Below are 115,343 nucleotides of genomic sequence, written 5' to 3'. Positions count from 1 at the left end.
GTCTTTGAAAGAAAAAACAACAGTTTTTGTGCCTGTTGTATCTGTTGTTGTTAATGTATAAGTCAGAGTTGTGATTAATTCTTCTTCATTTGCTATTTCTGGGTTATCTTTTTTACACGAAGAAAATAAAAAAATAGTAGAAAAAAGTAACACTAAAAAGTAAAATGAATTTTTTGATAAAGTCATAATTCTGAAAAATTAATATGAAAATTAGGGTAAAATTTAATTCTAAATGCAACTTTGTTGCACTAATAAAGCTCAAAGATAAAACTGATTTTTTGTAAATGCAACTTTGTTGCAATTATTTTTTTGAATGGAATAAAGAATTGATGTATTTTTGTGAATGATTTTTTCCTCAATGACGGTTTAGACCTCGTTGACAGTTTCAGAAAAAGCAAATAAAAACCGTCGTTGAGACTTTGCCATCAACGAGGATTAAAATATCTATATGTATGAAATCTACTTTATCTTTATCAGAAAACTATCCCAATTATTATGCACTCTTACAAAAAGATATTCAGATTTTTATAGAAGAGAATAAAGAAAAAGAAATTACACAAACACTCTTAAATCTTCCAAAAGAATATCAAGGTTTGAGAATAGAAATTGGCAATCAAATCAAATCACTTCAAAAATCAAAGTCAAAGATTTCTCTTTGGTATAATTCTGATAAAATACTTTTTCCTCCTTCTTTGTCTATCGAACAGGCTTCTTCTGAAATTACGGCAGAATATAAAGCGAATCTATTAGGAAGTGATACAAATAACGAAAATAAAATACTTGTAGATTTGACAGGAGGAATGGGAGTGGATAGTTTTTATTTTTCTAAAAAAGTAGGAAAAGTAATTTATATAGAACAGAATGAACTTTTAGCAAGCATCGCACAGCATAATTTTGAAGTTTTGGGTGCAACTAATATTGAAGTTATTTGTGGTAATTCAGAGGATTTTTTAGAAAAAGCTAAAACTGAAAATTTAGTTTTTGATTGGATTTATCTTGACCCAGCTCGTAGAGATGATGTGAATAAGAAAGTTTTTTTATTGGAAGATTGTCAGCCGAATATGGTGGATTTGTGGGAATCATTTAAAAATGTGGGGAGTAAGTGGTTTCTCAAAACTGCTCCTTTATTAGATATTCAATTAGTTTTGAATAGACTTTCTAATGTAGAAAAAGTAGAAGTTGTAGCACTTCAAAATGAATGCAAAGAGGTTCTGTATCAGCTTAATAGCTCCGAAAAAGAATTAGGGAATAAAGAACTAATTATAAATGCTATAAACTTACACGGCAAAAATAAACAAATACAAAAAATTACTAAAGATGATGTAGTGCAATTTGGCTTTTCATTAGATAATGAAAAAGATATTTTTGTTGATTATTCTATCAAAAATGAAATTTTGAATTATTTATACGAACCAAATGTAGCTGTTTTGAAAGCTGGTGCTTTTAAAAGTATTGCCCAATATTATGAGCTGCATAAACTTTCTACTAATACACATTTATACACTTCAATAGAGTTGAATAAAAATTTTGTAGGGAAAATATTTGAAATAAAAGAAGTATTGACTTATTCTAAGAAAGAAGTTAAAAGAAAATTTGGTAAGCAAGGCTTCAATATTGTTACCCGTAATTTTCCTATTTCAGTAAAAGACCTCAGAAAACAGTTTTCCATTTTAGAAGGAAAAAATGAATTTTTATTTTTTACGACTATTACGTCTAATTCTGTCGATGAAAAAATAGTCTTGAGAGTAGAGAAAATTTAAAATGGTTTTTAATCTCTGTTTTTCTTACACTTTGCTTAATCTCCTTCATTTGTTCACAATCAAGTAATATAAGATAGTTAATTTTGTAAATAATAAGTTTGAGTAACACTTCCTAAAAATAGGTCTTCAACTACTCATTTTAATAGCTTTTGTGCTATTTTAGTTGTTTCTTCAAAATTGAGTAATGGATATAACAAGTCTGTTTTGGAAGTTTACACAACACAATTTTCTTTTTTATTAACAATTTATTCATATTTGATTATGTACAAACACGTACTAAAAAAAATATCATTTGCTTTGATACTGCTACTCTCCTTAATTGGATTGCAAGCACAAGCACAAACTGATATTGTTACTTGGACATTTGAAGGAGATGTATCTACTACTGCAACTGGAACAGGTACTGCCTCTGCTGGATCAGGTGTAGGTAATGAGAGTTTTCCTGCTGGAAATGGTGGTGGAGACTCTTGGTCTTTTACTGGTTGGAGTGATGGAGCAATAGATACAGATGCTTATGTTCAATTCTCTACTTCTACTTCTGGATTTGAAGCAATTCAATTTTTATTTGATGAGCGTCGTTCAGGTACAGGTATTAGAGACTTTGAAGTGCAATATAGCACAGATGGAACTACTTTTACAGCTATTCCTACTACTGTAACAAACGTGCCTGATAATACATCTTATCGTTCTCATGCCTTTGATTTGTCAGCTATTACAGCACTCAATAATCAAGCTACTATTTATTTTCGTATCTATGGTTATAATGCAGAAGCAAGTACAGGAACTTGGCGTTTTGATAATGTAAAAATACAAGGCACACCTGCTGCTACTACATTATTTTTCTCTGAATATGCAGAAGGTAGTGGTAGTAATAAAGGTTTAGAAATTTACAATCCTTCTAATGCTACTGTTGATTTGAATGCAGGAAACTTTATTATAGAAATTTATAGTAATGGAGCTACAACAGTAAATCAAACTATAAGCCTAACAGGTACAATTACTGCCCAAGGAACTTATGTAGTTACTGACCCTAGTGCTGCTAATGCTACTTTAAATGCAGCTTCTAATCAGACAGGAAATACATTTTTTAATGGAGATGATGCTGTTGTACTTAAAGAAAATGGTACTATCATCGATGTTATTGGACAAGTAGGCTTTAGACCAACTTCTGAGTGGGGAACTGGTTTGGTATCTACACAAAATAATACTATTCGTCGTAAATGTTCTGTTACTACTGGAGATATTAATCCTAATGATGTTTTTGACCCAGCAACTGAATGGGATGGTTTTGCAGAAGATACATTTGATGGGTTTGGTTCGCATTGTCCGACAGCAATCATAAATGTAACAGGAACACCATTAACAGCCTTTACAACAACTGCTCTCAATACACCTTCTGCTGAACAATCTTATCAAGTAAGTGGAACTGCTCTTACTGCTGATATTACTATTACTGCTCCAGCAAACTTTCAAGTTTCACTAACTTCTGGAGCTGGATTTGGAACAAGCGTAACTGTTCCTTTTGCTACTGCAAATGCAGGAAATGTGACTGTTTTTGTTCGTTATAATCCAAGTGCTGGTACTTCTCATAGTGGAGATATTACGAATGCAAGTACAGGAGCTGCTACTCAAAATGTAGCTGTTACAGGAACTGTACCTCCATCTTTGATGACGATTGCCATTGCTCGTACTCGTCCTGTAAATGAAATTGTTACTATTGAAGGAGTTTTGACTGCTGCTGACCAATTTGGAGGTCCTGCATTTATTCAAGATGCAACAGGTGGTATTGCTATTTTTGATAATCAAATACATGGTGGAACTTATCCTATTGGACAAAGTCTTAGAGTTACAGCAACACGTGCTGATTTTAATAATCAAATTCAGCTTAGTAATGTAACTTCTGTAACCGATTTGGGTGCAGGAACGCCAGTTGTTCCTCAAGTAATTACTCTTGACCAACTTGATGCTCATAGAGGAGAATTAGTCAAAATTAATGCTGTAACTTTTCCAAGCCCAGATGCATTTTTGTTTGGAAACTCTAATTATAATGTTACAAATGGAGCAAATTCGGGTGATGTGCGTATAGATGGAGATACAGATTTGGCAGGACGTACTCAACCTAATACACCTTGTGATGTTGTTGGAGTGGTAGCTTATTTTCAAACAGCTTCACAACTAATCCCTCGTTTTCAAGCAGATTTGCCTTGTACAAATGTATATGTTTCTCCTACTGCTTCTACTGTAACAGCTTGTATTGCTTTACCAAAAACATTAGAAGTTTCTACGTATAATGTAGAATGGTTTGGTTTTGCTCAAGGTGGTACTCCTTCTGGAAATACTTCTCCTGCTGCTCAAAAAGCAGCCGTAAAAGCAATATTAAAAGATAAAAATTCGGATATTTATTTCTTACAAGAGATTAATAATACAGCATTGATGCAAGAAATTGCAACTGAACTTACTGCTGAAACTCCTGATACATGGGCAGTTTTGTTTTCTGAAAGAACGTCTTATCAAGCAACTTCCCCAATCGCTGAAACTCAAAAAGTAGGATTTTTATATAAATCAAATATCATTAATCCACAGTTTAGTTATCCAATGCACGAGAGTATTCACCCTTATTATAATGGTGGTGCTATTGACCCTGCTCTTGCAGCTTATCCAGAAGCAGACAAAACTCGTTTTTGGGCAAGTGGACGTTTACCATTTATGATGAGAGCTGATGTTACATTGAATGGAAGCAGCGAAGAAGTAAACTTTATTGTTCTTCACTCTCGTTCAGGTTCGGCGCAAGATAGATATGACATGCGTCGTTTTGATGTAACTCTATTGCAAGACTCAATTTCTGCTTGGCTTGGAAATGACAAAGTAATTATGGGTGGAGATTATAATGATGATGTTGATGAGTCTATTTACGAAGTAGGAGGAATACCTCAAACTACTTCTTATGATGCCTTTACGACTCGTCCTGCTGATTATACTATTTTATCAAAAACATTGAGTGATAATGGTTTCCGTAGTACAGTTGGTTTTAGTGATATGATTGACCACTTGACAGTTTCGAATGAACTTGCAAATGGATATATTGCTAACTCTGTAAGTGTTGGTTATGAATATTATGATGGAAACTACGAACGAAGTACTTCTGATCACTTTATTGTTTCGGCTCGTTTAGAAATTGTTCCTTTAGCTTCTTGTACATTTACAGCTACTGCAAACAGTTCTTCTCAAATCACTTTAGATTGGGCAGATAATTCGAATATCGAAACTATGTATGTAGTAGAAATGTCTTTAGATGGAACAACAGGTTGGACTGCCATTACAGGGTCGCCATTTGCTGCAAATAGTATAAATTCAGTAGTTACAGGTTTGAATGCAAGTACACAGTATTTCTTCCGTGTTCGTGCTGAAGAATCTGCTACAAATTTCTCTGAATGGGTATTGGCAAACGCAACTACACTTGCTACAACGCCAACTCCTCCAACAGTAACAACTCTTTTTCCTGCTGATGATGCTACAAACGTAGCTATTAATACAAACCTTGTACTTACTTTTGATAGAAATGTACAAGCTGGAACAGGAAATATTACAGTTACAGACGGAACTACACCAATTACATTCCCTATTGCTGGTAATGCAGATGCAACAGTTACTATTGCTACAAATACAGTAACAATAAATCTTACGGCTGATTTAGCTACAAGTACTTCATACAATGTACTTATTGCTACTGGTGCAATAGAAGAAGCAGGAACAGGTGCTGATTTTGCTGGATTTGCTCTTGCAACAGATTGGAACTTTACTACTGCTGCAACTACACCACCAACAGGTGGAGGTGGAGGATCTACTCCAACAGTTACAACTCCTACTAATTTTAGAGCAGTAGCCATTTCTACTTCTCAAATCAATCTTACTTGGGATGCTGTAAATGGTGCAACTGGTTATATTCTTTATAGAGGAAATACAGTAGTTTCTACTTTAGGAACTGTTACTTCTTTTGAAGATACAGGGCTTGATGCTGATACATTCTATAATTATAGATTAGTAGCTACAAATGGAGGTCGTCAGTCTGACCCAATTCAAGCAAATGCAAGAACATTCCCTGCAGCTCCTTCTTTGTTGTCAGTAACAAGTGCATGTAGTGGTAGTGGTGGAGTTATTCAAGTAGCTTCTACAGGTGCAGTTTATCGTATCTATGCAGATTCTGTTTCTACCACACCATTGTTTGAAACAAATATTGCAACAATTACAAGCCCTTCTATTACAGAAACTACTACGTTTTATGTAAGTGTAGTAAGTAACGGAAATGAAAGTACACGTACTGCAATTACAGTAAATGTAAATCCATTACCAACGGCAACTATCTTAGAAGACAGAGTTTTCTCTTGTGCTTCTACAGGAACAATTACAGCAGAAGAAGTAAATGGAGCATCTTATACGTGGTTGGTAAATGGTGTTTCTATAACAACAACTAGCATTCCTACTTACGAAGCAACTCGTTCTGGAAATTATCAAGTACGAGTTACTCTTAATGGTTGTTCTTCTACTTCTGATATTACTCCTGTTCGTTTGAACTTTGCTCCGATTGCAGAAATTGCTCAAGGTATAGTTGTTCGTTCTTGTGAGTCTTCTGCTACAATTAGTGCAAGAAATTCAGCTACAAACGATAGTACAACTACTTACGAATGGACAAGAAGTAATGTAGTAGTTGGAAATACTGCTTCTATTTCTGTTTCAGAATCAGGAGTTTATACGCTTACTGTTACTCAAAATGGTTGTTCTGCAACAGATGAAATTACTGTTGAGATTAGTACAATCAATCCGAATGTATCATTTACTGCTTCTCAAGCTACATTCTGCCCAGAAGAAGAAGTAACACTTACAGTAGATAATCCTGAGCAAAATGTTAATTATACATGGGTTCGTAATGGAAGAGTTCTTCGCAACATTACAGGAACTGAATATACAACTTCTATTGGTGGTGAATATAGAGTACAGGCTTCTCAAAATAGTTGTACTGTTCTTTCTACTCCAATTACAATTATTCGTACTCGTGTAGAGCCAGTTTATTTGCGTACAGAAAATGATATGTTGAGTGTTGAATCTATTACTCCAATTACTGATGTTGTTTGGTTCTTGGAAGGTGAAGAAAACGCTGCTCTTGCAGGTCAGATGAGCTTCACACCAGAAACGGCAGGTAATTATTCGGCTCGTGTTACTTTTGATACAGGTTGTCAAGGTTCTACTCGTACAGTTTATTATTCTATTCCTGAAGTTCCAGTAGTTACAGGAGAAGATGATATTATTGATGTAGAAACAATCGTTTATCCAAATCCAAGTAAAACAGGTATTTTCAGAATTCAGCTTTCTACTTCTATTACTTCTGATGTTACTTTTACAATTACAGATAATATCGGTCGTGTTTTAGAAAGCAAAGTAATAAAAGCAAGTGAAATTTCTACACTTCAAACTCTTGATTTGAGTCAGTATGCAGCAGGAATGTATGCACTTACTATTGATACAAAACAAGGAACTGTAATCAAGAAAATTATTATTGAATAAACACTAATTAATTCTTGAATTAATTAAAAGCAAAAACCTTCACTTTTTGAGTGAAGGTTTTTTTGTGTTTGGATAAAAAACTGAATTACAGTAGGTCAAAGGCAAGCCTTTAACCTACAAATACAAAATGTTTTTATGAAAAAAAGCAGTTTGGATTTACAATTCAAAAAATCTATTCCCATTCAATAGTAGCAGGAGGTTTTGAACTAATATCATAAACTACACGATTTACACCTCTTACATTATTGATGATTTTATTAGAAATATCGGCCAAAAACTCATAAGGCAAATGACACCAATCTGCCGTCATTCCATCCAAACTTGTAACAGCACGCAAAGCGACTACATTTTCATAAGTACGTTCATCGCCCATTACACCCACCGAATTGACAGGCAAAAGAATAGAACCAGCTTGCCAAACATCATCGTACAAACCTGCTTCTTTGAGTCCATTAATAAAAATAGCATCTACTTCTTGCAAAATATCAACTCTATCAACTGAAACTGCACCCAAAATACGAATAGCTAATCCTGGACCAGGGAAAGGATGGCGTTGTAATATAAAATTATCGATGCCAAGCTCTGCACCAACTCTACGTACTTCATCTTTAAACAAATCACGTAAAGGTTCTACAATTTTAAGATTCATTTTTTCAGGAAGCCCACCCACGTTGTGATGTGATTTGATAGTTGCAGAAGGTCCTTTTACGGAAACAGATTCAATTACATCAGGATAAATTGTACCTTGTCCGAGCCATTTTACATCTTGAATACGTTTTGCTTCTTCATCAAAAACTTCAATAAATGTAAAACCGATTGCTTTTCGCTTGTCTTCTGGGTCGGTTTTGTCTTTTAGTTTGTGATAAAAACGTTCTTTCGAATCTACACCAGTTACATTCAAACCCATTTTATGATAGGTTTCCAAAACTTGCTCAAACTCTCCTTTTCTTAAAAGACCATTATCAACAAAAATTCCGTATAAGTTTTTTCCAATCGCTTTATGAAGCAAAACGGCAGCTACCGTAGAATCTACACCACCCGAAAGAGCCAACACAACTTTATCGTTGCCTAATTTTTCTTTTAGAGCTTTAATGGTGTCTTCTGCAAAAGCAGCAGGTGTCCAGTCTTGCGAACATTTACAGATATTAACTAAGAAATTTTCTACAATCTTTTTGCCGTCTGCTGAATGTGTTACTTCTGGGTGAAATTGCAAACCATAAGTAGGCTCGCCTTTGAAATGATAAGCTGCAACAGGAATACTAGCTGTTTTGGCAATCACTTCAATAGAATCTGGTAGAGAATAAATACTATCTCCATGCGACATCCAAATTTGAGAATCGGCTGTAATGCCTTCTAAAAGTGGATTTTCTGTAACAGGAATTAGTTTTGCTCTGCCATATTCACGAGTTTCTGAACGTTTTACTTCGCCTTCGTGGGTATGCGCCAAAAGCTGCGCTCCATAACAAACGGCTAAAATAGGTAGTTTTTTGCGCCATTCTGAAATCTGTGGTACTCTAGGTGAATCTTCTTGATGCACCGAATACGGACTCCCTGAAAGAATAATTCCTTTTACTTCATTTGAAGATAAATCAATATTAGGAATATTATTAAAGGGATGTATTTCACAAAATACATTGAGTTCACGAACACGACGAGCAATAAGCTGTGTATATTGTGAACCAAAATCTAGGATAATAATTTTTTCTTGCATACGCAAAGGTAAGAAAAGCCTTTTTTTCTAAAAACTTTAATTGAAGCAAAAACTTACCAAATGAAAATTAAATCAAGATTGTTTCAATAACTTCATTATCTAATCTTTCACAGATTTTATCAAAGGAAATACAAAAAGTGAAGTTATACCAATGCAAACGGCAATTACTCCTACCCAGTTATAATGAATAAGTTCTTTTGTAGGTGTATTTGCTTCAAAGACAATAAAACCTCCAATAATAGAAGCTAACGCAGAACCAAGCTGTTGAACAGAAGAATTCAAACTCATAAAACTAGCTCTTCTTTTTGCAGGAATTGCCATAGTAAGTTGGGTTTGAGCAGGTATCATACGTCCACTTCCAAAAACAAAAAAGAAAGTAGTTACAGATAAAGCCACCCAAATAGGCGTAGAATCTAAAATAATACTAAGGTGAGTAAGCAGACCAACAGCAATGAATGAAATAGGAAGAATAATATTGAACATTTTTCTAGCTCCAAAACGATCGACATAACGTCCGAAAAAAGGTGATGTGAAAATCGTAAAACCTCCTCCAATAAAATAAATAAGTGTAATCTGTGATTCTTCAAAACCAATATTACGAATCATATAAGGCGTAATAAATGGAATAATCATAAATTGCCCCAAAACAAGCGTAAAAGTAAGTAGCAGAGCAAGACGAGCATTTCTAGAGTTTAGAAGTTGTAAGAGTGCTTCTCTACGAGTTTCTTTGTGTCCACTTCCTTTATCATCTCTGTTTTTTGCGTCTATATGTCCACGTAATGAAGGAATATATTTGAAAGAAATAATCCAAATAATAAAACTCAAAACACCTAAAAGCTGAAAAGGAGCGTGCCAGTCAAATTTTATGGCAAGATACAAACCTGTCGGAACACCAATAACAGATGCCACCGAAAAAGCCATCATAATTATTCCTACTGCTTTTCCTCGTTCTTCAGCTACAAACAAATCACTAGCCATAGCCAAAACTAATGCACCAATTACACCTCCAAAAAAGCCTGCAATTCCTCTAAAAATTAAGAAAAAATAAAAATCAGGAACAAAAGAACAGGCAAAAGTAGCCATTCCAAAAAAGGCATAAACAAACAAAAAAGCAATTCTTCTATCAAACTTATCTAAATAAACTGCACCTAAAAGTCCTGCTACAAAAGCACAAGAAGAATAAGCCGAAACTAAAAGTGCATACTCTTGAGGAACAATTTCGAAGAGCTTCATGAGCCTATCACTCAAGGGCATAATTATCATGATATCCATGATATGCGTAAAATTGGCAGCAGCCAATAAAAAAAGAATAAAGGATTTGTTTTTCACAGTATATATAAAAACAGCTTTCAGACTGTCATAAAGATTTTTAATTACACAAAAATATTCTAACACAGAGTAAGCAAGGTTAGTTTTGTTTTTTTGTTTTTTTACCTTTATTTTCTAGTTTGGATTCCTATTTTTATCTTAAACAACCTCTTAATTTACTTTAGGAAAGTTATCTACATACTTGATTTTGAAATCGCCAAAATTATCGACAATCTGAATTTTATAATCAGCAAAGTTATCGACAATTTGCCATTTTCCTACTGAATTAGCAAAGTTATCGACAATCTGAACATCTATATCAGCAAAATTATCAACTACTTGTACTTTATAATCTGCAAAATTATCTACAAACTGAATTTTTCCATAAATACGAGATAAATCGGGCATAATTTATTTTTTTTAAGTGTAGAATGAGAAATTATTTACATAATTAAGTTACAAAATAATAACGATACTATCCAACTTATTTTTTACTTGTTCCTTCTCAATCTTCTTACTTCATAAATCTGGCTTCTTACTTTATTTTTACTCAACTTTCTCAATAAGCTGAATCGTAATATTATCTTTTCCTCCTGCTTGAAGAGCATGTTCCATAATTCGTTCAATTTTTTCTTCCAAAGTAAGTGTGTCATTTTCAAGAAAATTTTTGATTTCTACATCGCCTAGTTCATTGGAAAGTCCATCAGAACAAAGTAGAAATACATCTCCTATTCTAATATTTTGTAAAACCCTTCCCAAATTAGCAATATCAGGTTGAGCATCATCAGAACCTAAAGCACGTTCTATCAAGTTTCTTTTTGGGTGATAAAGTGATTCTGCTTCTGTGATTCTACCTTCATCAATCAAACCTTGAACAAAAGAATGGTCTTTTGTCAGTCTAATAAGCTCATTATTTCTAAAAATATACAAACGACTATCGCCTACATGGGCGCAAAAAGTAGCATCTGGATGAAATAAAATGGCTACACAAGTTGTTCCCATTCCTTTTAAAAGAGAATCAGTTTCAGCCTCATAGGCAATAGCAGCATGAGCAGAAGCAAAAGATTGGTCTAAAGCGTCGTTTAGTTTTGTTAAATCAAAGCGTTTCGAACTCATATATTCTCCTATTTTTTCTATGGCAAGTGTAGAGGCTCGCTCTCCTCCCAAATGCCCTCCCATTCCATCACAAACAATACATAAAAGACCGTTGGGAGTTTTGAAGACAGCACAGGCATCTTCGTTATGTTTGCGAATATTTCCTGTATGTGTTTGTTGAATGTAAACAAACTCGGCAAATTGAGCAGATTTTAGATTAGAAAGTGGCATAAAACCAAAAAGGCAAAATTGTTTGTGTGTGATTTTTTATTTCAACAAATATAATTTGTTTTATGCAAACAATACTATTGAGATTAAAAAATGTTAGGCTTGCAGCGTTTTTTATTGATTTTTAATTAAAATACTTAATTACTTTTTCTAAAATACTCTTTGTCTAAAAAAACCAAAAATGATTTTATTTCGTTTAGAAAGAAAAGATGAAATAATAGAATAGGTATTTTTCTCAAAAAATCGTATTTTTATAATTCTTGTATAATAACTATATTAAATTTGGAAAATAGTTACTAAAATTATCCTAAAAACTAATCAATAGCCGTTCATCAAAATTATGACAAGTAGTCCGTTTAAGGTATTGGAAGCGTATGGACGCAAGGACAAAGAAATTTTTTTTGGTAGAGATGCCGAGATTCAATTACTTTTCAAAAAAACTACGGAAAGTAATTTAGTTTTGGTATATGGTGCGTCTGGTACAGGAAAAACAAGTTTGGTACATTGTGGTTTGCCCATTTGTTTTTCTTCTGATGACTGGCTACCTCTTCATGTTCGTAGAAAAGACCATATCGGAACGGCAATTTTGGAAGAAACAAATAAATATCTTCAACGAAAACTCAAACCACACACCCCTTTGCATCTTGCCATTAAGGCACTTCACATGACATTTTTTCGTCCTGTTTATGTAATTATTGACCAATTTGAGGAATTATATATTTCGGGAAGTAGAGAAGAACAAAATCAATTTTATGATTTTGTGCAGACTGTTTTGTCTAGTGAATATAATTGTAAGGTTATTTTGGTCATGCGTGAGGAGTATTTGGCTGATTTATCCCAATTTGAAGAGCGTGTTCCTCAGCTTTTTGATTATAGAGTACGTGTTGAAAAAATGCGTCGAACCAATGCCAAAGAAGTTATTTTAAAATCGGCACATGCTTTTGATATTCAAGTAGAATATCCAGAAGAAACGGCTGATTTGATTGTTTCGCAGGTAGCAGAAGAACGTAGTTTGATAGAACTTACTTACCTTCAGATTTATTTAGACCGTCTTTATGAACTTGCAAAAACCAAACAAGGCGTTTTGGCTGGTTATACCAATAACATAAATAGCAACTGGGCAGAACCTATTATTTTTAATCCTGAGCTTGTCAAAGAACTTAGTACGATAGGCGATGTTTTGGGAGAATATTTGGAAGAACAAGTAAAAAAAGTCCAAAATCGTTTGCCAAAAACAGAAGAACGACAAGTTTGGACAATTCTGAATCTTTTGGTTACAGAAGACGGAACTCGTGTGTCAATGGATTTGCATGAAGCTACAAATCTCATGTATTCGCATGGAGCAAGTAAAGAAAATATAAAATTTTGTTTAGAGGAACTCAGTAAAGTTCGTATTATTCATCTTTCCGAACAGCGTGTTGAGTTGGCTCATGACAGCCTTGCTCTAAAAATTGTTGAAAGGCTCACAACAGAAGAAAAAAATCTAGCAAAAGCAAAAGAAATTCTACAAACAGGACTCAAAACCTACCAAAATACAGGCGAAGTACTGAGTAAAAATAGTCTTTCTCTGATTGAACCTCATTTAGAAACTCTTCAACTTACTCTTGACGAACAAGAATTAGTTACAAAAAGCAAACGTAGAGCAAAAGCAAATAAAGTCATTAAGACGATTTCTTTAATAGCTATAATTTTGATGCTTGGTGTTTTGGCTGGTTGGGCGTTACGTGAAAGAAGTATTGCTATTGATAGAAAAGAGGAAATAGAGATGCAAAATGAACAAATGAAATTGCAACTCAATAACTCAATGAAAATTAGTAAAAAATTAGATGACCAACTTGGAAAACTGGTAGAAAAAGAAAAAATACTAGAAGAAGTTCTGAAATTAGATAAAAATACTTTCCGAGTGATAGAAAATAAAAACAAGGAAATCAATCAGTTGGGAGTAACGGTAGATGCACTCAAAGATAGAATTGATAAAAAAGCAAAATCTCAGGAGCAGATAGAACGAAAAGCAAAAGCGAATGAACTTTTGACAGAAGCCTTATTAAAGGCAGAATATAATCCCAATTATTCTATTCGTTTGGCAGAAATTGCAAATCAAATTTATCCTAGTCAGAATGCCAAAACTACAATGGAAAATATTTATAGAGACCATTTCTTGAGAAATTATCCAACCAATAAAAATATTTCTATTTATGAAAATGCAAAGAATCTTTTGAAAAGTAATCAAATCCCTAAAATTTCAGAAACTCAAAAAAGAGATTTAGGAATTACACCATTTGAAAATTAAATTATGAAATATTTTACTCTGCTATTCGTATTTTCTTTGTTTTCATTTTTGAGTATAAAAGATTTACCTATTTGGAATCCAAAGCAAGGTGTTTTGGTAGATAAGAGTAAAGAGGGAGAAGCTGAGTTTATAGCAAATCAGAAAAAATATTTTGCTATGGTAGAAAAAGGTTATGAAAACTTATCTGAAACAGAGAAAGAATTTTTGGTTCTTCCGACAATTTAGCGATAATTTCTTAATTTAGCCTTTCTATGGATACTAACACAATAGCAATTTTATTAGGTTTTTCAGATTTTTCAGTAACGAAAATAGAATCTTCTCCACTTCGCTTAACTATTTATGGAGAAAGTAATTTAGCCGATTCTATTTGTCCTAATTGCTTGAAAAAGTGCAATAAAGTGACTTCTACTTCAGAACGTATTGTTCGTGACCGAAATATTTTAGACAAAGAGGTTTATTTACACTTAACTTCTCGTCAATTTCATTGTCAAGATTGTACTCGTTACTTTCAAGAAGTTTTTAGTTTTGTTTCTAAGCAAAAAAATCAAACTCATCGTTTGGAAAAATATCTTTATTTATGTTTGAAAGATAGCAGTTTCAAAGAAGTAGCTATCCGAGAAAACATACTTTGGGATGTTTTAGATGGTATTTTTAAAACCTATAGTAAACGTGAGATAAAAAAACACCTAGATTATTTTCCTCGACGTTTAGGTATTGATGAATTTGCTTACAAAAAAGGAAAAAAGGAATATGCTGTTGTTTTAGTAGATTTAGATACAGGTCAAGTTTGGGATATTTTAGAATACCGTAATAAAGAGTATTTAAAAGCCTATTTTTTATCCAAAGGCGAAGTTTTTTGTACTAGTATAGAAGTATTTTCTTGTGATATGTGGGAGGGATTTTCAAATACAGCAAAAGAAGTATTTCCTAACGCTGATGTAGTAATAGATCGCTTTCATTTTTTTCAGCATTGTAATAAAGTGCTAGATAGCATTCGTAAAGAATTACGACGAAAAGATGATAAAAACGTTCATTTCAAGCAAATAAAATGGCTTTTATACAAGGCATGGAAAGACCTTACTTATAAAGAAAGACGAGTTTTACTTAAAGCGTTTAGGTTTAGCTCAACGCTTAGACAGGTGTATTTTATGAAAGTGGAATTACAAAATATATTTAATACTGATTTGAGTAAACAAGAAGCTAAAAAACTACTAGACCAATGGATAGAAGAAGCTCAAAAAATAAATCATAAGGCTCTAAATAGATTTATAAATACGTTTAATTCTTGGAAAAATGATATTATTAATTTCTTCAAAGATAGATATTCTAACGGAATAGTAGAGGGAATTAATAATAAAATTAAGACCCTCAAAAGGAGTGGGTATGGGTTTAGAAACTTTCAAAATTTTAGATTGAGAATGATAGTCAAATTCATATAATCGCTAAAAAGTCGGAAGAGCCAAATTTTTTGATTCTTTTGATGAAACAATGGAAAATTATTGGGATATTTTGGGAGGTGGTTGCAGTTGGTATTGTGGAGCAGGAGGAGATAGTCTTTTAGCCTCTTCTTATCTAAAAAGTAATCACAAAACTATAGATTATTTACCTCGTAATGCGTATGATTTGAGCTATGAAACTGCTTGGGTAGAAGGTGTGAAAGGAGATGGAATAGGTGAGAGTTTGACATACAGTTTTCCTCCTAGCCACCCTAGAATAACAGAAATAAAAATTGTAAACGGCTATGTAAAATCCGAAAAAGCGTGGAAAGAAAACTCACGAGTAAAACAGCTAAAACTCTACATAAATGATGTTCCGACTGCTTTACTAAATTTGGAAGATAACAGAAATGAACAAGCATTTACAGTAGAACCCATTGGAAATTCTGATAGAGAAAATTTTGAAAATTTAAAAGATAAACCTTGGTGGACACTCAAATTTGAAATTACAGAAGTTTATAAAGGAGAAAAATATGAAGATACTGCAATTACAGAAATCTATTTTGATGGAATTGATGTGCATTAGAAATGGAAATTTACTGCTTTATTAGCTCATAATTGTTTTGTTAGTTGTTGATTATCCATAAAAAAATCATTTTCTAGGTTTTCCTATTTCGATATTTCCTTTGCTTTGAGATTTAATATTCATCATTGTGCGTAATTCAGTATTATCTTCACTATAAAAAAAGACTTCTTTGAAGTGCGATATTTTTTCTAGTCCGTGCAAAAAAATACCTGTATGTTCACGACTTTTGGTAGGCAGACCTTTATTTAAAAACTTCCCACTCTCAAAGTAAATCAACAAAGAAGGCATACCCAAATTGTGTGTTACTCCTTCACTATGATAATTAATTTGTGATTCTCGTTGATATTTGATTTGCTTTACATCATTCCAAGAAAAACTATCTTTTCCTATCTCAATACGGTTTTTGAAAAGCCGTACATCATTTTTATTTGCTCCTGTAAGTTCTTTAAAAAAGTCTCTTGAAGTAATAATAGAAGACAAAACACCTACAAAAAATGTTATAAACAAAGAAATTACAAAACCAAAACTGAGTGCAGAAATTATAAAAGACATGACTATAAGCAAAAACATAATATTAGAATCTGCTCCTGTATGCAATAATTCGGCAATCATTTCTTTGCTTCTTCTTATAATAAGTCTGGATTGTAAAACAGGAACAGTATTTAGGGTCATAAACTGCTCACAATGTCTGTCATTCATATATCCCCAACTATCTTCTAAAAAACAAGATTTACAAACAGCACAAAAAACAACCTTGTCATTTTCTTGAACCATATCGCCTGTAATTGGGTCAGTTCTGCCAATAATATGAGAATGAGATGAATTTAACTTATGAGAATGATAAGACATGTTTTGAGAATTAAGTCTTTATTTTTTCTAAAAAAAAATTGAGAGTGTTACAAAAAGTATGATATCGAAAAATTGTAAAAATAGCCATTTTTGCTCTTTCCAACAACAATAAGTACACATATCATACTTTTTAAAATATTTTCATTTATTTATCCTACTATTTTATTAAAACCTCTTTTACAGCTTCATTTGAGTTTCAAAGACGGTTGGTTTTCTCTATTTATAAATTGTCAAGACTAAAGTCATTGTTAAGAAATAGAATTAAAAATAGTAGGGTTACAGTAGCTAAGTAATTAAGCAAAATAAAATATATCTAAAAAAGAGTTAGAAAGTGGGAGTTTAAACTGTCAAGACATCTTTGAGGTGTCAGACAGATTACAATAACCTAAATAATTTTGTCCAGTTACTTATAATTTATCTCAAAAAAGGTCTATTATTTTTATTGTTTTTCCTCTAAAATCAAAACTTTCACCTTTCTTTTTTCCACTCATCACCTCATAAATAGGAGCAGCCGTAGAGATGGCAAAATAAGAACTTGGCTTCTCATCAATTTTTAATTCTGCTAAACTAATAGAAATAAAAAACTTTTGATTTGCATCAGTAATAACTACTGCTCCTAAATCGACCGAAGAGTTAATTTTTTGAGAAGAAATCCTAGACAAAATTTCTAATTTGTCTTTTGCTTCCACAAACTGTTTGGCATACATATCTCGGTCTTGCTGTAATTGAGTACGGAACGATTCAAATTTTTCTTCCATACTTCCTTTTTCTTCGTTAGCACTTTCTTGTGCTTCATTCATAGCTGACTTAGCATCATTTGCTATTTCAAGTTGTTTTTTGCGAGCAGCTTCCAAAAGCTGTTTTTTCAATACAACTTTAGATTCTGTGGTGGTTGGAGGTGTAGCCATATTTCTAAAAGATTAATACGATGTTTAAATAAAAAATATAGAAATTCAGAATATCAAAAATGAAATAATTAATGAGAGGAATAAAAATTTGATAAAATGACTTTTGATAACGTAAATTTTATTCAATAGTTTTATTTTGATAAAAAAATAGCAAAAAAGTAGCTAAATTTTTTCTAAAAAATAGTCATCTTTGCAGTATGACAAACAAGACAAATGCAATTTCTCAAATCCTTACGCTGCTACAAAAAGAATTTCGTTTAGAATGGCGACAACGAATTGCTCTAAATAGTATTTTACTCTATTTGGCAGCAACTATTTTTGTGTGTTATTTGAGTTTTTCACTTCAAAAACTTCCTCCTTTGGTTTGGAATGCTCTATTTTGGATAATTTTGATTTTTGCGAGTATAAATGCTATTGCAAAAAGTTTTGTACAAGAAAGTGAAGGGCGTTATATGTATTTTTATACGCTTTTCAAACCCGAAGTATTGATTATTGCAAAGATGATTTATAATACTTTTTTGATGCTTTTGATTTCTTTTTTAGGAATTGGAGCATATATTTTTGTGATGGGAACACCTGTACAAGATTGGAATTTATTTTTACTTATCATTTTGCTTGGCTCAATCGGTTTTGCTACTTCTCTGACACTTATTTCAAGTATTTCGGCACAAACAGAAAATAGCAGTATGCTGATGGCAATTCTGAGTTTTCCAATTATTTTGCCTTTAGTTTTGCTTTTGATTGATGCTTCCAAAAATGCCATTGATGGTTTGGCGTGGAGTGTTAGTAAAGATGAAATACTGCTTTTGGTAGGAATGGATTTGATTTTGGCTGCGCTGGCTTATATTTTATTTCCTTTTTTGTGGAGAAGCTAGATACCTTAATAAAAAAATATGAAACTTATAGCGTGGATATTTAATATTTTGAGCATTTTTGGAATACTGGGAGGTGTTTTTATGATAATTGCAGGAAATCAGCCTTGTGGAGGAGAGCCTTGTATGTTAAGCATATTTACTGTTATTGGAATACCAATGCTTATTATTTCATTATGGCTTTTTTATTCTACTTACAAAAAACTTAGAAAATAGATAATTATATTTTCTTTTTAGATTTTCTATTTCTGATATACCTCGCTCCAAAAAAAGTGATGATTAGTAAAAACAATACGCTTACTATAATTTCTAAATAATTATTTTTAGCCCTATTATGAGGTATTGCTCTTGCTGCTTCCGAGGCATACTGTTCTTTCTGTTTGTTCATTTTCATCTCTAAAGAAGATAAGCGTTTTTCTAAAATCGGCTTTTCAAAACCATATTTTTGAGCTTTTTTATATATTTCTATCGCTTCATTGGGAGCATCTAACAAAAGATTTATATTTCCTAGTTCAAATAAAAGCAGAGCAACAATTTCATTTTTATCTTTAATAAATGAAACTCGCTCATTGAGTTGAAAAAATAATACTTCTCTTAGTTTTAATAATTTATCATACGATAATTCTGTTTTTGGTTCTTCTTCATTTCCAAAACTAGTTGTTATCAGAAAATCACTATTTACATATTTTTTTCCTTTTACTTTAGCAGTCAAAATATTTATGTGTAACCATTCTGATTCGTTGTGTGATAAAGGTTCTATTGTGACCGATTTTTTTATCCAAAAAAGTGCTTTTACATTCTGTCCTAAAAGCTCATAAGCTGTTCCCAAATTAGAAGCCGTCGAATAACGATTTGGTTTTATTTTCTCTAATTCAAGATAAAAATTTACAGCCTCTTGGTATTTTCCTTGCAAAATCAAAATAACTCCTTTGTCAGAAAGATAATCTACATCCTTTGTTTTTTTATATAATTTATCCAAATCATTCATTATTTTCTTGTATTCCTTTGCATCATAAGTGAAAAAATCATGCCCATGAGGAACATATCCATCTTCATCCATATAAATGCTTGTTCCATCTTTCAGCTCTCTAGTTTCTCCATTTATACAAGCAAAAGAAGTTTGAAAACAAAGTAAATTTAGAGCTATCAGCAGAAATATAGAAATTATATTTTTCATTTTTTTTCAGATTAAATAATTTAACAGAACTATATACAATCAAATATAAATATTTTTCATTAAATACTTTCTAATTTAATCAAATTATAAATAGACAACAAGAAACTAAAAATTACGTTTATCTACTACATCAAACATTAAAAAACTTCATGAAATATTTATTAACCGTTTTCTTGTGCTTACTTAGCTTTTATTCTTATTCTCAAACTAGCGATAGTTTGCTCTACATAAAATGTCGTAATTTATCAAACGATAAGTGATAGTTCATTAACTATCAATATTTTATCTAAAACAGAGGTAAAAGTATGGAAAGATACAACACAGAAAAATACATTATTTATTGAACCAAAAGAAGAAGGAAACATCAAAATTGCTCTTACCAATTCTGAAAATGATACGGTTCAGATTATGAATTATAAAGCTGTTTTTCTTCCTCTGCCTGTAATTGAATTAAGAGAAGGAAATAATAAGGTTATTACTATATCTAAAAAAAGTAGAGGCATATCATCTAATTCTATACCCAATTATGCGAATATAGATACTACAACAGTTAAAATACAAGATTTAAGATATAGAACAGTAGATTATGTAGCTGTTTTAAAACGTAATAGTGTAGAAATTGATTCTGCAACTACTAAAGGACCTATGGTAAATATAGGAAACTTAATGAAAGTTGCTAAAAAAGGAGATACTATAATTTTTAAAATATCAAGAGCGCAACGTATGAATTATGAAAATAAAATAGAAGACATTCCTCTAAATGTAGAATTTGAATATCCTGTTTTGGAGTAAAATAAAACTTTGACAGTCTTTTCATAAGGCTGTCAATAGTTTAAAAAAACTCTTAGACTTTAAATTTAAAAATAAAGAAACTAACCAAACCTATCCATACTAAAGTAATAAGATAAGTGATTATAAAGTAATCTTTTTTCTGGTTTTTATGTCTAATTTGATACATTAAAAATAAAATACTAAATACTCCCCCTAGTAGTTCATAGAAATGTAAAGTAGATTCTTTTATTCTCTTTTTAGATTGTATTGCTTTACGTTTGTCCGACCAAAAAATAATACTCGAAATGATATTAATCAAGAATAAGTATGCAAATAAATAGTTCATTGAGCTATATTTTATAGTTTGAAATAGTTTTAACAAAAAACCCTAAGGGACTATGAAGACCCTTAGGGTTAAAATAATATTACCTCTGCCACTGCTCATGTCCCCACGAGCGACATACCAAAAAACTTTACTCCACCACCAAAGTACCAGCACCGTGATACGAATGATAAGAAGCATCATACATCGCATCGGCACTTATCAAACCAACTTTATAAGTTCCTTCTGAAACGGCACGAGTTTGATAATAATAATACTGTGTTTTCTTCTTTCTCACATCAGTAAAAATATTTACTCTATCATCTCTAAAATCAAAATGGTCTGGCGAAGAAGCATCTTTTATCCAGTCAAACTGTTGTGCGCCTCCTAATCTTGGGTTTTCAATTTCCAAACCAGCAGGAAGCATGTCTGTAATGACGACATTTTCAATAACATCTACCGAAGTAGAAATAACTTCTATTCTGACCACAACTAATTGATTTTGTTTTACTTTTCCACTAATTACATTTCCTTTTTTGTCTAAATAAGTTCTGCGAACACGAATATTTTTGTCTTCTTGGATATAATCGCCTTTCAAACTTATTCCTTCTTTTTCCCAAAAATAATACAAATCGCCTTCTCCACTCGTTTGAATAGTTATTTCTTTATCCAAAACTTGTTTTTTGGTAAGGACAACCGTACCATTTTCATAAGCAGAAAGATTCGAACCACCAGACGAAATTTGAGCCGTAATATTGCTATTATTAGCCTTTCTAGCTAATTTTCCTAAAGCTAAAAACGTAAATGCGTGTTCTTGTGTATTGAGATATTTCTTAGCTCTATATTGTTCTGAAAGCTGTTTTGCTAATGTTCCTATTTGTGGATTTTTGGGGTCTTGTTCTAACAAAACATTCAAAGAAATTGCTTGATCACGTATGTAGGAATAGAAATTCCCACCCAAAGACTGTTCAGATTTTTCGCCTGAAAAAGACGGAGGCAAAACGACATCATAACTCGCCTTATCTCCCAATAATTTGTAGGTAGAAGCGAGTAAATAACGAGAATCAATCGCTAATAAATGTTTATTGGCTTTGTAGTAATTCATCGTTGCAACATCTTGTTTTCCTGCCATTGCCAAAATATACATCGAATAGAAAATAGATTTGTTTGCAATCGGTCTTGAAGTAAGCTGTCCGTTGATGTTGTAATAATACAAGCGTTCGGTATCTTTTGATTTGATTTTTGTAAGTAAATAATCGTGTGCTTTATTCAAAACCTCATCATTTACTTCATAACCTGCTTTTTTTGCTTCTGTTAAGAAATGTGTTGCATAAACTGTTCCCCACCAACTTGCCGTGTGTCCACCTTGCCAGTAGCTCAAACCACCTTCATAAAGCTGCATAGATTGTAATTTTGCAATCGCAAAACGGATATTTTCATCAGGATTAAGGTTATAACTCAATGATTTTCCTATCGATTCGGCAATATCTTTTACATAAAGTTGAGGAAAAGCACTTGATGTAGTTTGCTCCACACAACCATACGGATAACGCACCAAATAATCCAATGACTTCACAAACTGAACCATTGGCGACTTGCTAACAACCAGTTTTGCATCTGCCGAAGTAGGAACGTAATCGTGCTTAAAACTAATCGTTTTGCTTTTTCCACCTTCTACGCTTCCTGCATCAGATTCTTTTAAAAGAGAAGTAAACGGACGAACGGTAATATCAGTAGTTTGATTAAATTTTTCGCCTAAAGCTGCCACTTCAACATCAATTTCTGCCGTTCCGACAGCTTCAATCGCATTGATTTTAAAATCTACTTTTGCTTCACTATTTGGTTGAATAGTAACGGTTTGTGTTGTATTTCCATCTGGTGAAACTGCTCCTTTTGTTTTTAAAGTAACGGTTGCTTGAGCTACTTTTTCGGTCGTGTTACTCATCGTAACAGGCATTGTAATTTTGTCTTTTGGACTCAAGAAACGAGGAATACCTGCCGAAATTACGATTGGGTCAGCGACTTTCATATTTGCCGTTGCCGAACCAAATTTTGCACCCTGCACAGCAACTGCCATAATACGTAAATCTCCCGAAAATTGAGGAACATCTATTGTATAATTTACTTCGCCTTTTGCATTTGTTTTTAATGTTCCTGACCAAAATGAAACAGGTTTTACTCGTTTGTTTGCCATTGGATTAGTACGATTTCCCAAGTCATAACCACCTGCACCAAAGTTTTGAATATTTGCTTTAAATTCTGGATACAAACGTTCGTACATATCAAAAGCCTGTACACCTAATGCTCTTTTTTGGAAGAAATAACCGTAAGGGTCAGGCGTTTGGAAGTTTTTAATCAGTAAAATTCCTTCATCAACGGCTGCAATCGTAATTTCTACATCTTGCATCGGTTTTCCTGTTTTGACAAGTATATTTTGTTTCTGAGAAGAACGCATACGCTCTGGAACAGTAATTTCTAATTCAATTTTATGTTCTTTTTCATTTTCTACTGTAATCGGAATATATCCGTGGGCAACCGTAAGAGGAACATCATTATTCGAAAGAGGACGAATAAGCGTAGCACTTACATAAACATTTGGCAAATGCTCGTCTGTAATTGGAATATCCATCGAAGCCGAACGATTCTGAACATCAATATATTTATGAGTAATAACGCTATTTTTCTCTAAAGTAACGAGCATTCTACCCGAAAAAGGGGCTTTGAAAAGTACCTTTGCTGTTTCACCAGCGTTATATTTTTTCTTATTTAAGGTAATATCAATCTGTCCTGCTTTATCAACTTGGAAAGAAGAATTTGAAGTAGAACCCCAATAATAGGCGTAAAAACTAGTCGAAACATAAGTTTCAGCATTTGGAAGTGAAACACGAACTTCATAACGAGCCGAAGTTTTGGGAGTAAAAGTAATTGAAGTTCCAGATGGATTAATTTTCATTTCTTCATCGTACTCAACTATTTCTTTGTATTTCGAAACATAACTATAATTATCGTCGTATCTTCTCTCTAAAGCAGTGTACCATTGATAACGAATGACTTGTACTTTTGCATTTGCAGGAATGGCTTTTCCATCATAATCAAGAGCTACCAACGGAAAATTAAGAGGTTGATTAAGACCAATCCAATAATAATCTAATCCTTTTACACCCAAAAAGTAAGGCTGTGTAATTATATCAAAACTTTTGCGTGAACCGACAGGTCGCCCAGTTTCATCAAAAACAGTTGTATAAAATGTTCCTTGCATCAAACCAATATTTTCAAATGTTTCTGGAATTTTGACACTTTCACTTACTTTTCCTTGCAAATCCGTTTCACCAGTATTTTCATAATCTTCATACGAAGGCATTTGATTATTTCCAATATTCAAATAAAAGTTATAATCTTGGTATTTGGCATCTTTTGATTGAAATGCTTTTTTATTATATGTCAGACGAACTTCATAATTTCGGTCTGCAGCTGGAGGACCAAAAAGATTTGTTGCTGTTGCTTCTAAGTTTATAGATTGCCCACTTTTTACAGATTGTTCATTGAGTTTTGATTCTACTTTTATACGTTGTGGCATAAATTCCTCCACATTTATATTACGAGAACAGAGCAAAACATCATTTGAGGTATAAACTTCAATCGTATAACTTCCTGTTACACTTGTGCTAGGAAGTGGAATCGTAGCTGCAAATGTTCCTTCTTCTGAAAGACGGTTTTGTTTTTCTACCAAACTTCTACCATTTGGCATAATGATTTTCCATTTTACAGGAATTTGTCCTACACTTTTCCAATCTTCCCAATTACGAATAATTGCTTTAAAGCTAATTTTTTCATCAGGACGGTACAAATTTCTTTCAGGATAAATAAAGGATTGATAATTTCCTGCTGTTGGATTGATTCCGTCTGTATCAAAACCATACGTAGAAATTCCATTTTGAGATAAATGAATATAACTAAAATCGTCATTTTTTTGAGCTGTAATAAACTGAAAATTATATTTTTCGCCTAATTTTTTCAGTCCTGTAAACTTTGCTATTCCTTCAGCGTTTGTTCGTGCTGTTTGGATAGTTTGGTTGCTTGTACTAATCAATCGCATTTGAGTTCCTTCTTCAGGCGTTGCGTTCATTATAGAATTAGCAAAAACGAAAATTTCATCATCACTTCTACGAACAATAAAACCCAAATCAGAAACACAAACAATCTGACGGTCATTTATCCAACGGTCGTCAGGCGAACGAAGAATTACATAATAAATTCCTTCAAACGGACGATTATCAGCAGCTACAATTTCACGCATATCAAGCGCATAACTACTTCCTGCCTTTTTGAACTCAGACATTTTCATTTCCTTTTTCAAAATCACATCTCCATAATCTCTCTGTCCATTTCCATAATAATACTCTTCCATTTCGTTGTAATTGTACAAACCGACCATTTCTCTTAAAAAATGTTGTACATTATTTTCATAGATTTTATAAACTTCTACTTCTACTTTTTCAAAACCGTAGATATTTACACCAATATTTCGTTCTCCTTTCGAAGTTAGGTAAGCTGCTTTTCCATCTGAAAAAGAAATTGTTTTTTCTGCGCCACCAAAAAGCAAAACGTGTTCGTATTCTGCTCTTAATTTTGTTTCGAAAACACCTTTTAAATCTTGGTCAATGGTAAGTTGATAATTTGTTTCGTCTTTGAAATCTGCTTTTATTAAAAATCCTGCATCTGTTTTTTCTATTTCTGTACGTAATTGTGGTTTGATAGAAATGAGGTCTTTAATCTGTGATTCGTTTTGCATAACACTTTGATTCGTCAAAACTCTGACAATCGTTTTGTTATTCATTTTATATGAATTTACTTGTGTTATTTCAAAAACTTGTGGGTCTGGAATATCAGTTTTGAATGACATTTGAGGAGCAGTTCCGTCGCCTTTTGTCATTTTTAAGCCTTCTTTTATATTAATGGAAATGGTTTTTCCTGCAAGTTCTTTGCTGTCGCTTGTATTTGGCTTTACGACCAAACGAATGTTTTTTCCTGCTTCATTGCTCTTCAAAGTATAATTTGCAGCCGTTCCGTTTCCTGTTTCCGAAGCTCCCAAAGTAGAAAGTGAAAGCAAACTGTTCAATGCACTAGGATTGATGTCATAATTAAAAAGTAAATTCAAAAGAAGTTCTGGCGAACCGTTCGCATCTGTACTCCAATAGGCTTGTGCTGTTGAAAGGTCTAAATAAGGTGTATGAAATTCAAATTTTTTCTCTTTATCAACTTCAATATTTTTCTGTGTAAGCTCTGCAATCAGATTTTGAGTGAGTTTTACTTGGTATTTTGTGTTGGGAGCAAATCCTTCATCTGGCGAAAAAATAAGCGTCGTCGGACTTGTCCACTTAAATTTTCCCTTTACTTTCGGATTAATATCTAAATATTCAATTTCCTGCCAAGCATCTAATTGTTCTGGTTTTGCAATGGCTTGATTGAATGTAAAAGTAAGATTTTGTTGAAGTGCGATTTGCTCGCCAAAATTTTGGTCAATGACTTGTAATTTTTCTGTTGTGGCACAGGAAACCAGCCAAAGCAGAAAAACTATTCCCATTACTGGGAAAATAGATTTGTAGGATTTGTTGAAAAAGTTATTCATAAATTTGGAATAGTTGTGTTATTAGTAAGGATACCAACAACGGCGAATTTTAGGTAAATTAGGTAGTAGAAAATTTTCTTTCAGTTCTTTGTTAATACTACGATGCTTTTTAACAAAAAATTGCATACGAAAAGATAGTATTTTTTTAGGTTCTTTCAAATTTTATAATTCAATAAAAAACCTTGACATTCAAAAGTAAGAAGCTAGAAAACTAGGTTAATCACATCATAAAACGAGAGTTTTAATTTCATTGCATTTTTCGCTATTAGCAAGGGCTTATTCATTTTTGGAAAAATGACCATTGCCAAGGCAAGAAAATACAATCTTCCTTGGTAATCATTCTTTATTGAAGATAATGGATGTTACCAATGGGGAAAAATACGATAAATTTTTAAAAAAACTCCAAATTAGATGCAATTAACTTACTATAAAATAATAAAATTAATAAGAAAACATGAATGAAAGAAATGTTTTTTTGCTCAACTATTTTCTATCTGAAAATATCTTCTACTTGCCTAAAATACAGATAAATCTATCGAAAATTAGTTGTTTTTTATTTAAAAAATAAACTACTTGCATTGTGAAATTGTATAAAATGTGTTATTCCCTTGTATATGCTCCATGATTACCCCAAATTTTCTCAGCTACGTCAATCGTAAACTAAAAACAGGCAATTTAGAATATATTCATCTAAATGTGTTACCTAAAAATCATGCTACTCGCCTTGATGCTTATCAGTTTAATCAAATAGAGGAAGGCTTGGCAGATAAATTTATACAGGAACTGTTTGAAAAACAAGGAATGCGATTTACCCTTTCGCTTACTTCTTTACAAGATGACTCTTCTTCAGAAATAAAATCTAATTTTGATAAGATAGCTAAAAGGTTGGATACCATCAATCATCAAAACAATGATGATTATCAAGAATATGGTGTACGTACATTTGGTTTTGGCTATCCTCTTGTTGTTCGTAGAAGTAAACATAATCCAAATAAAGTAATAAAATCTCCTCTTATTATTTGGCGTATGTATTTAGAAAAATCTATTCATCAAATTAATGAATGGAAAATAATTCGTACAGAAGAAGACCCTATTTTGCTCAATGAAGTTCTAATCAATCATTTAGAGCAAGAAGAAAAGATAGTTTTTAAAGCTGCAGTAGAAGAATATTTAAATGAAGAAATTCTCACTTTTACACAACTAAAAAACATTTGTAATACAATAATGGAACGTTTCAATCTTGAAAATATAGAAGATTTTCAAGAGCCACATATTGATGCCATTCCTACTATCGACGAAGATGCTTCTACCCATTTTCCAAAGATAATTTGGTCAGGTGTTTTTGGACTCTATAGAATCCAAAAAGAAGGAATTATACAAGATGTAGACTATATTATGTCACATTTTAATAATTTTAGATTCGAAAATCTAATTCCAGACCCTTATCAAACTTCTACTTTATCAAGTATAGATACAGACCCAAGTCAAGAAAAAATACTACAATCACTTGCTAAAAAAAGTGTTCGTGTAATACAAGGACCTCCTGGAACAGGAAAAAGTCAGGCATTGACAGCCATTATTACCAATACCATTGAAAGTGGTGCTAAGTGTTTGGTTGTCTGTGAGAAAAAAACAGCATTGGATGTTATTCGCCAAAATTTGGAAGATTTAGGCTGTGGAGAGTTTTGTATTTCTATTGAAGATACTACTAAAGATAGACGAACAGTTATTGCAAAGGTTAGAAATGCAGCTGAACAAATAGAAGAATATCGTCATAATTTTAGAGAAAAAGAGTATGAAATTGCACTCAATAATTATAATCAATTAAAAAGAGATATTAATAGAAGGCATAAAGCTGTTTTAAAGAAGATATTTGGAGATGATTGTTGGAAAGATGTTGTAGGAAAATACATGCATAGCCAACGTATAGGAGAAAATATTTCTTTAAAACATTTGTTGGATAGAAGCGAATATTCATTTGATTATGAGGAGTTTGAGTTATATACAAAAAAAATAAAAGAAGGATATTATCTCTTCAAACAAGTTGCTGCTGAGAATCATCCTTTAGAGCAGTTAAATGATCAATTATTTCAAGGAACATTTTTACATACACAACGCATAGAAATAGAAGAAAATTTAAACCGTTTGGTTAGAGAGTCTCAAGATATTATTGATACATATACTGCTCATAAAACTGTTTATGGAGAAGAGTTTAAAGACAATAGAGTATTTAGAAATAATTCTATCATGATTTTTTCTTTTGTTTCTCGTAAACATGATAAAGTCAAAAATTTCAAACAAGAATTTTTAAAACAATATCAAGATTTTGTAGATAGGCAAGAAGAAATAAAGTATTTTGATGTAGAATTTCCAAATAAAGAAGGTGTAGAAAATTTTGAAACACTTTACAAATCTATACTTGCTTACCAAGAAAAGATGAAATCTATTTTGGTAGGAATAGATGATTTTCAAGAGTATTATAAGTGGAAACATTTTGTTATTTCATTAAAAACACCACAAAGAAATGTTTTTACTGCGCTCATAAAAGCAAAATCCAACGATTGGGCAAATACCTTTGAGAGCTGGTATTTGGATAATGTTCTCTTTAAATACGAACAAGAAATAGGACCTTTCCAACAAGATGATCATTTAATAGAAGAACTTGACCAATTAACTGAAAAACTAAAAAAGATGCAAGTTGATAAGATAATTGCACATTGGCTTAGTGTGCAAAAAACAGCTTTAGAAAAGTTTAAGTTAAAAGGAGGAAATATAAATACACTTTATAATTATAAAAAAAATAAACAAAATAAACGCAAAAATTCACTTCGTAAGATAATTCATACTGACTTTCAGTTATTTAGTAGTTTCTTTCCTATAATTTTAGTTAGCCCCACAGTAGCTAGTTCAATTCTGCCCATGAAAGAAGGACTATTTGAAGTTGTTATCTTTGATGAGGCAAGTCAGTTGAGATTGGAAGATACTTTTTCATCTTATTTGCGTGGGAATTATAGAATTATTTCAGGAGATGTACATCAAACTCCTCCTACCAATTATTTTGGAAGGGATATTTTATTAGACATTGATTTAGAAGATAAAGAAACACATGAAGAAGCTCCTTTAGTAATAAAACCTGACTCAAGAGAATTGGCTGATAAAGAATCATTGTTACAATTTGCTTTAGATGCAGGCTATGAGAAATCTTATTTAGATTTTCATTATCGCTCTCGTCATCCGTTCCTAATTGAGTTTTCAAACTCTGCTTTCTATGGTTCAAGGCTTATGCTTATGCCTGAACGTTTTGCGTATAAGCCTATCCGTTTTCTGCAAGCTGATGGTATTTATGATAAAAATAGAACCAATATGACAGAAGCCAAAATGATTGTAGATATTCTGTTTGGACATATTTGTGAGAATAGTTATGGAGACTGTCCGACAATAGGAATAGCTACTTTTAATATAGAACAACGTAATTTGATTTTAGAATTAATTCAAAAAACTTGTCAAGGAAATAAAGAACTTCTCAAACGTTATGAAAAAATAAAAGAAGATGGATTTTTTGTCAAAAATTTAGAGAATATGCAAGGAGATGAACGAGATATTATTCTAATTTCTACAACATTTGGTAAAAATGAAGAAGGAGTATTTAAACAATATTTTGGACCTCTAAATTTATCAAAAGGATATAAATTACTTAATGTTCTTGTTACTAGAGCAAAATATCAGGTGTATGTCTGTACTTCTATTCCTTCTTCTTATTATAATCGTTATGCAAAGGAACTTGCACTTAGAGGAAATACAGGAAGAGCAATATTATATGCCTACTTATCATATGCACAAGCGATAGAAGAAAATGAAGGTAAAAAAAGAAGAACTATTTTGGAGCTTCTAGAAAAATACTGCTTGGAAGGAGAACGTTTTGATAAAGTACAAAACCAGCTTTCTCCACTTAAAGAAGAATTATATCATCGCCTTTCTGAACAATTTGGAGAAGAACGTGTAGAAGCTGAATATCAGTTTGGAAGTTTAAAATTAGACTTTGTAATAAAAGCTCATAAAGCAGGAAAACCTATTTTAGCTATTGAATGTGATGGTGCTATGCATCATAATACTGAAGAAGCATATATCCAAGACATATATAGAGGAAAAATTATTACTGAAAGAATGAAAATTCATTATTACCGTATCTGGACTACAAACTGGTGGATTAATTCGAAAAAAGAAATGAAAAACTTAGTTGATTTTGTCAATTCTATTGATGAAGATAAGTTACCAAAAAAATCTTTATCTACTATGACAACCATGGAAGAATTTGTAGACAGACCATTGAATTTGGAATCTATTGGAGAAAATCTCTCTAAAATAAAACCACAAGAAGGGCAACTCTAATTATTCTTCAAATTGTAGTAAAATGGAAATATAAAAAGTAAATTTTATTGTAGGTATTCTAAATTAGTATAAAAAAAACGACTATTTTGAGTAAAAATAGCCGTTTTATCAATTAAAAAAATTGAGGGAATTTATTGTCTTACAAATTTGCCAACGTTTTTTCTATTTCCTCTAAAGTAGTTTCTCTATACACTAAATCAACAGGGTTTTTGCCTACTCTGACCTTCTCAAAAGCCATAAATAGTTTTTCTCCTTTTTTGCGAACACCAAAAATGGTAATTCGTTCTCCTTTAGGTATGCTGCTAAATGTATTATATTTTCCTGTTTGTGTACCTCGCATGACAGCATTTATGTCATTAAAAATAACTCTAACAGGTGTATGAGAATTGACAAGCAAATTTACTTTTTGTGTATTTGGTACACCATAAAAACGATCGCAATTAATCCAACCTAAATCCATAGTTTGAAAAACATAAGAATCTAATACTTGAGTCGTTTCTAAAGTTGCTTTATTTTTTGCTACATATTGTTCATAACGGTCTATGTACTTCTGACGATAGGCATCATAAGCAACTTGCTTTCTTACATTGGGTGTTCTGTGATAATATTTCAAAGCTCGTGTCATTCTATAATCTTCAACAAAGGCTTTTCTAGTGGTTTTGATAATTCCTGTCCAAACTAAAATGGGTTTTTTACGCTTTTTATAAGAAATAGTATAATTCTCGTCGCTTTTACGCTGCGAACTTCTCCAACTTCTAAATTGATTTTCTCCTTTTTCCAAGACATCTTCCCACAAACCAACTGACTGAAGATAAAAAGCTATCTTTTGTCCTTTACAAATACCACTTTTCGAAGTATTTACGCTAAAACGAAGTCCACCAGAAGAATTGACGGAGCGAATAACTGAAGTATTTTTCAAACCGTTATTAGTTTTTGTAATTTCCTCAATTACTTTTGCTGTTCCTTTTTTACTGATTTCGATAGCAAGTTGAATCGTATCATAAAAGACAATATCTTCTTGATTTGGATTTTCAAAAAAGGACATTTGGTAACTCTTATAATTTTCATACGCTACTGTGTCTTTTACAACCGAAAATGTACTCTGAATTGTTGGTGTAATTACTCGTCTATTTGATGTTGTAGGTTTGATGGTACGAAATGTCGTTAGATACTCTTTGCTTTTTTCTACATCAATTTCTTCTGACAAAGCCTCTATTTTTTCAGAAATCAAATTTACATCAGCACACTCACAGTCATTTGTATTTGTTTGAGGCGCATCAAGGCTATCTTTTTTATATAAAAAACGTAGCTTATAAAAATCTCTTTTTTCTGGAATACTTACAATTCCAATTTCTGTTCCGTCGGTTTGCCAAATAGAAGGAGGATTATTTACATTATTCAAATTAGCAGTATTTGAGTTTGTCTTCGAATTACTCGCCAAATAAACCTTCATACCATTTTTACTTCTTGTATTTGTATTAAAAGTAGGCATTTCGATAGCTATTTTCTTTTGGAGTTTTACTTTTTTTCCATCCGAAGTAGCTTCAAGATGCAGCATTCCACCACTTTCCAAAAAGCCATCTTTTGTTTGAGTAGCCAAGCCTGCCAGTAAAACCGTTTTTTTATCATAAAATTCCTTCACCTCAAAATTTATAGGTGTAGTAACAGGACTTCCATCAAGAAAAACAAAAGAACCTTCTTCAATATGAATATATGTTCCTAAATCACAATAAATATCTTGTTCTTCATTGTTTGAAATTTTGAATGTTTGTGTTTTTGGGGCAAAACGTTGGAAAAACTCAGAAGAATCTTGCGCCGAAAATTCAGCATACAAATCTTGTTCGTTTATGTTTGTATTATCATCTGAATCATTGTTTGAATATACTGGACGAATAGAATTTGGTTGTTGTTCGTTGTTAATGGCGTTAGAATTACTATCAATCGAATAACTATTTTCGTCTATATTTGTATCAGAGTTTGACACAGTAGTTGTTTCTTGACTGATTTTGTCTTCTTTAGAAGTAGAATTTGTATTACAAGAACTTATAAATAAAAGACAAACAAAGATAACAGATAAAACTGAGCTTGACCTTCTGAATGAACTTTGTGAAGTTTTCATAGTAGTTGAGATTAGGATTGCGAGATAATTGAAACGTAATTGAATTTTTCTAGGCTTTATTTATACTTGATTTTTAAATGCTTTTTATTGAGATAAGTAACAACTGATTTTAAAGATAATCTAGTTTGTCTTGCATTTCTTGAAAACTAACTTCTTCATAGACAAGTGAAATAGGCTCATTTCCGATAGTTGTTTCGTGTAATGCCATAAATAATTTGCCTTCTTTTTTCTGAACACTAAAGAGAGTAATTTTTTCTCCCTTCGGAATTTTGGCAAACTGTACTCCTTTTGAATGATAATTACTTTTCATAACAGCATTTATTCTATTAAAAATAAGTGTTGTTGTGGTTTGAGTTTTGACAATTAGATCTGTTTTTCTCTCTTCAGGAATCCCATAAAATCTATCGCAGTTTATCCATCCCATTTGTTTTGTCTTGAGTACATAACTTGTGATTTTTGATTCATCAAAATTGGGGTTGTTTTTCGCTTGATTATCTATCCACTTAGCATAATTTACATTTTTGTTTTCAAACTCTTTCTTCAACTCTTCATCTATATACTTTTGATAGGTGCGTCCTTCTCCTTCATAATAATTTTCATTGTTGTATTTTGCTTTCGTAGTTCTAACTATTCCTGTCCAAACCATAATTGCTTTATCTCTTTTATCATAAGACAAATCATAATTTTCCTGTGTTCCATTCTGAATTCTTTTCCATTCATTTTTACTTTTTTCAGCTTCTGGCAACACTTTGGATGCAGCATTCAAAGATTGCAAGAAAAAACGTTTTTTAGATTGCTTGCAAATTCCTTTTTCTAATAATTCAACAGTCAGAAAAACACCACTATTCGGACGGATACTCGTTTGAGTTGTATATTTTTTGACAGCATTATGTGTGCTTTCCATACGTTCTACTACTGTTCCTGTTCTAAACTCATCAATCTCAAAGGCAACCCTGATAGTATCATAAGAATAAATATCTTCTTCTGACAAAGGATAAAAATCATATACCAGTTGAGTGGCATTTCCTACTACCCGAATATTTTTAGAACCTTCTAATGGAAAAAAACGCTGATTTCTCTTTTTTAATTTATCAATACTTTTTTGAGCTTTAGGAAAAACAGATTGCTTTTTTTTGTGTGTAAAATCTTCTTTGTACTCAATAGCTTTTGATAAAGGTTCTATTTTTTCATACACTAAAGAAACATCGGCACACTGACAAACGGTATCTGCTCGAACATAATTTTTATGTATTTTTTTTCCAAGATATTTCCATTTCATATAATCTGGTTCTGGAACCTCCATATCAATAAAAGTTCCATTGGTTTGCCAATTTGTAGGAGGATTTAGAGTAGAGTTTCTATCTAAAGAACTGTTTGAGTTGTTAGAAGCAAAATAAACTTTCATTTCTTCTTGACTGCTTACTTTTGTATTTAGCGTAGGCATTTCGATAGTAATTTCTTTTTTGAGTTTTACTTTTTTGCCTTCTGCTGTGGCTTGCACATGAATCATTCCACCACTTTCCAAAAACCCATTTCTTGTCTGTGTGGCTAATCCTGCCAAAAGAATTGTTTTTTTATCGTAAAATTCTTTTAGTTCTACATTTACTTTTGATTTTACAGGCGTTCCGTCTTCAAAAACAAAAGATTTTTTTTCTATTAAAATATGTGTTCCTTTTTCTCCAAAAATATGCTGGTCTTTGTCCGAATCAATTACAAAAGTTTGCGTTTTGGGAGAAAAGCGTTTGAAAAACTCAAGTGAATCCTGTTTTGTGAATGAACTAGAATTATCTGAATCTGAATTACTTTCTGAATTGGCTGCATAATCTTCAGCTAATAAATTATCACGTTCATTATTTTGATTATCTAAATCTGGTCGTACTGTATTAGATTGTGAAGTAGAAGTAGTTGAAGAATTATTTTCTATGTCCTCGTTGATAGAATTAGTAATAGAAGAATCATTTGTTTCTGAATTGGAAGAGTCATTCTGACAACTTGTACTTACAACAAACACACAAATCCAAAGTGCAAACAAGCTAAGTTTTACAGAATGAATGCTATAATTTTTCTGTATTTTCTTTTCAAAAAATGAGTTACTTTTCATAGAAATAATGATTAGATGAGTAGTTAAGATAGAATACAATAAATAAATTTTTGAACTAATTTAATATTAAATATAATCTTTAATGGATTTTTGTATTAAAATATTCAAAATAAATTGTACTTTATAGTAAAACGTAGAAAATTAAAAATAGTATAGCTTTTTTTAAGTTTTTTTGTTTTTATTTTGAAATTTCTGTCTTATAACAAATAAAATACTGTAAAATTAAACTGTCAGCTATTCTACAAATTTCTATATAATCATGAAAAAAATACTATTTCTTATTGTCGCTTTGGCTTCTATGTTTACTTGTTTGTTTTATGTGTTTGAGAGTTCATTTTTTCAAAATAAAAGTGTTTCCATTCAAAAAAAAGAGAAAGAAATAACAAGAATAGGAGATTCAACTCATTTTCTTATTTTTGATACAACTTATACTGCTGGAATTATTTCAGAACCCTCATTAGTGGCAGAGCATATTACGGAAATTTTGCCCAATATTTTTCATCGTAGTACATCAGACTTAAATAGAAATTATGCTATTTACAAAAATGATTCTCTAAAATTGGTAGCTTATGCAATAGTTGGAGCATCAGTAGAAATAATAATTACGAAAGATAATGTAAAAAGCAAAGCAAAAGTATCTGATTGCACATATAATCATAGTTATAGACCTCTAAAAAGTAAAATTATAATCAACTCAAAAACACTAAATTTTTCGGATAGCTTAGATGTTTACTTTGATATGAGTTTTGTCTATGCAGAAGAAAATGGAAAATATATTGATACAATGGTCGTTCAAGGAACAACGAGAATGGGAAAAAGAAATGAAGACTAGAAAAATAAAAATCACAACTACTAACCTTTCAAGATTATGAAAAAAATACTATTTCTTATTATTGCTTTGGCTTCTATGCTGGCTTGTTGGTTTTATGCCTTTGATAGTTCATTATTTCAAAATAATGAAGTTGAGAAGAAGGAAATAGAAGAACCAAAACATCAGCTTATTTATGATGCTAATTATGATTTTAGTGAGCCTTTGGTTGCTAATTTTAGTAATGGAGAATTAGAGGGAAAGAACGAAATATTTGAGTATTTTACTTTATGTAGAGTGGTTGATGATAATTTAGTTGTTAGTATGCATAAAGGTTTTATGACAGGTTTTGATATTGATTTAACTATTTCTTCTGATAGTGTAAAAAGTAAAGGTCAAGTTGGTAGTTGCACTTATTATCATGACTATGAAACTATTTTCAGTAAAGTAATTTTAAGTAAAAAGGATGTAAACATAAAAGATAGTATTGATATTTATTTGGATATGATTTTAGTTTGTTATGATTCAATAGAGAATTTTAGAGATACGATGAGAGTAAAAGGTTCTCAAAGGATTCAAGTTAGAGAAGAAAGCTACTCACAACAACAAAAAATGAAGGAATTATATATGACTAAATTTATTGAAGAATCTAAACAAAGACCAGATACAATTACATATCTTGACTTTTCATATATAGAATTAGATTCTTTGCCGAATGAGATTTTTCTTTTCAAAAACCTAAAAGAATTAAATATAAGTAGGAGCAAAATTTCTGTTGAAGAACTCAATAAATTAACTCAATTGAAAAAATTAGAGAAACTCTATATTGAAAATAGTAATTTAGAAGAATTTCCAAGTAAATGGTTAGAATTTGAAAATTTGAAAGAACTAGACATTAGCAATAACAAACTAAAAATCTTTCCTAAAGAGTTACTATCATTTGTAAAATTAGAAGAATTAAATATTGGAAATAATGATATTTCTCAAATACCAACTAATCTGAATAAATTAAAAAAACTACGTATTCTTAAAATAGATAATAACAATTTAAAAAGTGTACCTGAAAAATTATCAAATCTTATCAATTTAGAAGTATTAGATTTACATGGAAACTCTCTTTCTAGTGTTCCTACTAAATTAGATGATTTGAAAAAACTACATACTTTAAAACTTGGTTACAATCGCTTTACAAACTTTCCAAATGTTATTTATAAAATGAAAAGTTTGAGAAAATTAGGAATATCTAGTGGAAATAAAATCTCATATATTCGAATTGATAAGATAGAAGGATTAGAACAGGATGACTATTTAAATTATTGATTTTTGAATTGAAAACTCCATTCCTCCAATAAAAAAACTGAAAGAATGGAGTTTAATTTCAATGCCGTTGTTGGTGTCCTCACCAACGACACAAGTAACTTAGCCTTTTACCATTTCGTCATAAGTAAGAAAAGTATCCATTCCTTTTTCTAAAAAATAGGCTTGTGTTTCTTCTTTTGATTTTTGACTTGTAACTAGAACAAAATCTCCTCCCCACGCACCGAGAGATTTTACTTCGCCCCAATAATCAGAAAAATAAGTTTGTTTTACTCTTTCCATTGCCATATTTTCAGCAATAATTTCTTCGTGCTTAGCAATTAGTTTTTCAAATTCTTCTAATTTTGTAGCACTTACAATTTTGTGTGTAATGCCTGAAAGTTCTTCTACTAATTTATCTTTCTTACTTTCTATATTTTTTAGTTTTTCGTAATACGAAATTCCTTCAGCAGAATTTTGTTTTTTACCTAAATAGACAAAATAAATTTGATTTTTGAAAGGAGGATTAAAATCAACTGGAATTGTACGTGGAATTCCGTCGTGTCTTTCGTACAAAATTGGTGTTTCAGATTCTGCACAAGCTACATCATAACCCGAACCTCCCATAGTTTTGGCAAGTAAATCAAAAGCATTTATTCCTGCCCATTTTGCGACATTATGAATAAGTGTAGAGCTACTTCCCAACCCCCAAAGACGAGGAAATTCTAAAAAAGTTTCTACCAAAACATATTCTTTTCCGACCAAAAAGTTCTTTGAAATTTTGCGTGTCGTTTGCAAAATTTTCTGCAAAACCATTGATTTTTGAGAAACATAGCCTTCTAAGGCTTCAAAAGTTTCGATATCAAAACGAGCTTCAAACCAAATTTGTCCATTACTATCGTAGCTTTTCCAATGCAACACACGATGCGCTGAAGGGGCATAAGTAACTTGTAATAATTGACCTTTTTGAGTGGGAACAGCTAAAGCCATTGCACCATCAAGCACATAATACTCCCCACTGAGGAGCAGTTTTCCATTTCCGTGAAAACGATTCATAAATAAAAAAGGGATTTTGGAAGAGTAAAAAAATTGTTCAATTTGTATTGAAAATATTTTGTGTGTTATTGATATTTTTAAACCCTAAGGGTTTTGAAAACCCTTAGGGTTTGTTTTAAACGTGAGTACGAACTGTCGCCAAAAATTCTCTTACAGCATTAAAAGAAACTGTATTATTTTTAAAATATTCAACGGCTTGTTTTACTTCTTTTTCTGTTGCTTCAAAGTTGCGTAAGATATTCAAAAGGTGCATTTTCATGTGTCCTTTTTGTATTCCTGTTGTGGTAAGTGATTTGATTGCTCCAAAGTTTTGAGCCAAGCCCAAAGTAGAAATAATTTGCATTAGTTTTGGCGCAGACGGATTGCCAAGCATTTCTAAAGAACGCTTTGAAAGTGGATGTAGTGAAGTAAGTCCTCCAACCGTTCCGACGGCAATCGGCATTTCTAACCAAAACTTAAAAATTCCATTTTCTATGCTACAATCTGACAAACTTCTGTACTGTCCAGAGCGAGAAGCATACGTATGTCCACAGGCTTCAACAGCTCTAAAATCGTTTCCAGTAGCCAAAACTACGGCATCAATACCATTAAAAATTCCTTTGTTGTGTGTTGTGGCACGATAAACATCGTTTTTTGCTATCTCAATCGCCTTATGAAATTTGAAAGCAAATGTTTTGGCATCTAGTCCGTCAATGAGTCCATCTTTTCCTCCTAAGTCTTCAATCGGACATTCTACCCACGTTTTGACCAAACATTCGGGCGTATAATTCGAAAGAATACACATTATTATTGTAGCATCTCTTTCTTCATCGCTAAACATTTCTTTTGAGGCTACCCAGTTTTGAAGCGTTTTGGCAAATTGCTCCAAACAAGAGTTTATAAAGTTTGCACCCATCGCATCACACGTATCAAAAGTAGCTTTTATTTGATAATAATTATCATCCAAATGGCGCATATCCAAAAGCTCAATATCCAAAATTCCACCTCCACGCTGACGCATACTTTTGGTAATATCGGCTGTATCTTTTAGCATTTGTTCTTTTGCTTCATCAAAAACACAATACATTTTATTGTAATCGCCTTTCCAAAGAAAATGAACTTGTCCTATTTTTTTTGTAGAAATAATTTCAGAACGAAAACCTCCCCTTGACTGCCAAAATTTAGCTGCCTTTGAAGCTGCTGCAACTACCGAACTTTCCTCAATCGTCATCGGAACAGCAAACGTTTCACCATTCAAAATAACATTTGGAACTACGCCGAAAGGCATATAATAGTTGGTCAGTGTATTTTCGCTAAACTCATCAAAGACTTTTTGTTCGTGTGGGTCGTTGTGCCAAAAACTACTAAACTGGTCTAGTAATTCATCTGACGACTGTCCTAATTGTTTGGCAATCCATTTAATTTTTTCTTCTTTAGAGAGTTTTGAAAAACCTGAAATTAATTCCATACTTGTTTTTTATTAAAATGAAGCTACCTTTTTTCTAATAAATTTTAATAAGTCAAAAAGACAGCCAATTAAATTGTAAGTAATAATGAGGTAATGAAGATAAAACCTAAACTCAAAATACGGCTTACTAACTTAAATTAAAAAGATATGTTTTGACAAATTTACTACTAAAATTCTGTTTTAGAGTAAATAACGTAAAAATAAATACTTTACACTACCTTATACTTTCAAAACTTTCAAAAAGTTTTGAAAATTTAAAAATAATTTATAAAAAAAGGGACTTGATAAATCAAATCCCTATATTTTTCTTGAAAAATGTACGTTTTTGTTGGTGTCGCTACACTAAAATATCCACAAAGGCTAGTTTCTTAAAATCATAGTTTAAGGAATGAAAAATAAATGAACTAAAGGAAATTTTTTTATAAAAAAAATGATAATCAGCCGTTTGTATTCATTTACCATTCACAGCTAATAATTTACCACTCTTATTTAGTGCATTACAGGTCTTTCTTCTCTTCCCATTTTCTTTAAGAAGCGAACATGAGAACCAACTGCTGTCGGAAAATCGGCTGTCAGATAAGGATGTCCGTATTCTTCTGCTGTTTGCTTTACAATGCTAGAAAGAGCAGGATAATGAATACTACAAATATTTGGAAACAAATGATGTTCTACTTGCTGATTGAGTCCACCTGTAATAAATGCCATAAACTTACTTTTCTCTGAAAAATTGGCTGTTGTGTAAAGCTGATGAACTGCCCAAGAGTTTTCCATAGTTCCTTCTTCATCAGGCAAAAAGAAATGAGCTTCTTCTACCACATGAGCTAACATAAAAATAACTGCTAAGAAAAAGCCACTTACTGCATGCATTAACAAAAACCCTAAAATGGTATGTAAATAGCCGTGAGGCAACATAATAAGAGGAATAATTATAAATAAAGTATAATTAATAAATTTGTAGAAAAACAATAAAAAATATTCCTTTTTAGGATGTTTTGCTCCTGTATAATTTCCTACTTCGTTAGCAAAAAACTTCTTGTAATCTTTCATCAAAACCCAAGAAAGCGTACTCAAACAGTATAAAGCAAATGAATAAATGTGTTGATAGCGATGAATAGACCACAAAGGAGCTTCTGAAGAAAGACGAACTATCGGAACAGGCGCAATATCTTCGTCATGTCCGTCGATATTAGTGTAGGTATGATGTGCTTGATTGTGCATTTTTGTCCACATATAAGCACTTGCTCCATTAAAGTTAAAGGTATGGGAAAGCAAATCATTTACCCATTTATGTTTTGAATATGCGCCATGAATAGCATCATGAGCAATATTAACAGAAACCATGGCAATAGAAAATCCAAGAACTGCCCAAAGCAAATAATTGATTTCTACGCTAAATCCACCAAAAATTAGAAGGCAATACGAACCAATCCAAATAGTAGCATGAAAAAGACTTTTCAAAACCATGGCTGTATTAGCACCTTTTGAAATATTATTGTCTTTAAAATAACTATTTACTCGCACATTGAGTGTTTTGAAAAACTCTCTTTGTTCATTATTATCAAAACGAGGAGGTTTTTTGGTTGTAACTTTTTCTTTAAGGGTATTTTGAGTTTTGTTTTGAGTCGTCTTGTTCAGACTAGCTTTTTTTTGAATAGCTTTTTCAGTTAGTGTATTTTCCATAAAAGGGACTATAAGGATTTTTTGTAAAGTGAGTTGTATTATTTTTTCTAGTATGTTTACAAGTTGTTTATCCTAATTGTTGTGATGATGTGTGTGTAGTTTTTATTTAGTCTAAATTAGTAACTATGTATAATACACAAATTTAGCCTTAAATTAAAGAAAAATCTATGATTTTGGTCATATTCTATAAATTTATACAAAAAAAAGATATTTTAATATTCTTTTCAAAATAAATTGAAAGTTAAGCGTCTTCTATTTTAACTCTTGTTGCTGCCAACGACAAAAACACACAACATACTTTTTACAATACTACCCCAAAAATATTGACTTTGTAAAAGTTCTATTTATAAAAATATAAATTCATTTTGTTGATTTTCAAGTATTTGTCAAAATTGCTCAATTTTTTAGTTTATTTTTTAACCACTTGTTGGAAATGTTAAGTTTGTTCTTTAACTTTGCTAAAAATAATAGCATAAATAATTGTATGTCTAAAAAAAACAGATTTTTTGAAAATAAATTTTGATTAATTGGTTTTGTTGCAAATAAAATTAGTAAATAGTGTTTGTTGCATAACAAAATTACAGGACATTTTAATTACTCTGAAGAATAAGCTACATAAGTAAATACGATGAAAAACAAACTTACAAACCATTTTTTACCTATTTCCATTAGTTTGAATAAGATAAAAAATAATAGAAATTATAGACACATAGAAATTCCTATCAAACTTATGGTAGGACAAAAATATTTTGAATACACTATTTCTTTTGTCATACAAAATTATATGCTTGTTGTGGCTGCTTTGTGTTTGTCAATAGTAGCAATTTACGGAAGTTGGGGGGATACACAAAATACCTATATCAAAAATCTGTGGGTTCAGATAGGACAAGAAACACCTTTTGAATTGTGGGAAATGGAAAAAGAAAGTGTAATGACTTCTGCGTCGGCAAGTATTTTTGTTAGTTCTGATAATCAAAAAGAAGAATCTGCCACCATGGAATTGATAAAATTGACTTCTTCTAATTCTAGTCTGACTGCTGATAAAACAGAAAAAAAAGATACAAAAAATGGACTTCCTATTTTTGTTCATTCGGTAGCTGATTATGATAATTTGGCAAGCCTTGCAACAAGTGAAAATATGATGGAAGAATTTATGATACAAAAGCAAATTCGTATCACAAAAGCACTTATTCAAAGTAAAGTTTCTCGCCTAGACCAACTTAATGACAGTATTTTACTGATTATGAATAGAGATATTAGTCGTATGTTTATGAAAATGGTTTTAAAAAATTTGAATGCGCCTACTCATGTTTTTGAGTATTTTACAGATACAATTCATCTTCGTAAAATAGAAACAGCACTGATGGAACAAGTAAAATATAATGTTCCTGTTTCTATAAAATTGGCTCAATCTGCATTAGAAACAGCTTATGGTTCAAGAGTAATTCATAATAATTATTTTGGAATAAAAGACAAAAGTAAAAGTGGTAATAAAACAATTACAACAGAATATTTTACTGCCGAAGAAGCCTCAATGAACCAAGATATTATTCTTACCCAAAAACCATTTATTAAAAAAGGAAATGTTTTGTATGAATGCAAAGTGCAAGATTATTTTACACAATACGGCAGTGCATGGCAATCTTTTAGAGGGCATTCAGAATTTTTGGTAAATAATAAAAGATATGCCCCACTTTTTACAAAAGGGAAAAATTACGAAGATTGGGCAGATAGAATTGGCTCTGAACGAACTGGAGGAGTAGGGTATGCCACTTCGCCACTCTACGGAGAACTGTTGAAAAAAATTATAAAGAGGTATCAATTACATCTTTTAGATTACTAAATAAAGCAAGGTTTTAGAAGTCAGAAGAAGAATTTCTTTAAACTGTTTAGTTTATTTAAAGACAACCGAGTGATCGGGTTTTGGAAGATAGCTGAAAAAAAGCGATACAGTTTGTATCGCTCTTTTTGTTTATTTTAATAATCTTTAGCCTAGATTATAGTGCTTTTATCAAATCATTTTATAAGAGATATGAATTTAGATTTCTTTACTTTCCTCAAAAACCCCATAAGCATTGGATTTAAAAATTTACTTCGTTTATAAACTTGTTTTATTTCTGGGTTTTTGGCTACAAAATTAGGTTCATTGTTTACTAGATAAGATGTTATTTTCTTGACTTGCTCCCAACTTTTAGCTTGTTCTTTTTTGTCTGTTGTTTCTATGGCTTCGTAATAAAAAATAAGTTGATTGAGAAGATTATAACAAAAAGCTAGATGCAACTGCTTTTCGGTAAAACAATTATTTATTGTAAAAACAGAATCAGCACTTCCATTTTCTGTATAAAAATTTAATTCTTTATATTTTGAAAGTATCTTTTTTGCTATTTCTTGATGTTCAATATTTTTACTTTTATCAAAAGAACATAAGATTTTACTAAATACTTTCGCATAATCACAAGCAAAAGCACTTTGTTGTGTCAGACTTTTACTTTCTGTATGATATAAATACTTTGAAAAAACCTCATCTATATAGACACTTTTTTCATTCAAAAAAACGGAAACAAAAAAATCATAATCCATTCCAAAATGAAACTCTTGTTTTAGATTTCCATACTTTTCTATTAATTCCTTTCTAAAAAAAGAAGAAGGTTGAGGAAAAGGAAGACCTGCCAAAGAACGCTCTAAAAAATCTGTTTTAGAAGCTCCAAACTCTTTATCAGCCATATTCTCTCCAAAAAGAATAGTTTTTCCATGAACTACAAAGGTTTCTTTCTTTACATCTTTCTCAAATTCGGCTGCAATTCTGTGTAAGGTATTGGGGGTAAGTTGGTCGTCCGAATTAATCCAAGTAATAATATCGCCTGTTGCTTTCTCAAAACCTTTATTGATGGCGTGGCTTTGTCCTTCATCTTTTTCACTTACCCAAAAAGCAAAATGAGATTCATATTTTTTGATAATTTCTAAAGAACCATCATTACTTCCTCCATCAATCAAAATATATTCTAAATCTTCATATCCTTGCGAAATAATAGATTGAATTGTTTTTTCAAGATAAGCAGCTTGATTGTAAGAAGGAGTAATGACAGAAATACGCATTAATAAATTTAGAAGTCAGATTTTAGAAGTATGAAGTAAATGCGAGTACAAAGTCAGATTAGGGAAAATGACTTGTTTTTCCTAGTAAAATTTAAAACAATTAATTCAGAAAGTAATTTTCCCTAACTGGTAACTGGTAACTGGTAACTGGTAACTGGTAACTGGTAACTGGTAACTGGTAACTGATTACTTAGTATTTGCTTGTTGATATATTTTTTCTGCACGTTCGAAGTCTTGTGCTGATGATTCAGAAAAACCATCTTGAATAAGTGTTTCGATGATTTTATTTCGCTCTCCTGTATAAGGTAAATCTTGCTTTTTTGCTAAAATAAAGGGTGTTTGTTCTGCTGAAAGTCCTTCTGTAAGTAACGTTTCAGAAAAGTCAAAATTTGCTTCTGGCTTGATATTTATAATTATTGTGGCTACTTTTTCAGGCAGACATTTAAAAAAAATAGCACTTTTATCTTTACGAGTTTGTAGATAACGAATAGAACCGTTCATAATTTTCAATTTTTATAGAATAGAGGTTTAAAATTAATTCAAAAGTACATAAATTATTTTTTATGAAGTAACTTTATGCTAGGCTTCTCAAATCAACAGTTTAGTTGATTGAGTTTCTTTTTAAGTGTTTTAATTTTTTAGAAATGGGAAGTAGTAAAGCTAAGTATAGATAATATAACCCAACAATTAGCATAAGAACTGAACTTTGTTCGGCAGCTCCCAAGAAACATGCGATTGATAAAAGAATTAGACTGGGGGTAATTATCCATTTTACTGATAAAAAGTAAAATAGCTTACTCAATACAAAACATATAGAACTTTTGAGGTATATTAGCTATTTATTGAAGGAATAGAAGCCATAAAAAAAGACCAATCAAGTTCTATTCTATTTTTTGTTTACGCCCTATTTCGAAATACAAAATATTTGCAACGATATTAAAAATAAATAAAAAATTACTTCCCAAAACCACAATAACCCAAATTAATTTATCATTATCTTCAAATTTATTTTTTAAAATATCAATTAAAGATATGATAGAAACAATAAATCCTATGCCATAAAACGGCAAAAGTAGAGTGAATAATTCATAAATAAGCTGTGTAATCCATATAAGGTGAATGCTAACATAAATAAATTATTTTTGTGCTGATTGATTTATACGAACAGTTTAATAGTGAATAAACTGTTCGTATATTATTAACTATGTCAAACCAAACTCATCAAAGCCTCTTCCAATGCCTTAATTTTGGCTTCTGCATCAGCTTTCTTTTGGCGTTCTTTTTCTATGATTTCTGGTTTTGCATTATTTACAAAACGCTCATTCGAAAGTTTTTTATCAACACCAACTAAGAAACCTTTTGCGTATTTGATTTCCTTTTCTAAATTTTGACGTTCTTCTTCTACATCAATTTGAACTGGAACAGAAAACTCATCTCCTTTTACTACAAAACTCATTGCTGGATTTGGTTTTTCGTCTGTAAAATTGATTTTATCAACTCCTGCTAGTTTCTGAATCAAAGAAAGATATTCATCATAAAAAGCAGCATCAGATGTTTTTACAAACAAATCTAGTTTTTCTTTTGGAGAAATATTTTTAGCATTTCTTACCTTTCCAACTTGAGAAACTACTTCAAAAACTTGTTCTGTTTTACTCAAAATAGCAGTATCAAACTCTTTTAGTGTTGGATATTCTGCGACGATAATCGCATCTTTTTCTGCTCTTTCACCTGTTATATGCCAAATTTCTTCTGTAATAAATGGCATAAAAGGATGCAAAATCTTCATGAGTGTTTCAAAAAACTCAATCGTTTTGTTGTATGTTCCTTTATCGATTGGAGAGCCATAAGCAGGCTTTATCATTTCTAAATAATTGGAACAGAACTCATTCCAAATCAATTTGTAAACTCCTAAAAGAGAATCCGAAATACGATATTCTTTATAGTTATTTTCAATTTCTGCCAGTGTTTGGTTTAGTTTTGCTTCAAACCAATTTATTGCCACTTGATTTCCTTGTGGAATTGCCTCCTCTGTTTTTTCAAGTGAAAGTAAAAGACGTAAAGCATTCCATATTTTATTAGAAAATTTACTTCCTTGCTCACAAAGTTTTTCATCAAAAGGCAAATCATTTCCTGCTGGAGAAGAAAAAAGCATTCCTACACGAACACCATCAGCACCATACTGTTTGATTAAATCTAATGGGTCAGGCGAATTTCCTAATGATTTAGACATTTTTCTGCCTTGCTTATCTCTTACAATTCCTGTCAGATAAACATCCTTAAATGGTCGTTTGCCTGTATATTCGTACCCTGCAATTATCATTCTGGCTACCCAAAAGAAAAGAATCTCTGGCGCAGTTACCAAAACTTGTGTCGGATAGAAAAAGTCTAATTCCTTATTTTTAGATAAATCAATTTTTCCTGTTTCTTTATCAAAACATTCATCATTGAATCCATCAAAAACAGCGATAGGCCAAAGCCACGAAGAAGCCCACGTATCCAAAACATCGTCGTCTTGACGAATGTCGTTTTCTGTAACTTCTTTACCTGTTTTTTCTTTAATTAATTGCAGAGCTTCCTCTTTCGTTTCAGCTACAACAAAATCATCATCATTTTCTCCATAGAAATAAGCAGGAATTTGATGTCCCCACCAAAGCTGACGAGAAATACACCAATCTCTTACATTTTCCATCCAATGACGGTACGTATTTTTGAATTTTGCAGGATGTAAAATGATTTCATCTTTCTCAACAACTTCTAAAGCTGTTGCAGAAATATCTTTCATTTTGATAAACCATTGCAAAGAAAGTTTTGGCTCAACAACGCTTCCTGTACGTTCCGAACGACCAATTCTTGAAACAACCTCTTCTTTTTCGATTAATAAACCTGCTTCTTCTAATTTTTTTGTAATCAGTTTACGAACTAAGAAACGGTCTTTTCCTACCATTTCTGGCATTTCACATTTCTCATTTAGTGTTCCGTCGTCATTAATTGTATCAATAACTGGCAAATTGTGTCTTTGTCCGATTTCGTAATCATTTGGGTCGTGTGCTGGCGTAACTTTCAATAATCCAGTACCAAAATCTATCTCTACATACTCATCTGCAATAATTGGAATTTTGCGACCAATAAAAGGAACGATTGCATTTTTGCCTACCAAATGCTTGAAACGCTCATCAGTTGGATTTACTGCAATGGCAACATCTCCCATAATTGTTTCGGGTCTTTGTGTTGCTATTGTGATTGTTCCACCTTCTTCTAATTCGTATTTTGTGTGATACAAAAATGCCTGTTCGCCTTCTTCTTTATAAATTATTTCTTCATTTGAAATAGTGGTTTGGGCTTCACAATCCCAGTTTACCATTCTTAGGCTACGATAGATATAGCCTTTTTTGTACATATCAACGAAAACACGAATTACAGCTTTATAATAGCCTTCATCCATCGTAAAACCTGTACGTGTCCAATCACAACTTGCACCTAATTTTTTGAGTTGTTCTAAGATAATCCCACCATACTTGTCTTTCCACTCATAAGCATGATTCAAAAACTCCCCTCTTGTAAGGTCAGATTTTTTGATTCCTTGTTCACGAAGCAAACGAACTACTTTAGCCTCCGTAGCGATAGATGCGTGGTCTGTCCCTGGTACCCAAAGAGCCTCAAACCCCTGCATTCTGGCACGACGCACCAAAATATCTTGAATGGTATTATTGAGCATGTGTCCCATGTGAAGGACACCAGTAACATTTGGTGGAGGAATAACGACAGTATAAGATTCTTTTTCAGGATTTACTTGAGCTTCAAAAAATTTGTTTTCAAGCCAGTATTCATACCACTTGTCTTCTATTTCGGTGGGTTGGTAGGTGTTGCTAAGTTCTTTCATTTGTTCAGTTATCAGTTAGACATACAACTGTATGTCTGTACAGTAATATCAATTTCTGCGATTTTTCGCTTTTAGTTTCTAACAATTCTATTAATCTGTAAAGTTCAGAAATTTTTGATAAAGAATTAAATTTTAGATGTTTTTTATTGTGAAAATATTTTTTTTGAGTAGAATTAAAAAAATCCTTGCAAACTCAAAAAACTTTTGTAGATTTGCGTAAAGACAATCAAAAATATACCAAAATAAAATATTGTCTATCAAAAAAAACAGAATGAAAAACACAATTTTAAATATCACTTATCTATCTACTTCTGCAAATTCTGCATGGTGGTGGCACTATATCAAAAATATAGGCGATAAGTCGTGTGCATTCTGAACCTAAACTAAAAACTAGGAAAATACAGAAAATTATATCTTTGATTTATATATAAAAGACTTATCGCAAAAAAGTGATAAGTCTTTTTTTGTTTAAAAATAAAAAAAATATCCTCGCCGTTGTCGGTGTCCCCACCGACGACATACCCACTAAAAACCTATGAATTTCAAATTAAAAACCTTTACTCAAAAAATCTTAGCTGATACACTTACGCCTGTCGGAATTTATCTAAAACTAAGAGATAAATATCCAATGAGTTTTCTGTTGGAATCTTCAGATTATCATGGCAACCAAAATGCCTTCACATATATCTGTTGCGAACCGATAGCAAATTTTAAGGTAGAAAACGAAACGATTTATCAGTCTTTTCCAGATGGAAGCACTACAGAAAAAGCGATTGAAAACTCAGCAGAAGTAACCGAAGCTCTCACAAAATTCTCAAAATGTTTTAAAGCAGAAAAGAGCAAAGAAAATTTTATTACAAACGGACTTTTCGGCTATACTACGTATGATGCTGTTAAGTATTTTGAGAAAGTAAAAGAACCAAAAACAGAGAAAATCAAAATTCCATTAATTCAATATCATGTTTTTAAATATGTAATTGCAATTAATCATTTCAAAAACGAACTTCATATTTTTGAGCATCAATTAGAAAATAAAGAAGGAAATGAACCGACTTTCAAAAAAGTATTAGAAACACTACAAAACAAAAATGCAGCTACTTATACATTTAAAAAAGAAGGAAACGAAACTTCAAATATGTCTGATGAGGATTATTTGGATAATGTAAATAAAGGAATTGCCCATTGTAAGCGTGGCGATGTCTTTCAAATGGTTCTTTCAAGAAGATACAAACAAGAATTTGAAGGCGATGATTTTAATGTTTATCGTGCTTTGCGTAGCGTAAATCCTTCGCCTTATTTATTTTATTTTGATTATGGCAATTTCAAATTAATGGGTTCTTCTCCAGAGGCTCAATTAGTGGTCAAAAATAGAAAAGCAACTATTCATCCGATTGCAGGAACTTTCAAACGAACAGGAAACGATTCTGCCGATGCTGCCTTGGCTGTTCAACTTCAAAACGACCCCAAAGAAAATGCCGAACATGTTATGCTTGTTGATTTGGCAAGAAATGATTTGAGTAGAAATGGAACAAATGTAAATGTTGATGTTTTTAGAGAAGTTCAGTATTTTTCTCACGTTATTCATTTGGTTTCTGAAGTGAGTGGCGAACTTTTACCAGAAGTTTCTCCTTTGCAGATTGCTGCCGATACGTTCCCAGCAGGTACGCTTTCAGGTTCTCCAAAACCGAATGCTCTTTCTCTGATTCATAAATACGAACCCGAAAATCGTAGTTATTACGGTGGTGCGATTGGTTTTATTGGTTTCAATGGCGATTATAATCATGCAATTATGATTCGTTCGTTTTTGAGCAAAGAAAATGCACTTTATTTCCAAGCAGGCGCAGGAATTGTAGAAAGTTCTGTTCCTGAAAATGAACTTGCTGAAGTGGGAAATAAACTGGCTGCACTTCGAAAAGCCTTAAAATTAGCAGAAGAAATAGTTGTTTAATTCAATTACGAATTAAAAATTACGAATTTTTTAAAATATCTCATTGTAGGTCAAAGGCTTGCCTTTGACAAAACCATATTCAAAATATAAAAAAATGAAACAAATAGCAGTCATAGATAATTACGATTCTTTCGTTTATAACTTAGTTCATTATTTGAGAGAACTAACTAGCGAACTTTCAACGAATAAAGAACAACAAGCACAAATTACCGTTTTTAGAAACGACGAAGTAACACTAGGAGAACTAGAAAAATTCGATAAAATCTTACTTTCTCCCGGTGGTGGTATTCCGTCAGAAGCAGGGAAATTATTAGAAATTATCCGTCATTTTGCACCAACAAAAGATATGCTAGGTGTTTGTTTGGGACATCAAGCATTGGGAGAAGCATTTGGCGCAAAGCTAGAAAATCTTTCAAAAGTCTATCATGGAGTTGCTACGCCTATCAAAGTTTTGACAGAAGACAGCCTGTTTGAAGGACTTCCAGCCAAAATAAATGTAGGGCGTTATCATTCTTGGGTTATTCAAAAGGACAGTTTGCCAGCCGATTTTGAAATAACTGCCGTAGATGAACAAGGCGAAATTATGGCGATTGCTCACAAAAAATATAAACTCAAAGGCATTCAATTCCACCCAGAATCTATCCTTACACCAGAAGGAAAAGCGATTATTAAAAATTGGTTGGAAAAAGAAACGGTGGCTAAGGTCTAATTAAATAACTACCTCAAAAATATGTCAGAAATTAATTCTTATAAAGATTTTACTATTGGGATAATGGTTAATTTACTTATTGCAGAAGTTTTTTTGTTAGGTAAAACATCCAATTTTCTTAATGTTTCTTCCAATAATAATCAAGAAGTTGTAGGAAAATTTATAATGGTAATTAGCATTAATGTAATTATATTCATTGTTGCAAAACGTTTACTAGAACGAAGTAAAATGAGCCTTAGTAATTATCTTGTTTTTAGCTACTTGATAGTACCTTTAGCAATATTGATATTATATGAAGTAATCAATTTGACTAGTGCTTTAATAACAAACAATACTTATAGTTTTGAATCAAATTTGATACTTATAATTTTCTTTGCTTTTATATCTTGGCTTAATTTATATACTTTATTTTTTAGTAATGAACTTAAAACGAGACCTAACCTATGTCTCCTGTTATCATTTTTAAATTATTTTTTTGTAGGTTTTATGCTTTGGTATGTAGAAGTTGATAATAATGTGTTAGATAGATTCAGTCTTTGGTTTCAAGAATTTTGGAGTATATCTTTTACAGAACCAAGCGAAAGTATTTACCTTAATTATGCACTTTTAGACTCTGCATTTTTGAGTTTTTTTACCTCAATATTGTTTCATATAGTAATAAAAATAAATAAAAAACAAAACAAATGAAAAACATACTAAATCACTTATATGAACACCACACCATTACAAGAGAAGAAGCAAAAAATCTTTTACTACAAATGGCAAATGGAGAATATAATCAACTACAAATTGCGTCTTTTTTGACTGTTTTTAATATGCGAAGTATTACGGTGGATGAGCTTTTGGGCTTTCGTGATGCGATGCTAGAAACGTGTTTGCGTGTAGATTTGTCGGCTTATGATGCGATAGATTTATGTGGAACAGGTGGCGATGGCAAAAATACCTTTAATATTTCGACGATTACTTCTTTCGTTGTGGCTGGTGCAGGTGTGAAGGTTGCCAAACATGGAAATTATGGCGTTTCTTCGCCTTGTGGTTCGTCGAATGTACTAGAACATTTGGGCGTAGTTTTTACGACAGATGAATCTGTTTTACAAAGGCAAATTGAGGAAGCAAATATTTGTTTTTTACATGCGCCTCTTTTTCACCCTGCTGCGAAGGCTGTTGCGCCTATTCGTTTGCGTTTGGGAACAAAAACGTTCTTCAACATGCTAGGTCCTATGGTAAACCCTGCTTTTGTAAAACGTCAAATGATTGGTGTTTTTAGTTTGGAATTGGCTCGTTTATATGCGTATTTGTACCAAAAACAAGAAGGTTCACAGTTTTCGATTGTACATTCTTTGGCTGGATATGATGAAATTTCGCTTACTTCTCCTTTCAAGATGATTTCTAATAAAGGTGAATTTATTATTTCTCCAAAAGAATTGGGAACAGATATTTTGAATCCAAATCAAATTGAAGGAGGAACTACAATAGACGAAGCTGCAAAGATATTTTTAAATGTCTTGAAAAATGAAGCAACAGAAGCACAAAAAGAAGTCGTTTTGACAAATTCTGCTATTGCACTTCAAACTTCTTTTAGAAACACAAATAAGGAAACTTCTTTTGAAGATGCAAAACAGACAGCTAAAGAATCCTTAGAAAGTGGAAAAGCCTTTGAATCACTTCAAAAATTATTAAAGCTTTCACCTCAATTTGCTTAAAAATAAATGTACAGATGCACAGTCGTGCATCTCAAGTAACTAGAAAAAAATGCTAGAAAAAATAATCCTTCACAAACACAAAGAAATCGCTTTACTCAAAAAAGAAATTTCTATTGAAAGCCTAAAACAACAGCCTTTTTTTAGTAGAGAAACAATTTCTTTCAAAAACTCTATAAAAAATGGTTCTGGAGTTATTGCCGAATTTAAACGAAAATCTCCATCAAAAGGAATAATCAATGATTCTGTTGATGTCATTGAAATTACACAAGGTTATGCTTCTGCTGGTGCTTCTGCGCTTTCAGTTCTGACTGATACAGAATTTTTTGGAGGGCAAATAAGCGATTTAGAAATTGCTCGTTCGTATAATGAAATTCCTATTTTGAGAAAAGATTTTATGATAGATGAATTTCAAATTTATCGTGCAAAAGCGAGTGGAGCAGATTTAATTTTGCTTATTGCTGCCGTTCTTTCTCCTAAAAGATGCCTAGAACTTGCCGAAAAAGCAAAGGAACTTGGTTTGGAAATTTTGCTAGAAATTCATGCAAGAGAAGAACTAGAACAGGTCAAAGAAATTGCTCATATAGTAGATGCTGTTGGTGTAAATAATAGAAATTTGAAAACTTTTACAGTTGATATTGAGGAATCAATGCGACTTTTTGATGAAATTCAAGTTATTAAGAAGGAAAATGAAAGTAAAAATGATTTTGTCGTAATTTCTGAAAGTGGTTTGTCAGATATAGAAACAGTTTTGAAACTCAAAGAAAAAGGTTTTCAAGGTTTTTTGATGGGAGAATATTTTATGAAGCATCAAAATCCTGCACAGGCATGTAAAGAGTTTATAGAAAAATTGTAATTTTACAGTCCTCAACGACGGTCTTGACCTCGTTGACGGTTACAAATAAAGTAAACCGTCGTTGAGGCTCAAATGAAGCTGTCAACGAGGATAAAAACAATAGATTTCTATTTTAAAAAAATCCTCGTGTCAAAAGCTATTCCTTTATTTCTGTTATTTTTATTTATCAATCATTTTATTTTTGCCCAAACTAATTCCGAACAAGATTCTGTCATTCAGTTGAATGCTGTCGAAATTCAATCTAATTCTTTAGAAGAAAAAGCAGCAGGTTTTGAAGTTCAAAAACTGGATTCTTTGGCAATGGCAAGTTATCAGACTTCTGATTTAGGCAGACTTTTATCGTACAGAACACCTATTTTTTTGAAGTTTTATAGCATTTCGGGGCTTGCTTCTCCGTCTTTTCGTGGAACAAGTGCAGGACATACACAGGTTTTTTGGGAAGGAGTTCCACTTAATTCTCCTACACTTGGACAAGTTGATTTTTCGCTTTTTCCTGTTGGATTATTGGATGAGGTAAATGTTCATTATGGAGCAGCAAGTTTGAGGTATGGAGAAGGTGGTTTTGGAGGTGGAATTTCTTTAAATCATAATCCTAAAAATTTAATAAGTAATGATAAAAAAGATTTTTCATTAAATTGGATTCAATCCATAGGAAGTTTTCAGACCTTCAAACAGCTTTTGATGAGTTCTTATTCTTTATCAAATTCTAAAAGATTACATATAAAAGCTACCAGTCGTCTTTTTTATAAATCAGCAAAAAATAATTATTCCTATAATTACAACAAAGAAACATTTACTAGAAAACGAGCAGCCACAGCGCAAAAAGGATTTGTTCAAGAACTTTACTTCTTACCAAAAAACACAAGTAAACTTTCAAATCATCAATTTTCTTATCATTTTTGGGCGCAAGATGCAAGTAGAGAACTTCCACCACCTATAACAGTTCCTATAAATAAAGAAACACAAGACGATTTTTCTGTTCGTAATCTGTTACAATGGAAATACAAAAAACAAAATTTTGAAATTAGTACAAAAGCAGGTTATTTGTATGATTTTCTAGAGTATAAAAATGAAATTTCTGATATTATTTCGAAGACAAAAAATCAATCCTATCATTTGCTTTCAGAAATAAAATATGCTCCTCATCAAAAACTACTTTTACAAACAGGAATTCGACTAAGACAAGATTTTGCTGATGTAGATGGTTATCAAGATACAAAAACACAAGCACAGCAAAGCATTTTTGCTTCGGCAGAATATTCTCCTTCAAAGTTTTTTCAAACCAATTTTTTAGCTCGTCAAGTTGTTTTAGATAATCAGTTTCAAGCCTTTTTGCCTTCTTTGGGAATTAGTTTTATTAAAAATAATTTGGAAGTCAAAGTAAATGCAGCTCGTAATTTTCGTGCGCCTACCTTGAATGATAGATATTGGTTTCCTGTCGGTAATCCGAATCTGAAAAATGAAGAAGGTTGGAATGGAGAATTTTCAATGAATTATCATTTTATAAATAAAGTAAGTGATAAAAACATTACAAAATTTTCTTTCTTTTCGCTTTACTTTTGGGCTAATATTGATGACTGGATTTTGTGGTCTCCTGCTGTGGCTGGTTATTGGCGACCAGAAAATTTGCGTTCTGTCTTTTCACAGGGAATTGAAAGTAATTTATTTTTCAAAAAATCTACTCAAAATTTTATTCTTGAATCGAACATTTCCTATACTTATACCAATTCGAAAAACTTAAAACCAATTAGAGATTTAGATGAATCGGAAGGAAAACAACTCATTTATACGCCTTTTCATCAGCAAAAAAGTTTTATTTATGCAGCCTATAAAAGTCAGTTTTTGAGAATAGAACAGCAGTTTGTAGGCAGACGTTTTACCACCACGACAAATACAGAATATTTACCTTCTTACTTTTTGGCTAATTTGTCTTTAGGGAAAAATATTGATTACAAAAAAGTGAGTTTTGTTTTAGAACTAAATTGTCAGAATATTTTTAATTATCAATATCAATCTATGGCTTTTTATCCAATGGTCGGACGTAGTTTTGAACTTGTTTTGAGAACGAAAATTTGACTTTTTTAAAAAGGATATCCAATAGCAATATTGACAGCCGAATTTTGAAACGGACTTTGAAAGAGTTTATTGCCTACCCAACGCTCCGAAAGTGGAAGTGTAGGGTCGTATAATCTAATACCTACATCAGCACGAACAATCAAAAAAGAAAAATCTAATCGTAGCCCTAAACCTGTATTAAGTGCAATTTCCTTCCAAAAACGATTAAATTCAAACTCTGAATTGGGGCGTGCCTTGTCTTCTGAAATCATCCAAACATTTCCAGCATCAAAAAAAACTGCTGTTTCTATGTATTTCATCAAATCCCTTCGCCATTCAAAAGAAAGCTCTAAAAGCAGCTCTCCTGGTTGTTCGAAACGAGTATCGTAATCACCATTTGGAAGACGAGGAGAATATGATCCAGGTCCTAATCTTCGTGGTCGCCATGCTCTTAGGCTATTTCCACCTCCTACGAAGAAATATCTTTCATAAGGAAGAATACTTTCCCTGCCCAAAGGTTTTGCAATTCCTAATCTAGCACGATATGCCAACACACTTTTTTTGCCAACAGGTTTGTAATATCTAAAATCTGTATCTGTTCTGACAAAACGAGAAAAGGTAAGTGTATCACTTAGTACTTGAGTAGAATCCAAGCGATTTGTATTATTTAAGCTCAAAAATGTACCTCCATACTCAAAAAATTGCCTAAAATAATGAGCAACTTTTCTATCAGATAAATTATTATTATAAATATAACTTCCTCCAAGTGTAGTAGTAAGCGAACGACTAAAGTTAAAAATAAGATTATTTCCATTAGCAGCTAATTCTTCCAAATTTTCTAAAAAAGCTCCATTTATCCGTGTAGTATTGGTCAATAAAATATCAATAGCATCAATTTGATAAGTTTTATAGGGTACTTTATTCCAATTATAACGCATCGCAAATTCGGCATTTGTACGTGTATATTCGGGTCGGTCGGTATTTGCAAAACCTATCTGAAACTGCGTTCTGGCATTATACTTTCCAAGTTGTTGTTGTATTTTTTTAGAGAATGGAAAAGCAAATTGAGGCAGAGTAAGGTTTGTACTAAAATTAAATTGTTGAGTTCGTAGAGCTTGATTTAAGTTTACATCTAATCCTTGAATAGCTGCTTGATATTCGATAGCTCCACGCCCATTAAACTCCAAAAGTTCGCCTCCTCCAAACGTATTTCTATTCAATAAAGAAACACTAAAAAAAGGACCCGGAATAATCTGACTTACATTTATTCCTACTCCTCCTTCTAAAGAAAGATTGTATTTTGTATGAGAGTTGGCAAAAATAGTAGTTATAAATTTTCCTCCAGTGGTATCGTGGCGCATATTTACAAAACGAAACATGTTGAGTTGAGTAAGCGAACGCTGCGTTTGTGCTTCATGTTCTTGGTTATAATATTTATTGGGGCGAAGTTGAATTTTGTTATTCAGTACTCTTTTTGAGTAATTTTGCTCATATTCTACATATTTTATACTGTCATATTTCGAACGCTCAGGTGTACTCTGAACTGCACCAAATACATTTCCATCAATAATCATTTTGACAGAATCTACCACAAAACGCTTGTGTTTTCGGTTTTTTTGTGTTGCTGTGGGCAGAGGATTTTCGATAGCAATCGTAATATCAGACTGAAAGGGTGCATCTTGTATCAAAGAATCTACATCAAAAAAAACAAACTGTTTGGTAAAATCAAAATAGCCATTATTTCTCAAATGAGTGGTTATGCGCTCTCTTTCTGCTGCTAATTTGGATTCATTGTATTTATTTTTTTGATTAAAAAGTCGATTACTACTATCAGAAAAAATAAGGTGTTGAATGGTAGAATCTTGAATTTGATAATCAATATTTCGAATACGTTGTGCCTTTCCTTCATGTATTTTGTAAGTAACAATTACTTTTTGAGAATCATTTCTGTGATAAGAAATTTTTGGAATTACAGTATTCGAAAAATATCCTTTCTGACGCAAAGCCAAGTTCATTTGGTCGGCCGTCTGTTGCATGAGAGTTGTATCAAAAATGGCTGGTTCTTCTCCTAATGAGCGCATAAACCAGTTTCCATTTTCTATTTTATCATTTGCTTTAATTAATTTTTTATCATATTTATTTCTGATTCTATTTCTTTTATTGATTTCTTTTTGAGTAGTTGCATTTTCATATTCAGCTAACTTTTTATCGTATTTTAGTTCTAGTTTCCTTTTATCTGCTATGAAATTTAATGAATCTTGAGTGGTATAATTACTTTTTCCTACATAATAAAAATATAAGTAAGGAGTAATCGGAAGAGACAAAATTCGTCTATTGGGTTGCTGACGATAATAAACAGCTAATTCATCCGAATCTACTTTTTCTGTTCCTTCTATTTTTTGATTATACAATAACTCTTCATCAAGCGCAAGATTTTTGGTAGGCACACAAGAAAACAACCCTATCAAAAGTGAGAAAGCCAAAAAGAGAAAGACATAATTTTTCATTGAGGAAATAAGGGAGCTAGGCATTAGGACATGGACATTATGAATCGGAACATAGGAATTAACTGGTTACTCATAATTGGTAACAGATAATTTTTTAGCTGTTGTATAAAATTCTTTTCCATAGTTAGGTTCAAAGTAAGCCAAATCTTCAAAGTCTTGATTATTAAATTTTTGAACAGCTAGTTTTCCAATTTCTCTAGCAGAAGGTAATTTATTTGAAATAAAAATAGCATTATTATTTTCTTCTGAGTTATTTATCACTGCTTTACATTTCTTTAGTTTTTCTTCGTTATCTCCAAAAAAGAGAATTTTATGATTCGAAAGCTCATTTTTAAAACTATTCTCATCAATGACTAAAGCTGTATCTTTTAAGATATAATTCAGTTCAGTATCAAAAATGGCTGTAAAAACTTCCATTCTGCGAGCATCCATTAAAGGACAAAGAAGGTAATTTGTTTTGTTTTTGTCGTCTTTTTTTGAAATTTTATTACTCAAATCATTTGCTAAATCTACCATAGAAGCCGACCAAGCCTGCAAAGATGGAATTCCGATGAGTGGAATGCCTAAGCCTGTGCAAAGCCCTTTTGCCGTCGAAACACCAATGCGTAATCCTGTATAAGAGCCTGCTCCAGAACCAACTGCAATGGCTTTTAAGTCTGAAAACTTAGTTTGAGTAGTATTCAGAACAGCTTCTACTAAAAGTGTAAGACGTTCGGCATGTTTTCTTTGCTCGTGAAGTTCGTGTAAAGCAAGTAGATTTCCCTCTATGTCGTGCAAGGCAACCGAACAAATATGTACAGAAGTTTCGATACTTAAAACCATAGATTCAATAATGAATAATTTTGTAGTAGATAATTAATGAACAAAGGTAGAAAAAAGCCATAAGAAAAAGTATTGATAAAAATACATGTCTAAATTTGTTTAAAATAATTTTCATTCTATCATTTAACCTTTAAATTTGTGGGAATAGGTTTTATTTTTTCAAGAGTTTTTATCTGTATTAAACAAAACCAACAAAGAAACGTTCTGTAAAAAGATTCCAAACAAGATTAATAAATGTTTAGGTAATCTATTTTTTTTAATTGTAACATAAAATTTTTACTTTTTTTTTGTGAAAAATATATCCAAAGAATTTAAAGTTGGTTTGCTAGTTATAGTGGCTGGCGCATTGTTGTATTTAGGTTTTAATTTTTTAAAGGGGCGTGATTTTTTTAGTAGCGATAATACCTTTTATACTTTTTATGATGACATAGATGGTCTGACTATCTCTAATCAAGTCATTGTCAATGGGTATGCTGTTGGTCGTGTGGATGGAATTGAATTGCTTCCTGAAAAAGGAAATAAATTGATGGTTACACTAAAAATCAAAAAAGATATTGGTGTTACAGAAGGTTCTGTTCCTATGCTTGCTGATGGAGGGCTTTTGGGAGGAAAACAGATTAATCTTATTCTTGGAAAAGGAAAAGTATTAGAATCTGGAGACACTCTAAAAGGAGATGTAGAATTAGGACTAACAGATATGATAGCCGAAAAAGCTGCGCCTTTGGCACGAAATATAGATTCAACGGCTTTAGTTTTGAAAAATATGTTAGTTCAATATGAAGCTATGAGTGGAACAATCAATGAAATATTAGATAATACCAAAATGACCACAGCAAGTATTAATGGTATTTTGGAAGATAATCGCCAACAACTCAAAAATATTACAGCTAATTTAGCAGCCCTTACTTCGTCTTTAAAAGATACAGAAGCACAATTCAAACCTATTATTGCTAAACTAGATAAGTTTGCAGATTCATTAAATGAATTAGAGTTTGAGGAAATTAGTAAGAAAAGTAATGAACTTTTAGCAGAATTAAACAAAACTACCAAGTCAATAAATAATGCTGACGGAACATTAGGCAAACTTATTCATAGCGATTCACTCTATCAACAACTCAATTATACAGTTTCTGATTTGGATAGGTTACTCATCGATTTGAGAGAACATCCACAACGTTATGTTCATTTGTCTGTCTTTGGTAGAAAAGAAAATAAAGACGAAAAAAAAGAGGAAGATAAAAAAGGTAAATAGTGGTTAGTGATTAGTTAAATGCAAATAAATAAAAAATATTATTTTGCTCTTTTTGATACGAACAACTTAAATTACAATGCTAAACGAAAGTGAACTTTCCATTTTACTGCAAAATCAATCTGTTAGAGAACCTTTGGATTCTCTTCGCAGTGATTTTTTTTCTGCTTATACAGAAATTCGTCCTTTAGATGAAAAAGATTTTTTTGCGCTTACTCTGCTTGCTCCTTCGATTGCGATTGCACTTGCTAATGGAAGTATTAGTCTTTTCGAAGAACTTAGTCTGACCAAAAAAGCTCGTATGCTTTCTCGTCAGGAAGATGCTTTTCGTACCAATGACCCACTTTTGGCAGCCTTAAAGCAACTCACAAAGGATTTTAAACGTTGGGAAAATGGTTTTTATGAAGCCATCAAAACAGCTATGTATTCTTCACTAAAAAAAAATGAACTCCTTTGGCAGCATTTACATGAAGAAAAATCAGTAAGTCAGAACTGGAAAAATGATGCGTTGAATGCGCCTTATGTGTTGGTGAAATTTTTAGTTTTGCTCTTTTTGGAAGAAGAAAAAATTACTACAACACCTTTACTTTCTCAAGTAGAATACAAAAAATTAGTAGAAATTGGTGAAAAACTAGAACTTACTAAATTTCCTATTTTTAAAAGTTTTTGTAGTGTTTTTGATGTGAGATAGATTATCAAATGATTTGGTAAAAAAAATACAAAAATAAACAACTTAATTTCAAATTATCCGTAAAAATAGTTAGTTCTTAATTTGCAGAACTAAAAAACATTACTTACCTTTGAGCCATCAATTAGAATAAATAGAAAAATAAGTAGCACACAAATTTTATAGATAAAAATATGAGTTCAGAAAAACAAAAGACAAAATTAACTCCAGAAGAAAAAATTCATCAAAAAGAAACAATGGTGGAAGAAATGGGTGTTTTCTTCGAACAATCAGGATTTACTCCTATGCACGGAAGAGTATTTGCGTATTTGTTGTTATCTGACCCTACTTATCAAGATTTTTATGCTATTCAAGAATTTCTGAAAGCCAGTAAAAGTGCTATCAGTACAGCATTAAAATTTTTGACTGATAGAAAAATGATACAATATATTACTTTTAGTGGTGATAGAAAACGTTATTTTCAAGTAGATACAGATGGCTGGCTTTTAGAAATGAAGAGAAAACTAGAATATGCTGAAGGAATGCGAGATTTTACAGAAAATGTATTGCAATATCGTTCAGAGTTAGATTCTCCTAAGTTTAATGAAAAACTAGAAGAAATTATAGATTTTCATAGAGAAATGAATACTTGTTTAAAAGATTTTGTTACCCAATGGGAAGCAAAAAGAAATAAAAAATAGAATAGAAAAAATGCGTTTTGCATTTTTTTTAAAACACCTAGTTCTCTTTATACAGAACTATTCAATTATATCAAAACTAATCAATCAGGAAAATTATATTTTTCTTTTTTTTAAAGATAGCTAGTTCTTTAATTTCAGAACTGATTAAATAAATTAAAACTAAAAACAAATTAATATTACCGTTGCTCGTTTCCCACGAGAGACATATAGACTTACTAAACAAATCATTCACAATGAAAAACTCAATTTATTTCTCATTTTTATTTTTCTCATTTCTATTTTCTACTTCTGTTGTTTTTGCACAACAAACTGATACTATTTTAGACAAACCAATGACTTTAGAGGAATGTCTTCGTTTTGCCGTAGAAAATAATCCAAACTTGAAAAGTGTAGCACTACAAGAAAAAGCAACAGAAGCACAAATTAAAGAAGTAAAAACACAAGGAATGCCCCAAATAACAGGAACAGGGCAATATAATTACAATTTTGCTTTAGCAGAACAGCTTTTACCTGGGGAAATTGTTGGGCAACCAGCAGGGACAACTATTCCTGTTAAGTTTGGAGTAGCTAATAATATTACTGGAAATGTAGAATTACAACAACTTCTTTTTAGCAAATCTTATTTTACAGGAATAAAAGCAGCCAAAACTTCAAAAGAACTTACAGAATTGAATACTTTCAAAACAACCGAAGATTTGGTTTATAATGTGGCTCAAACCTATATGCAACTTCAAATTACTGAAAAACAAAAAGGAATTTTGAATGCAAATATGGATAGAATAGACCAACTTATCAAGATTGCAGAAATTCAGTTGGAGGAAGGAATTATCAAAAAAATCAATGTTACGCAGCTAAAAGTAAATCGTATAAATCTATTGAGTGAAAAGCAAAACATAGAAATAGGAAAGATTCAACAACTCAATCTTTTGAAAATGTATATGGGAGTTCCTTTTGAAAAGGAACTAAAGATTGAAATTAAAGATGCTGAGAAAATGGAAGATACAAAGCCTAAATATATGCTAGTAGAAGAACTTTCTATTAATCAAAATTCAAACTTGAGGCTGTTAAACAAACAAATGGAACTCAAAAATTTAGAATTAGAAAATGTAAACGCAGGTTATTTTCCCTCTCTTTCTACTTTTGTTAGATATGGTTGGCAAGGACAAACTGACCAGCTTTTTTCTGGAAATGAAGAATATAAAATTCAAGGCTCAAATATCGGAATTATTGGATTGAATTTGAGTGTTCCAATTTTTGATAGTTTTAGAAAAAAGCATCAAGCACAACAAGTAATTGTAGCACAAAATCAACTTTCTTTTGACCGTCAGAATTTGGTTAATTCTATTCAAATGGAATTTAATAATGCCACTCAAACACTAAAGCAAAACAGAACACTAATAGAAACACAAAAAGAAAATATGAATCTTGCTGAAGAGCTTTATGAAGTTACTCGCCTTTCCTATCAAGAAGGAGTTGCTCCACTAACCGAACTATTGGATGCAGAAACTAGCCTTAAAGAATCACAAACACAATATTTGACTTCATTACTTCAACTTAATTTGGCAGAATTAGATTTTATGAAATCTAGTGGGCAATTAGCCGAACTAATTAGAAATGCTAAGTAATGTGTTTTCGTTTTCTCAAAAACGAAATAATACGCTTCCTCAGAAGTGTCATTTATAAAAAAATATCACGCTTCTGAGGAAGCATTTTCATTCAGTTCTGAGGAACTGAACACACAATAAAAAATATAACATTCTCTCATATTACTCAAAAAATGAAAAAGTACACAACTCCTATTATCGCTATTTCTGTAACTCTTGCTATTGCTGTTTGGATTTTCTTTACTCTAAAAACGAACAAAGAAACCATTGATGAAAATGCAGCTTTGACAGAAGAAATAATCAAAAGTATTCCTGTTCGTGCTACAAAAGTAGAACAAATTCACTTTGACAGTAACATCAATCTTACAGGAACATTTGAAGCCGAAAAAGAATTAGATATTATTGCCGAAGGACAAGGCAGACTTATATCACTTTCTATAAAAGAAGGTCAGCAAGTTTCTAAAAATCAAGCTATTGCAAAAATTGATGATACAGCTATTCAAGCACAATTAAATAGTATTCATGCAACAGTAGCAAAAGCAAAAAAAGATGTTGAGCGTTATGAAAGACTTTCAAAAGCAGGGGCAATAAGTCAGCAACAGTATGAAGAAGTAAAATTAAATTATCAAACTACACAAGCAAACCTTACCAATATAGAACAACAACTCAAATATTCTACGGCTCGTTCGCCAATGGCTGGAATTATCAAAGAGATAAAAGTAGAAGAAGGAAGTTTTGCATCAGCAGGAACACTTATCGCAACTGTTGTAGATATTGACAAACTCAAAATGGTTGTAAAAGTAGGAGAACAAGATGTTATCAAAATCAAAAATGGACAATCTGTAGATATTACAACTGAAGTTTATCCAAACACTGTTTTTGAAGGAAAAGTAACTTTAATTAGTGTTCAAGCAGATGCAGGACGTAAATATGAAGTAGAAATCGAACTTCCTAATCCTAAAAAAACGCCTTTAAAACCGGGAATGTATGGAACTGTAAAAATCAACTCTACAAATGATAATTCTACACAAAAACAATCAAAATTATATGTTGCTAGAAAAGCTATTGTCGGAAGTGTTCAATCTCCAAAAGTATATCTAGTAAATAAGGGTGGAAAAACTGTAAGCTACAAAACTGTACAAGTAGGTGAAATTGTAGGAGATAAAGTAGAAATTTTAGATGGTTTACAATCAAACGATATTGTCATAACAAGTGGACAAATAAATCTTAGTGAAGGAAAAGAAGTCAATATTATTAATCAAAATGATTTGACAATGAACACAAAATCAATTACTTCAAAGTAGCTTTTTTAAAATAGCTCGTGAGGACACGAGCAATGGTAAAGTCATTTAAAGAACAAAAAATACCCGTTGCTTGTGTCCCACGAGCGACACCATAAACAAAAAAAATATGTCAATTACAGAATTATCCGTCAAAAGACCTTCGCTTATCTTGGTGCTTTTTACCGTTCTTGTATTTTTCGGATTACAAGGATATAGTACACTTACGTATGAATTATTGCCAGAAATTAATTCGCCTGTCTTATCTATTTCAACTTTATATCCAGGAGCTTCTCCCCAAGAAGTAGAAAGTTCGGTTACTAAAGAAATAGAAAATGCAGTTTCTACATTGGAAAATCTAGATAAAATAAATTCTATTTCTCAAGAAAGTTATTCTCTTGTTACAGTTGAGTTAAAATACGGAACTGATATTGATAAAGCTGTACAAGATGCACAATCCAAAATTGATGCGATTGTTTCAGAGCTTCCAGAAGATGCCAAAGACCCAAGTATTGGTAAATTCTCTTTAAATGATATGCCTATTTTGCGTATTGGAGCAACTTCTGATATGGATGAAGTAGAATTTACCAGTCTTTTTGAGAATAAAATTACCTCAGATTTGGCAAGAATTGAAGGTGTTGCACAAGTAAACATTCAAGGAAAAGAAGAGCGAGAAATTAATGTAAACGTAAATGGTGATAAATTAAATTATTACAATCTTTCTTTATTACAGGTTTCTCAAGCTATTGCTTCAGCAAACTTAGACTTTCCAACAGGTAGTGTGAAAAATGATGAACAAGATATTTCGGTTCGTTTATCAGGAAAAATCAAAAGTTTAGACCAACTGAGAGATTTAGTTGTAACAACAATGGCAGATGGTTCGAATATATTTTTGAAAGATGTAGCAGAAGTATATGATACAAAAAAGGAAACTTCTACCATTTCAAGAATTAATGGAAAAACATCTCTAGGAATTGAGATTACAAAACAGTCTGATGGAAACACAGTAGAAGTAAGTAAGCAAGTTAGAAAGCGTTTGGAAACATTAAAAACAGAGTATGCTGATATTAACTTAGATTTTACCATTGCTTCTGACTCCTCTATTTTTACGATGGAAGCTGCCGATGCCGTAACACACGATTTGGTAATTGCTGTTATTTTAGTTGCTGTAATCATGCTTCTGTTTTTACATTCTATTCGTAATGCAATTATTGTAATGGTTGCAATTCCTGTTTCTGTAATCACAACTTTTGCAGTGATGAGTGTAGCTGGTTTTACCTTGAACTTGATGAGTTTGTTAGCTCTTTCTTTGGTAATTGGTATTTTGGTTGATGATAGTATTGTAGTTTTGGAAAATATTCAAATGTATATGGAAAAAGGAAAATCAGCAAGACAAGCAGCCTTAGAAACGTGGAAAGAAATTGGTTTATCAGTTGTTTCGATTACTCTTGTTATTATTGTGGTTTTCTTGCCTATTGGTATGGTTTCAGGAATTGTAGCCGATTTATTAAGACAGTTTTCACTTGTAGTAGTGGCAGCAACACTTATTAGTTTGTTAGTTTCTTTTACACTCACACCTTATTTGGCTTCTCGTTTTGCAAAACTTACGCACCTCAAAAAATCAAATATTCTTGATGTTCCTTTGATTTGGTTTGAAAGTTTTATTAATGCTATAAAAGACGGATTTCAAACAATTTTGGTATGGACATTAAATAATAAAATAATTACTTCAATCGTAATTTTTGCAATGGTTGCAGCTTCATTTTTACTTGTAACAGGTGGATTTATAGGTGCTGAATTTGCATCTCAGGGCGATAATGGAGAATTTATTATTAATATAGAAATGCCAAAAGATACACCTATCGAACAAACAAATGTAGTTACACGAGAAGTAGAAAATTATTTATTAGAAAATCCTGATGTCGTAAATGTTTTTACAACTATTGGTAAAGGTAGTGGAGGAGCAACAAGTTCCTATTTATCAGAAGTAAGTGTAAAATTAGTGGCAGCAGAAGAACGCAACATGACTTCTGAAGAGTACGCACGTAGTGTAAAGACAGAACTCAAAAAAACAATTGCTGGCGCAGAGTTTACAGCAGAACCTGTTGGTATGATTGCAGGTGCAACAGAAGCTCCAATTCAAATTACTTTACAAGGAAATGATTTGGATAAAATGTTAGAAGCTAGTGAAAATATACAAACTGCAATGAAAAATGTAGCAGGAACTTCAGAAGTAGAGCCAACCGTAGAAGGTGGAAATCCTGAAATAGATGTTGCTATTGATAGAGAAAAAATGGCTTCGTTGGGTCTTACATTGGATATTGTTGGAGCAACTATGCAAAATGCCTTCACAGGAAATACAGATACTCGTTTTAGTGAAGATAATTATGAATATGATATTCGTGTTCAGTTAGATGCCTTCGAACGTCAAAATCAAAAAGACATTAAAGAACTTACCTTTTTGAATAATAAAGGAGAGCTAATTAGACTTTCTCAATTTGCACTTGTTAAAGAAAGTACAGGAGCTTCTCGCCTAGAACGTAAAGACAAAATACCTTCACTTACCATAGAATCTTACGTTATTGGAAGACCAGTAGGAACAGTAGGTGCTGATACTGAGACAGCCATTGCAAAATTAGACTTACCAGCAGGAATTACAGTAAGTTCAGGAGGAGATTTAGAAAATCAAGCAGAGGCATTTGGTTCTTTAGGAACAGCTCTTATTACTTCGCTTTTACTTGTTTATTTGATTATGGTGGCTCTTTATGATAGCTGGATTCAACCTTTTGTAGTAATGTTTTCAATACCTGTTGCGCTTATTGGAGCTTTGTTGGCTCTAGCAATGGCTATGCAAAACCTTAGTATTTTCTCTATTTTGGGAATAATAATGCTGGTAGGATTGGTAGTAAAGAATGCAATTCTGATTGTCGATTTTGTAAACCAACTCAAAAAAGAAGGAATGGAAAGCCGAGCAGCTATTATTGAAGGAACAATGGAACGTTTTAGACCAATTTTGATGACAACGATTGCGATGGTAATTGCGATGATTCCGATTGCTATTGCAAGTGGTGCAGGTTCGGAGTGGAAAAATGGTTTGGCGTGGGTTCTTATTGGAGGACTTATCAGCTCAATGATTTTGACACTTATTATTGTTCCGATTGCTTATTTGGTTTCTGATAGAATGACTGAAAAGTTTGAAAATTGGAGAGCAAAAGGAAAAGATTCTAAACAAGAACTAGAGCTTGCAAAAGAAATGTAATAATGTTTTTTTAAACTTTGACAGTCCTTTCACAAGGCTGTCAATAGTTTAGAAAACAAGCATTTTATCAAACTATTGTCAGAGTTATTTTGGATTACCAAAAAACTACTTACAAAGTTTTAAATTTTATCTTACTTATAAACAAATTTTACTCCTCTATTTTATGAATACTCAACCTAATTTCAACGCATATAATCAAAGTTTACTAACTAATTTTTGTACTACTTCTTTTTCTCGAAATCCTGTATCAAAGCAGCAACCAAAAAGTCAAATAAAAAGCTCAATTCAAGTTTCTTCAAAAACAACTCATTATGTCAAGATGATTTTATTGAGTTTGGGAGTAAAAGAAGAAAGAATACAGCCTCACAGAAATTTTTATAACGATTTTGATTTTGATATTTTGATGCATGTAAATATGATTTTTTTGGTAGAATCCTATTTCAATATTTTCATTACTGATGAAGAGGCAGAAAAAATTACTACTATTCAAGAGTTAGAACAAATAATTCAGAGTAAATTTTTGTAGGATTATCGAAAGTTTATTAAAAAGAGAATATTTTTACAAACAAATTCGTATTTTGGATTTAATTCTACCAAACAGCTAAAATTCTGATTTACTGATGAAAAAAATCTACTTCTCTTTATCTCTATTCTTCTTATTTATTTTCATACAAACCACTTGTTTTGCTCAATTTGGACAAATCGAAGCAGGTGCAAGAACCTATGGAATGGGCAGAACTTCGCTTACCGTTTCAGATTCTTGGGCAGTTTTTAATAATGTAGCTGCACTTTCTGATGTAAAAGGAACAGAGGCTTTTTTGGGTTATTCCAATCGTTTTACACTTTCTGGATTGAATACTTTGCAGGCAGGAGCTACTTTTGATGCTTTTTTTGATGGAAAAATGGGAATTGGAGTTACTCGTTTTGGAGATGATTTGTACAACGAACACCGTTTGGCAGTTGGTTATTCTCACAAAATCAGCAATATGAGTATCGGAATTCAAGCCAATTATTTACAAACTTCTATTCAAGGATATGGCACGAGCCGAAATTTTGCTTTAGAAATGGGAGGATTAGCACAGCTTTCTGAAACGCTCACTTTGGGAATGCACATTTTTAATATCAATCAGGCAAAAGTTTCTGATTTTGAAGATGAACGAATCCCTACTATTATGCGAATTGGAATTTCTTATAAACCTACTCAGCGTGTAACCGTAAATTTTGAAACTGAAAAAGATACAGAATACCCAGCTTCTTTTAAAGCAGGATTGGAATATGAATTAGTGAATCACAATGAAAACGAAGTTTTTATTCGAACAGGAATTACGACAGAAGAATTTTTAGCTCATTTTGGAGTAGGTTATTATAAAGGAAGTTTTGGTTTAGATTATTCTTTTACCACACTCCCACAAGTTGGATATTCACATCATGTGGGTTTGATTTATCGTTTTGGAAAGGCTAGAAAAGGAAATGAAGAAGACGAAGGAAAAAATAATGTAAATATTCCTCACTAAAACCAAGTAAGAAGTTAGATTTTAGAAGTCAGAAGTGAAAATCAATTAAGTATTCAAAAAAAGTCAAAAAAAATATTTGTTAAAACATTGATACTCAATTAACTCAAAAAAAACTTTTAAAATGAGGTAAAATAATTGAGTAATAGTTTGGATATATGAGTTCTATACCCTACTTTTGTATCACGATTCAAGCGGATGTGGCGAAATTGGTAGACGCACTAGACTTAGGATCTAGCGCCGCAAGGTGTGTGGGTTCGAGTCCCTCCATCCGCACTACTTTTTATAATTTAATAATTATAAAAATACTGGGTTTTAATAAAAGCAAAATTTCTCTTATTTCTTTTAAACTGCATCTAGTTTGATTGCCTAAATAAGAGAAATTTTTGTTTATAAAAATTTTTGCTAAACTAAGGAGTTCATAGAAGTGATTCTAATTTATCCTTCTTCCTTTATGTCAAAGGTTTTAAGATTTTACAAAATAATTCATTTCATCACGCAGAATTGCTAGAAGGTAATTATGAATTACAATTTAGGTTACTTGTATGTACTTAATTCGTAATTTGTAATTGAACTAAAAGTAATTCCCAAATTTATAGACTATCGTGGAAATTAAGTTAGAAAAAAAGAGCGAAACAAATGCTTTTATTCATGTTTCAGTAGTAGAAGAAGATTACAAAGCTAAATTTGATAAGAAACTAGAAGATTATCGCAAACAGGCTTCTATTAAAGGTTTTCGTCCAGGGAAAGCTCCTATGAGTTTGGTCAAAAAAATGATAGGAAAAGAAGTGAGAATGGACGAAGTAAATGATGTAGTAACTAAAGGAGTAAGCAATTATATCCAAGAAGAAAAATTAGATTTGTTGGGCGCACCCGTTCCACAAGCAGAAAAAGTAGATTTTGGAAAATCAAAAGACTTTTCTTTTTCGTATGAAATTGGTTTAGTTCCTGATTTTGATTATGATATTTCTGAAAAAGTAGTAGCTGATAACTATAAAATTGATATTACTACAAAAGAAGTAGATACATATATAGACAACCTTCGTACTCGTTTTGGAAGCGTAGAAAATCCAGAAGAATCTGAGAAAGATGATTTTGTTTATGGTGAGATTTTCCAAATGAGCAAAGATGAAGAAGGAAATGAAACAAAATCTTTTTCAGTAGAAACACTTATTCCAACTAATAAATTAGCTGAATCTCAAGTAGATAAATTTATTGGTGTAAAAGGAGGCGATACATTCACTTTTGATATGGTAGAAGCTCTTCCAAATGAAAGAGAAAGAGGTTTTGCTTTAGGTTTAGAAAAAGAAGATGCTGCCAAACTTTCAGGTGAATTTACAATGCTAGTAGAAAGCATTACACGCCGTATTCCTGCTGTAATGGACGAAGAATTCTTCAAAAAAGTAGGCGCTTATAAGCCAGTTGAGCCAAAATTAGTAACAGAAGGAGAAGAAGTTCAAGAGGAACTCGAAGAGCAAACAGAACCAGAAGTAATGAACGAAGAAGAATTTCGTACTGAAATCATGACTCGTTTGAAAGAAGATTATGCAAAAGAAGCAGAAGCTCTTACAGATATTTACCTTCGTAGAGATTTAATTGAAAAGACTAAAATTGATCTTCCAGATGAGTTTTTGAAGCGTTGGTTAGAGTTTGCTAATGAAGGCAAATTTACAAAAGAACAAATTGAAGAAGAGTATCCAGAATTCATCAAAGAAATGAAATGGTCACTTATTCAGAATCGTATTTTGAAAGACAAAGAAGTAGAAATCACTAGAGACGATATTATGGCTGAAGCTCGTAAAGAAGTTCAAAACATGATGATGCGTATGGGTGGTGGAATGCAACTTCCAGAAGCTCAAATGGATAACATGGCTGAGAGTTTCCTTCGTGCAGAAGATGGAAAACATTATCAACAAATTGCTACACAGGCGATGCGTAACCGTTCTATGCAAGCTATCCGTGAGTCAGTTTCTCTTAAAGAAAAAGTAGTAACAGAAGAAGAATTTGCTCAAATTGCTGAATCACTTTAAGAATTTTTATTGCTTGTAACATACAAGTAATGACAAAATAGATAAACAAAAAAGTCCTACAAATTAGAAATGGTTTGTAGGACTTTTTTTGTGATTTAGAAAGAAATCGGAATTTTGTATTTATTTCTGACTTCTAAAATCTAACTTCATACTTTATTTATCTGTCCCAGTTGTATTTATCCATTGTTTCCAAGGCAGCCATAAGTAATCTTGTACTTGCCAAAACATCATCTTTATGAACCATTTCGGTTACTTGATGCAAATAACGGGTAGGAATTGAAATTGCTCCAACAATCGAACCTTTTCCACCACGCTGCAAAGAAGCCGTATTTGTTCCACCAGCAGGCAAAACTTCTGCTTGCCATGTCAGGCTTTCTCTATCAGCAGTTGCTTTCAAGAAATCTACCATTCTAGGGTCACAAATTGTTTGAGAATCAATAATTTTTATTCCTGTTCCTTTTCCTAATTGAGTTACTTGTTTTTGAGGCGAAACGCTCGGCATATCATTCGTAACTGTTGTATCCAAACAAATTGCAAAATCGGGGTCAATATTTCTTGTCGCTACCAAAGCACCACGCAAACCAACTTCTTCTTGAACAGAAAAAACAGCATAGACATCATAAGGAGTTGCTTCTAAATTCTTTAATGTTTCTACCAAAATATAAACTGCAATTCGGTTATCTAAAGATTTAGTAGAAATTGTATTTCCTATTTCTACTAAATCTCTTTCTCTTGTGATAGTATCGCCAACAGAAACAAATTTTTCTACTTCTTCTTTTGGTAGTCCCAAATCAACAAAATAGTCATCTAGTTCAGCCGTTTTTTTGCGTTCTTCGGCAGTCATCATGTGAATAGCTTTTGTACCCAAAACTCCTAACATATCTTTTTTTCCGTGAATAATGACACGTTGTGCTGTCAGCGTTTTTGGGTCAAAGCCTCCCAATGGATGGAAACGAACAAAACCTCTATCATCAATATGAGTAACCATAAAAGCAATTTCGTCCATGTGAGCATCCACCATTACTTTTTTGTTTTCAGAAGAATCTGAGTTTAAGCCTTTTTTGAGAGCAATCAAATTTCCCAAATTATCTACACTCATTTCATCAACATAATCTTTTATTTCTTTCTGGATTTGTTCACGAATTCGGTCTTCATAACCAGGTGCGCCTGCTGCATTTGTCAAGCGAGATAATAATTCAATATCTATTTTTTCAATGTTCATTTGATTGGTAATTTGTTATTTATTTTTAATAAAAATTAATTTCCCTCAAAGGTAAAATAATAGGATTTAAAAGTTGTTGTTTGATAGAAATTTTTAACTTTGTTATCATAAATCCTAAAACCCTAAGGGTCTTCAAGACCCTTAGGGTTTAAAACATAAAATCATGAACAAAATCAGAATAATTATAGAAAGAGAATATTTGACTAGAGTTCGTAAAAAGTCATTTATTGTTATGTCACTTTTAGCTCCCTTTTTGGTAATTGCTTTAATGGTAGTTCCTGCTTGGCTGACTTCTTTAGATACAGGACAAAAAGTGATTCAAGTAGTTGATGAAGGTAATTTGTTAGATAGACTAGCAGAAATAGATAATGTAAAACTGGTTTATACTGTTCAAAATAACATTGAAGAAGCAAAAGCAAACCTAAAAGATAAATCTGAAAATTTTGATGGTTTGTTATCGATTCCGAAAGGTGTTACGGCTGAAAATACTGATGGAGTTTTGCTCTTTGCAGATAAAAATATTCCGATTCAGTTGGAGAAAAAAATAGAAAGAGAAATAGCTAAAAAACTAGAAGAACAAAAATTAGTAAAGCTAGGAATGAATCCTATTTTGATAAAAGAAGCCAAGACAAAAGTAAAATTGACAGTAACCCCTCTTTATTCAAAAGAAACTCGTACAGATTCGACAGTAGCTAGTATTGTCGCTTATTTGAGTGCTGTAATGATTTATTTCTTTATTTTCTTGTATGGAGCGCAGGTTATGCGTGGTGTAATGGAGGAAAAAACAAACCGAATTGTAGAAGTTATTATTTCTTCTGTAAAGCCTTTTGAGCTTATGTTGGGCAAAATTATTGGTGTAGCTTGTGTTGCTTTTACACAATTTTTAATTTGGATTGTATTAGGTTTGGTTTTATTTTTTGTAGTTTCTTCTGTGTTTTCCTTAGAAGATAATATGACTCAAGAAGAAGCGCAAGCCATCATTGCTCAATCTGGTGGAATGGCAAATCAATTAGAAACTAATTTAGAAGTTCAGAATATCTTAGAAACCGTCCAAACACTTAATTTTCCTCTTATTATTGGAGCTTTTGGGTTTTATTTTATAATGGGTTATTTGGTCTATGGTGCGCTTTATGGAGCAGTAGGTTCGATTGTAGATAACCAAACAGATACGCAGCAATTTATGCTTCCTATTACTATTCCACTCATTACGGCTATCGGAATTATTGGTTTGGTTGTTAATGACCCAGACGGAACAGTTGCTTTTTGGGCTTCGATGTTTCCTCTTACTTCGCCTATTATTATGATGGTTAGGATTCCTTTTGAACCACCTCTTTGGGAAGTTGCTTTATCAATGACTATTTTATTCTTGACTTTCTTAGGGACAACTTGGATAGTAGGACGTATTTATAGAATTGGAATTTTGATGTATGGCAAAAAACCAACTTACAGAGAAGTTTCTAAATGGCTTTTTTATAAGGCGTAGAGATAAAGTAAGAAGTTAGATGTATGAAGTCAGAAGTAATGAAACAGGTTTTCTACTCTTTGACTTCATATTTTTCTAAAATAAAATCAATTACTTTAATCATCGTTTCAAAAAAATATGGTGAGGGAATTCTGTTATTTTTCTCTTCGTTTTTTAGTACATCTCTATCTAAACCTCGTTTTTGATAACTGATTTGTAGATGGCACAAATCTTTACAAACAACTTTATTAGTCTGTTTTATATATGAATTAGCTAGTTTATTAAATTTATCTAACTCATCATACACAAAATCATGATTACTTTCTGTAAAAATCTGATTATCAAACTTAAAAGCAATTTTTCTTAATTCTTCTAGTTTTTCTCGTTTTATTTTTGGTTTGAAGATTTTTCTGAGGAACATAGTTTGAGGTATTAAAAGTAGTACGTTGTTTTGAAACCCTTCTTAAGAGTCATTAAAATAACACTTTTAAGACTATTTGCCAAATTTTATATTTTCCTATAACTATTAAACTGACCTAATAGTAATTAAATTAGAGCATTTTTATAAAAAATAAAAATTGTAAATTTGTTCTTTCAGATTTGATAAAACATAATTTCATAAAATGAATTTCATAGAAGTACAAACCAAAGAAAATAAAAAGGAATTTAATGATTTTGCAGCTCGTCTGTATAAAGATAATCCCTACTGGATTCGTCCTTTAAATAAAGATATAGAAATTGTATTTGATGAAACTCAAAATCCACTCTTTAATCATAACGAAAAAGGAATAAAAGCAGAAGCAATTCGTTGGCTTTTGCAAGATAATAATGGCGAAACGGTAGGACGAATCGCTGCTTTTATCAATCCCAAAATTGTTCTTAAAGATAATAATCAACCCACAGGAGGAGCAGGTTTTTTTGAATGTATAAAAGATGAAAAGGTAGCTTTTATGTTGTTTGACAAAGCTAAAAAATGGCTTTCAGAGCGTGGAATGGAAGCTATGGATGCACCTATCAATTTTGGAGAACGCAATCAATGGTGGGGCGTTTTGATTGATGGATTTGACAAACCTCCCAATTATCAAATGGGTTATCACTTCGAATATTACAAAGATTTTTTTGAGAAATGGGGTTTTCAAGAATATTTTCAGCAGTTTACGTATGGACGTGAAATGTACGATGTTTCGGATAGATTAAAGAAAATTGCTGACCGAGTAATGGCACGAGAAGGCTATTCTTTTTCTCATATCAATAAGGCAACTATTGACAAACACGCAGAAGATTTTAGAGAGGTTTATAATGCAAGTTGGGGAAATCATGAAGGTGTAGCCAAACTAACAGTAGAAGATTCGAAGGCTCTTTTGAAACAAATGAAGCCTATTTTGGAAGAAAATCTAGTGTGGTTTGCTTATTTTGAAGGAAAAGCAATCGGTTTTTATGTAATGCTTCCCGAACTCAATCAGCTTTTCAAACACTTAAACGGAAAGTTTGGAATTTGGCAAAAACTACAATTTATGTGGCACAAAATGCAAAAGAAAAATAAAACAGTCTTTGGGGTAATATTTGGAGTTGCACCCGAATTTCAGCGAAAAGGAGTGGAGTTAGGAATGGTTGTCGCCTATCAAGAAGAAAGAAAAAAATATCTAAATAAAATCCCTCCGTATCAATATGATTATATAGAATTTAATTGGATTGGAGATTTTAATACAGGAATGGTCAAACTTTGTGAGAGTTTGGAAGCTGAAAAAGTAAAACGACACGCTACTTATCGTTATCTTTTTGATAGAACACAACCTTTTGAGAGAATGAAAGAGATAAAATAAATTAGAATAACTGGTTACTAATTACTGGTAACTGCTAACTAACAGACCAAAAATGCTAAATAAAGAAGATGTTTGGGGAAATAGTGTAACTGAATTTTTTGATTATGCAGACGAAAAAGAACAATTACTTTGGTCGTATTTGTTCGAAAAAATAATTGAGGTTACACCACGAAGTTATAAAAAGCAGATTTTACCTATTATAGAAAAGATAGGCGAAAAACCATTTCGCAAAACACTTCATGATTGGTTAGAACTTGTCATTCTGACAAAACCCAAAACAGCTTTTTATGAAGATGAGTCTGGATTAGAACACGAACGAAATTATGTATTAGAATATCCAAACGAAACTATTTTTGCTCGTCTTATTCGTGCTTTGCCTTTTGTAGCAGACCAAAATTCTATTGATTTACTTTCTGAGCTTGCTATCGCAACAGGTAAAAATAGAACAACTAAAACCGATAGAATCACAGGAATTGCCTCTTACAAACTTTCTGAACAAGCCATTTATGCTTTGGCTGATATAGAAATGGGTACTCAAAAAGTTAGTCCTATTTCGGCACTTCTTTCTGTACAAATTCAGTTGCAATCACTTTCTTTAAAGAAATTAATAGAAAAAAAACTCACTCAAATTGCAAAAAAACAAAATGTAGAAGTTATTGAACTTTTAGAAAATCATTTGCCTGATTATGGATTAGAAAATGGCTTTTTGGAAGGCGAAATTCATTCAAAAATAAATACTGAAAAAATCTATGCTTATCATATTCAAGTGATAGAAAATAAAGTAAAACTAACTTGGTTTGATGCAAATGGAAAACAATTAAAAACCATCCCTGCAGCTCTAAAAAAAGAATTTCCTCATAAAATAGAAAAGCTAAAAAGCACAGCCAACGAAGCCCAAAAAACACTTACTCTACAAAGAGAACGTTTAGAAAAAACATATTTGACACAAAAAACATTTACATATTCACATTGGAAAAATGCCTACATTAATCACGGACTTTTGGGAGTGATTGTAGAAAATTTGATTTGGCAAGTAGAAATAGATACAGAAAAAAGTAAAAAGTGGAAAACCGTTTGGTCTTCTTTTGGGCGTTTGGTAGATGCTGAAAAAAATCCTGTTGAAGTTGATGATAATACTTCAATTCGTCTTTTGCATCCTGTTTTATTAAGTGAAGAGGAATTAGAGTATTGGCAAGAATTTATTAAACAAAAAGACATCAAACAGCCTTTTCAACAGGTTTTTAGAACTATTTTTGAAAGAATAGAAAAGAAGGAAATAGAAGAAAGTAATCGTTTTGAAGGAGTAATTTTGAGTCAGAAAAAACTTCGCATGTTTGCCAAAATACAAGGCTGGAATTATAAATGGCTTACTTATCCAAAAGCAAATCGTAGCTTTGTTACCTTTCAATTTGATTATAAATTAACTAATTCAGAAACAGAAAAACCTCAAAAACCAATAAAACTAGAGGTAGAATTTTGGGTAGAAGCCCTGCCCAGTCAGCCACAGAATGTAAAAACGAGTGTTGTTCGTCTGCACAAAAAGGCACAACCACTTTCTTTTCAGATTTTGGATAAAATTACTTTTTCAGAGATTTTTAGAGCTATTGAGAAGATTGTACATGTTTCTTCTTTAGATTCTTAATTTATGTTTCAAAATAATATCCTTTTATTCTGATTTATCTCTTTCTTTTTCTAAATATTCTGCATATACTTTCAATAATCCTTCATAATCTGATGTTTTTACAGAAGGCTCATAATGAAGTCCTGTATTTAAGTCTTCTATAAATAATTGATAGGTATCATCTCCATAATTTGGACTAAACTGACCAGTACGACCATTTTTACTCGGAAAGAAAACTTTGTAATGTAAAATATACCTATAAGACATATTTTCAAATTTGTTAAATTCATTATATGATTCTATTATTTCATACTTTCCTTTATAATATAGAGGTATAACTGTATTTATTTGCCGTTTGCTTTCTCTTATAACTTTCGTTTTCGTCTCTACCTCTTCTAAATTTGATTCTACCAAAAAGACAAGTACAGTAGGAGCATTTCCAAAAGTGGGGGGAATTTTTTTACTTTCTTTTGTATAATCACTTGGTTTTATAGAGCTACCACCTACACAGCAAAAACAAATAAAAGGAATTAGTAAAACAATGAAGAGATAATATTTTTTCATAATTGTTATAATTAATTTTGTACCTTAGATTATAGATTATTCAAAAGTAGTAAAAATAATTGTTGTTTCTATCCTTAAAAATCTAAATCTATAAAATAACTTGCACCCAAAAAATATACATAATTCATTTTATAATTTTAAAGAACTTGTCAAAAGCAATCCAACTTTAAAAGAATTTGTGTTTATAAACCAACACAAAATAGAAACGATTGATTTTGCTAATGAAAAAGCAGTCTTAGAATTGAATAAATCACTTTTAGTGCATCATCACGATGTGCAAAACTGGAGTATTCCAAGTGGTTATTTGTGTCCTCCTATTCCTAGCCGAGCTGATTATTTGTATTATTTAAAGGATTTATTCAAAAAAGAACAACCTAAAGCAATAAAAGGACTTGATATTGGGGTTGGTGCAAACTGTATTTACCCAATTTTGGCTAGTCAATTATTTGATTGGAAAATGGTAGGTGCAGATATTGACAAAATGGCTATTGAATCAGCTAGAAAAAATATAGAAACTTCTCAAAAATTAAAAGAAAATATAGAAATTCGTTATCAAGAATCGAATGCAAATATTTTTAAAGGAATTATTAAAGAAGATGAATATTTTGATTTTACTATCTGCAATCCTCCTTTTCATGCATCAGAAAAAGAGGCTTACTCAGCAGCTTCACGTAAAGTAAAAAACTTGAAAAACGATACAGAAATAGATAAAAACACACTAAAACTAAATTTTGGAGGTCAAGCTAACGAACTTTGGTGCAATGGTGGAGAAGCTCTTTTTATAAAACGAATGATAAAACAAAGTGTAGAGTTCAGAGGTCAAGTAAATTGGTTTACGACACTTGTTTCGAAAGGTGGAAATCTAAAAGCAATCTATAAACAATTAGACAAACTCAAAACAGAATATAGAACGATAAATATGGAACAGGGAAACAAAAAAACTAGATTTGTAGCTTGGCGATTTCCCAACTTATAGAGATGAGAAATTATATTTTAAAAAAATTGAATAATATAAAGAATAATTTGTAACTAAATACACTCTTCAAACGTATGAATAATTAAAGACAAATTTTAATTTTTTACAGAATAAATCCCTTGCATTATGAAACGTCCAAATAAAAATTATATTCTACTTGTTGTTTTTGGTGTTTTACTTATGAGTTTGAGTTTTATTTTTCAGCATTATACTCATTTACCTGATATCGTTGACGGAATTTTGAAAGGTACAAGTATTGGATTATTGCTTTTAGGAATTGTATTTTTATCAAAAAAACACATTGAACAAGCCTAGTTTTATGAAACAGCAAAAAATAACAAAAATCAAAAAGCCTATTCAATTATGAAAAATGAATAGGCTTTTTTCATGCTCCCATTCCATCTCTAAATATAATTGATAGGCTAATAAAAAAAGAAATATACTCAAAACAAGAGTTGTTATAATCGTTTTTATTAATATAGCTACAAATATTTTTTCTTTTCTGTATTTCCAAACTACGTAAAATACACTAGAAATAGGAATGATAGGAATACTAAACCAAAGAATTTGACCAATTATATCTAAAAAATCCATTGAGATAAAATTTATAAAAAATTACTTCTCTGCCACAATCACAATATTCCAAGCTAAACGATTTATCAATGGAATTTTTAATAACACATTATCCAAAGCTGAAAGAGGTTTGAACCACCAGCCAATCGTTTTTTCATTTTCTTTATAAATGCGCTTCCAATAACGAACTTTATTTGGATTGTATCTTTTTATAAAATAATAATACAAAAACAAAACAAGCGTAGAAAGCCAAAATTCTTTGTGATGAACATTCGAAAAAGTAGCTTTATATTTTTTCAAAATATCAAAACCCAAAGGCATTTCATCAATCGTTCTGACATCCATTGCCATTTTACGATAAACATTAATGACAGGATTGTATTTTATTGGGTCCCATGTGTAGAGTTTTCCTCCTTTTCTCAAAAACTGATGGATATTTTCTAACCAAATTGTATGTTCTGTTTCTGGAACGTGGTGCATTAGATTTGCACAATAAACAATATCAAAATAATCTTTTTCAAAAACCATTTTTTCGGCTGGAGAAATAACTACATTGATTTTTACATTATATCTTGCAGCTAATTCTTTAGCAAGTTCGCCCATTTGTGGAGAAATATCTGTGTAGGTAACTTCTGCGCCTTGCATAGCAAAATACACTGAGCTTTCGCCCAAACCTGCACCCACATCAAGTATTTTTTTTCCTTGAAGGTTTCCCATTTGCTCAACCATATACCGATTTTCGATGGCACAAAGTCCTTCAAAAAGTGCTACCACGTCTATTTCTGCAAGGTCTTCGGAGGTTGCCCAGTCGTCATGAAAGTCTGCTTCTCTTTTGTGGAGGTCTTCATGTTTTTTTTCTTTGCCTTCTAATTCTGTATTGCTAATTGCCATAAAACAGCTTTTTCTTTACGAATAAATAAATATTCAAATTGCTAATTGAAATTTTATGCAAAAATACGGAATTATAACGAAAGAGTAGTATTTATAAAAAAATCCTTCCATTCTATATAAAAAAAATAGAATTAAAGGATTTTTCATTAGCAATTAATAACAGCTTTTAATTATTATCTACCAATTCTTTGTCTAAATAAAGCAAGGCTAGTCAAATCTTTGCCAATTCCGATACGTGGAATAGAATAGGCTGCTGGTGCATTTTTATAACCAAAAAAGTTGACTGCAAACGCTATTTTGAAATAACTAGGAGCTTGTCGTGTTACCTCTTCACTATATGACCCAAATGGATAGGCTAAATAATCACACGTTTTGTTTAGTTCTCTTTCTAGGGCAGTCTTTGAATTAGCAAGTTCGTTGGTTACTTGTGTAGGAGTCATGTTTTCTAAATAACCATGATTTACGGTATGAGATTCTACTTCGAAAAGTGAGTTTGCTTCAATGTTACGCAATTGATTCCAACTCATCTTCGGATGTGAACCAGATGCAACTCCCACAAAACCTGTATGAACAAAAAAAGCTGCTTTAAAATTATGTTGTTGTAAAATAGGTAGTGCATTATTGTAATTTCCCACATACCCATCATCAAAAGTAAGTAAAACGCTTTTTTGAGGAACAACAGCATGATTTGTAACTACCTCATAAAATTCATCTAAAGAAAGTGTACGGTATCCTTGAGATTTGAAGAAATTCATTTGTTCGACAAAGTTAGAGGTACTTACATCACTACCATAGACAGGATTTGCCAAAATTTCGTGATACATTACTACCAAAGGCATTTTATCATAAGTAATTAAATAAGGATTTTTGTAATCTGTCGCCTTATTTTGTTTGACTAAAGCACGATAAAATACGACAGAAACTTCTCCACGAGTAGTATTTTGGTTAGCTCTAAAATTACGCTTGTTGGGGTAGTTAACTACCAAATTATTGATTGTAGCATTTGCTATGGAAGGTTTAGCCCATGTTGGTATTTGAGAAGCATCATCATAATAAGAAGATAAACGAGATATATCTCCACCTGTTAGGTTTAATCCATTTGAAATTGCTACTAAAGATTGTGTGCGAGTAAGGTTTGCATTAGGTTGAAATGTTCCATCATTAAATCCTGAAAGAAAACCACCACGATAGGCTTTCTGAATTGCATTATAAGCCCAATGTGTTGTAGGAACATCACGAAATTCGATGGCAGGACGTATAGGAACAGGCTTTAAAATACTTGAAATAAAAGCTGCAAACTCTGCTCTTGTTAGAGAATTATTTGGCTTAAAGGTGCCGTCAGGATAACCTGAGGCATAATTATTAGAGATAAGATAATCTATCTCAAAATTTGCCCAATGTCCACTAATATCAGAAACAGAAAATATTTGTTGAGGAGAGCCTAAATTTGAAGAGGAAGAACTTGTTTTTTTGTAGGAGTTGGGAGAAACTTCTGTACAATCGTGATGAGAGGCATTCTCCATGACCTCTTGATGTATAATTTGCCCTTCATCTACACAAGCAGAGAGAGAAAATATAAAAAACATCAAACATAATTTGATGCGTATTTTACTTGATTTATAATTAAATTTTAACATTTTATTAATTAGGTCTAAAAAAAAAATCGTTTAAAAAAAACAACCTTTTGTATTTATAATCCAGTAGCCAAACTATCAGCAATTATGGACTTCGTACAAAAGGTTGTAGTATATTATCTATGGTTTAGTTAGTAGAATAAACTCTGTGCATCCAAAGTAAGCCATCAGGCGAGAAAGCTGCACGAATAGCACTTTTTCTATATCTAGTAGCTTTTCCTATAGTCTGACCACGAGTATATCCAGAACTATAAGCTACTTGATCCCATTTTCCATACGGGTCATGAACATAATAATAATCAGCATCATGCCCTAAAAACACTAAAACATGTCCAAAACTTGTAGTATATCCATGAGCAATAACAGGCTTTCCTTGGTCTAATAAAGCTTCCATTTGAGCTAATGTACCATTCTGTTTGCCTTCTACTCGTACATTCAAACCAAAATATTGTGCTTCAGAATTGAATACAGCTTGTAAACCAGACACAGTTTGCGCTCCATCTTTTCCATATTCTCTAGTTATTTCATCAGGAGTAGTGCTTCCACCATAATAATTAATTACCATAGCAATAGAAGTATTCTGACAAGAAGTACCAGGATACAACGCATTATTACGTTGATAGAAATAAGGTACATTTTGAATAAAAGGACTAGCTTGACGCACATCAATAGTTTGATTACGTGCTTTTACCAAAGTAGAACCATTATACCCTTCCACACGAAGCACACGAGCTATAGCAGCATTATTGATAGTAGCTGTAAAAGAATACGAACCATTACTCGGAGTAGTCCCTAATGGGTATCCATCTATAAAGAATTTAAGAGAAGTAATTCCTGTAGTTGTACCTGAAAATGTAACTGGACTTCCAGCATCTACAGGACTTGGATAATTCAATGAAAAATCTCCTGTTATGGGTGTTGTACTAGGATTTACTAAATACTGATTTGTATAAGAAAGATTACCATTTACTCTCTTCATGGCACAGTACATCAATGCAGTTGCATCGGAGCGTGTAGCATTTTGAAGTGGTTTGAATTGAGTTTTGGTAGGATAATTTAATACTAATCTATTTGTTAGTGCATTTGCTATACTTGGTCTTGCCCAAGTTGCAATATCAGCATGGTCTGTAAAAAAACTTGATAAATTGTTTACATTTCCTCCCGAAACAGCCAATCCATTTGCAATAGAAATAACAATTTGAAGTTTATTGATTTTTTGATCTGGCATAAATGTTCCGTCAGGATAACCAGATAAAAAACCAGCTTTTGCAGCTTTTAGAATATTGTCTTTTGCCCAGTGTGTACCAATATCTGAAAACGAAATGTTTGAATTTTCAGGTTTTGGATCTGGATTAAGACAACTAACAATCATGGTAGCAAATTCGGCACGACTTACTGGATTATTTGGCTTAAATGTCCCATCAGGAAATCCTGACATATAGCCATTTGAAGTCATATAATTAATTTCCGTTTCTGCCCAGTTTCCTGCTACATCAGGCATAATTGTCATTACTTGGTCTGAGGAATTTTGACCTGCTTTGCTTTTTTTAGAATTTGAGTTTTGTTCGTTTGTAGTCTGTACTTCTGAAATTTGTTCAGATAATATCTCATCTTGGCTACAACCACCAAATAATAATAAGATAATACCAATAATAACTAAATTAAGTGTTTTCATGAAAATTTTTTTTTAAATGTAATTAAATAGGGGATTTATATAGGGCAAACGCACGAAATTTTATTTTTTAAGAATTGGTTCAAGCGAGGACGCTTAAACCAGTTTTTGTCTAATTCAAGCATCCTCGCTTGAATTTTAAAACTAAAAAAAAATAGGTCAAAAGAGTATAAAATTACACATTTTATTTTCGTGCGTTTGCCTTGGGATTTATATTAAAAAATTAATTTTTAATAAATCTAACAGTTTGAGTTTTGGTAGTAGAAATAATGCGTAAAATATATGTTCCTGTTTGAAGGTTGAGCTTTGATAAATCAAATTCTTCTTGAAACATTCCTTCTTTGCTATCTTTATTGAATAATACTGAAATTTCTTCTCCTAAAACATTATACAATCGTATCTCAAGAGGAGTAGATTCTTCTAATAAGAATTTCAACTTCAAGTTATTACCATCTAATGGATTTGGATATAAAACTAGATTTTGTAGTGATTTATCTTCTGACTTTGCAGCCACTTTAGAAGTAGGATTTGCAGGAACAACAATGTACGTATTGAATAATTCTGGCGCACGATTTAGATAACGCAAGGCTTGATACATCACTACGGTAGCATTTGCTCTTGTACTATTATCATTTGGTTTGTAATAGTTTTTATTTGGGTGATTAGCCACAAAACGATTAGAAATACCATTTGTAACCGAAGGAGCAGCCCATGAAGGAACATCATTTTTATCTGTAAATAGATTTAATAATGTGCTTGTTCCCCCTGTTAAGCCTAATCCATTTGAAATAGATAAAGTTACTTGCATTCTAGTAATTGGGTCATTTGGTCTAAATGTTCCATCAGTATAACCACTCAAATACCCAGCACGAGCAGCTTTCAAAATATTTGCTTCTGCCCAATGTCCACTAATATCACTAAAACTACGACTAGCCACAGCAGGGTCACTTGAAATAGAAGGGTTAATAATAGCAGCTATCATCGTTGCAAACTCGGCACGACTTGTACTATTATTCGGACGAAAGGTATTATCACTATATCCAGACATAAAACCATTATCCAACATATAACGAATTTCATTTTCTGCCCAGTTTCCTGTAATATCTGTTATAGCTGGTGCGCCAATAGTAACATTTGCATTTGCTACACTAGAAAAGTTTCCTGCTGCATCTCTTACAATAGATTTTACTTGTCCTGTGGCTGTACGCAAATCTTTAGCATTTGTGTTTCCAACCGTTACCGTAACACCTGTACTTCTACCTTTATACACTTTCAAATCATCAAATTCTACATTTGCTTGATTAGTACGAAGTGAAATATAATTTCCAGAAGTAAGAGGACTAGAATCTGTCCATTGAGTAAGTAAAGCATCATTTCTAAATACTTCTATTTTTCCTGTGGTAGTAGAATAAGCTACCTTATAATCTGCCCAACTTGTACCTGTGGTAAGAGAGGCACTTGCTCTTGTATAAAGTACATTATTTACGGTTTCAAGGATATTTACAGTTCCACCATCACCTGAAAACCAAACTAGATAAGAATTTCCTCGTTGAGAATCCGTTTGAGAGCTTGCCATAATATGAATTCCAAAACGACGATTTCCAGTTGTACTATTTAATTTTGCTGCAAAATTATACAAATAACTTTGTCCATTTGTTTGAGATAAAAATGTAGATAAAGATGTATTTGTATTACTGGTATTTGATTGTTGTAAACGTCCAGAAGAATTAGCAGACCAACTTCCTGCTCCTACATTATAATCAGAATGAAGTGAACCTGTAGAAAAATTATCATTATAAAATCCATTGCCACGATTAGCACGAGTTTCAGAAGCATAATTTTCTAATACTTGATAAAAACGACCTGTTACACTTACATTATCAGCATCGGTAAAACTTGCTGTAAAATCACTTGTTGCACTACTTGAGGCTGTAATGCTTGTAGTTGGATCTACTGTGTCTGATGGAGTTGGTACTCCAGTTCCTGCTGTATATTTATAGCCTTGACGAGGTTGTCCTACATCTGTAAACGTTCCTATAGTAGAAGAATTTCCACCTGCTGCACGCCATTCAAAATGCAAATGGTCACCTGAAGACTGTCCTGTTGTTCCTTCAAGCCCTAATACAGTTCCTTGACTCACACTCTGTCCTGAACTAGTCAAAACTTGTTTCATGTGTGCATAATAAGTACGAGTTCCATCAGAATGTTGAACAATTACTAAATTTCCATAGCCACAACCACAATTACCTGCTGAAGTTACTGTTCCTGCTGCTGCTGCTCTTAGATTTTGATCTGCATTATCAGGAGTGTCAAAATCAACGGCTGCATATCCATGCTGTCCAATTCCATCATAAATAGAAGTTCTTGAGCCTGTTGGATTATGAAAACCACTCGGTGCAGGAGTGCCATGGCGAGAAACATAATAAGCTCTTCCCGAATCCCACGGTAAGAAGTAATCAATGTTAGAAGAAACTCGGTGTTCTTCTTTTTTATCATTTGGAGAAATTTTATGCACTTTTACGTCCTTATCTCCTTTTTCTTTAATCCAGCCAGCCAATTGCAAAGGAACACCTTCTTTTTTATACGTCGATTTTTCTTTTGCTTCTTCGATATTATAAACTCTAATCTCATCGGCATAACCGTGTAATAAATCCCTTTCGGCTTCATTACTGTTGAGATATAAAAAATAATTTCGGTCAGGAGAAAGCATTGGAGTAGTAAAATAATCTTTCGAAATAGATAATTTACTCATTTGATTTGTTTTCAAATCGTATTTCCAAACGCCTTCGTGGTCAAAATCAGTATCAAATTTTAGCATTTCTAAATAAAATGCAGATTTATCAGCACTCCAAGCTATTGGTTTGAAAGAATAATTTTCTTTAGGAGTGGTTTTTTGATTCATCAAAAGTGTTTTTTGATGGGTATCTGCATCATAAAGCCAAATCGAAAACTCTGTTCCTATTTCAGTACGTTCCATATAAATCCACGTATTCGAATAAGGAGATTTTAGTCCTTGAAAAAACACCCAATCTTTTGGAATAGAAAGCTCTGCCGAAATATCTTTTGGAAATAAAGCAATTTTATCAATTTTGACAAAATCATCTTGTTCGTATCTAAGATTTTCGCCTATATTTTTAGTACTATGTTTTTTAAGATTAGTATTCATCAAATCATTTCCATTATAGAAAGCAATTTGAGCATCTTGTGCAAGAACATTTCCTGCTAAGGTTATTCCAACACCTAAAATAAGGTTTTGAAAAATTTTTGAAAGTTTCATATATATAAAAGTTTTTTTTATTAAAAAGGGAAGAATAAAGTAAGAAATCAATCTCTCAACCTAAAGAGGAGTTAAGACAAAAAATAAATTGATTTCTTACTTTATTTTATATTTCATACTCTCTAAAGAGCATATTGTAAATTTTATAGTTTTACTAAACGCAATGTTTGAGTTCCTTCTTTAGAAGAAATTCTGATAATATACGTTCCTGCTTTTAAGCGAAGATTAGAGAGTTCAAACTCTTCTTTATGTGTTCCTGCTTCTCTATTTCCTTGATAAAGAATAGAAACTTCTTCTCCCAAAATGCTGTACAAACGAATACTTACATCAGAAGACTCTTTCAAAGAATAAGAAACATTCAAATGAGAGTTTTCTACTGGATTTGGAAACAAACTCATTCCTTCTATTGGGTTTGTGTGTGATTGCATAGCCATTATTTTAGAAGCTGGGTTTGCAGGAACAACAATATATGTATTGAATAATTCTGGCGCACGGTTTAGATAACGCAAGGCTTGATACATCACTACAGTAGCATTTGCTCTTGTACTAATTTCATTAGAACGGTAGAGGTTTTTATTTGAATGATTCGCTACAAAACGATTTGCAGTAGCATTGCTGACCGAAGATTGCGCCCAAGTAGGAATATCATTTTTATCTGTAAATAAATTTAATAGAGAAGCTACCCCTCCACTAAGTCCTAGTCCATTTGAAACAGTAATGGTTACTTCAACTCTTTTGATACCATTATTTGGTTTGAAAGAACCATCTAAATATCCACCCATATAACCTGCTCTAGCAGCTTGCAGTATATTTTGTTCTGCCCAGTGTCCTGAAATGTCATTAAAGGTACGACTGGCAACGGCTGGGTCACTAGAAGGAGCAGGGTCAATAATAACAGCTATCATAGTTGCAAATTCGGCACGACTTATATTGTTATTTGGACGGAATGTATTATCACTATACCCTGATAAAAATCCATTCTCTAACATATAACGAATTTCGTTTTCTGCCCAGTTTCCTGTAATATCTGTTATAACAGGCGCACCAATGGTAACATTTGCATTTGCTACACTAGAAAAGTTTCCTGCTGCATCTCTTACAATAGATTTTACTTGTCCTGTGGCTGCTAGATTAGTACGCAAATCTTTAGCATTTGTGTTTCCAACAGTTACGGTAACGCCTGTACTTCTTCCTTTATACACTTTCAAATCATCAAATTCTACATTTGCTTCGTTGGTACGAAGAGAAATATAATTTCCAGAAGTAAGAGGGCTAGAATCTGTCCATTGAGTAAGTAAAGCATCATTTCTAAATACTTCAATTTTTCCAGTTGTAGTAGAATAAGCCACTTTATAATCTGCCCAACTTGTACCAGTTGTAAGTGAAGCACTTGCTCTTGTATAAAGTACATTATTTACGGTTTCAAGGATATTTACAGTTCCACCATCGCCTGAAAACCAAACTAAATAAGAATTTCCTCGTTGAGAATCAGTTTGAGAACTTGCCATAATATGAATTCCAAAACGACGATTTCCAGTTGTACTATTTAATTTTGCTGCAAAATTATACAAATAACTTTGTCCGTTTGTTTGAGATAAAAATGTAGATAAAGACGTATTTGTACTGCTGGTATTTGATTGAACCAAACGACCAGAAGAATTAGCAGACCAACTTCCTGCTCCTACATTGTAATCAGAATGAAGAGAACCAGTCGAAAAATTATCATTATAAAAACCGTTGCCACGATTAGCACGAGTTTCGGAAGCATAATTTTCTAATATTTGATAAAAACGACCTGTTACAGACACATTATCAGCATCTGTAAAAGTAGCTGTAAAATCGTTTGTTGCACTGCTTGGGGCTGCAATATTTGTCGTTGGATCTACGGTATCACTTGGTGTACTGCTGCCACTTCTTTCGATTCCCCCTAGATTGTAATAATGGTCAAGAATCCAGCCGTAGGTTTTGTTTTGCTGACTTGCCCAACGTTGAGAACCCCATTGAGAAAGACCTCTTCCGTGTCCGAATGAGGCATTACCAGCATTGATAGCATCAGAAATACAGGGCCAACCTTGATACGTATTTGTCGAACAAGAAACACCATTAAAACCTGTACCACCTGTACCTGCGAAACCGTCTCCACAACCAGAATTATTATTTTCTGCTGAATATTCTGTAAAAGCAATTTTGGTATTATCACACTCACGAACAAGCACTTCGCCTGCTGTAAATTGTGCTGCTGCACGACAACGTGTTGTAGTTCCAGATACCCATACTTGACGACAAGTTGTATTACTGATATCGTAATTTGATCTAATTGGATTCAAAACGTGGTTTGCTCCATAACTGCGATAAGCTACTGCACCAGAACGCAATGAATTGTCGCTCCAACTCGGAATCCACTCATTATCAATGCCTTGCTCAACATAAGCTTCTAAACTCATAACTGTAACACTTGAACAAGAATTACATGCACAATTCAAGCCCACACGAATACTTGATGGAACTACAAGAGCTTCTACTCTTGAAACTTCTTCTGTCGTAGCAGGATTAGATTTGTGATTGTGGTTGTCGTTAAGACGAATGTTGTTACTTGCATTGTCTTCTTCTCTTGTTTTGTCAAAAAAACCGTGAGAAAACGTTTCTGTTTCGATATTTTTTGCACTACTTTGTTTCATTTCTGAACTTGAAGCAGTCATAGCAATTTTGAGTGAATAATCTTCAGCCAAAACTCTGAAATCTTTGAGTAAATGAGTTGTAAATCCTTTTTTAGAAAAAGAAATTTGAATTTTTTGATGATTATTTAATAATCCTTCTATTGTTTGAATAGCCTCAACATCAAAAGGAATAGACAACTGATAAAAACCATTCTTATCTGTATAAGCAGTAGCATTTAAAGCTGTTACTTTTACATTTGCGACAGGAAATCCAGTTTCTTTGTCACTCACAAACCCTGAAATAACTGACGTTTTCTCTTGTTTTCTTAGTTTTTGTAGAGAAAAATTTGTTTTAGGTAAAAGTGGGTCTAACTGAATTTCCATTTTCAAACCTTCTTCTAAAGAAGCTAATTGATAATAGGTTTCGATAGGATTATATCCTTCTGCAGTAACTCTAATTACTTGTTTTTGCGTATTTTTTTGAATTAATACTTTTCCTTTTTTATTAGAAGTCATTAAATCTTTCGAAGATATGATTTCTATTTTAGCATTCGGAATGCTAAAACCTGTTTGTTGGTCAGTTACTCGTATTTCTACAAACTCTTTTTGCGTATTTTGAGCGAGAAGTTGAGTAAAAGATGAATAGGAAAATGCACAAAGCATTCCCATTAGTATAATTAATCGGTTCATTATAATTGTATTTTTTTTGGAAAGAAAAGAACGCAAAAAATAAAATACGTTCTTTTCTAAAAATCGATAGAGGAAATTTTATAGTTTAATTAAACGTAGGGTTTGAGTTCCTTCTTTAGAAGATACTCTGATGATATATGTTCCTGCTTTTAAACGAAGATTAGAGAGTTCGAATTCTTCTTTGTGAGTTCCTGCTTCTCTATTTCCTTGATAAAGGACAGAAACTTCTTCTCCCAAAATGCTGTACAAACGAATACTTACATCAGAAGATTCTTTCAAAGAATAAGAAACATTCAAATGAGAATTTTCTATTGGATTTGGAAACAAACTCATTTCTGATAGTATTTTTTCATCTACCTCATTTGTAGTTGCAGCCACTTTAGAAGCTGGGTTTGCAGGGACAACGATATATGTATTAAATAATTCTGGCGCACGGTTTAGATAACGCAAGGCTTGATACATCACTACAGTAGCATTTGCTCTTGTACTATTATCATTTGGTTTGTAATAGTTTTTATTTGGGTGATTAGCTATAAAACGATTAGAAATACCATTTGTAACTGAAGTAGCAGCCCACGAAGGAACATCATTTTTATCTGTAAATAGATTTAATAATGAGCTAGTTCCACCTGTTAAGCCTAATCCATTTGAAATAGATAAAGTTACTTGCATTCTAGTAATTGGGTCATTTGGTCTAAATGTTCCGTCAGTATAACCACTCAAATAGCCAGCACGAGCAGCTTTCAAGATATTTGCTTCTGCCCAATGTCCACTAATATCACTAAAACTACGACTAGCAACAACAGGGTCAGTTGAAATAGCAGGGTCAATAATAGCAGCTATCATTGTTGCAAATTCGGCACGACTTGTTGTGTTATTTGGACGGAATGTATTATCACTATATCCAGACATAAAACCATTATTCAACATATAACGAATTTCATTTTCTGCCCAGTTTCCTGTAATATCTGTTATAACTGGCGCACCAATAGTAACATTTGCATTTGCGACACTAGAAAAATTACCTGCTGCATCTCTTACGATAGATTTTACTTGTCCAGTAGCTGCTAGATTAGTACGCAAATCTTTAGCATTTGTATTTCCAACCGTTACTGTAACGCCTGTGCTTCTTCCTTTATACACTTTCAAATCATCAACTTCTATGTTTGCTTCATTCGTACGAAGTGAAATGTAATTTCCAGAAGTAAGAGGGCTAGAATCTGTCCATTGAGTCAATAAAGCATCATTTCTAAACACTTCTATTTTTCCTGTTGAAGTAGAATAAGTCACTTTATAATCTGCCCAACTTGTACCTGTGGTAAGAGAGGCACTTGCTCTTGTATAAAGTACATTATTGATTGTCTCAAGGATATTTACAGTTCCACCATCTCCTGAAAACCAAACTAGATAAGAGTTTCCTCGTTGAGAATCCGTTTGAGAACTTGCCATAATATGAATACCAAAACGACGATTTCCAGTTGTACTATTTAATTTTGCTGCAAAATTATACAAATAACTTTGTCCATTTGTTTGAGATAAAAATGTAGATAAAGAAGTATTTGTACTTGTCGTATTTGATTGAACCAAACGTCCATTTGAGTTTGCCGACCAGCTTCCTGCTCCTACATTATAATCTGAATGCAACGAACCTGTAGAAAAATTATCATTATAAAATCCATTGCCACGATTAGCACGAGTTTCAGAAGCATAATTTTCTAATACTTGATAAAAACGACCTGTTACACTTACATTATCAGCATCGGTAAAACTTGCTGTAAAATCACTTGTTGCACTACTTGGGGCTGCAATATTTGTGGTGGGATTTACTGCATCAGATGGAGTTCCTCCACCACAATCATTCTGAATCATTGAATTTACATCAACTCTTACTGTTGGAAGAAGAGAATAAAGCGAGTTTCCAGGGCAAGTAGTACAACCACCACCATCACGATGTCCAGCAATATTTTTGACATTTCCACCTGTTGAATAATGATACGAAGAACCTAAAGGGTTGATTCCTTCTTTGTCTGCTTTCCAAGCTAATAGTTTTTTCAAACTTGTCATGGCTGCATTCGTTGGATTTTGACTTGTAAAAGTTCCTAACATACAAATTCCTTGTGTCTTGGAATTATATCCACAAAAATGCGCTCCAATTACATTTTCAGGTCTTCCTTGATAGATTACACCTGATTTATGAATCAAATAATTATATCCAATATCTGACCAACCATTTGAATTTTGATGCAAATCTTGAACTGCTCTAACGGCTGCTGCACCATCATTCCAATCATATCCATACGCATGATGCACCACCAAATGCGTAACATTTGTGTAAGAGTAACTACTGCGAGGAGGATTTGCACCCCAACTGCTACGAGAAACTACAGGAGGCTGCGAACAACCACCACTTTGCATGTAGTTTGTCATATCGTCTTTTGCTTTTTTGAGCGTTTGTTTTGGTGTTTCCCCAGGGCTATAAAACGAAACTTCTACATCTTTGATGCTTGCTGTTTGTTCACTTCCTGTTTTCCAAGAAATTCTATATTGAACAAAACGAGTTTCTTTTGGAAGAAAACTAGCTACCGAAGTAAGGCGTTTGGCTTCCTTATGATTCTCAATGTTTACATGTCCATCAAAAGCTGTTTCTTCCCAAATATTCCAGTTTTGACCATCAATAGATGTTCTTTGTTCGATAGTCAAAAACTCATCATGTAGATTTTCTCCTTTCCAAGTGGTATAAGCAGAGATAAAAGGCGTTGGATTCTCAAGTTCAATTTTGATAGCTTTTGTAGTAAAACTACCTTTTTTAGTTGCATCAAAAACTAGATTTTGATTTTCTGAAACGTTTTGTGCATTTGAAAGAGAAAAACTTGTTTGTGTTCTCCCTTCATTAGGAATAATAATTTTTTCAAGATTTGGCGTTGTAGTAGCATCTGTATTTTCTGAATCTTGTGCTGCTAAATAAGAGGGAAATAATAGCGAAGTAAAAGATAAAATAAAAAATAAAGCTACCGAGAAAATAATTTTCTTCATTTGTCTTTGTGTATTTTATATAAAAAAGGGATTATTTGATGTTTTGGTGTAAAATATTATTAAGAGTATAAATTAAAATTTTATTAAAATAATTTAGTTTAAAAACTGGCAATAATTTGCTTATCAAAAAAAATAGTTATTGTTTTTTTAGTAAAAAATAATATTGTAAATTAAATTCATACAATTTTTTAAAACTCCTATATCTCAAATATAAGCATTCATTATTGTAAAATACAAGTATTTATTTTGACTTTTTGAATAAACTAGATTGCAATCAATCAGTATTTGCAATTTAAAGGTTAAAAATTAATTAACTACATTAACTTAAAAATATTTAATTGATACTATTTTTTTTGATTTTTTATATGTATAAATTTAATAGAAAAAATTTTAATTTTAACATTTTGAATTTAATAATACTAGATATAATTAAATTTTTTAAAAACCTTTGTTTTTCAATTCTCATTCTTTAAGTTTGTATGAAACTTTTGATTTTAAGAGAGGATTTAACAAAAAAAGTAGTAGCTTTGATTTGAATCGAAATTAAACACAAAAATAACACACAACACATTTAATTATGGACAAAAACAATAAGAAAGTAGCTCTAGTTACAGGTTCAACAGGTGGAATAGGAACAGCTATTTGTAAGAAATTACATGACGATGGCTATACTGTTGTGGCACATTATCGCAACAGAGAAAAAGCTGAAGAATGGAATACCAAGCTAAAAGATGATGGCTACAATTTGCCTTTAGTAATGGCAGATGTATCAGATTTTGATGAGGTAGAAAAAATGTTTGAAGACATTAAAAGTAGAGTGGGTACAGTTGATATTTTGATAAATAATGCAGGAATTACTCGTGATGGATCGTTTCGTAAAATGTCTTTTGAGCAATGGCACTCAGTAATTAATGCTGATTTGACAAGCGTTTTTAATTGTTGTCGTCATGCTATTAATCCAATGCTTGAAAATAGTTTTGGAAGAATTATCAATGTTTCTTCTGTAAATGGTCAGCGTGGGCAGTTCGGACAAGTAAATTATAGTGCAGCCAAAGCAGGTATGCACGGATTTACAAAAAGTTTGGCAATGGAAACAGCTCGTAAAGGTGTTACTATTAATACTGTTTCGCCTGGATATATTGCTACCGATATGGTTATGGCAGTACCAGAAGATATTCTTAAACAAATTATTGCTGAAGTTCCGATGGGAAGACTAGGCACACCAGAAGAAATTGCTGAAATTATTGCTTATATCGTTTCTGATAAGGCAGGTTTTGTTACAGGAGCAAACTTTGCTATCAATGGTGGACAACATGTTTATTAAAACATAACGATTTTTATATCAAAAAGACTTCAAAGATTTGTATTTTTGAAGTCTTTTTTTAATTTTGAGTCCTAAAATTATCTTGCAAACAAAAACTTTTACTATTGTTTCAAGTTATTTTTGAATAACTCTTCCATTAAATAAATTGTAAAAAAGATATGATTATCAAAAGTTTATTCGAAATTGCCTTTTATAGTTCTTTATTAGTAGCCAAAAAAGTAGGTTCTACTATAGAAGAAAATTTACCTTTTTCTGAAAAAAGAAAACAAAAACTACCAACTGTTTCTTCAAAGACTATACAAGTAAATTTAGAAGACGAAAAAGGAGAGGATAATCAAGTAACAAAAAAAGAAAAGGGAACAACTACCAAATCAGAAATAACACCAAAAGAGGAAGCGAAAATCATGAATTATTCGCTCAAAACAAAAAAAGAACTTTATGAAATAGCACAAGAAATTGACCTTGAAGGACGCTCAACAATGAGTAAGTCTCAACTATTGAAAGCCTTGAAAGAACACGCCAAGAAATAATTTTATCTTAACTATGTATAGCAGACTTCCAAGTCTGTTAGGAATAGAAATTAATTAAAGCACTCTTTTATAAAAGTTAAATTGTTGATAGTCAATTATTTAATTTCGTTATCTATAATCGTTACTTATACAGAATTAATAACTCAAAATATCGTGCATTCGGACAATTCCTAAGCAATTATTTTCTTCATCTACCACAGGCGCAACATAAATCTGTCGTTTTTTATTTTCCATTACACTCAAAACTTCTGAAAGTCGCATGTAAGGATTCAATGAAATGGGATTTTTTGTCATTATTTCTTCAGCTTTTGCACTCAATGTATCCGAATGAGTAAAAAAACGTCTTACATCTCCGTCTGTAATTATTCCTTCTAATTTATTATTTTCTAATTCATTAGCTGATTTTTCACAGACACACACTGCACCCAAATTATATTTTGTCATTGTAATAACAACTTCTTTTAAAGAATTTTGAGCCGTAACAATTGGTAGATTTTCCTTACTGTGCATCACATCAGCAGCCGTCAGTAAAAGATTCCGTCCAAGCTGACCAGCAGGGTGAAAAACAGCAAAATCTGCTTCTTTAAAATTTCGGGCTTTTATAAGGGCAGCAGCCAACGCATCACCAATGACAAGTGAAACCGTCGTGCTACTCATTGGCGCAAGATTAAGAGGACAGGCTTCACGCTCAACAGTTGCATCTAAAAGTAAGTCCAAATTTTGAGCTAAACGAGTTTCGATGTTGCTAAAAATACCGATTGTTTTTGCACCTACTTTATGAAGTGTGGGAAGCATTTTTACGAGTTCAATCGTAGTTCCACTTTTAGAAAGCATAATGACAATATCACCTTTTGAAACCATTCCCAAATCCCCATGAAGGGCTTCGGAAGCATTCAAAAAAACTGATGGCGTTCCTGTACTTGCAAAAGTCGCCGAAATTTTGTGGGCAATAATTCCAGATTTGCCTACGCCTGTAACTACAATTTTTCCTTTTGAAGAAAGAATAAGTTCAATGGCTTTATGAAAAGTAGTAGAAATTTGTTGTTTTGCTTTTTGGAGTGCATCAATTTCTAAATCAAAAACTTCGTTGGCTGAATCTAGGTAGGAATTCATTTTAATTTTTTAGATTGTTTATTCTGATTTTTGGTTGTTCAAAAGTAGTAAAAATAGATTTATGAAATTGAGATTTGAAGTTTTTTAAACTTTGAGAGTTCTTTCATAAGAATGTCAATAGTTTCTTGTTCAAAAAACTACTCTTGTTCAAAAAACTACTTACAAAGTTCTTGTAAAATATTATTGAGAAAGAGAATTATAAATTTTTCTACCTTTTTTGAATGAAAATAATGAAATAAGCAAAGGAACTAAGATAAGGACTACATTCATTCCTACTAACATCTTAATTCTTCCCCTATCAGACGAGCTAAAATGCATGTATTTTTCTAAGTCAAAATTGCTAGTTTGACTTAGAAAAAGGTAAAGAGAAATAAATGAAATAATAAAACAAGCTAATGTAACTATTCCAAAAAACGATATTTTAAAAAACAAAATAGTATCTTTCATAATTTAATCTGTAAAACAGTTTACCCAATCCTAAAACCCATCAAAAGAATATCATCGATTTGTTCTTCATTTTTCATCCAATCTACAATGGTTTCATCTAGTATTTTATGCTGCTCTTCCATTGGTTTTTGATGAATTTCTTGTAGAAGTTCTCTCAGTCTTTTTATCATAAATTTCCTTCCTTGCACTCCTCCAAACTGGTCTTGATAGCCATCTGAAAACATATAGAAAATTTTAGGAGCAGTTGAATCATTCAAATCTATAGTATGTGTTTTGAAAGAGTTTTCTTTATAGACATCCTTTCCTCCAATTGGTTTTTTGTCTCCTTTTATAGTTTCTATTTTTCCATTCTGAATGTAAAGAAGTGGGTTTTTTGCCCCTGCAAACTCTAATATATTTTTATTTTTATCATAAACACAAAGAGCCATATCCATTCCGTCTCTATTTTCAGTTTCTTGTTGCTTGAGTGTTGTTTGTACGCCTATGTGAAGTTCATTCAAAATCTCATGAGGTGCAGTAATTCCTCTCAAATTTACAATTTCATTCAACAAATCATTTCCAATAAGCGACATAAATGCCCCTGGAACTCCATGTCCTGTACAATCAATAGCTGTCAATATTATTCGATTGTCTTTTTCAGTTGTCCAATAAAAATCTCCTGAGACAATATCACGAGGTTTGAACAAGACAAAACCATCAGTATTTTTTCCAAAATCTTTGAAAACCTGTGTTGGAGGAACTAAAATAGCATCTTGAATACGCTGTGCATAACGAACACTATCTGTAACCTTTATATAAAGTTCGTTTAATTCTTCACTTTTGTGAGCAATGGCATCACGCTGCATCTGAATTTCTTCAGTTTGCTGTTCTAATTCTACATTTTTAGATTCAATTTGGTCTTTTTGTTGGGCTAGTTCTTTATTTTTTTTCTTTGAAGTTAGAAAAGCAAAACCAATAATAAGTAAAATTAATAACGATAAAATGGCTGCAATGGCAAATATTTTCTGTTGTGCTTCTTTTTCAGCTTCTTTTACATTTGCTTCTGCTTGTGCTTCTGCTTGTTTTTTTTCAGCTTCTGCTCGTTCTCTAGCTAAAGTTTGTTTGTTTAAGTCAGCTTGTTGTTCTAACTTTTCTACTTCTCGTTTTCTATTGAGTTCTTTTTGCTGTAAATCTTCTACTTCTCGTGCTGCCTTTTGAGCATTAAGTTCTTGTTGTGCGATAAGTAGTTCTTGTTTGGTTCGTTGTTTTTCTAGAGCTTCTTTTTCTAATCGTTCGGCTTGTAATTCTTGTTTTTGTTGCAATAAAGCGAGTTCCTGATTTTGTTTTTCTAGGGTAAGTTCTTGTTCTTTTAATTGTGCCGTTTTGAGTTCTTCATCCACCATATAAAGCTGCAATTCTTTTTCTGTTCGTTCTATCAAAAACTGTTGTTGCAAAAGTTCTTGTTGTTTCAAACGCTCTTCTAAAAGCAATGAATCACGAATATTAAGGTGCTTTTCATACGATTTGAGTGCATCTTCATAATTATTATTGGCTTGATTTATTTGTGAAGCTGTCAAATAAATATCTTTTGTTATTTCACGCTGTTTGTATTTTTGAGCATATCCTAAGGCAAGTTCATTGTATTCTCTAGCATTGTGATAATCTCCTAATTGATAATAAATAGCTGCCGTAATATTATAAAGACGAGCCAATTCTTTAGGTTGATTTCTTGCTTCTACAATTTTAATAGATTCTTTCAAAAATCGAAGTGCATTATCATATTGAGCCAAATTTTGATAAACAATCGCTGTATTGGTAAGTGTAATGGGGTCTTCTTCTAAGCCTAATTTTTTTTCTATTTTTCTAGCTTGTTCAAAGTTAATAAGAGCCTTATTATAATTTCCTAAGAATTTGTAGGTATAACCAATATTATTGAGTGTTGCTGCAACGGCTGCCGAATCTCCAATTACTCTATCCATTTCCAAGATTTCTTGATTTGCTTCTAATGCTATTTGATAGTCTTTATTGGCTTGATAAGCTGTTATGAGTTGACGCAGAGCTTGTATAGTGGCATACGGTTTTTTTTGTGGTTGATAAATCTGTTTTGCATTTTGATAAGCTGCAATGGCTTGTAGATAATCTTTTTGTGCCAAATAAGACTCACCCAGACGCATCGAAATAACTGCTTGTGTAGATGAATTTGCATCAGTTACTTCTTGCGATTTAGTAAAATATTCAATGGCTTTAGTATGCAAACCTCCACTTTGATAAATTATTCCTATTTCTGTATAAACTTGAAAAAGAGCCTTTTTATCATTCTGTTTTTCTAATTTATTGACAGCTCGTAAATAATAACGCAATGCACTGGCTAGTTTTTGCTCACTTTGTTCTTGGCGTGCAGATTTCAATAACTCTTCTACTGTTTGGCTATTTTGAGCCAAAACAGAAAAGCTAATTCCGATAATCAAGAAAAAAACAACTACAAAACGGCTCATTCAATTACAAATTATGAATTATGAAATAATCAGCAGAGCTAATTAAAAATTATGAACTGAAATACAACTAAAATTAAGTTTATTACTATCGTTTCTATTATTATTTATTCTCTCATCCCAATTTCCCAACTCTTATAATTTTACAATCATTACAGGCACTTTACTTTGAAAACTCATTCCTTGCGAAACGCTTCTATGAAAAAGTCCTTCAAAAAAAGAACGTTCTTTAGTGAGCATTACTAATAATTGAGCAGGTTTAACATCCAAAAAATCACTAATTCCTTCTTGAATACTCTTATTATAGATTACTTCAAAACTCATTTCTTTTTTAGGAATAAATGAATAAATTTCTTTCAATGGCTTTAATTGATAATTAACTAAGTTTTTTTCTTCTTCATTCGAAGAAACATGAAGGCAAGTTAGGTGCGCTCCCAAAACTTCACAAAAAAGCAATAAAGAATCAATAATATCAGCATCTCCTTCATCTAAAGAAAGTGCAAACACAACATTATCGATACTTTTATGTATTTCTATTTCAGAAGGAACAATCAAAATAGAAGAAAGTGTTTGCTCTAAAGTCTGTGATATAAGTCTTTCAAAGGGTATTCCTTCCCACTGCGAACGGTCTTTTGCTGAAAGAATCAAAATATCAGCATCATGCTTTTTGATAATTTTGATGATATTTTCTTTTTCTCTTCCTTGCTGAATAGACGTTTCGATTTTAAGATAATTTTCTGAATTAGTATAACACTCAAAATCATATTCACTTACAAAAGTATGTAATTGATTCTCCAAATCAGACAATAAGTGAATAGGACTATTTTGAGGATAAGTATGATGAACAATGATTTTCGAACCAAACTCTTTAGCAAGCAATGTTGCATACTGCAAAGATTTTGCAGAAGATAAAGAGAAATTAGTAGGAACAAGTAACGTTTTCATAGTTTAGTTTATACTCTTGAGGCTCTAAATCAGAACAATAAAATCAGATAAATATATTACTTTTTATTCAATTTTTCTATCAAAATATCTCTAGCACAATCTGTACTTATTGTTTTCATTTGTGTTAGAGCATTTTTTTCCTCCATTTTTAAAGGTGCAAATTCTTTTTCAGCTTTAGATACTACACAATCACAAATTTTTGAAATGGTCAGAGAGTCTATTTTCAATAAAGATTCTTCTTTCTGAATTTCAGCTTTACAATTAGACACAAATTCTGTTTTATATGTTGCATTCCACTCTCCTTTTTTTCCTAAACTACTCGTACAAGCAGTCAAAATGAGCAGAGACAATAAATGACTAAAAACCAAAATGCGTATTAATTGTTTTTTTAATAAATTATTAATGATATAATTTTTCATAAATAGTTTAATCTGGTTTATTAAAGTTTTTCTAAAACAAAAATATGAAGATACAAACCTCCTGCTTCGGTTACATATTCTTTCGTAATCTTGAATTTTTTTATCATAAAGACAACTTCTCTAAAAACTCCTTGTCTCATAGTAAGTACAACTATTTTTCCATTTTTGGATAAAACTTTATCTGCCGAACTCAAAAACTGGTCGTACAAACCTCGCATATTCACTTGTTTTGCTGATTGAATCCCAAAAGGTAAGTTACAAACAATTTTGTCTATTTTACCATTTTCTAGTACATAATTTTGAATCGTTTCATCCAAATGACGAGCATTAAGCTCTCTTACCTCTACAAAATCAAAATTATTTAATCTTAAATTTTCTTTTGTTCCCTCAATCGCTTTTTGGTGCATATCTCCAGCCAAAATCTTGATTTTATTTCCAAACATACTAGCAGCTTCCAAAACGATTGTTCCACCTCCACACGTACAATCTAAAAACGAATCACCTTCTTTTAGTCCTGCTAAAGTCAATAAATGATAAGCTAAGGTATGTTTTGTGGCTGCTCTATGATGAAAACTTCGTTCGATGTTGTGATACTTTCCTTGACGATGTGCCAAACTATCATCTGTAATCTGATAACCTATAAAAACAAAACTTCCAATTACATCAACTCGTAGATTATATTCATATTCAGTCAGAGAAACAGGTGTTTGATAACGCAAAATAACAGTATGTCCGATATGCTTTACCATTTCCATCGACGTAAAATCGTGTGTTCCATAGCGTTCTGCAGTTGCACGAAATGATTTTGCTGTTTTGAGTTCTGGCAAATCTATTTTCATTACTTTAGCTTTTAAATTTTCCAAAGTAGGATTCTCTAAATAAAAACTTCCTTTTAACTCAATGATAGAATGAATACTTCTAAGGGCAATAAGTTGGTGAAGAATAGAAAGATTTGTTTCCTTATCAGGATTAGGAACAATAAAAGAGACACGATGCGAAAAATTTTCAAATTGTTTGATTTCTGTTGCTTCTGGAATCTTTTGTTTGATTTCTTCTATGACCAAATCTTCTAAATTATAATCACAGGTTACTAAATATTTTTTCAAGTGGTATTTTTTTTATTTTAATGTCATCTTGGAAGTATGACAACGACATGAATACACAAAAATAGGATAAAGTTTGTTAAGCTAACTTATAAAATTCGAATTCTTGCCATTTTTCTGTGTTCTATTTTATTTATATCTGACTATTCATGTATTTTTGCTATTCAAATTTATTATTCTAGCGCAAGATTCTACCTTGTGCTTACTAATTAGCAAGCATATGCTTGCAGAAAAAGAGCGTCCAAGCAAAATGCTTGAACGAGAAATATAGCTTTTTATATGTTCAAAAAAATAGATAAACTAGTAGCTCATTCCTTTTTTGGGCTTTTCTTTCTTACTTTTTCGGTGGTTTTGTTTATTCTGCTGATGGTTTTTATGTCCAAATATTTTGAAGATTTGGTGGGTAAAGATTTGGGAGCAGAGGTTTTTGCAGAACTCTTTTTTTACTTCTCACTTACACTTGTTCCACAGGCATTGCCACTTGCTATTCTTTTGGCGTCCTTAATGGCTTTTGGAAATATGGGCGAACACAACGAACTGACTGCCATAAAAGGATGTGGAATTTCACTAATTAGAATATTGATGCCTGTTGGGTTATTTGCTATTTTTCTGACAGGAGTAGCCTATATTTTTAATGATAGAATTGTTCCTGAAGTAAACCTAAAAGCCTTTCGATTGCTTTATGATGTAAGACAGAAAGAGCCAACTTTAGATTTTCCAGAAGGTTCTTTTTATAATGGTTTACCAGGATGGAGTATAAGGATTGGAGAAAAAGTAAAAGGAACAGATAGTTTAAAAGACTTGATTATTTATGACCACAGAAGTGCAAGAGGAAATACAGATGTTATCATTGCTGATAAAGGATTGATGGTCAATAAGAAAGACGAACAAATCTTAGAGTTTCAGGTGGAAAATGGTTATCGTTATTCTGAACAGCTTACAAATGGAGGAAGAGATAAAAATGCGTTTATGAGAGATAAATTCGAACAAGCTACCTTCAACTTTGATTTATCTTTCTTACAAATGAATGAAACCTCAGAAGAGTTATTTACACAAAACCGTTATATGATGACGGTAGCTCAATTAGATGCAGAAGCTGATTCGCTCTTACAAGATGCAAAAGCAGTAGAAGAAGAAAATGCAAAGCGAGCTAGAAGTTACTTTGATTATACATTTTTTGTGGATTTTGAAAAGGAAAGATTAGCACAACGAGCGCAACAAGAAAAAACACAAGCAGAAATAAAAAAAGAAAAAGCTGATTCTTTAAATAAGTTATTTGAAAGACCTGATTCTACACAGAATATTTCTAGTAATAAATCAAATCAAGATGCTTCAAATACTATTTTGAAAACAGATTCTGCCAAACGAAAGGCAATGGATTCTCTAAAATTATTTACGAAGGCTAATCAAATCCTTCAAAATAAAAAAGACTCTTCTACTAATAAAGGAATAATTGCTTCCTCAACGAATGGAATGCGTCCGAATAATGCCAGTTCAACATTCTTAAAAAACAGAACATATCAAGGAGAAGGTTCAGATTATACTACTATTTATGATACTACTCAAGAAATAAAAACAACAGTTCCCAATGCCTTAGATGGACTAGATACGATTGATTGGCAAAATTTACCTGATACAATCACATTAGCCAACCAAAACTTTTCAGAAAAAAGTATTGAAGTGATAATGGATAGAGCCTTGACAAAAGTCAGAAATATGCGTTCATTTGCCAAAACAAATGGAGAACGTATTGAGCGTTTTGAGTATGATTCAAGAAGAGCTTTATTGGAAAAAAATAAACGCCTTTCACTTGCAGTAGCTTGTTTTATTATGTTTTTGATAGGTGCGCCACTTGGAGCAATTATCAAAAAAGGAGGCTTGGGAGTTCCTGTTTTGATTTCGATTGTCTTTTTTATCTTGTTTTATATCATGACCATTACTGGTGATAAATGGGCAAGAGAACAAATAATTTCTATTTTTGCAGGTTCTTGGGCAGCAAATATGCTTCTTTTAGTATTTGGAATTATATTTTTATTGCAAGCTAGAGCAGATTCTAGGCTTTTTGAAATGGATGCATATATTGTCTTTTTTGGAAAAATAAAACGCTTCTTTGTAAAAAATAAAGATAACGAAAATACAAAAAAAGTATAATTCTAATTCTCAATTTCCTCTATTTCTGAAAAGGTTCTCACTAAAATTCGTATTTTTGAAAATCTATTAAAAAAAGAGTAGAAAAAATAGAAAAAGACCTTTTTTAACTTACAACACACACACATTTTATGAGAGAGTTACTAGAAAAATTTGAAAATAAAAATCCAGAAATCGTTTTTGAATGGCACGACCAACAAACTGATGCTGTCGGTTGGGTAGTCATTAATTCCCTTCGTGGAGGTGCTGCTGGTGGTGGAACACGTATGCGTGTCGGATTAGACAAGCGTGAAGTAGAATCACTTGCCAAAACAATGGAAATCAAATTTAGCGTTTCGGGTCCAGCTATTGGAGGCGCAAAATCAGGAATCAATTTTGATCCAAAAGATCCACGCAAAGAAGAAGTTTTGAATCGTTGGTACAAAGTCGTAGCACCCCTTTTGAAAAATTATTATGGAACTGGTGGTGATATGAATGTTGATGAAATCCACGAAGTAATTCCAATTACAGAAGATTGTGGAATATGGCATCCTCAAGAAGGTGTTTTTACAGGACATTTTCAACCTACCGAACCTCAAAAAATTAATCGTATCGGACAGCTTCGTTATGGTGTAATCAAAGTTTTGGAAGACGAAAAATATACGCCTTCTCTAAAAAGAAAATATACGGTGGCAGATATGGTTACAGGCTATGGTGTAGCCTGTGGTGTTTTTCATTTTTATGATATTTGGGGAAAAGGCGAAGAAGATTACAAAGGAAAACGAGCAATTATTCAAGGTTGGGGAAATGTAGCGAGTGCAGCAGCGTTTTATTTGGCTCAAAAAGGAGTAAAAGTAGTTGGTATTTTGGATAAAGAAGGCGCATTACTCAAAGAAGAAGGTTTTTCTTACGAAGAAATCAAGCAGTTATTTTTAGATAAAAATGGAAATCAACTCAGTGCAACCAATATGCTTTCATTTGAAGAAGCAGAACAAAAAATTTGGGATTTTGGTGTAGAAATATTCATTCCTGCTGCTGCATCAAGATTAGTTCAGCAATCTCAAATCGAAAGAATGATTAAAGGAGGCTTAGAAGTAGTTTCGTGTGGTGCAAATGTTCCTTTTGCAGACAAAGAAATTTTCTTAGGAAAAACACTAGAATATGCTGATAAAAATGTAGCTATTATTCCAGATTTTATTGCTAACTGTGGAATGGCTCGTGTTTTTGCTTACCTAATGAGTAATGATGATGTAGATATGACAGATGAAGGAATCTTTGAAGATACTTCAACAATTATCAAAAACGCACTTGAAAAAACACATTCAAGAAATAAAAATAAGACAGGATTGGTAGAAACTTCTTTTGAAATTGCTTTAGAGCAATTAGTTTAAAAGTATCACAGACTTCCCAGTCTGGGAATGTGAAAAGTAAAAAAGAGTTTTTTGAATAAAACATGCTACTTATTCAGACTAAGAAGTCTGAAATACTAACAATCAATACGTTGAATCAAAACCTTAGTGATTTATAAAATTACTAAGGTTTTTTTTATCTAATTTTTGAACTATTCTTTTATGTAAGTAAGTTTATTTGAAATAGATAATTATATTTGCATAAAATATGCACTTGTACTATCATTTTTAGTTCTCTATTCTTCTTACTTTACAGTTTATTTTATACATTATGAAAACTATAGAAGTCGAACACAAAGCCAAACAAACACTTTTGGCGATTGGTTTCTTTCTCTTTATTTATTTATTATTGATTGCTCTTTCTTTTGCCCTAACTATTGGTTTTGGCTTTGCAGGTATAGGGGTTGTGGCGATGTATCCTTCTTTTTTTACGTTATTTTTAGGAATAGGCTTGGCAAGTATTGGAGGTTTGGTTTTCTTTTTCTTGATAAAATTTATTTTCAAACGTGTCAAAGTCGACCGTTCGGATATGATAGAAATTAAAGAAAATGAAGAGCCTCGTCTTTTTGCTTTAATTAAAGAACTAACTAGAGAGGTCGGAACAGACTTTCCTAAAAAAGTTTATCTTACTAGAGATGTAAATGCTGCTGTATTTTATGATTCTAGCTTTTGGAGTATGTTTTTTCCGACCAAAAAAAATCTGCAAATTGGCTTAGGGTTAGTAAATGCAGTAACCGAAACCGAACTAAAAGCTGTCTTGGCACACGAATTTGGACATTTTAGTCAAAAAACATTAAAAGTGGGAAGTTATGTTTATAATGTAAATAAAGTAATTCATAATATGCTGTATGACAATAGTTCGTATAGTAATTTATTGCAACGCTGGTCTAGTTTTAGTTGGGTTTTTGCGATTTGTGCGTGGATAGGAATTACAATTATTACAGGAATTCAATGGATTCTTCAAAAAATGTATGGCATTGTCAATGTTCGTTATATGGAACTTTCTAGAGAAATGGAATTTGAAGCTGACCAAATTGCAGCCTCAGTAGTAGGTTCAAAGCCCTTAATAGATTCACTTTTGCGCCTTCAACTTGCAAATGATGCACTTCAATCTTTAATCAATTTCTACCAAGAGCAAGTAGCCAAAGAGGAAATAGCTGAAAATATTTATCCTCAACATCATTATTTAATGAATTACTTGGCTAAAGAAAGTCATCTTAATATAGAAAATAATTTACCTGTTGTTACGACAGAGAGTTTGAGTAAATTTGATAGAAGTAAAGTAGTTATTGAAAATCAATGGGAATCGCACCCAAGTACTGCTGATAGAGTACAACATTTAGAGGATTTGAGTTTTGATGCAGAACCTTCTTTAGATACAGCATGGAGTATCTTTGAGAATGCTCAAAAGTGGCAAGATAAGTTTACGAAAGATATTTTTGCAGATGTAAAATTCTCTCAAACACCTAAGTTGCTTTCTTTAGAAAACTTCAAAACTGAATATTCTGCCTACAAACAAAAGTATTCTTTTGATGAGCGTTATAATGATTTTTATAATTCAAAAGATATTTCAGAATTTAATTTAGAAAGAATTATTGATAGAATCAATTCGAATTCTTCTAAGGTTCTGATTACTGAAAATACAGTGTTAGAGGATATTTTCAATGAAAAAAACACAGAGCTTATCCGAAAACAACAAGGATTAGAAAATGATTGTTTGATTTTGGAAGCTATTATAAACAAACAAATCGAACTCAAAACTTTTGATTTTGAAGGCATAAAATATCCAGTCAAACATGCTCCACTTATTTTGCAAGAACTACAAGATGAAGCGCAAACAAACAAAGAATTGATTCAACAAAATGAAGAAAATGCTTTCATTTATTTCTACAAAAAAGCGCAAGCAAATAATAATAATGCTGCTTTGACGGAGTTATATGAAAATTATTTTGAAAGACATGAAATGAAAAAAGCTGATGAATTAATTCATAAAACACTTTTAGAAAAATCACAATTTATAGGTCAGCAATTAGAAATTCATGAGATTGAAGAACACATGGCACAACTTCGTTTTGAAGAGCGAAAAATGCGTTCTCGTTTAAAAGAAATTGTAGAAACAGAGCCTCATCTTTTAGATGTTTATACGGCTGAAAATAAAAAACAATTAGAAGATTATCTTTCTCAAGAATGGATTTATTTTGACCATAATCATTATTACGAAACTCCTTTAGGGCTTCTTTTTGCTGCTTATAGTTTTTATTACGAACTTTTCAATCAGTCTTTATTTTTAAATAAGAAAAATTTATTGGAAAGACAGTTGGCATTAGCAGCTTAGTTTTTAAATAAAGTTTAGAATAAATCCTCAAAAAAAGCAATTACAGCCTTTGTAATTGCTTTTTTTATTTGCTATTTTATTCTCCTAGATTCAACTCAAAAACTAACCATTTCGATATAATCTCCTACTTCTAGTTGATGTACTACATCCATTCCGTTTATTACTTTTCCAAAAATGGTATAGCGTCCGTCTAAATGTGGTGTAGGTGAGTGTGTAATAAAAAATTGACAACTTTCTGTATCTTTTCCTGCTGATGCCATTCCCAAATATCCCTCATCATCATAATAAAAAGTAGAAAATTCGGAACGAATTGTATAATCTACACTTCCCCAACCATCGCCTCGTGGATCGCCTCCTTGCACTACAAAATTAGGAACAACTCTATGAAATTTCTTTTTATTAAAAAATCCTGTTCCTGCTAGAGTTACAAAACTTGCCACCGTTGCAGGAGCTTCTTCTGTAAAAAGAGAAACTATTATTTCGCCTTTATTTGTATTCAAAATAATCGAATTTCTAGCATCTAACGTATTTATAAGTTTCCAATCAATTTCTTTTGTCGGAGGTGGGGGTGGAATTTGAGTAGTTTTTCCCGTATAAAACTCTATCGTTTTGCTGATTTCTTGATAGGTTTCTATTTCTTTAGGCAAAACTAATTTTTCTCTAGCTTCTGTGAGTAATTTGGTCAAAGAACTTGTTTTGTATCTATATATTTGCTCAAATTCTTTGCTCATAAGTGCATTTGCAGCTAAAGCCATTGCCCCTACATCACCCGAAGTAATCGCAAATTCAAACCCTTTTCTTAATTGTTCTTTTTGTTTTGAAGAAATCTTTTGAGAAGAATTTGATAAAAAATTAGTAGAAATATTCAAAAGAGCCTCTGTGGCTGCTGTTCTTAATAAGTGATTTTGAGTAGCTTGGAGAGTATCCAAAATTAAATTTAGATTTTGTATGTTTTCAGAAAGGGCTTGTAAAAGAGCCATTTTTTCATAGACATTTTTTGAAGAATCTAATAAAGAAATCACTTTTTGAGAAGCTATATTTTCTTTTTTCTCTGTTTTGATTGCACCAGCCAAAAGATTTGCACGAGTTCTGTAATTATTTGTTTTTTCTGCCCATTCTAGATAAAGTTTGTAATCAGTAAGACGAGCCAAGTTTTTGAGTGTTTCGGAAGCTACAATTTGTAAATTTGGATTTTTAGAATTGATATAATTTCCGATTGCTTTTTTTATTTTTGGAGAAGCATCAAACTTTCCAAGCGAACGAATAACCGATATTTTGACTAGATAATTCTCATCGACCTTATTCAAAATATGAATCAAAAAATCTTCATTTTCTTTTGTTTTTATCGCTCCCAAAGCCTGTATAGCATTTGAACGCACAAATAATTGCGAATCTTTATCAGCTTTATTTTTTAGTGTTTCGAAAAAATCACTTTGTTTTTTTCCTTGAATAGAGTCTGTCTCTGTTTTAGGAATGACCTTACCTGCAAGACGAGCAAAATAAGCTGATGCCATCAAACGAACAGTATAATTTTGCTTAGGGGGAGTCAAAAAATCAAGCATCAAAAGTGTAGCTGAATCTGAAATAGCTCGTTCATTTATTTTTGGCTTAGTAGCAGCACGATAAATTCCTATTGCCTGTCCTACCCTCAATGTATCATTTTCATAGCTTTTTAAAGCTAAAAACTGTAATCCTTTGTTTGTAGCACTCTTTCCAATGGCTTCCAAAAGTCGTTGTTGTACATTGACATCATAATTTCCGTCTGCTTGCATTTGAGTTACTTTTTCTATCAATAACTGTTCGCTACTTGTCGCCCAAAACTGCCCGATTGCTGTTGCAGCAGCCAATCGAACTGAGGGTTTTTTATCATTCAATAATTCCAATAAAGGAATCAAAAAACTACTATCTTGTAAAGAAGCAAAAGTAAGAGCTGCATGTTTTCTATATTTTTCTTGTGGATGTACTAAAAAAGTAGCTACTGTTTTGGCATCTCTTTGATTGGCTGCATTATAAATTTTTTGTAGTGTTGTATCTGAATGAAAAACATTACGTTTAATAAATTTATCTAAATCCTTAGGAGGTTTTTCCATTTTATCAGGTGTGCAGGCTGTACCTAATAAAAGAAAAATGAAAAGTAATCCTAAAAAAAATGAATGTGGAAAAATGAGAGAATACAAAAATTTCATATAGTAGAAAATAAAAAAATAGAACACATAAAAATTATCTTTGCCTAATTTACTAAAAAAAATATTCATTTATAATACAATTAAGAATTTAGCTTTTTATAGTACGACTTTTATCAATTCAGTAACTTACCAAATTCAAGAATGCATAAACAATAAACCTAGAAAAAGATTTGATTTTTAAATTACCTAATCAAAATTAGGAGGAAATTTCGAAATCTAATTATGGAGGAGTATAATTCTGCTCAATTACTTGAGTTAAGAGCCTATTTTAATTTATAAAATAATACTCAAATCTCATCTTATTTCAGTATAAATTTGCGACATAAGGAGTTGGGTTTACGTATTCAGAATAAGATTATTTGTATTTTTTAACTATCAAAATTTAATTATTATTCCTTTCTTAACCATAAATACTTTTATTTTTTACTTTATGACTATTTTTAATTTAATAAAAATCTACTTTAGTTTATTTATTTTCATTATAATTTTTAACAATGTATCTGCTCAAACTGATAATCAAGTTGAGTATGATACAGTATATAGCAAACGAAAAATTGAACTTATACGTAGAGATGATACAGTTGAAGAGTATAAAAAAGGAGATATAGATTTGTATATTTCTCCGTTTGCAGTACTAGAACCTCGCCCTACTATTTATTTAGGAGGAGAATATTTTATCAAGGACAGATTTTCTGTTTATACTGATTTGGGTTATATGATAAATCTTACTGGAATAGAATTAAATACAGAAGCAGACCCTACTTTATCGACACAAGAAGACCAAGTAAACCAAACAATTCTAAATTCTTCGAAAGCTAATTATGTCATTAAAACAGAATTTCGGTGGTATAGAAAATATAGTAGTCCAAAAGACGCTGCTTATTATGGTATTCGTTTGATGTGGCGAAATGTTAATTATTTAAAAAATCAACGGACATTCGAAGAATATGCTTTTAGTACTCTTACTAATAATTGGACAGGTATAGGAGAAGAAAATATTTCTATTTATAAAGTTAGAAGGCGTTCAGTTGGCGTTCAGTTTTTGATTGGTTGGAAAAATAATGTATTCAAAAAAATAAATTCAAATTGGTACATGGGAGTAGGAGTTCGGTATATTTCAAACCTTCCGACAAAGAAAACCTTTGACCCTTTTGAAGACTTTAACTCTTCTCTTGAAGAATTAAACTTAGAGTTTTTGAGTTTTAATAAACAATACAAAATTGTTACTATGGATTTTGCACTAGGTATGCGTTTTGGAGGAAGAGTTAAACAATAATTTAAAAAATATAAATAATCTATTTAAGTCTAATTTATCATTACCAAAATACTTATTATGAAACATACCAAATGGCTCTTTTTTTCTTTTTTATTACTTAGTAGCATTCTAAATACCAACCTGTTATTTGCTCAAAATGATTCGACAAAAATAGAAGCAGAAATAGAATATGAATACGATACAATTATTGTAAAAAGAAAAATTAAGAAAAAATCACGTTATCCAGATTATAAAAAGAGTGATTTAGATTTTTATCTTTCTCCTCTTGCTCTTCTTGAACCTTGTGCCACAGCTTATTTTGGAGTAGAATATTTTTTAGACGACAAAATTTCTGTTCACACTGATATAGGATATATTTTAAACTTTAGAAAAGAAAGAACGGGCGATAATCAAATTGCTTTACCTCATTCTTCTTATCCAAGTTATGTTATCAAGCCTGAAATACGATTTTATACAAAAAATAATCCTCAAAAGGCATCTTATCATGCCATAAAGTTGATGTTTCGGAATATGAACTATAAGGAAGAGCAGTTTGTATATGATGAATATTTTTATGATGAAAATAATCAAAGCTGGACAGTTTCTGGAAATGGCTATGATTCGGATTATAGAGTTAGAAGACGTTCGATAGGAATACAATATATAAAAGGCTGGAAAGGGAAATTTGCCAAAAGCTGGATAAGTAATTTTTATTTTGGTGTGGGAGTGCGTTATATTTCAAATCAACCAATAGATAAGCGTCCTACTCCTTTTGGAGATAATTCGGATGTATTGGAAATTGATTATTTAGAATTAGAAAAACAATACAAGCTTATTTCGATGGATGTAGCATTAGGTTTTCGCATAGGCACAAAACTTAAAAAAAGATAGAGTAAATATAACAATATTAATATTTAATTGTTTTATAATACAATTTTAAAAAAGACTTTCACGTTCAAATATGGAAGTCTTTTTTTGATAAAATGAGTTTTTACAAAATAAATTAGCTGTATAAATTCATTTAATTGATTGATTATTTGTATTTTTAAAAGAAAAAATTCAAATTGCCTTATCAATTACAAAAATAACAACTCAAATTATTCTATCTTAGTCAAAAGTTTCAAATCTATATTTTTTCTAAAACTCATTTGATTTGATTATATTTGTTATTAGACAAGAAATTATTTAAGAAAAATAACATATAAAATTAGATACAAGTGTCTGTTTTGATGTTTTTACACTAAAAAATCAACAAATCAAGTACTGTTCTAAAAAAAACTAATTAATAAATAGTATTCTAAAATTCCTATACCTATAAATTATAAAAATTTACAAGAAATTTATTAAAGTATTTATATAAAACAATAAAAAATTGTTTTTACATAAAAACTGCATTTACTACAAAATAAACACTAATTATGGCTATGTTCCAATCAAAAAAACAAACAACAAATTCAGCAGAAGTAGAAGCAAATAATATTATAGGCAAAGGCACTAAGATTATAGGTGACTTAATAACACAAGGAAATATTCGAATTGATGGAGAAATCAATGGAAATATTACTTCTAAATCTAAAGTAGCATTAGGAAGTGGTTCTAACTTAAAAGGTAATTTGGTATCTAGTAATGCCGAAATAGAAGGTGAAGTTACAGGAAACCTTTTTATTGCTGAATTACTTATACTAAAAGCAAATGCTGTTATTAATGGTGATGTGTGTGCTTTACGTATGATAACTGAACCAGGGGCTAAAATAAATGGACAATGCAAAGTAGGAGAAGCTCCGAAGGTAAATACTTCATTATCCAACTCAGCTTTAAATGGAACTTCTAACTCTGGACTAAACGGCAAAAAGAATGAACGACAAATCGAACAAAAATCAGAACGAGAACTCCAAACATCAAGATAATTCAGAAAATAATTCTTCTGATGAGTTTTCTAGTTTGAAAGATAAGTTTTACCAAGAACTAAAAGAAACTGAATACAAATTAGATAGAGAATTTGAAGAGGAATTGGATAGAAACTTTACTACTGATAAGATTCATACAGAAACATCTATAGAAAAGATAGAACCCGAAACTACTTTCAAAAATTCTTATACTGAAAAAATAAATGTTGCTTCCAAAAAAAGAGAAGAGGCATTACAAAAAGGCTCTAATAAGTATATCAAATATTCTAGTATTGGAATGGAGATGATAGGTGCTGTACTTTTAGGAGGTTTTGGAGGAAATTGGTTAGACAAAAAAATGGAACTTGGATTTCCTCTTTTTACAATTTCACTTGTTCTAATTGGTCTAGGTGCTGCTTTTACACATCTTATCCTGCAACTCAATGCTGATAGAAAAGAAGAAGACGAAAAAGCAAAACAAGCAAAAATTAATTCATGATTGAGTTAGTTTTTGCTTTTTTTATTCTACTAAATTATTCTCTTAGAATATAAAAAAATACTATCATTTATACAAATCATAAAATTTCTATATGAAACTACCTATCTGCTGTTTTTATATTCTATTATTTGCTTTATTATTTAATTTTGAAACAATAGCACAAAATACAAATGAACAAAATAAACGATTTTTTAAATTAATAAATTTGAAAAGCAAAGTAAATGAAGGTTTTTTTCAATCTGACAAACAGATTACAAAACTTCTTTTTGAAGGAGCTAAAAATGGAGAATTACCAGTTTATAAGGTAGATTATAAAGAAGACAAAACGATAAAAGTAGAGCGTTTGGAAACTGAGTATATGAATAAATTTCAGACACTTTCTACTGATCAACTTAGTATTTTGGGAATTGATTATGTAGAGAGTACAATGAATTCAACCAAAACGATTCATATTCAGTATTTGCATTTGTTAGTAGCAGGAAAGTATTTTTCAGATGCAAAGCCTCAACCTGTTGTTTCGTTTCGTTATGAAGATGCAAAATATTTTTTGGATAATGACCATCGCAGCGTTTGGATTCCTACTCAAAATGATAATATAGAGGAAGAAAGTAATAGTTTTTTTGAAAATTTGTTTTTAGCAGATGAGAGTCAGCAAGCTAAAATTAGTCAGAAATTGGCACAGCTTGTCAAAAGTGAAAAAGTTACGCCTTACGATTTAGAAGAGTTTGGCTATAAAAAGAAAGAAAAAGGACAAAAAAAGCAGTTGAAAGAACCTCAAAAAATGAGTGCTGACCAGTTTTTGAGTCGTTGGAACTCGCTTACAGATGCACCCATTGGAGAAATCAGAATTCAAAATATCGATGATAGAATTCCTACAAAAGATTCTCATGATTTTTTTACTTCAAAATGGATTACGATTTGGAATACAAAAAGTGATTATTTGAAACCTGTTGCTGCTTTTTTGGTGGAAGATATAAAGCCTTTTTTCATTTCTTCTACTAAAAAATCAGATTTGACCAACCAAAAAATAACTACTTATACAAAAGCATTGCGAAACCTCTATTTTGAAACTGAAAATATAGTTTGGCAAAATGAAGATTTGAACGATGAGCCTTTTTATAAAGATAATTCCATCAATGCAAATAGTAATCGTTCTTTAGACAAATTAGCCTATTATGTCAGAACAGAAATTCATTTAAACGAAAATGTAAATCAATCATTATTTCAAGATAATCAAGAAATCTCTAAAATTCTTTTAGAAGCAGTAGAAAAAGGAAATTTGCAAGCCTATCAAGCAAGTTACAATGCAGAAAAAGGAAATTTTTATGAAAAGGAAATTGATTTTATGGAAATTAAATCAAATTTATTGAAAGTAAAGAAAGAAAAATCGCCAGCAGAAATACTGAATATTACTGATGAACAAGTCAAAATAGGAATTTCTTTAGAGCAAGTAGCTGAATTAGAAAAATATAGAAATGAGCAAGCCAAAGAGCTTTTGGAAATAAATGAACTTTATACAAATCCTTCTACTAAGTTTTTTTATATGTCGGATATTTCGCTTTTAGAGATTGAAAATGAGGTTGTTTATGATGTAGAAAAAGACCGTTATTTTTTTCAATCTGCCTACATTTCTTTGTATGTTCCTGCCGAGAAATCAGGAATTGAAATTAATAAACTAATAGCCAAATTTAAGATTCACGATGTTTTGAATGTTCTTAAAAAGAGTCCGAAAATCACACTTTCAGCCTATCAAAGACAGTTTATTCATCAAAATTTTAAGGAAGAAAAAAGAATTCCTAAACGAGTTCATTATGCTTATTTTTTATGTAAACAGCTTTATGTAGGAAATAAATGGCTAGTGGATGGTGTTTTTTGGGAGTAGAATCTTAGAGAGTCAGTCACTCTAATAATTTCCATCTGTTTCTAGT

The 115,343-nt window shown here is 31.8% G+C and carries 81 protein-coding genes and 1 tRNA gene (2 of these 82 only partly in view); 44 read left to right on the top strand and 38 right to left on the bottom strand.

Annotated features, from left to right (window positions below; all coding sequences use genetic code 11):
* Positions 1–186: the beginning of a hypothetical protein gene (locus ACE193_RS01130; protein ID WP_375561189.1), read on the bottom strand. Its footprint begins 390 nt before the window's first position; 186 of the gene's 576 nt are visible here — the first part of the coding sequence; the start codon lies at positions 184–186; its stop codon lies off the left edge, out of view.
* Positions 187–452: 266 nt separating this feature from the next.
* On the opposite strand from ACE193_RS01130, the gene ACE193_RS01125 reads away from it, so the two are divergent.
* Both ACE193_RS01125 and ACE193_RS01120 read left to right on the top strand, forming a co-directional pair.
* Positions 453–1,760 carry an RsmD family RNA methyltransferase gene (locus ACE193_RS01125; protein WP_375561188.1) on the top strand — a complete coding sequence of 436 codons (1,308 nt, stop codon included), beginning with the start codon at positions 453–455 and terminating at the stop codon, positions 1,758–1,760.
* Between the two features lie 297 nt (positions 1,761–2,057).
* On the top strand, positions 2,058–7,319 hold the full coding sequence (locus tag ACE193_RS01120) for an Ig-like domain-containing protein (protein WP_375561187.1): 5,262 nt from the start codon (positions 2,058–2,060) through the stop codon (positions 7,317–7,319).
* Between the two features lie 172 nt (positions 7,320–7,491).
* Here the strand turns inward: ACE193_RS01120 and guaA are convergent, their stop codons facing one another.
* The 4 genes from guaA to ACE193_RS01100 all read right to left on the bottom strand — a co-directional run bounded on the left by guaA (position 7,492) and on the right by ACE193_RS01100 (position 11,664).
* Positions 7,492–9,030: a glutamine-hydrolyzing GMP synthase gene (gene guaA / locus ACE193_RS01115; RefSeq protein ID WP_375561186.1), complete on the bottom strand. Its 1,539-nt coding sequence runs from the start codon at positions 9,028–9,030 to the stop codon at positions 7,492–7,494.
* Between the two features lie 99 nt (positions 9,031–9,129).
* A complete protein-coding gene (locus ACE193_RS01110; RefSeq protein WP_375561185.1) occupies positions 9,130–10,359 on the bottom strand; it encodes an MFS transporter in 1,230 nt (409 codons plus the stop codon).
* Between the two features lie 150 nt (positions 10,360–10,509).
* Positions 10,510–10,746 carry a hypothetical protein gene (locus ACE193_RS01105; RefSeq protein WP_375561184.1) on the bottom strand — a complete coding sequence of 79 codons (237 nt, stop codon included), beginning with the start codon at positions 10,744–10,746 and terminating at the stop codon, positions 10,510–10,512.
* A 138-nt stretch (positions 10,747–10,884) separates the two neighbouring features.
* On the bottom strand, positions 10,885–11,664 hold the full coding sequence (locus ACE193_RS01100) for a Stp1/IreP family PP2C-type Ser/Thr phosphatase (protein WP_375561183.1): 780 nt from the start codon (positions 11,662–11,664) through the stop codon (positions 10,885–10,887).
* A 337-nt stretch (positions 11,665–12,001) separates the two neighbouring features.
* Here ACE193_RS01100 and ACE193_RS01095 point away from each other — a divergent pair, with 337 nt between their 5' ends.
* The 4 genes from ACE193_RS01095 to ACE193_RS01080 are packed head-to-tail and all read left to right on the top strand — an operon-like array spanning position 12,002 to position 15,973.
* Positions 12,002–13,951: a hypothetical protein gene (locus ACE193_RS01095; protein WP_375561182.1), complete on the top strand. Its 1,950-nt coding sequence runs from the start codon at positions 12,002–12,004 to the stop codon at positions 13,949–13,951.
* Between the two features lie 3 nt (positions 13,952–13,954).
* Positions 13,955–14,176, top strand: a complete 222-nt coding sequence (locus tag ACE193_RS01090; protein ID WP_375561181.1) for a hypothetical protein — start codon at positions 13,955–13,957, stop codon at positions 14,174–14,176.
* A 26-nt stretch (positions 14,177–14,202) separates the two neighbouring features.
* Positions 14,203–15,390, top strand: a complete 1,188-nt coding sequence (locus ACE193_RS01085; protein ID WP_375558606.1) for an ISL3 family transposase — start codon at positions 14,203–14,205, stop codon at positions 15,388–15,390.
* 49 nt (positions 15,391–15,439) lie between these two features.
* Positions 15,440–15,973: a hypothetical protein gene (locus ACE193_RS01080; protein ID WP_375561180.1), complete on the top strand. Its 534-nt coding sequence runs from the start codon at positions 15,440–15,442 to the stop codon at positions 15,971–15,973.
* 66 nt (positions 15,974–16,039) lie between these two features.
* Here ACE193_RS01080 and ACE193_RS01075 read toward each other — a convergent pair whose 3' ends face one another.
* Together ACE193_RS01075 and ACE193_RS01070 are read right to left on the bottom strand one after the other, a co-directional pair.
* A complete protein-coding gene (locus tag ACE193_RS01075) occupies positions 16,040–16,822 on the bottom strand; it encodes a hypothetical protein (protein ID WP_375561179.1) in 783 nt (260 codons plus the stop codon).
* Between the two features lie 419 nt (positions 16,823–17,241).
* Positions 17,242–17,730: a hypothetical protein gene (locus tag ACE193_RS01070; RefSeq protein WP_375561178.1), complete on the bottom strand. Its 489-nt coding sequence runs from the start codon at positions 17,728–17,730 to the stop codon at positions 17,242–17,244.
* A 197-nt stretch (positions 17,731–17,927) separates the two neighbouring features.
* Here ACE193_RS01070 and ACE193_RS01065 point away from each other — a divergent pair, with 197 nt between their 5' ends.
* Together ACE193_RS01065 and ACE193_RS01060 are read left to right on the top strand one after the other, a co-directional pair.
* Complete coding sequence (locus ACE193_RS01065) at positions 17,928–18,605, top strand: heme exporter protein CcmB (protein WP_375561177.1); 678 nt, start codon at positions 17,928–17,930, stop codon at positions 18,603–18,605.
* An 18-nt stretch (positions 18,606–18,623) separates the two neighbouring features.
* On the top strand, positions 18,624–18,818 hold the full coding sequence (locus ACE193_RS01060) for a hypothetical protein (protein WP_375561176.1): 195 nt from the start codon (positions 18,624–18,626) through the stop codon (positions 18,816–18,818).
* A 4-nt stretch (positions 18,819–18,822) separates the two neighbouring features.
* Here ACE193_RS01060 and ACE193_RS01055 read toward each other — a convergent pair whose 3' ends face one another.
* Positions 18,823–19,779 (bottom strand): tetratricopeptide repeat protein, encoded by a 957-nt coding sequence (locus tag ACE193_RS01055; RefSeq protein ID WP_375561175.1) that lies wholly within the window; start codon positions 19,777–19,779, stop codon positions 18,823–18,825.
* Between the two features lie 408 nt (positions 19,780–20,187).
* On the opposite strand from ACE193_RS01055, the gene ACE193_RS01050 reads away from it, so the two are divergent.
* A complete protein-coding gene (locus ACE193_RS01050; protein ID WP_375561174.1) occupies positions 20,188–20,571 on the top strand; it encodes a GldM family protein in 384 nt (127 codons plus the stop codon).
* 52 nt (positions 20,572–20,623) lie between these two features.
* Here ACE193_RS01050 and ACE193_RS01045 read toward each other — a convergent pair whose 3' ends face one another.
* Both ACE193_RS01045 and ACE193_RS01040 read right to left on the bottom strand, forming a co-directional pair.
* Positions 20,624–20,896 carry a DUF1294 domain-containing protein gene (locus ACE193_RS01045; protein WP_375561173.1) on the bottom strand — a complete coding sequence of 91 codons (273 nt, stop codon included), beginning with the start codon at positions 20,894–20,896 and terminating at the stop codon, positions 20,624–20,626.
* A gap of 127 nt (positions 20,897–21,023) precedes the next feature.
* Positions 21,024–26,501 carry an alpha-2-macroglobulin gene (locus tag ACE193_RS01040; protein WP_375561172.1) on the bottom strand — a complete coding sequence of 1,826 codons (5,478 nt, stop codon included), beginning with the start codon at positions 26,499–26,501 and terminating at the stop codon, positions 21,024–21,026.
* A 696-nt stretch (positions 26,502–27,197) separates the two neighbouring features.
* Between ACE193_RS01040 and ACE193_RS01035 the strand changes: the two genes are divergently transcribed.
* On the top strand, positions 27,198–30,890 hold the full coding sequence (locus tag ACE193_RS01035; protein WP_375561171.1) for an AAA domain-containing protein: 3,693 nt from the start codon (positions 27,198–27,200) through the stop codon (positions 30,888–30,890).
* Between the two features lie 139 nt (positions 30,891–31,029).
* Here ACE193_RS01035 and ACE193_RS01030 read toward each other — a convergent pair whose 3' ends face one another.
* A complete protein-coding gene (locus tag ACE193_RS01030) occupies positions 31,030–33,009 on the bottom strand; it encodes a hypothetical protein (protein WP_375561170.1) in 1,980 nt (659 codons plus the stop codon).
* Positions 33,010–33,118: 109 nt separating this feature from the next.
* On the bottom strand, positions 33,119–35,110 hold the full coding sequence (locus ACE193_RS01025) for a hypothetical protein (protein ID WP_375561169.1): 1,992 nt from the start codon (positions 35,108–35,110) through the stop codon (positions 33,119–33,121).
* Positions 35,111–35,369: 259 nt separating this feature from the next.
* On the opposite strand from ACE193_RS01025, the gene ACE193_RS01020 reads away from it, so the two are divergent.
* Complete coding sequence (locus tag ACE193_RS01020) at positions 35,370–35,942, top strand: hypothetical protein (RefSeq protein ID WP_375561168.1); 573 nt, start codon at positions 35,370–35,372, stop codon at positions 35,940–35,942.
* Positions 35,943–35,978: 36 nt separating this feature from the next.
* A complete protein-coding gene (locus ACE193_RS01015) occupies positions 35,979–37,238 on the top strand; it encodes a leucine-rich repeat domain-containing protein (protein WP_375561167.1) in 1,260 nt (419 codons plus the stop codon).
* 99 nt (positions 37,239–37,337) lie between these two features.
* On the opposite strand, the gene ACE193_RS01010 is transcribed toward ACE193_RS01015, so the two are convergent.
* From ACE193_RS01010 to ACE193_RS01000, 3 genes are all read right to left on the bottom strand, one after another.
* Positions 37,338–38,270, bottom strand: coding sequence for a GYDIA family GHMP kinase (locus tag ACE193_RS01010; RefSeq protein WP_375561166.1), 933 nt, complete (start codon positions 38,268–38,270; stop codon positions 37,338–37,340).
* Positions 38,271–38,385: 115 nt separating this feature from the next.
* The gene (locus ACE193_RS01005; RefSeq protein ID WP_375561165.1) at positions 38,386–39,717 is read right to left on the bottom strand and encodes a hydroxymethylglutaryl-CoA reductase; all 1,332 of its coding nucleotides are present in this window, start codon (positions 39,715–39,717) and stop codon (positions 38,386–38,388) included.
* 489 nt (positions 39,718–40,206) lie between these two features.
* On the bottom strand, positions 40,207–41,397 hold the full coding sequence (locus ACE193_RS01000; RefSeq protein WP_375561164.1) for a fatty acid desaturase family protein: 1,191 nt from the start codon (positions 41,395–41,397) through the stop codon (positions 40,207–40,209).
* Between the two features lie 628 nt (positions 41,398–42,025).
* On the opposite strand from ACE193_RS01000, the gene ACE193_RS00995 reads away from it, so the two are divergent.
* Positions 42,026–43,240, top strand: a complete 1,215-nt coding sequence (locus tag ACE193_RS00995; RefSeq protein WP_375561163.1) for a glycoside hydrolase family 73 protein — start codon at positions 42,026–42,028, stop codon at positions 43,238–43,240.
* Positions 43,241–43,413: 173 nt separating this feature from the next.
* Here ACE193_RS00995 and ACE193_RS00990 read toward each other — a convergent pair whose 3' ends face one another.
* From ACE193_RS00990 to ACE193_RS00980, 3 genes are all read right to left on the bottom strand, one after another.
* Positions 43,414–44,493, bottom strand: coding sequence for a glycosyltransferase family 2 protein (locus tag ACE193_RS00990; protein WP_375561162.1), 1,080 nt, complete (start codon positions 44,491–44,493; stop codon positions 43,414–43,416).
* Positions 44,494–44,679: 186 nt separating this feature from the next.
* The gene (locus ACE193_RS00985) at positions 44,680–44,994 is read right to left on the bottom strand and encodes a DUF6495 family protein (protein WP_375561161.1); all 315 of its coding nucleotides are present in this window, start codon (positions 44,992–44,994) and stop codon (positions 44,680–44,682) included.
* A 706-nt stretch (positions 44,995–45,700) separates the two neighbouring features.
* Positions 45,701–48,373: a valine--tRNA ligase gene (locus tag ACE193_RS00980; protein WP_375561160.1), complete on the bottom strand. Its 2,673-nt coding sequence runs from the start codon at positions 48,371–48,373 to the stop codon at positions 45,701–45,703.
* A 535-nt stretch (positions 48,374–48,908) separates the two neighbouring features.
* On the opposite strand from ACE193_RS00980, the gene ACE193_RS00975 reads away from it, so the two are divergent.
* From ACE193_RS00975 to ACE193_RS00950, 6 genes are all read left to right on the top strand, one after another.
* Entirely contained in the window at positions 48,909–50,321 is a 1,413-nt protein-coding gene (locus ACE193_RS00975; protein ID WP_375561159.1) for an anthranilate synthase component I family protein, read from the top strand.
* A 94-nt stretch (positions 50,322–50,415) separates the two neighbouring features.
* Positions 50,416–51,030 (top strand): anthranilate synthase component II, encoded by a 615-nt coding sequence (locus ACE193_RS00970; protein ID WP_375561158.1) that lies wholly within the window; start codon positions 50,416–50,418, stop codon positions 51,028–51,030.
* Between the two features lie 21 nt (positions 51,031–51,051).
* Positions 51,052–51,717 (top strand): hypothetical protein, encoded by a 666-nt coding sequence (locus ACE193_RS00965; RefSeq protein ID WP_375561157.1) that lies wholly within the window; start codon positions 51,052–51,054, stop codon positions 51,715–51,717.
* The gene (gene trpD, locus ACE193_RS00960; protein ID WP_375561156.1) at positions 51,714–52,733 is read left to right on the top strand and encodes an anthranilate phosphoribosyltransferase; all 1,020 of its coding nucleotides are present in this window, start codon (positions 51,714–51,716) and stop codon (positions 52,731–52,733) included. Before ACE193_RS00965 ends, trpD begins: the two co-directional genes overlap by 4 nt.
* 49 nt (positions 52,734–52,782) lie before the next feature.
* A complete protein-coding gene (gene trpC, locus ACE193_RS00955; RefSeq protein WP_375561155.1) occupies positions 52,783–53,586 on the top strand; it encodes an indole-3-glycerol phosphate synthase TrpC in 804 nt (267 codons plus the stop codon).
* 126 nt (positions 53,587–53,712) lie between these two features.
* Positions 53,713–55,662 (top strand): TonB-dependent receptor domain-containing protein, encoded by a 1,950-nt coding sequence (locus tag ACE193_RS00950; protein ID WP_375561154.1) that lies wholly within the window; start codon positions 53,713–53,715, stop codon positions 55,660–55,662.
* 5 nt (positions 55,663–55,667) lie between these two features.
* Here ACE193_RS00950 and ACE193_RS00945 read toward each other — a convergent pair whose 3' ends face one another.
* Together ACE193_RS00945 and tsaB are read right to left on the bottom strand one after the other, a co-directional pair.
* Positions 55,668–58,148 (bottom strand): BamA/TamA family outer membrane protein, encoded by a 2,481-nt coding sequence (locus tag ACE193_RS00945; protein ID WP_375561153.1) that lies wholly within the window; start codon positions 58,146–58,148, stop codon positions 55,668–55,670.
* Between the two features lie 66 nt (positions 58,149–58,214).
* Entirely contained in the window at positions 58,215–58,970 is a 756-nt protein-coding gene (gene tsaB / locus ACE193_RS00940) for a tRNA (adenosine(37)-N6)-threonylcarbamoyltransferase complex dimerization subunit type 1 TsaB (protein WP_375561152.1), read from the bottom strand.
* Between the two features lie 289 nt (positions 58,971–59,259).
* Between tsaB and ACE193_RS00935 the strand changes: the two genes are divergently transcribed.
* The 10 genes from ACE193_RS00935 (at position 59,260) to ACE193_RS00890 (ending at position 71,271) form a co-directional block, all read left to right on the top strand.
* Positions 59,260–60,222: an MlaD family protein gene (locus ACE193_RS00935; RefSeq protein ID WP_375561151.1), complete on the top strand. Its 963-nt coding sequence runs from the start codon at positions 59,260–59,262 to the stop codon at positions 60,220–60,222.
* Between the two features lie 76 nt (positions 60,223–60,298).
* On the top strand, positions 60,299–60,910 hold the full coding sequence (locus tag ACE193_RS00930; RefSeq protein ID WP_375561150.1) for a hypothetical protein: 612 nt from the start codon (positions 60,299–60,301) through the stop codon (positions 60,908–60,910).
* A gap of 170 nt (positions 60,911–61,080) precedes the next feature.
* Positions 61,081–61,587 (top strand): GbsR/MarR family transcriptional regulator, encoded by a 507-nt coding sequence (locus tag ACE193_RS00925; RefSeq protein ID WP_375561149.1) that lies wholly within the window; start codon positions 61,081–61,083, stop codon positions 61,585–61,587.
* Positions 61,588–61,820: 233 nt separating this feature from the next.
* Positions 61,821–63,212 (top strand): TolC family protein, encoded by a 1,392-nt coding sequence (locus ACE193_RS00920; RefSeq protein ID WP_375561148.1) that lies wholly within the window; start codon positions 61,821–61,823, stop codon positions 63,210–63,212.
* A 152-nt stretch (positions 63,213–63,364) separates the two neighbouring features.
* Positions 63,365–64,495, top strand: a complete 1,131-nt coding sequence (locus tag ACE193_RS00915; RefSeq protein ID WP_375561147.1) for an efflux RND transporter periplasmic adaptor subunit — start codon at positions 63,365–63,367, stop codon at positions 64,493–64,495.
* 106 nt (positions 64,496–64,601) lie between these two features.
* Positions 64,602–67,730 (top strand): efflux RND transporter permease subunit, encoded by a 3,129-nt coding sequence (locus ACE193_RS00910; protein ID WP_375561146.1) that lies wholly within the window; start codon positions 64,602–64,604, stop codon positions 67,728–67,730.
* A gap of 163 nt (positions 67,731–67,893) precedes the next feature.
* On the top strand, positions 67,894–68,256 hold the full coding sequence (locus ACE193_RS00905) for an acyl carrier protein (RefSeq protein ID WP_375561145.1): 363 nt from the start codon (positions 67,894–67,896) through the stop codon (positions 68,254–68,256).
* Positions 68,257–68,350: 94 nt separating this feature from the next.
* Positions 68,351–69,244, top strand: a complete 894-nt coding sequence (locus ACE193_RS00900; protein ID WP_375561144.1) for a hypothetical protein — start codon at positions 68,351–68,353, stop codon at positions 69,242–69,244.
* Between the two features lie 191 nt (positions 69,245–69,435).
* Positions 69,436–69,517, top strand: a tRNA-Leu gene (locus tag ACE193_RS00895).
* Positions 69,518–69,846: 329 nt separating this feature from the next.
* Entirely contained in the window at positions 69,847–71,271 is a 1,425-nt protein-coding gene (locus ACE193_RS00890) for a trigger factor (RefSeq protein WP_375561143.1), read from the top strand.
* Between the two features lie 157 nt (positions 71,272–71,428).
* On the opposite strand, the gene ACE193_RS00885 is transcribed toward ACE193_RS00890, so the two are convergent.
* Positions 71,429–72,493 carry a M42 family metallopeptidase gene (locus ACE193_RS00885; protein ID WP_375561142.1) on the bottom strand — a complete coding sequence of 355 codons (1,065 nt, stop codon included), beginning with the start codon at positions 72,491–72,493 and terminating at the stop codon, positions 71,429–71,431.
* 163 nt (positions 72,494–72,656) lie between these two features.
* On the opposite strand from ACE193_RS00885, the gene ACE193_RS00880 reads away from it, so the two are divergent.
* A complete protein-coding gene (locus tag ACE193_RS00880) occupies positions 72,657–73,976 on the top strand; it encodes an ABC transporter permease (protein WP_375561141.1) in 1,320 nt (439 codons plus the stop codon).
* 52 nt (positions 73,977–74,028) lie between these two features.
* Here the strand turns inward: ACE193_RS00880 and ACE193_RS00875 are convergent, their stop codons facing one another.
* Entirely contained in the window at positions 74,029–74,376 is a 348-nt protein-coding gene (locus ACE193_RS00875) for a hypothetical protein (RefSeq protein ID WP_375561140.1), read from the bottom strand.
* A 202-nt stretch (positions 74,377–74,578) separates the two neighbouring features.
* Here ACE193_RS00875 and ACE193_RS00870 point away from each other — a divergent pair, with 202 nt between their 5' ends.
* On the top strand, positions 74,579–75,778 hold the full coding sequence (locus tag ACE193_RS00870; RefSeq protein WP_375561139.1) for a hypothetical protein: 1,200 nt from the start codon (positions 74,579–74,581) through the stop codon (positions 75,776–75,778).
* A gap of 52 nt (positions 75,779–75,830) precedes the next feature.
* The gene (locus ACE193_RS00865; RefSeq protein ID WP_375561138.1) at positions 75,831–77,420 is read left to right on the top strand and encodes a DUF4132 domain-containing protein; all 1,590 of its coding nucleotides are present in this window, start codon (positions 75,831–75,833) and stop codon (positions 77,418–77,420) included.
* Between the two features lie 24 nt (positions 77,421–77,444).
* On the opposite strand, the gene ACE193_RS00860 is transcribed toward ACE193_RS00865, so the two are convergent.
* Positions 77,445–77,963, bottom strand: coding sequence for a hypothetical protein (locus ACE193_RS00860; RefSeq protein WP_375561137.1), 519 nt, complete (start codon positions 77,961–77,963; stop codon positions 77,445–77,447).
* 100 nt (positions 77,964–78,063) lie between these two features.
* Between ACE193_RS00860 and rlmF the strand changes: the two genes are divergently transcribed.
* Positions 78,064–78,939 carry a 23S rRNA (adenine(1618)-N(6))-methyltransferase RlmF gene (rlmF, locus tag ACE193_RS00855; RefSeq protein WP_375561136.1) on the top strand — a complete coding sequence of 292 codons (876 nt, stop codon included), beginning with the start codon at positions 78,064–78,066 and terminating at the stop codon, positions 78,937–78,939.
* Between the two features lie 126 nt (positions 78,940–79,065).
* A complete protein-coding gene (locus tag ACE193_RS00850) occupies positions 79,066–79,254 on the top strand; it encodes a hypothetical protein (protein WP_375561135.1) in 189 nt (62 codons plus the stop codon).
* A 42-nt stretch (positions 79,255–79,296) separates the two neighbouring features.
* On the opposite strand, the gene ACE193_RS00845 is transcribed toward ACE193_RS00850, so the two are convergent.
* The 7 genes from ACE193_RS00845 to ACE193_RS00815 all read right to left on the bottom strand — a co-directional run bounded on the left by ACE193_RS00845 (position 79,297) and on the right by ACE193_RS00815 (position 93,366).
* The gene (locus ACE193_RS00845; protein ID WP_375561134.1) at positions 79,297–79,533 is read right to left on the bottom strand and encodes a hypothetical protein; all 237 of its coding nucleotides are present in this window, start codon (positions 79,531–79,533) and stop codon (positions 79,297–79,299) included.
* Between the two features lie 21 nt (positions 79,534–79,554).
* Positions 79,555–80,403 (bottom strand): class I SAM-dependent methyltransferase, encoded by an 849-nt coding sequence (locus ACE193_RS00840; RefSeq protein WP_375561133.1) that lies wholly within the window; start codon positions 80,401–80,403, stop codon positions 79,555–79,557.
* A 173-nt stretch (positions 80,404–80,576) separates the two neighbouring features.
* Positions 80,577–82,040, bottom strand: coding sequence for an S-layer homology domain-containing protein (locus tag ACE193_RS00835; RefSeq protein ID WP_375561132.1), 1,464 nt, complete (start codon positions 82,038–82,040; stop codon positions 80,577–80,579).
* A gap of 124 nt (positions 82,041–82,164) precedes the next feature.
* Positions 82,165–83,712 (bottom strand): S-layer homology domain-containing protein, encoded by a 1,548-nt coding sequence (locus ACE193_RS00830; RefSeq protein ID WP_375561131.1) that lies wholly within the window; start codon positions 83,710–83,712, stop codon positions 82,165–82,167.
* Positions 83,713–83,932: 220 nt separating this feature from the next.
* A complete protein-coding gene (locus tag ACE193_RS00825) occupies positions 83,933–86,986 on the bottom strand; it encodes an S-layer homology domain-containing protein (RefSeq protein ID WP_375561130.1) in 3,054 nt (1,017 codons plus the stop codon).
* 143 nt (positions 86,987–87,129) lie between these two features.
* Positions 87,130–90,333, bottom strand: coding sequence for an S-layer homology domain-containing protein (locus ACE193_RS00820; RefSeq protein WP_375561129.1), 3,204 nt, complete (start codon positions 90,331–90,333; stop codon positions 87,130–87,132).
* 78 nt (positions 90,334–90,411) lie between these two features.
* Complete coding sequence (locus ACE193_RS00815; RefSeq protein WP_375561128.1) at positions 90,412–93,366, bottom strand: S-layer homology domain-containing protein; 2,955 nt, start codon at positions 93,364–93,366, stop codon at positions 90,412–90,414.
* 577 nt (positions 93,367–93,943) lie between these two features.
* Between ACE193_RS00815 and phbB the strand changes: the two genes are divergently transcribed.
* Entirely contained in the window at positions 93,944–94,690 is a 747-nt protein-coding gene (gene phbB / locus ACE193_RS00810; RefSeq protein WP_375561127.1) for an acetoacetyl-CoA reductase, read from the top strand.
* A 158-nt stretch (positions 94,691–94,848) separates the two neighbouring features.
* Positions 94,849–95,220 (top strand): Rho termination factor N-terminal domain-containing protein, encoded by a 372-nt coding sequence (locus ACE193_RS00805; protein WP_375561126.1) that lies wholly within the window; start codon positions 94,849–94,851, stop codon positions 95,218–95,220.
* Positions 95,221–95,355: 135 nt separating this feature from the next.
* Here the strand turns inward: ACE193_RS00805 and ACE193_RS00800 are convergent, their stop codons facing one another.
* The 6 genes from ACE193_RS00800 to ACE193_RS00775 form a co-directional block, all read right to left on the bottom strand.
* Positions 95,356–96,333: an SIS domain-containing protein gene (locus ACE193_RS00800; RefSeq protein WP_375561125.1), complete on the bottom strand. Its 978-nt coding sequence runs from the start codon at positions 96,331–96,333 to the stop codon at positions 95,356–95,358.
* A 180-nt stretch (positions 96,334–96,513) separates the two neighbouring features.
* Entirely contained in the window at positions 96,514–96,780 is a 267-nt protein-coding gene (locus tag ACE193_RS00795; RefSeq protein WP_375561124.1) for a hypothetical protein, read from the bottom strand.
* Positions 96,781–96,800: 20 nt separating this feature from the next.
* Complete coding sequence (locus ACE193_RS00790; protein WP_375561123.1) at positions 96,801–99,254, bottom strand: tetratricopeptide repeat protein; 2,454 nt, start codon at positions 99,252–99,254, stop codon at positions 96,801–96,803.
* Positions 99,255–99,386: 132 nt separating this feature from the next.
* A complete protein-coding gene (locus ACE193_RS00785; protein ID WP_375561122.1) occupies positions 99,387–100,196 on the bottom strand; it encodes a universal stress protein in 810 nt (269 codons plus the stop codon).
* Positions 100,197–100,252: 56 nt separating this feature from the next.
* Entirely contained in the window at positions 100,253–100,615 is a 363-nt protein-coding gene (locus ACE193_RS00780) for a hypothetical protein (protein WP_375561121.1), read from the bottom strand.
* 20 nt (positions 100,616–100,635) lie between these two features.
* The gene (locus ACE193_RS00775) at positions 100,636–101,721 is read right to left on the bottom strand and encodes a methyltransferase domain-containing protein (RefSeq protein ID WP_375561120.1); all 1,086 of its coding nucleotides are present in this window, start codon (positions 101,719–101,721) and stop codon (positions 100,636–100,638) included.
* Positions 101,722–101,997: 276 nt separating this feature from the next.
* On the opposite strand from ACE193_RS00775, the gene ACE193_RS00770 reads away from it, so the two are divergent.
* The 3 genes from ACE193_RS00770 (at position 101,998) to ACE193_RS00760 (ending at position 107,589) form a co-directional block, all read left to right on the top strand.
* On the top strand, positions 101,998–103,869 hold the full coding sequence (locus ACE193_RS00770) for an LptF/LptG family permease (RefSeq protein ID WP_375561119.1): 1,872 nt from the start codon (positions 101,998–102,000) through the stop codon (positions 103,867–103,869).
* A 128-nt stretch (positions 103,870–103,997) separates the two neighbouring features.
* Positions 103,998–105,236 carry a Glu/Leu/Phe/Val dehydrogenase dimerization domain-containing protein gene (locus ACE193_RS00765; RefSeq protein ID WP_375561118.1) on the top strand — a complete coding sequence of 413 codons (1,239 nt, stop codon included), beginning with the start codon at positions 103,998–104,000 and terminating at the stop codon, positions 105,234–105,236.
* 289 nt (positions 105,237–105,525) lie between these two features.
* The gene (locus ACE193_RS00760; RefSeq protein ID WP_375561117.1) at positions 105,526–107,589 is read left to right on the top strand and encodes a M48 family metalloprotease; all 2,064 of its coding nucleotides are present in this window, start codon (positions 105,526–105,528) and stop codon (positions 107,587–107,589) included.
* A gap of 95 nt (positions 107,590–107,684) precedes the next feature.
* Here the strand turns inward: ACE193_RS00760 and ACE193_RS00755 are convergent, their stop codons facing one another.
* The gene (locus ACE193_RS00755; protein ID WP_375561116.1) at positions 107,685–109,775 is read right to left on the bottom strand and encodes a peptidylprolyl isomerase; all 2,091 of its coding nucleotides are present in this window, start codon (positions 109,773–109,775) and stop codon (positions 107,685–107,687) included.
* A 430-nt stretch (positions 109,776–110,205) separates the two neighbouring features.
* Between ACE193_RS00755 and ACE193_RS00750 the strand changes: the two genes are divergently transcribed.
* The 5 genes from ACE193_RS00750 to ACE193_RS00730 all read left to right on the top strand — a co-directional run bounded on the left by ACE193_RS00750 (position 110,206) and on the right by ACE193_RS00730 (position 115,297).
* Positions 110,206–111,051, top strand: a complete 846-nt coding sequence (locus ACE193_RS00750) for a hypothetical protein (protein ID WP_375561115.1) — start codon at positions 110,206–110,208, stop codon at positions 111,049–111,051.
* 57 nt (positions 111,052–111,108) lie between these two features.
* A complete protein-coding gene (locus ACE193_RS00745) occupies positions 111,109–111,921 on the top strand; it encodes a hypothetical protein (RefSeq protein WP_375561114.1) in 813 nt (270 codons plus the stop codon).
* A gap of 533 nt (positions 111,922–112,454) precedes the next feature.
* The gene (locus ACE193_RS00740) at positions 112,455–112,937 is read left to right on the top strand and encodes a polymer-forming cytoskeletal protein (protein WP_375561113.1); all 483 of its coding nucleotides are present in this window, start codon (positions 112,455–112,457) and stop codon (positions 112,935–112,937) included.
* A complete protein-coding gene (locus ACE193_RS00735; protein ID WP_375561112.1) occupies positions 112,885–113,415 on the top strand; it encodes an AtpZ/AtpI family protein in 531 nt (176 codons plus the stop codon). The genes ACE193_RS00740 and ACE193_RS00735 overlap by 53 nt, the downstream gene beginning before the upstream one ends.
* Positions 113,416–113,506: 91 nt before the next feature.
* A complete protein-coding gene (locus tag ACE193_RS00730) occupies positions 113,507–115,297 on the top strand; it encodes a hypothetical protein (protein WP_375561111.1) in 1,791 nt (596 codons plus the stop codon).
* A 16-nt stretch (positions 115,298–115,313) separates the two neighbouring features.
* Here the strand turns inward: ACE193_RS00730 and ACE193_RS00725 are convergent, their stop codons facing one another.
* Positions 115,314–115,343: the end of a hypothetical protein gene (locus ACE193_RS00725; protein WP_375561110.1), read on the bottom strand. The gene runs 702 nt beyond the window's last position; 30 of the gene's 732 nt are visible here — the last part of the coding sequence; the start codon falls outside the window, past its right edge; it ends in the stop codon at positions 115,314–115,316.

The organism is Bernardetia aquimarina, assembly GCF_042180575.1.
In the GTDB taxonomy this organism is placed as follows: domain Bacteria; phylum Bacteroidota; class Bacteroidia; order Cytophagales; family Bernardetiaceae; genus Bernardetia.
Note: the sequence above shows the minus strand (reverse complement) of the source record. Positions and strands in the feature narration are given on the sequence as shown.

Bases quoted from the DNA above. Each gene is read 5' to 3' on its own strand.
- ACE193_RS01070 (WP_375561178.1), bottom strand. From the start codon at position 17,730: ATGGCTACACCTCCAACCACCACAGAATCTAAAGTTGTATTGAAAAAA.
- ACE193_RS01075 (WP_375561179.1), bottom strand. From the start codon at position 16,822: ATGTCTTATCATTCTCATAAGTTAAATTCATCTCATTCTCATATTATT.
- ACE193_RS00865 (WP_375561138.1), top strand. From the start codon at position 75,831: ATGCTAAATAAAGAAGATGTTTGGGGAAATAGTGTAACTGAATTTTTT.
- ACE193_RS01015 (WP_375561167.1), top strand. From the start codon at position 35,979: ATGAAAAAAATACTATTTCTTATTATTGCTTTGGCTTCTATGCTGGCT.
- ACE193_RS00840 (WP_375561133.1), bottom strand. From the start codon at position 80,403: ATGGCAATTAGCAATACAGAATTAGAAGGCAAAGAAAAAAAACATGAA.
- ACE193_RS00805 (WP_375561126.1), top strand. From the start codon at position 94,849: ATGATTATCAAAAGTTTATTCGAAATTGCCTTTTATAGTTCTTTATTA.
- trpC (WP_375561155.1), top strand. From the start codon at position 52,783: ATGCTAGAAAAAATAATCCTTCACAAACACAAAGAAATCGCTTTACTC.
- ACE193_RS00995 (WP_375561163.1), top strand. From the start codon at position 42,026: ATGAAAAACAAACTTACAAACCATTTTTTACCTATTTCCATTAGTTTG.
- ACE193_RS00765 (WP_375561118.1), top strand. From the start codon at position 103,998: ATGAGAGAGTTACTAGAAAAATTTGAAAATAAAAATCCAGAAATCGTT.
- ACE193_RS00910 (WP_375561146.1), top strand. From the start codon at position 64,602: ATGTCAATTACAGAATTATCCGTCAAAAGACCTTCGCTTATCTTGGTG.
- ACE193_RS00730 (WP_375561111.1), top strand. From the start codon at position 113,507: ATGAAACTACCTATCTGCTGTTTTTATATTCTATTATTTGCTTTATTA.
- ACE193_RS00945 (WP_375561153.1), bottom strand. From the start codon at position 58,148: ATGAAAAATTATGTCTTTCTCTTTTTGGCTTTCTCACTTTTGATAGGG.
- ACE193_RS00930 (WP_375561150.1), top strand. From the start codon at position 60,299: ATGCTAAACGAAAGTGAACTTTCCATTTTACTGCAAAATCAATCTGTT.
- ACE193_RS00795 (WP_375561124.1), bottom strand. From the start codon at position 96,780: ATGAAAGATACTATTTTGTTTTTTAAAATATCGTTTTTTGGAATAGTT.
- ACE193_RS01085 (WP_375558606.1), top strand. From the start codon at position 14,203: ATGGATACTAACACAATAGCAATTTTATTAGGTTTTTCAGATTTTTCA.
- ACE193_RS00860 (WP_375561137.1), bottom strand. From the start codon at position 77,963: ATGAAAAAATATTATCTCTTCATTGTTTTACTAATTCCTTTTATTTGT.
- ACE193_RS00880 (WP_375561141.1), top strand. From the start codon at position 72,657: ATGAACAAAATCAGAATAATTATAGAAAGAGAATATTTGACTAGAGTT.
- ACE193_RS00770 (WP_375561119.1), top strand. From the start codon at position 101,998: ATGTTCAAAAAAATAGATAAACTAGTAGCTCATTCCTTTTTTGGGCTT.
- ACE193_RS00825 (WP_375561130.1), bottom strand. From the start codon at position 86,986: ATGAAACTTTCAAAAATTTTTCAAAACCTTATTTTAGGTGTTGGAATA.
- ACE193_RS00735 (WP_375561112.1), top strand. From the start codon at position 112,885: ATGAACGACAAATCGAACAAAAATCAGAACGAGAACTCCAAACATCAA.
- ACE193_RS00990 (WP_375561162.1), bottom strand. From the start codon at position 44,493: ATGCGTATTTCTGTCATTACTCCTTCTTACAATCAAGCTGCTTATCTT.
- ACE193_RS01100 (WP_375561183.1), bottom strand. From the start codon at position 11,664: ATGCCACTTTCTAATCTAAAATCTGCTCAATTTGCCGAGTTTGTTTAC.
- guaA (WP_375561186.1), bottom strand. From the start codon at position 9,030: ATGCAAGAAAAAATTATTATCCTAGATTTTGGTTCACAATATACACAG.
- ACE193_RS01000 (WP_375561164.1), bottom strand. From the start codon at position 41,397: ATGGAAAATACACTAACTGAAAAAGCTATTCAAAAAAAAGCTAGTCTG.
- ACE193_RS00920 (WP_375561148.1), top strand. From the start codon at position 61,821: ATGAAAAACTCAATTTATTTCTCATTTTTATTTTTCTCATTTCTATTT.
- ACE193_RS00750 (WP_375561115.1), top strand. From the start codon at position 110,206: ATGACTATTTTTAATTTAATAAAAATCTACTTTAGTTTATTTATTTTC.
- ACE193_RS00760 (WP_375561117.1), top strand. From the start codon at position 105,526: ATGAAAACTATAGAAGTCGAACACAAAGCCAAACAAACACTTTTGGCG.
- ACE193_RS00790 (WP_375561123.1), bottom strand. From the start codon at position 99,254: ATGAGCCGTTTTGTAGTTGTTTTTTTCTTGATTATCGGAATTAGCTTT.
- ACE193_RS01005 (WP_375561165.1), bottom strand. From the start codon at position 39,717: ATGGAATTAATTTCAGGTTTTTCAAAACTCTCTAAAGAAGAAAAAATT.
- ACE193_RS01105 (WP_375561184.1), bottom strand. From the start codon at position 10,746: ATGCCCGATTTATCTCGTATTTATGGAAAAATTCAGTTTGTAGATAAT.
- ACE193_RS01095 (WP_375561182.1), top strand. From the start codon at position 12,002: ATGACAAGTAGTCCGTTTAAGGTATTGGAAGCGTATGGACGCAAGGAC.
- ACE193_RS00835 (WP_375561132.1), bottom strand. From the start codon at position 82,040: ATGTTAAAATTTAATTATAAATCAAGTAAAATACGCATCAAATTATGT.
- ACE193_RS01050 (WP_375561174.1), top strand. From the start codon at position 20,188: ATGAATTATAAAGCTGTTTTTCTTCCTCTGCCTGTAATTGAATTAAGA.
- ACE193_RS00815 (WP_375561128.1), bottom strand. From the start codon at position 93,366: ATGAAGAAAATTATTTTCTCGGTAGCTTTATTTTTTATTTTATCTTTT.
- ACE193_RS01060 (WP_375561176.1), top strand. From the start codon at position 18,624: ATGAAACTTATAGCGTGGATATTTAATATTTTGAGCATTTTTGGAATA.
- ACE193_RS00915 (WP_375561147.1), top strand. From the start codon at position 63,365: ATGAAAAAGTACACAACTCCTATTATCGCTATTTCTGTAACTCTTGCT.
- ACE193_RS00900 (WP_375561144.1), top strand. From the start codon at position 68,351: ATGAAAAAAATCTACTTCTCTTTATCTCTATTCTTCTTATTTATTTTC.
- ACE193_RS00875 (WP_375561140.1), bottom strand. From the start codon at position 74,376: ATGTTCCTCAGAAAAATCTTCAAACCAAAAATAAAACGAGAAAAACTA.
- ACE193_RS01040 (WP_375561172.1), bottom strand. From the start codon at position 26,501: ATGAATAACTTTTTCAACAAATCCTACAAATCTATTTTCCCAGTAATG.
- ACE193_RS00970 (WP_375561158.1), top strand. From the start codon at position 50,416: ATGAAACAAATAGCAGTCATAGATAATTACGATTCTTTCGTTTATAAC.
- ACE193_RS01010 (WP_375561166.1), bottom strand. From the start codon at position 38,270: ATGAATCGTTTTCACGGAAATGGAAAACTGCTCCTCAGTGGGGAGTAT.
- ACE193_RS00745 (WP_375561114.1), top strand. From the start codon at position 111,109: ATGAAACATACCAAATGGCTCTTTTTTTCTTTTTTATTACTTAGTAGC.
- trpD (WP_375561156.1), top strand. From the start codon at position 51,714: ATGAAAAACATACTAAATCACTTATATGAACACCACACCATTACAAGA.
- ACE193_RS00845 (WP_375561134.1), bottom strand. From the start codon at position 79,533: ATGGATTTTTTAGATATAATTGGTCAAATTCTTTGGTTTAGTATTCCT.
- ACE193_RS00800 (WP_375561125.1), bottom strand. From the start codon at position 96,333: ATGAATTCCTACCTAGATTCAGCCAACGAAGTTTTTGATTTAGAAATT.
- ACE193_RS01045 (WP_375561173.1), bottom strand. From the start codon at position 20,896: ATGAACTATTTATTTGCATACTTATTCTTGATTAATATCATTTCGAGT.
- ACE193_RS00985 (WP_375561161.1), bottom strand. From the start codon at position 44,994: ATGAACGGTTCTATTCGTTATCTACAAACTCGTAAAGATAAAAGTGCT.
- ACE193_RS00740 (WP_375561113.1), top strand. From the start codon at position 112,455: ATGTTCCAATCAAAAAAACAAACAACAAATTCAGCAGAAGTAGAAGCA.
- ACE193_RS01030 (WP_375561170.1), bottom strand. From the start codon at position 33,009: ATGAAAACTTCACAAAGTTCATTCAGAAGGTCAAGCTCAGTTTTATCT.
- ACE193_RS00850 (WP_375561135.1), top strand. From the start codon at position 79,066: ATGAAACGTCCAAATAAAAATTATATTCTACTTGTTGTTTTTGGTGTT.
- ACE193_RS00925 (WP_375561149.1), top strand. From the start codon at position 61,081: ATGAGTTCAGAAAAACAAAAGACAAAATTAACTCCAGAAGAAAAAATT.
- ACE193_RS00975 (WP_375561159.1), top strand. From the start codon at position 48,909: ATGAATTTCAAATTAAAAACCTTTACTCAAAAAATCTTAGCTGATACA.
- ACE193_RS00785 (WP_375561122.1), bottom strand. From the start codon at position 100,196: ATGAAAACGTTACTTGTTCCTACTAATTTCTCTTTATCTTCTGCAAAA.
- ACE193_RS00905 (WP_375561145.1), top strand. From the start codon at position 67,894: ATGAATACTCAACCTAATTTCAACGCATATAATCAAAGTTTACTAACT.
- ACE193_RS01125 (WP_375561188.1), top strand. From the start codon at position 453: ATGAAATCTACTTTATCTTTATCAGAAAACTATCCCAATTATTATGCA.
- ACE193_RS00755 (WP_375561116.1), bottom strand. From the start codon at position 109,775: ATGAAATTTTTGTATTCTCTCATTTTTCCACATTCATTTTTTTTAGGA.
- ACE193_RS00980 (WP_375561160.1), bottom strand. From the start codon at position 48,373: ATGAAAGAACTTAGCAACACCTACCAACCCACCGAAATAGAAGACAAG.
- ACE193_RS01020 (WP_375561168.1), top strand. From the start codon at position 35,370: ATGAAAAAAATACTATTTCTTATTGTCGCTTTGGCTTCTATGTTTACT.
- ACE193_RS00780 (WP_375561121.1), bottom strand. From the start codon at position 100,615: ATGAAAAATTATATCATTAATAATTTATTAAAAAAACAATTAATACGC.
- ACE193_RS00965 (WP_375561157.1), top strand. From the start codon at position 51,052: ATGTCAGAAATTAATTCTTATAAAGATTTTACTATTGGGATAATGGTT.
- ACE193_RS01025 (WP_375561169.1), bottom strand. From the start codon at position 35,110: ATGAAAAGTAACTCATTTTTTGAAAAGAAAATACAGAAAAATTATAGC.
- ACE193_RS01065 (WP_375561177.1), top strand. From the start codon at position 17,928: ATGACAAACAAGACAAATGCAATTTCTCAAATCCTTACGCTGCTACAA.
- ACE193_RS01080 (WP_375561180.1), top strand. From the start codon at position 15,440: ATGGAAAATTATTGGGATATTTTGGGAGGTGGTTGCAGTTGGTATTGT.
- ACE193_RS00870 (WP_375561139.1), top strand. From the start codon at position 74,579: ATGAATTTCATAGAAGTACAAACCAAAGAAAATAAAAAGGAATTTAAT.
- tsaB (WP_375561152.1), bottom strand. From the start codon at position 58,970: ATGGTTTTAAGTATCGAAACTTCTGTACATATTTGTTCGGTTGCCTTG.
- ACE193_RS00885 (WP_375561142.1), bottom strand. From the start codon at position 72,493: ATGAACATTGAAAAAATAGATATTGAATTATTATCTCGCTTGACAAAT.
- ACE193_RS01090 (WP_375561181.1), top strand. From the start codon at position 13,955: ATGAAATATTTTACTCTGCTATTCGTATTTTCTTTGTTTTCATTTTTG.
- phbB (WP_375561127.1), top strand. From the start codon at position 93,944: ATGGACAAAAACAATAAGAAAGTAGCTCTAGTTACAGGTTCAACAGGT.
- ACE193_RS00830 (WP_375561131.1), bottom strand. From the start codon at position 83,712: ATGAAAACACTTAATTTAGTTATTATTGGTATTATCTTATTATTATTT.
- ACE193_RS01055 (WP_375561175.1), bottom strand. From the start codon at position 19,779: ATGAAAAATATAATTTCTATATTTCTGCTGATAGCTCTAAATTTACTT.
- ACE193_RS00820 (WP_375561129.1), bottom strand. From the start codon at position 90,333: ATGAACCGATTAATTATACTAATGGGAATGCTTTGTGCATTTTCCTAT.